This window comes from Paraburkholderia piptadeniae (genome assembly GCF_900007165.1).
Classification (GTDB): Bacteria; Pseudomonadota; Gammaproteobacteria; order Burkholderiales; family Burkholderiaceae; genus Paraburkholderia; species Paraburkholderia piptadeniae.
The window spans coordinates 1-108,396 of the sequence record NZ_CYGY02000059.1; the positions used below are offsets into that span (position 1 = coordinate 1).

The following is a 108,396-nucleotide window of genomic DNA, read 5'->3' on the forward strand; positions in this document are numbered from 1 at the left end:
TCTAACTCGCGACACTAGCTCACCGCGTACGAATCGTGCCACGGCACGCTGGTCCGTCCCAATGACCTGCCGAGTCTCCTTTAGGTAGCGCCATTGTGATAGCCACAGCGGCGTACGCGAGCGGCGCTGCAAGCACAGCTGCCGCACCGAGCGTGCAGACCCGTTCATATGGTCCATGATCCGCACAAGCGACGGTCACGACGTCCCGTATCTGCGCGGCTACGGTTCGACGCACTTCCTGTCGCGGGACACGATGCGCAACGGCCAGCCGACGGCGGTGGCCAACGACATCATCGCGCTGATGAATGCACTCAACATCCGCGAGGCGACCTTCGCCGGGTTCGACTGGGGTGCGCGCACCGCGGATACCATCGCCGTGCTCTGGCCGAATCGCTGCAAGGGGTTGGGGTCAGTGAGCGGGTATCTGATCGGGAGTCAGAAGGCGGGGGCCACGCCGTTACCGCCCGAAGCGGAGTTCCAGGGGTGGTGCCAGTTCTACTTCGCCACCGATCGCGGGCAAGCCGGCTATGAAAATACACGCACGATTTCGCGAAGCTGATCTGGCGGCGGGCGTCGCCCCAATGGAAGTTCGACGACGCTACGTTCGAGCGCAGCGCGGTGGCGTTCGACAATCCGCATCATGTGGCTATTACGATGCGCAACTATCGGTGGCGCCAAGGTCTTGCCACCGGCGACGCGAAATACGACGGGCTCGAACAGCGGCTCGCTTCTACGCCGACCATCAGCGTGCCCACGATCACGATGGAAGGCGACGCCAACGGTGCGCCCCATCCCCCCGCCAGTGCCTACGCGAGCAAGTTCACGGGCAAATACGAGCACCGGACCATCAAGGGCGGCGTCGGTCATAATCTTCCGCAGGAAGCGCCGCAAGCCTTCGCGCAGGCGGTAATCGACGTCGACGCGATGTAAACGGGCAGGCCCATCTCCGGCCACGCACTGGATTCATCCGTGCGCCGGCAGGCACAGGCGAGCGACCTGCGCTTTCTCACTCACGAATTTTTTTAGATCGAACAGGAGGCGTCGTGATTGAACTATGGCGTTTATCTGCAACTGAACTGGCTCAGCGCATTCGAAACCGCGAAGTGTCGGCGCGTGAAGCGGCCACGGCCGCCCTCGAGCGGCTCGATGCCGTCAACCCGCTCATCAACGCAGTCGTCGCGCATCGGCCTGAAAGCGTCTACGAGCAGGCGGACAGGATCGACGAGGCGGTGGCCCGTGGCGAAGACCCGGGCCCGTTGGCGGGTGTGCCCGTCACGACGAAGATCAACGTCGATCAGGCGGGCTTCGCCACGACGAACGGAACACGCCTGCAAGAAAATCTGATCGCCGAGGCCAACAGCCCCGTCGTCGATAATCTCGTGCGTGCAGGTGCCGTGCTCCTTGGCCGGACCAATTCGCCGAGCTTTGCGCTGCGCTGGTTCACGGGCAATCAGATTCATGGACATACGCGCAATCCCCGCAATGCGTCCCTAACGCCAGGCGGGTCCAGCGGCGGCGCAGCCGCAGCCGTGACCGCCGGCATTGGCCACATTGCGCTTGGCACGGACATTGGCGGCTCGGTTCGTTACCCCGCCTATGCGTGCGGCGTGCATGGCCTGAGGCCAAGTTTCGGCCGGGTCCCGGCGTTCAACGCGTCGTCGCCGGAGCGTCCCATCGGCGCGCAACTGATGTCGTCTGCCGGCCCGATCGCGCGCACCGTGGAGGACCTTCGTGTCGCGTTGATCGCGATGTCGGCCCCCGACATGCGCGATCCGTGGTGGGTGCCGGCGCCGCTGATCGGGCGGGAGTTGCCGCTTCGGGCGCCGATCTGTCTGCGTCCTGGCGAAATGACGATCGCGAAAAGGGTCGAAGAGGCATTGCTTGACGCGGTGCGTCGTCTGAAAGATGCGGGATGGACCGTCGAAGAGATCGACGACGTGCCGGTGATCCACGACGCGGCCGAGGTACAGGAGCGTCTGTGGCTCGGTGACGGCTTTCCGGCGTTCTCCGATGCCGTCGCCCGCGACGGCGATCCTGGTGCCCGCGCCGTCGTCGAGGGGGTGCGTGCCAAGGTTGCCGCAATGCCCGGCGACGTCGTAAGCAGTTCGCTCGTCCGTCGCACGACATTGACGCGTCAATGGCGTCTTTTCCTGTCGCGCTACCCGGTGCTGCTGCTTCCCGTTTCGGGAGAACTGCCGTTTCCCGATGGTCTCGACATGCAGGGGGAAGCGGGCTTCCAGCGCGTCTGGGACGCGCAGCTGACGATGCGCGCGCTGCCGGCCATGGGGCTGCCAGGGCTCGTTGTGTCGACGGGCATCGCGAATGCCGTTCCCGTCGGCGTGCAGATCGTCGCCAGCCACTTCCGCGAAGATCTGTGCCTGCTCGCAGGCAAGGCGATCGAGGAACGCGGCACGCCTCCTTCGCCGATCGATCCCGTTGCGTGAGCGGTGCATTTCGATCGCCACGCGCGGAGTCGGGGAACTGCCAATGGCCGTCGCGGATCGCCGCGACGGCCATTGGCTTGAGCGCGCGTCAGATGAGGTAACGGTCGCATGGGTGATTGCGAACAAGACCACTTCTGCAGTGGAACTGCGTGCAGAGGCGCTGCAAAGCCCGCCGGATCGCTGACCGCAATGAAGCGACTGATGCGAAACGCTGAGAGGCTGGTCATTCAGATGAATAGCGAAAGTGCCATCCTCGTGGAGCGACTTGCGAGTGCCGAAGCGAACGAAGCCTTCGCGGTGTTTGCCCAAAGGCGCCAGCCGGATTTCACGAGAATCGCACGACAACAGGAACGGTACGCCCCAGGGGCACCGCCGGGTATCCCATTGTTGCTAATACATCGGCATGAAACATCGAGCTTGTCGAAAGCGTGACCTGCTTCACCGATGCGGGATTTCTCAGTGTGTCATCACCGCACCAGCGAACGCCAACATCGATCTCCAGGCCGATACCACTACGACACTTTCACAGCAGCGACCGAAGTGAAACAGACGTGTCGGCGAGCCGCGCTTCATCCAATGCAATACCGGCTGCGATCAAACGTCTGCATGCGCCGATATCGCGGCCCGAATTGACGGCAATCGCGGCTCGCATACGTCCAGTTTCATCCAACGCCATCACACAGAATGAGCCGCTACTGGGATCGCCGCGTGTAACGAGCCGATGCTGCGTTTCGATGAGGCCCAGCGTCTGCACATTGCAGTCGAACTGATCCGACCAAAGCCACGGCAATTCCGCGTAGATGGCCCGACCGCCGAGCATGTTTTCCGCAGCAACGGCAGGCTGGTTTTCCGCCACCTGCCAGGATTCGATTCTGACACTGCAGCCGAGCAACGGATTGGCATGCAACGTCACTTCGCCTGCCGCGAAGACCGCCGGGTCGCTCGTACGGCACTGCTCATCGACGACAATGCCATTGCGAACTTCGAGCCCGCAGCCTTCGGCGAGCTCGACGTTCGGCACGACACCAATTCCGACTACCACGACATCCGCGGCCACCGCGCCTGCGTCCGTCTGGATCGACGCGCCGCCGCTCTCGTAGGCGATCGCGTGCGGCATCGTGCCGAGACGAAGTTCGACGCCATGCCGCTCATGCAGGGCGGCAACGTACTGTGCCACGCTCTTCGGCAACGCACGCTGTAACAACGAGGGCGCGGGCTCGATCACCGTCGCCTCGCAACCGGCTTGTGTCGCGGCTGCCGCCACTTCAAGCCCGATGAAGCCGCCACCGAGGATGGCGACGCGTTTGCCCGGTGCGAGCGCCGCGCGCAATGCCCGAGCGTCAGCGAGCGTGCGGACATAGTGCAGCGGCACGCGTTCGTCCACGGGGCCGCTGAACCGGCGAACCCGCGAACCCATGGCGAGCAGCAGCCTGTCATAGCCGATCACGCTGCCGTCGTGCAGCCTCACGCGCGCACGCGTCCGATCGACTTCAATGACAGCAGCTAAAAGCCGCAAATCGATCCGCTGGGCCGCATACCAGTCATGCTGCCGGATAAAGGCCTTGCGCTCGCCTTCCCCGGAGATCAACGCATCTTTCGACAACATGGGGCGGTCGTAAGGCGCATGCGGCTCTTCGCCGAGCATCACGATGTCCACGTCCGCGTTCAGCGCGCGCAACGTCTCCGCCGCGCGCCGCGCAGCATGCCCTGCGCCCACGATCACATGCTGTTCATTCGACATTGACTTCCACCCTCGCATCGATAATCCGGATCGGAAAAGCACGCACCGCTTCGGTGATGGGTGCGCAACGCGGCGCACCCGTGCGGATGTCGATGAGGCCCTGATGCAGCGGACATTCGACGCACCCGTCTTCCACATAACCTTCCGAAAGCCGCGCGTGACCGTGCGTGCAGAGGTCGTTCAATGCAAACACTTCGTCGCCGATGCGAAATACCGCGATCTGGCGCTCGCCTGCGATCACGGCTGCCGGTTCCCCCTCGGCGAATTCGTCGAGCGCGCCGATGGGCTGCCAGTTGTCGATCTTCTGTTCCATGTCCCCTCCTCAAATTGGCGTCGCCAGCAGCGTCTGCACGCGCGATGTGTCGTACACCACTCGCTTGCTCTTGTAGCGCAATCCGTCCGGCGTGCGCACGACGCGGTCGTAGTACTTGCCCGCCTGATATACAGCGGACTCGCCATTTGCGCGCGTCTGCACCACGACATAGCTGCTTTCGGTTTCGAGCACGCCGCCCTGGTCGCTCACGATGGTCAGGCCCGATGTCATGTGACGGTACGTATGCTCTTCGAAGATATTCGCGTGACGCAGCGACACCACGCGATCGCGCAGCATCCTCCGGTTCGTGCAATGAATGATGCCGACGGGCAAGCCCATATCTGCGTTTTCTTTCGGCACGATCTCGTATAGACAGTCTTCGGTGAACAGGGTCGGCCACGCTTCGAGCCGGTCGTTGTCGAGATGGCTGATGTACTGGTTCTGCAGCATGTTCAATTCGAACCAAAGCTTCATCTGATCCATTTGCGCGTCCTTTTCCTCAATAGCCCATCAGCTTCTGATAACCGACCCAGAAGCGTCGAATCAGGCTTTCCGTGATCACCGTGTCCTGCTGGTCCGGGTTGCTGCGCGACATCTCGATCACCGACGTCGCGTCCGCATCGCGCACCGTGCCGCGCTGCACGAGTTCGGTGGCTTCCGTGTCTTCCATAGAGATATAGCCCGCAGGGCCGACCAGATTGGCCTGCTTGATACGCAGCGCGCGCAGTTCCGGCGTGTCGTCGGCATAGCCGAAAAAATGGAAGATCAGCTCGAAGTTGTTCGGACCTTTTGGCAGAATCTGGCGCGCGACCAGCGTGTTGTGGATCTGCTGGATCACCAGTTGCGGAAAGATCGGCTGGATATGGTTGGTGGTGTCCTCGTCGTATTCAGACACGAGGCCGAGAATCGAATCGTCTTCGAGCGCGAAGCCTTCGTCGAACGAACGGATCTGTTGCTGCCTGTAGGCCGCGGAGGTGTCCTCGCTCGTCTTCGTCACCGTGATGATGCTGTGCAGGCCGTGCGTCGCATCGGGAATCGATCGCGCCTTCATGCCGACACGGAAGATGTTGAAGGTCGTATGGAACAGATGCAGCATGCTCGCGTGATATGGGTCTTTCACGTTCTCGAGATACAGCTTCCAGTTGGAATTCGAATATTGCCGCGTACAGCCGAGATACTCGATCGGCTTGTGAAAGATACGGTCGATCCACGGACGCATTTGCGCACCAAGGTATTCGGCCAGCGGGGCCACCGCGTCGCTGAAGCTCGCGAAGACGAGGCCGAGATAGCTGTCCACGCGCAGCTTGCGCAGGCTGTGCTGCTTCGGATCGAAGTCGGCTGGCATGCCCGTCATGCCCTTCTGGCCGCGGCGGAACGGCACGCCGAGAAGATTGCCGCTGTTGTCGAAACTCCATTGGTGATAGACGCACGTATGCGAGGTCGCGTTGCCGCGCGCCTTTCGGCACACCGACGCGCCGCGATGCGCGCAACGGTTAACCCATGCAGACAGCGAACCATCTTCCGTGCGCGTGACGACGACGGGCGTATCGCCGACAAAAGTGCTCTTGAAGTCGCCCGTGTTCGGAATTTCCGCTTCGAGCGCGACGAAGTTCCACGTCGGTCCGCGAAAGATGCGCTCCTGCTCGCGCTCGTACACCGCCCGCGAGCTGAACACCTTGTAGGGCACGCGCGATCCGTCGTCGCGCGGAAATTGGACCATGTCCGTGTCCTGCATGTTCCCGAAGCTCACAGGCGTTTCGACTGTTTCCATGCTATTTTCTCCGCATTGTGGGGACCCGCTGCAGCAACGGAATCGCTGCTGCAGTGTGAAAATATTTTTGGAGGCTGAAAATGAAGGGTCTATCCGTTTCTGGCTGAACGCGGCCCTTCTATCCAGTTCAGGCAGTTTTATGAACGACGGCAAAGCGTTGAATCCGCGCGCCAGCGCGCTGGAATAATCATGAGATCCGCTCTTCGACTCCCCGCATTACGGCGCCACCGGTTATTCGAATCAGCCGATCTGGACGAGACCCGCGAACTGATTTCGCGGGTCATGCAGCCGCATTTGCTGTTTCCGCGAGGACGCACGCACGGTCGATCTCACATGGATTTCGTGCGGGTGGGAAGGCTCGGCATTGGCACGATTCGATTCGGCGGCCCCATACAGGTGGATGTCGAAGCCGTCGACGGATACTTCCTGATGATGTTTTGCGTCGCGGGCAATGCGGAGGTTCACGCGCCAGGCAGGAAAATCGTCGTGGACGACCAGCACGCTGTCATTCGCGCGCCCGGCGAACCGTTCAGCGCACTGCTCTCGCCCGATTGCGAGCAGTTGATCATGCGGATCGATCCGGCGTCCCTCAGCGGCGACAGCGCTTCCATGTTCGACGCAGAAGCCGCCGTGTCACTCGCAAGCGGTCCGATGCGCGCATGGAAAGAACAGTTGAAACTGATCGCCAGCTCAGCCGACCTGCTGAACATTGCTGCCCATAACCCGGCAGTGGGCGCACATGTCGAATCCCTGCTTGTCAGTCTGTTGTGCAGTCAGGACGCGGGCCACCACGCATTCTCGTCATCGACGATCGCACCGTCGTTCGTTCGCCGGGCCGAAGAATTCATGGCCGCCAACCTCGCAGCGCCGATACAGTTGCCGGACATCGCCCGCGCTGCCGGCGTGCCTGTAAGAACGCTTACCGAAGGGTTCTTGCGCTTCCGCAACATCAGCCCCATCAGCCTGATACGGCAAATGCGTCTTGACCGCGCGCGTCAGGCCATTCGGGAAAGCAAGCCCGAAGTTCGCGTCGCGACTATTGCGCTGGATTGCGGATTCACCCATTTCGGCCGCTTTGCCCAAGCCTACCGCGACCGGTTCGGCGAACTTCCGTCGGAAACATCACGGCGCGAGCAGCTTCGCTGACGGGCGATCTCAGGCATTGACCATCACCTGAGACACATTCGTCGTCGAAATTCGTCAAACGGGAAGCTGACTGCATTCTCGCCGCCTATCCAGGCCAGTGTCAGCACGCCCCTTTCAAACCCGTGAGTTCCCCTCATGGAACACCGTTTTGCGTAAAGCGGGCTTCGTTGATCGTCTTTTCGCACCATCATAGACGCCGTTACCGCTTCCCGCGAACGCGGGCCCGACAAACACAACGAGGAGGCACGTATGCAAGCAGTCGCCCCGACGTCAACGGCGTACGAGAACGAAACAGGCGTGAGCAGATATCGGTGGGCAGTGTTGTTCTTTGCATGGGCTGGCCTCATGCTCAGCACGGTCTGCCGCCTCGCATGGGGCACGTTGGCCCTTCCCGCCGGGGAGTCGCTCGGACTGCCGATTGTGGCCTTGGGCGTGTTCGTCACGGCGTTCTACGCAGGGTACGTGTTGTCGAATATCTTCGGCGGCGTTGCAACCGATCGCATCGGCGGTCGCGCGACGCTATCGATGTCGTTGCTTGGTCTCGCGGTCGCGACGTTCTGCTTTGGATTTACACCATCGTTGAGCGTCGGGCTTGCTCTGCAATGCCTGATGGGACTCACTGCGGGCGCCGATTACGCAGCGGGCGTCAAGCTCGTGTCGACATGGTTCGCAAAGAGCGAGCGTGGACGCGCTGTCGGGCTGCTAATGAGCGCATCGTCGATCGCTGTGATCGCTACCAACTCCATATTGCCCGCCCTCGTCGCGAAACTGGGCTGGCGCCACACCTATCATGCGCTCGGCGTGTGCGCCTTGTTGCTTGCGGCCGTCGCCGTCGTGTTCGTGCGTAACCGGGTCACACAGGTATCGCTGGAGGCCACGCGAAAGCCGCGCATAAGCACGCTTTTCACGCGCAACTTCCTGCTGCTCGCTCTCGCCGGGTGCGGGGCTTTCTGGGGCACGCTCGGCTTTGCATCGTGGGCCATCTCACTGATGGTGAAAGGACATCATCTTTCCCCGATGCGGGCGGGGTTCATCGTCGCGATTGCAGGCGCAGCGGGTCTTGTCAGCAAACCGTCCATCGGCTGGTTATCCGATCGGTTGGGCGGACGTCGCAAAGTCCTGACCATTGCCTCGCTTCTGTTTTTTTTTGCGGCATTGCTCGCGTTCGGTCAACTTTCGCGCGTCGATGCATTCACTCTTGCCGCTCCATTCATCGGCGTCGGCGCGTTCGTCTATAGCCCCTTGCTCGTCACGCTGGTCGCCGAACAGAGCGGTATCGACCGGTCGGGATCTGCGGCAGGCATCGCTAATGCGATCTGGCAGTCCGGCTCGGCGCTGTCGCCCGCTGTCGTGGGCCTCGTCTTCCAGGCCGGCCACTCATTCCCGATAGCGTTCGCCACATTGGCGCTCGGTCCGCTGCTCGGCGCAGTCTGCATGTTGTTCGTGAAAGAGCAAGTCAGCGTCTAGGCACTTGAAGTCATGTTTCAAAGGAGAGGAAAGGAATGCAGCACGTCACTCACACTTTCGACACCCCGTGGCGCTCGCATCAGATCGAAGGGTCGCGCGGCTATGAGTTCATCTTCAACATACTCGGAACGGAGTACACCGAAGCCTACAATATCGACATCGCGAAAGTGGCGCCGGGCGGATATTCGCCATTGCATATCGATCAGGACAATCACGCCTTCTATATCCTGGAAGGAGAAGGCGAAATCGACATCGCCGACAAGTGCTATGCGGTGAAGGCAGGCTCAGTCGTGCGGATTCCGCGTGGCGTCGTTCATGCGATCCGCAACGCCGGTGATGGCTGGTTGATGCTCCTGAGTATTTACGATCCGCCGCGCATCCGTCAGCAAAAGGCCGTGGAAGCAGTTTGAGAGTGAGGCGATAGCGTGCGCGGCGGGCACGCTCTAGAAGTAGTGGCGAATTCCGATTGCAACGACGCCTTGCGAGCTGCTGGAACTGAAGGACATGCCGAACAGTTGTGCCGGATAATGCCCGCTCGCGTGCTGGAAAACGTAGGTTGCGTAGATGTCGGTCGCCTTGCTGAACCGGTAGTCGTAGATCACGCCATACGTGCTGCGAATGCTCGCATAGAACACGTTCTTCGGCCCGTTGTTCTTGTCGAGAAACGTGTATTCCACGCCGACGACCTGGAACGGCGTGATGTTGTATCGAACGCCGACGTCATAGATGTTGGCGACATCGCCCGTCAGCGTCCAGCGCGAGTTGGTGTAGAGCGCGTTGAGGATGAAAGCGCCGAGCGTCACCGTCCCGCCAACGCCGAGCGTTCTCAACGCGCCCGGCGTCATGTTGTCCTTGCGCGTCGTATAGACGGCACCAACCAGCGACGACTTCGTCGTCCATGTCGCGCCATAGCTCTGCGTGCTGTTCGGCGAGCCGATTCCGGGTGCGTCGCCGAAGCCGTACATGGCGCCGAAGTGAAGGGATTCGACGGGCGCCCACGTCGCCTTGACGGAGTTGTCGACTTCTCCGCCGCCAATTCTGTCCAGCGACGGATTGCTGCCGTTATTGCCGAAGAAATTCGCGTTGATCGCGGGATGAAACTCGAGTGACGTGCCGTACCACGAGTTCGCTGTGGTCTGAAGGTAGTCCAGCATGAAATCGGTCTGCCTGCCGAGCAGGACCTGCACGACGTCGTTCGTCACGCCGACATACGCGTATCGGCCGAAGATGCGCTGCGCGTTCGCCGTGCTCTGCCCCAGCGCGCCGTTATTCGGCGAAAAGCCACCTTCGAGCCTGAAGATCGCCTTGAGGCCGCCGCCCAGATCTTCACGTCCCTGAAGACCCCACCGGTTGCCACGCATCATGCTGCTGGCTTCCTGCGCGCTGTGGTGTCCGCCCTGGTTCGACGTGTACTGGATGCCGATGTCGAGAATGCCGTATAGCGTCACCGAACTCTGCGCGTGTGCCCCCGTAGCGATCGTTGCCGCAACAACCGCTATGGCTGGATAGACCGTCGACCTCATTCTCCCCCCTGTGTGCGTAGCCATGAGAATCGCGGAGCACCAGGCCGCCCGGCCAGCACGCTTCAATGTACGTCGGCCGTCGCGAACTCCGCGGAACGGCTAAAAAGTGCATGGCCATTATTTGACGCACAAGGCGCGTGGGCGGAACACCGTTTTCTCAAACTGGTCATCCGGGTTTTCACTGTGTGTGCAGCGATCGCGTTCACGCGGGCTTGTGAAAGACGTATCGCGCTCGCATGTCTGCGAATGGACGCGCTCAGACGCGAGGGGAAATGAACTCCGATGTGACGAACGGCAAAAAAGCGTGCCTAAGGGTTGAAGCGTTCGGCGAGAAAGTCGATGAACGAACGGACCTTGCGCGTCAGCGTTCGGTGCCGCGGAAACACCGCGTAGATATCGCGTTGCCCTCTTTCCCAATCGGGCATCACGTGCACGAATCTCCCCTCGGCGATGTCCTGCCGGCACAGATAGTCCGGCAGCCACGCGAGCCCCGAGCCCGCGAGCAGGACAGTGCGAATGGTGCTCGTATCGTTGGCGAAAAAACGTGGGCAGACGGGAACGCTGACGAGTTCGTCCCCACGCCGCAGCGGCCATTCGGACGGGCCGTCGGCGATGTCGAGCATGAAGTGCGATGCCAGATCGGCGGGCGACTGCGGGGTGCCGTTCTTGCGCAGATAGGCAGGCGTCGACACCAGCATGAGCCGCGCGCAACCCAGCTTTCTTGCAATCAGCCGCGAGTCTTCGAGCACCCCTGTGCGGATGACGACATCGACTTCGTCGGCGAGCGGCGCGATTCTGTTGCTGGTGAGCGCGAGGGACACCTGCACCTCGGGATATGCGGCGAGATAGTCGGGAATGAGCGGCGCAATCATGAACTGCCCTGGCGTGACGGGCGAACTGACCCGCAGCAGACCGCGCGGCGTGAGCCTTGTCTGTCCGACTTTCTCTTCCGCGTCCTCGACCTCGCTCAATATCTTTCTGGCCGACTCCGCGAACAACAGCCCCGTCTCCGTCAACGCAAGCTTGCGATTGGAGCGAATGACGAGGGCAACACCCAAGTGTTCTTCGAGTCGCGCCAGCGACCGGCTGACCGACGATTTTGGCATGCCCAGCACACGCGACACCGCGCTGAAGCTCGTCAATTCGGAAAGTTTCGAAAAAACGCGGATATCGAGCAGTTCGATCATTTGTGTGCAGACGCCTGAGCTTCGAAGCCGGTGTCACGGCGCGCGCTCAGGAATGCGCGCGTCGGCGGCCGGCTTTCCACTTTCCTGCAACGACTTGTAACGGCAGACACGGAGGCTGTCAAACCGGGATTTCCTGAATGCCGGCCTGCCAGGCGCGCTCTCTGGAAACCGCGCAGATTGTCGAATCGCACGTTCCGGACGGGGAACATCGCGTTTCATCCAACCGTCTTGAACTCGAACCAATCCAATGTAACGATGGTTGCCAATTCGCGTACGCCAATACACGCGTTCCCTATTACTCATCACATGAGGTGAGCGTTGAAGATCGATCCCGAAGAGTTTCGCAAAGGACTCCGAGCCTTCACGACAGGCGTCACGGTCGTGTCGATGCCGGATGGCAAAGGCGGCATGCATGGGATGACTGCAAGCTCGTTCGCGGCCGTATCGGTGAATCCGCAACTGGTGGCCGTCAGCATCGCGAAAACGGCAAAATCGCATGTCCTCCTTTCCGGCGACAACTGCTACGCCATCAACATCCTGGGCGAGCATCAGGGCTTTCAGGGCCACTACTTCGCCAACAGGATGCAGGAGCGCTGGGATCCGCCGCACGAGTGGGTCGATGGGACGCCGATCCTGACGGGCACGATGGGCTGGTTCCTGTGCCGCCGCTGGGCCGCGTATGAAGGCGGCGACCACACGATTCTGGTTGGGGAAGCGTTGAAGATCCATCGGACGGACGATCGGCCGCTGGTCTGCAATCGCGGCATGTTCTATTCGCTCGGGCCGCCCGTCGAAGCGGTCAAGCCCGAGCTGCACGGCGCCAGCCTGTCCCGGCACGTCCACGCGGAAAACGCCACATCACCGATTAAGGAGCAAGCGTAATTCATGAGAAACATGATTGAAATCGTCGACGACGGTCCGATGAAATTGACGGGCGAATTCGAACTGCGCGATGACAAAGGCGAAGTCGTGCGCGCACGCAAGATCTATACGCTGTGCCGTTGCGGGCTTTCTGCGCGTCTGCCGTTTTGCGACGCATCGCATGAAGCCGCGGAGTTTTCGAGCTGTCCCAGAGCGCCGCAAGGCAAGGCGAATGCGGGTGCGGCAACGCAAACGGAATAACCCTCATCCATCAAACGAGCACGCCATGTCAATCGTCAAAGGTCAAATCATGGAAGGCGGTCCGCTTCATCTGGTCGGCGATTTCGAAATCGTCGACGCATTGGGCAATCGCTTTCCTCATAGCGGCATCTTCAGTCTCTGCCGGTGCGGTCATTCGCAGAGCAAGCCCTGGTGCGACGGCAATCATCGCGCTCGACGCTGGACGGGTTGCCGGGCAACGTCCGCGAGCGACGCAGCGCAGCACACCACCACATCGACACAAGAGTGAGGCGTGACCAGGTGCTCCATCGGAGCGCCTGTCGCCATTCAATACCGTGAGCCGCATCGAACCCGATGCGGCTGCCCGCATTTGACAGCCCTTTTCAGGCGAGCCGCAAGGCCATCCGATACAACGCCTCGCCCACTCCCGCCACGAGCCCCGTGGCATTGCTGTCCTTCAACTGGCCTTTCGCGTCGAAGGCTTCATGCGCCATGCTCAACGCAAACGCTTGGGGAATGACGAGCATCCCGAGCTTGTCCAGAACCGCGCGCATGCCCGCTTGCGAGCGCAACCCGCCGAGCTGCCCCGGCGACGCGGACACGAGCGCCGCGGCTTTACCCGCCACCAGCGCGATACCGTTCGACCCGTCGCCGCGCGGCCGGCTGATCCAGTCGATCGCGTTCTTCAGAAGCGCCGTATACCCGCCGTTGTATTCCGGCGTCGCGATAAGCAGCGCGTGATGCATCTCGACCAAAGCCTGAAGCTTGCGCGCGCCGTTGGGCAAACCGCGTTCGGCTTCGAAGTCTCCGTCATAGATTGGCAGGTCGAAGTCGGCGAGTCGGGCCCGCGTCACCTCCGCGCCGGCATCGCGCGCGCCTTGCGCGGCAATGTCCAGCAGCTTCTGATTCAGCGACTCGCGGCGCGAACTGCCGTTGATCGCAAGGATTCTGACACCCATACACACTCCAGATACGTTTAAGGTTCGTACGCGCGCCGGCTCAATTGGCGGGCGGCGCGCGGTATTCGATCTCTCCGCCGGGCAGGAAATACATCATCAGCGCCCGGCCGGTTACAGTTGGAAAATGCTCGCTCATCGGCGGGAAGACGCGCCAGCCCGCGCCGTGCCCGCAAAACTGGGCGCCTTCTTCGAGCGGAACGATCATGTTGATCTCGCCCTTAGTGTGGCAGTGGTACTGGCCTTTCACATCGCGCAGCAAGCCGCTTTCGACGCTCATGTCCGACGTTTCATGCGACGGTTCCGCGATGCGGCCACGGCGATAGTCCTTGCCCTCGATATCCGCATAGGCTGCCCAGCCTTCTTCGACACCGAGCTTCAATAGCTGCGCGAGCCGCGCGTACGATGCGGTGCCTTCGCCATACTTTCTGTTCAGGCGCACTTCGAGCGCCGCGTCGAGTGGCATCGAGCGAATGTCTTCACACAGGCCGCGCAGCAGTTCCATCAGTTCCGCCTTGTGAGGTCCAGAAGGCAACATGTTTTCGTCTCCATTGAATGAACTTATCAGGCGGCCGTCTGCACGGTAGTCAGGCCGAAGAACTGCGCCGCATTTTCACCAAGCATGCGCTGCTTCGCCCGCTCGCTCAGCGCCGGATGGCTGTCGATCAGATGTCCGACGCGCTGCTCGCCAAGCGGGTAGGGATAGTCCGAACCGAGCAGCACACGCTCTGCGCCCATTACATCGACCAGCAGTTGCAGCGCGCGCGGATCGAACACCGCGCTATCCACGGAGAACCGGTCGACATACGACGAAGGTAGATGCGGACAGTCCTCACGCACGATGTCGCGCTCACGCCATGCGTTATCGACTCGGCCCAGCAGAAAAGCGAAGCTGCCGCCGCCATGGGCGAAGCACAGCTTCAGCGAACGCGGTATGCGTTCGAACGCGCCGGACAGGATCAGCGAAAGAATGCTCAACTGCGTTTCCGCCGGCATCGCGACCAGCCACGGCAGCATCCACTTCTTCATACGTCCATCCGTCATCATGTCCCACGGATGCACGAGCACGGGGATGCCTTCGTTCGCGCAATGCGTGAGGAACTGCACGAGGCTTTCGTCGTCGAGATCTTTCGGGCCGACATGATTGCCAATTTGCACGCCGCGATGACCGGCGGCAAATGCCCGCGACGCCTCCGCACACGCCAGATCGATGTCCTGCAGCGGCACCTGCGCCAGCACCGCAAGCCGCTGCGGCGCGACGGCGCACATTTCGAGCGCATGATCGTTCATCCGCTGCGCCCATTGCAGCGCATTCGTAGCGTCGTTGCGGTAGCCGAACATCACGGGCGTCGCGCACATCAGTTGCACGTCGATACCGAGTGCGTCCATATCCTCGATACGCCGCGCGGGATCCCACAACGCGCGCGTGACGGGCCTGAATGCCCGCTCCCCTGTCATGATCATGCCCGTCCCGCCGCCTGCATCGATCGCGAGCCACGGCGTATCCGCCGCACCGACCCGTGCGGCCTCTTCGCGCGATATACGCGGGAAGAAGTGTGAGTGCATGTCGATTCGCAATGTCATAACGATTGCCCTGAACCTTGCTGTGCCATGTGATTGGTTATAGGGCTTCGGCGCGCGTCGTGAACTCGGCCTGGCCGAAACCGTTCACCACGCATTGCACGTGCAGCCCCGGCGTCAATGGCTGGGCTGCCGTCGCGGCACCCGCCATGATCAGCGTGCCGACGGGCAGCACGACCTGCGCATCGGCCGCGACGCGCGATGCCTGCACGATCGAGCGCATCGGGTCGCCGAGTATCGCGGCCGTCGTTCCCACCTGCACGTCCCTGCCATCGAAGCGCATCACGACGCCCGCATTGCGAAGACCGTCGAACCGGTTCGACCATCCACCGATCACGAGGCCCGCACTCGAGCAGTTGTCGGCAATCACGTCTTCGAGCGTGAAGCGAAACGCCTTGTAGCGCGAGTCGATGATCTCCATCGCCGGCGCGACGGCTTCGAGATGCGACTGCGCCTCGAGTGCGGTGAGCGGACGGTCGATATCGCGCTTCGTGAGAAAGCACACCTCGGGTTCGACGCGCGGATGAATGAAGCGCCGCAGATCGACAGGCGCGCCCTCTTCTTCGAGCATCGCATCCGTCAACCATCCCCAGATCAGACTATCGACACCCATCTGGATCATCTTCGCGCGGCTCGTGAAACCGAGCTTGATGCCGACGATGCGTTCGCCGCGCGCCTTGCGCAGTTCGATCGACGCGCGCTGGATGCGATACGCGTCCTCGACAGAAAACGGTTCGTTCGCGCTCATCTGTTCGATCGCGCTGCCGTGCCGCGCAGCATCGTCGACGCGTCGTGCCGCTGCTTCGATATTCATCGTGCCGCCTCCGCTACGCGATTCGTGCGCTTCAGCAGATCGAGCGCGACATCGACGATCATGTCTTCCTGTCCGCCGACCATGCGCCGCCGCCCCAGCTCCACCATGATGTCGAATGCCGACAGGCCATACTTCTGCGCAGCCGCTTCCGTATGACGCAGGAAGCTCGAATAGACGCCCGCATAACCCAGCGCCAGCGTTTCGCGATCGACGCGCACCGGCCGCTCCTGCAACGGACGCACGATATCGTCGGCGGCATCGATCAGCTTCTTCACGTCGCAACCATGATTCCACTTCATCCTGTCGACGGCGGCGATAAACACTTCCAGCGGCGCATTGCCCGCGCCCGCCCCCATACCGGCAAGGCTCGCGTCGATGCGGTCGCACCCTTCCTCCAGCGCGACGATCGAGTTCGCGACGCCAAAGCTCAGGTTGTGATGTGCGTGCATACCCGTCTGCGTCGTGTCGTCCAGCACGTCCTTGAAGGCCCTGAAGCGCTCGCGCACGTCGTTCATGCTCATCGCGCCGCCGGAATCCACGACGTAGATGCACGTCGCGCCATAGCTCTCCATCTTCTTCGCTTCGGCGGCGAGGTTTTGCGGCGTCGTCATGTGGCTCATCATCAGAAAGCCGACGGTGTCCATGCCCAGTTCGCGCGCGTAGCCGATGTGCTGCTTCGCGATGTCCGCCTCCGTGCAATGCGTCGCGATACGCACCACGCGCGCGCCCGCATCGTATGCGGCGCGCAGATCGTGCACCGTGCCGATGCCTGGCAGCAACAGCGTCGCCACCTTCGCGCGCTCGACGGTCTGTGCGACCGCCTCGATCCATTCGATATCGGTATGGGCGCCAAATCCGTAGTTGAAGCTGGAGCCCGAAAGGCCATCGCCATGTGCCACTTCGATGCTGTCGACGCCCGCATCGTCGAGCGCTCGCGCAATCGCAACCGCCTGGTCGAGCGAGTACTGATGGCGAATGGCGTGCATGCCGTCGCGCAACGTCACATCCGATACGTAGATTTTTTTCGTGTCGAGATTCGTCATGTCATCGCTCCGTTCACGCTGCGATCCGGTTGGCCGCGAGTTGCTCGGCCGCGCGCAAGGCCGCCGACGTCATGATGTCGAGATTGCCCGCATACGAAGGCAGGTAATGCGCGGCGCCTTCGACTTCGAGAAACACGCTTACTTTCAGCGCGAATTCCGGATTGCCGAAACGTCCCGCAAATTGCGCTGGAAACGGAATGCGGTCGAACTGCACCGCCTGCTTGAGCCGGTAGCCGGGCACATAGGCGGCGACGTCGCGCACCATCGCATCGACGGATGCTTCGATGCTCTCGCGATCCGCGTGCTCATCGACGAGGCAATAGACGGTATCGCGCATCATCAGCGGCGGCTCGGCCGGGTTCAGCACGATGATCGCTTTGCCCACGGCCGACCCGCCCACGCTTTCGATCGCGCGCGACGTGGTCTCGGTGAATTCGTCGATATTGGCGCGCGTGCCGGGGCCTGCCGAACGGCTCGAAATGGACGCCACGATTTCCGCGTAATGCACGGGCGTCACGCGCGAAACGGCGCGCACGACGGGAATGGTCGCCTGGCCGCCGCACGTCACCATGTTGATGTTCGGCGCGTCGAGATGCTGATCGAGATTGACCACGGGAACGACGAACGGCCCTACCGCCGCGGGCGTCAGGTCGATTGCCGTGACGCCGCGTTGGGCCAGGATTTCCGCATGACGGCGATGCGCGCCTGCCGACGTCGCGTCGAAGACGATCCGCACGTCGTCGAACTCGCGCATCGCCAGAAGGCCGTCGATGCCGCCAGCCGTCGTCGCCACGCCGAAGCGCGCGGCACGCGCAAGGCCGTCCGACGCGGCGTCGATGCCGACCATCGCGCCCATCTTGAGGTGCTTCGCGTGTCGCAGGATCTTGATCATCAGGTCCGTGCCGATGTTGCCTGAACCGATCACCGCGACGGAGAGTCGAGTGTTGTCTTTCACGTTGCTGATTCCGTCTGATTGGAAAACAGTGCGCGCACGGAGCCGAGACCTTCGATGTGCGCGGCGAACGCGTCGCCGGGATGCACGGCGGCCATCGGGCCGAGCGCGCCTGTCAATACGATGTCCCCGGCACGCAGCGGCGCTCCCACGCGGACCATCGTGTTCGCGAGCCAGATGGCCGCATTGAGTGGATTGCCGAGGCACGCCGCGCCCGCACCGACGCTGACCTGATCGCCGACGCGCTCCATCACCATCCCGCAGCCGACGATATCGAATGCGTCGAGCTTGACGGGCCGGCTGCCGAGCACGAACAGGCCGCTCGATGCGTTGTCGGCAACGGTGTCCGCGAGCCGGATATCCCAGTTCGCGATGCGGCTGCCCGCGACCTCGATCGCAGGCAACGCGAAAGCCGTTGCGCGCAGGATGTCCGCGACCGTATGCCGCTCATGCAGCAGATCGTGTTCGAGCACGAGTGCGATCTCAGCTTCGACCTTCGGTTGCTGCGTGAGCACAAACGGAATCTCTTCGCCATCGCCATAGGCCATGTGATCGAACAGCATGCCGAAGTCGGGCTGATCGACGCCGAGCTGCGTCTGCACGGCGCGCGAGGTCAGGCCGATCTTCCGCCCGACGAGACGCGCACCGGCTTCGATCTGCCGCTGCGTGTTGATTTGTTGAATGCGGTACGCGCTATCGAGCGTATCGCCGCCGAGCGCGCCGATTGCATCGCGAACGGGCGGCGCCGCTTTGAACGGATGCTGCCGCTGCGCTTGCCAAAGCGTGTCGGCAATCGACTGAAGCGTCTGTGGATGCGTCATGATCAGGCAACCTTCACGCAAACGTTGGTGAGTTCAGAGTAGAAGTCCATCGAATGACGGCCGCCTTCGCGCCCGAAGCCCGAGAGCTTCGCGCCGCCGAACGGCGTGCGCAGATCGCGGACAAACCATGCGTTGACCCACACGATGCCCGTCTCGATCCGCGGCGCGACGCGATGCGCACGCGAGAGGTTCGTCGTCCAGATGCTGGCTGCGAGCCCGTAGGCGCTGTTGTTGACGCGCCGGACCACTTCGTCTTCGCTGTCGAATGGCGCAATGTGGCAAACGGGGCCGAAGATCTCTTCCGTCACGCAGCGCGCGTCATCGGGCAGTCCCGTCCAGATGGTCGGCTGCACGAACGCGCCGTCGTCGCGGGCATTGCCGAACTTCGGCACGCCGCCGCCCGTGACGACCGTCGCGCCCTCGGCAACGGCGAGCTCGTAATAGCCGAGCACTTTCTCGCGATGGCCCTTCGAGATCATCGGTCCCGTCGTCGTGCCCGCTTCGTACGGCGAGCCGACCACCAGCGCTTGCGTCTTGTCCTTCAGCGCCGCGACGAAGCGATCGAAGATGGGCCGCTCGACATACACGCGTTCCGAACACAGGCACACTTGCCCGGCGTTCGTGAAGCTCGAACGCAGCACGCCTTGGACGGCCGCGTCGAAATCGGCATCCGCGAACACGACGGCCGCGTTCTTGCCGCCGAGTTCGAACGACACGTTCTTCACTCCGTCAGCGACCGCTTTCATGATCGCGCTGCCCGTCTTCGATTCGCCCGTGAACGTGATGGCGTCGATACCCGGATGACGCGTGAGCCATTCGCCCGCTGCATTGGCGCCGTGACCGTGGATCAGGTTGAAGACGCCTCGCGGCAGCCCGATATCGCGCATGACCTCGGCAAGCAGCGTTGCCGAGGTCGGCGTCTCTTCCGACGGCTTCGCGACGACGCAGTTGCCCATCGCGAGCGCGGGCGCCACTTTCCACGTGAACAGCAGCAACGGCAGATTCCACGGCGAGATCACGCCCACCACGCCGAGCGGCTTGCGCGTCACGTAGTTGAGCATCTGGCCGTCGGCCGTGGAAGTTTCGAAGAACTCGCCATGCGCCGTGCCGACCAGATCGGCGAAGGTACGGAAGTTGGCGATGCCGCGTGCGATGTCGAGACTGCGCGCCTGTGCAACGGGCCGGCCCGTGTCGGCAACTTCGGCCGCAACGAAATCGTCGAAGCGCGCTTCGATGCCATCGGCGATCCGATGCAACCATGCAGCGCGCTCGGGCGCGCTCAGGCTGCGCCACGGGCCTTGCTGCGCGCGCCGCGCGGCTTTGACGGCGGCATCGACGGACGCCGCGTCCGCCTCCACGACTCGCGACAGTTCGCGGCCGTCGACGGGGCTCACATTCGCGAAGGTATGCGCCGAATCGACGAATTCACCGTCGATGAAATGCCGCAGGCGCTGCGGCAACTCTGCTTGCGCGTTGGACTTCATCAAAACTCCTGCTGACTGGATGCGTTACAGCCAGTGTAGGAGCGACCACGCACGCTGAATAATCAAACATTGAGCGGCTGATATGCGCGACTGGAATACCCGCTTTGCCGCGCTCAGACTTTGGTCGAAGCCTCAGCCACTTCGCGCAGGCACGCGACGAACGCCTCGCACGCCGGGCTCAGTTCCTTGTTCGAGCGCACGGAATAACCCACGGTGCCGAACGACCCCGTCTCGGGTATGTCGAGAATGCGCAGCAGTCCCGCCCGCACGAACTGCGTGGCGGCGACGCGCGGCATCAGGGCCACGCGCGGGCTCTCGATGAGCAGGCCAAGGTTCGTCAGTACGGACAGCGATTCCACGAGATCGGCGGGCAGCGCGAGCCCTGCCTCGCGAAACATGCGTTCGACGGAAAGGCGCAGCGGCGACTCCGTCGTCGGCAAGATCCATGGTGCGCCGGCGAGTTCGCGCAACGACCCGATCGGCTCGCGCGCGAAGGCGTGCGCGCTGCCGACGACGATCGTCATCGCATCGTCGAAGAGCGCGTGATGCGTCAATGCAAAAGCATCGGAGATCGGCAGCTCGACCTCGGGCAAGCGGCCGACGACGATATCCAGTTCGCCCGTCGCGAGCGACGGAAAAAGCTGCGCGGTGGGCCCTTCGCGCACGGTGACGAGCACTTCGGGCGAGCGCGCCTTCAATCGCGTAATGGCCATCGGCAACAGATGCGCAGAGGCTGAGATCAGCGTGCCGACGATCACATGACCTGCTGTGCCGAAGCGGAAGTGGTCGAGTTCGTCCGTCATATGACGAAACTCGGCCAGCAGCGATTTCACGCGTCGGCCGACCACGCGCCCTAGGTCCGTCGGCACGACGCCGCGATTCGAGCGTTCGAACAGCACGCCGCCGAGCGACGATTCCAGCTCCTGAATGACCTTCGTGACGGCGGGCTGGGTGAGACCCAGATCGTTGGCGGCCCGCAGGATCGAGCCCGTCTCGATGACGCGATCGAAGATGAGCAGTTGGCTCAGCTTCAGGTTGCGGCTCAACCCGATCTGGCTAAGGGGAAACCGATGCATGGCGACGGCGGACCAGAAGAGGAACGAGCCTTGATCTTAGCAGCGCGACGGCCCGTTGGCGCCGGCGCCGCTCACTCGCGCGCGACGCCGACGGCAGGCATGTAGGTGGGCACCCGCAATTGCACGCGATCGGTCGAACGGCAATAGTTCGGGCCGCCCAGGCGCCCATAGGGCTCGAAGCGATCGACGCGTATGCGCAGTTTCTCCGCGTCGAGCAGATCTTCGCGGATAACCATTCCCACGATCTCGCCGAATACGATCGAACGTTGCTTCGAGAATTCGAGCACCTTGTAGAGCCGGCATTCCCACGCGATGGGCGCCTCCGACACACGTGGCACGCTGACGGAAGTCGATGCGGCGAGCGATAAGCCCACCGCCTCGGGCTCCGAAACATGCGCGGGAAAATCGCTGCCGCACTGCACCGCGCGTTCGACGATCGCCTCGTCGACCATGTTCACGACGAACTGCTCGCGCTCGACGATGTTCTTCAACGTGTCCTTCATCTCGCCCGGACGATGGCTTTCTTCACCGTAGTGATCGATGGCGATGGCGAAGAGCGGTGGATCTTCGCCCATGTAGTTGAACGCGCTATACGGCGCCGCGTTGCAAAGCCCATCGCAATTCAGGCTCGTCACCAGCGCGATAGGCCTCGGCCCGACGCTGCCCGTTATCAGCCAGTACTTCTGCATGGTGGACAGATTCGCGAGTGCAATGTGCGTCATAGGAACTCCCGTATTCAGAAACTTTGCACGAGGTGGCAGCTATATTCGCCGCCTGGCGTGGCCCGCAACTGCGTTGGCAACCGGCAATGCAATCGCCCGATCACTGACTGACGTCGATGTCCTTCGTTTCGCGCATGAAGAGCGCGCCGATCACGACCGAGACGCCTCCCACGATGATCGCGTACCACAGTCCGCTGTAGACATTGCCCGTCTTCACAGCGAGTGCCGTCGACATGAAAGGAGCCAGCCCGCCGAAGTATCCCGCGCCGATGTTGTAGGGCACCGAAATCGACGTGTAGCGCACCTTCGCCGGAAAGAGCTCGACGTAATAGGCGGACATGGGTCCATAGGCCATGGCGCCCCAGATCATCAGCAGCGCAAGCAACGCGTACATCAGCGGACGGTCGATCTGCGTTACGTCGGCGCCGGACGGGTAGCCCGCGTCCTTTAGCGCGCCACGATAGGCATTTTCGTCGAACCCCGCTAGCCGCCGCGCGCCGACATGCGTGACAAGGCCGCTCGCAGACGTCGGGCGATTAACCTGATACGACAGGCCAGCCGTCGTAAGAAAGTCGCGCGCCTTGTCGCAATCCGATGTCCGCGTGCCGAACAGGCTCGTGCTGCAATCGCTGGCTTCGAGCCGGATCGGCACCGTTTGCGCAAACTGCGCGAGTCGCGGGTTCACCGCGTGCGAAAGCTGCGTGAAGATCGGCAAGAACGTCGCTACGGCGAGCGCGCAACCCGACAGCACGATCCACTTGCGGCCCACCTTGTCCGACAGCCAGCCGAACAGCACGTAAAGCGGCAGACTGAACACCAGCATCGCCGCGATGAATGCGTAGGCATCGCCTGTCGGCACCCTCAGCGTCGTGGTCAGAAAGTACAGCGCATAGAAGTTGCACGTGTACCAGACGACGCCGACGGCCGCCTGCGCGCCGAACAGCACCACGAGCATCGAGCGCACATTGCGCCAGACCAGGAAGCTGTCGCGCAACGGGTCGCTCGAAAGGCGCTGCTCGCTTTTCATCTTCGCGAATACCGGCGACTCGGAAAGCGTCGTGCGGATATACACGGACATCGCGAGCAGGATCAGCGACGCAACGAACGGCAGACGCCATCCCCACGACGCGAAGTCATCCGCCGACACCCACGCGCGGCACACGAGCGTGACGGCAAGCGACAGCAGAAAGCCGACGGTCGCCGTGGTCTGCAGCCAGCCCGTCGCGAAACCGCGGCGGCCCGGCTGCGTGTGCTCGGCGATGTAGGTCGCCGCGCCACCATATTCGCCACCCAGCGCGAGCCCCTGGAAGAGCCGCAGCGCAATCAGAATGGCGGGCGACGCCCAACCAATACTGTGATACGACGGCAGCAGGCCGATGCCGACCGTCGCGAGGCCCATCACCGCAATCGTTGCGAGAAAGGTCGCCTTGCGTCCGACCTTGTCGCCGAAACGGCCGAACAGCACTGCGCCGAGCGGCCGGATCACGAAGCCGATGCCGAACGTCGCGAGCGAAGCGAGATAGCCCGCCGTCGCGCTCCCGGCAGGGAAGAAATGCGAACTGAAGAATACGGCGAGACTGCCGTAAAGAAAGAAGTCGTACCACTCGAGGACCGTTCCGACGGACGCGCCCGCCACTACCTTGATCTCATCGCGCCGCGTCGTACGGTACGCAGCTTCGGCCACCAGTTCCGCATTCATATGTCCCCTACCTGTCATAAGCAAATGAGTGATGAGTGGAGTCTAGGAAGGGCAAAAAAGGCGTGGTAATCAAAGATTGGCGGCTGGGTATTCGCGGCGGGAATACCGGTGATTCTCCTGACTCGTGACATCGCTTCACGATGGCGCGAACCATTGCAAAGACCAACGCCACACCGGCGCTATCGAAGCGCAAGTGTGGCGTTGTCAATCAAAGAGCGCCCCGATGAAGCCTGGGCGTCAGCGTGCGTTAGCGATCGCGTCGCGGCCGGGATGAACCGTGCCGCAATTTGGACAGCGACGCTTGTCTTCGGAATCGTAGAAAGCGGCGAAGAGCGGCGGCAGATCGTCGACGATGCTCTTCAGTTGCACTTCGACGCGATGCACGAGTCGGTCGCAGTGGTCACAATACCATTCGAAGCCGTCGATGGCGCCCTGCACGCGCTGCCGCTCGATCACAAGGCACGCGCTGCCCGCCTCGGGCCGCTGCGGCGAATGACGCAAATGCGGCGGCAACAGGAATACATCACCTTCGCGCAGATCGACGCGTTCGCGCTTGCCGTCGACAATCAGATTCAGATACGCGTTGCCGGCGATCTGATAGAAGAACTCTTCGTGCGGATCGTCATGGTAATCGGTCCGATGATTGGGACCGCCGACCACGGTGACGATCAGATCGCTGTCCCGCCAGATCTGCTGATTGCCGACGGGCGGCTTCAACAGATGCGCGTGCTCCTCGATCCAGCCCGCGAAGTTGAGGGGCCTGCCGTATTTCAACATGCGCGTTCTCCTCTTTACCCGCCACGGCCATTTGCCTCAGCGGCCCGCGGCAACCAGGCAATCGCCTTGATCTCGATCGCGAGCAGCGGATGCGGCAGTTGATGCACGGCGACCGTCGTGCGAGCCGGACCGCTTTCGTCGAAGAACTCGCCATAGACTTCGTTATAGCCGCCAAAGTCATTCATGTTGACGAGAAACGCCGTCACCTCGACGAGGTTCGACAGATCGGCGCCCTCCGCGCGCAGGATGTCGCGGATATTTTCGATCACGGCGCGCGTCTGCGTGCGAATATCGACTGAGGCCGTTCCGAATCCGTCCGCTGAAGCGCCGACAAAAGTGTTGTCGGTTCGCCTCGAACTGGTGCCCGACACGAAAATGAAGTCACCGGCACGGACCACGTGAGGAAATCGTCCGCGCGGTGTCGCTTTTCCGGGGACGATCTGGCTTTGAGCTGTCTCGTTCATTCGCTGTTCCTGTTTCCTGCATTGCATTCGTGGGCGCTGCTGCCGTAGCGCCCGCAGCACTCGTGTCAGCCTAGTTTAGGGAATGACGCGATGGCGGGATAATCAAACTTCTCTGCGCTGATATTCCATTCTTTGATACCGGGCCGGGTCTCTGCATTTGGTCCGTCGGGATCGCTGCCAGGCTCGAGCAGCAACGCCTGCTGTCGAGTAAACCCCGAACGCGCAGCAGATCGCGGCTAGGCGCGCAAGCCGTCGCGATGGGAAGAGGGGAAGGCTTCATCCCCTGACACTGACTTCGCGTTCGACGTCATCTTGCCGGAAGCTCAGCGTCAATCTGGATGTCAACAAACGGTGTCGCGGTCATCGCGGAGGCGACGTGATCCGACCGACGGTAAAAGGCCAGCAAACGCTGCGATACCTTGTGGCGCACATTACCGCAACTGAGATAGCGGCGACGATGATGAGCGAACGACGGGTTGCGAAGGATGCGACGACGTTGCGCGGATGAGCATGACCGTCTCCTGTATCGACGCAGCAATCGTCTGCAACAAGCGCGCCAATGGAGACAGCATCCGCCCCGCTCTCTTCGGCAACATGGCGTTTCGCCGTGCTATTGGCGGTTGCACGCGGCGAGCGGTGGAAAGCTCGCTTTCCGCGGCTTCAATCTCCGCAACACGGCTCACGTTCGCTGGCGCCGCTGACCTCCTTAGCCGATGCCCGGAGCGTCGGCAGACCGCTGTTCTTCACCTGAGCGCTCGATCCACCCGCCCCCGAGTGCACGATACAGATCGACAAGGCTCGTCAGCCGCTGCATCCTCGCGGTGATCAATGACTGGCGCGAAGCGTACAAGTCATTTTGCGCGGTCAGCACCGACAGATAGCTGTCGACGCCGCGCCGGTACCGCAGCTCCGACAGTTCGAGCCGACGCTGTTCAGCTAGCGTGTCATGCTGCCGGGCCTCGATCTCCTGATCGTACGTGCCGCGCGCCGCAAGCCCGTCAGCCACTTCGCGGAACGCGGTCTGGATCGCCCTTTCGTATTGCGCGACCTGGATCTTCTTCTGCGCGTTGGCCAGATCGAGGTTCGCGCGGTTTTCGCCACCCTGGAAAATCGGCACGGATATCTGTGGTCCAAAGGCCCACGCCGCGGAACCCGGCTTGAACAGCCCGCCCAGCGACGGACTGAGCGTGCCGAAATTGCCCGTCAGCGAAACCTTCGGAAAGAACGCTGCGCGCGCCGCTCCAATATTCGCATTCGCCGCCAGAAGATTCTCTTCAGCTTCCATGATGTCCGGCCGACGACTCAACAAATCGGAAGGCAGACCCGCCGGAATGTCCTCCAGCAAATCCTGCCCGTCGAGCGTCGCACCCGGCGGCAGATCCGAAGGCAATGGTTCGCCGATCAGGAACACGAGCGAGTTCTCGGCTTGAGCGCGCGCACGTTCCTGTGCCTGCAGGTTTGCCTGCGCCTCGTCGACCACCGTCTGCGCCTGGCGTAGATCGAGCTCAGAACCGGTGCCGCTGTCGAACCGCAGCTTCGTGAGCCCGTACGAATCCTGCGCGGTCTTGAGTGTGTCGCGCGTGACCTGGAGCAGCTCATCGTAGGCGATCATCGTCAGATACTGGTCCGCCACCTCCGAAACCAGCGAGAGCTCGGCGGCCTTGCGAGCCTGCGATGTGGCCAGATATTGCGCGAGCGCCTGGTCCTTCAAGCTTCTGATCCGGCCAAAGAAGTCGATCTCCCAGGACGCGTTCAAGCCGACCGAATACACGTCTGAGACGGTGCGCGACGTAGGCGATAAATCTGCCGGCGTGCGCTGCTTGTTCTGCGAGGCCGCCGCACTGATCGATGGAAACAGTCCCGCGCGCGTGATCTGATGCTGCGCACGTGCAGCCTCGATGTTGAGCATCGAGACGCGCAGATCGCGATTGTTCTTCAGCGCAATCTCAATGAGTTGCTGCAGGCGCGGATCGACGAAGAAGTCGCGCCAGCCGATGTCCGGCGCCGCCTGTCCGTTCGCCGAGCGCTTGCCGCTCTCTGCTAGCGGCTGCGTCTGATAAACGCCACCGTTCGGGAACGACGCCGCCACCGGCGCATCAGGGCGATGGTAGTGCGGCTCCATCGTGCAGCCGGTGATCAGGATCGCAAGCGCGATTGGCATCAACGAAAGTTCTCGCATTCCACTATCCTCAACCGGCCGTTTCATCGTGGACACCAACCTCGACGCGCTCGCCGGAAGCATCGGGTTGGTGCGGCTCGTCGTGCGGGAACGCGTGAACCGAGTCATCTTTCTCACCGGAGAACATCGAGCGGACCACGACAAAGAACATGGGGATCATGAAAACGGCGAGGAACGTCGCCGTCAGCATCCCGCCGATCACGCCCGTGCCGATTGCGTGCTGGCTTGCCGATCCCGCGCCGTTGCTGATGGCGAGCGGAAACACGCCGAGAATGAATGCCATCGACGTCATCAGGATCGGCCGCAGCCGCAAGCGGGACGCCTCGAGCGCCGCCGCCACGGGTCCCATGCCCCGGGTCTGCTGCAACTCCCGCGCGAACTCCACGATCAGGATCGCGTTCTTCGCTGACAGGCCCACTGTTGTCAACAAACCCACCTGAAAGAACGCGTCGTTTTCGAGTCCGCGCAGCGTGGCGGCCAGAAGTGCGCCGATCACGCCGAGCGGCACGACCATGATCACCGAGAATGGAATTGACCAGCTTTCATAGAGCGCCGCGAGGCACAGAAACACGACGAGGATCGAGATGCCGTACAAAACGGGCGCCTGCGAGCCGGACTCGATTTCCTGGAGCGACAAACCGGTCCATTCGAAGCCGATGCCCACCGGAAGTTGCGCCGCGATCTTCTCCATCGCGCCCAACGCCTGCCCTGTACTCTTGCCCGGCGCGGCCGCCCCCTGGATTTCGACGGCCGACACACCGTTGTAGCGTTCGAGCTTGGGCGACCCGTACGTCCACTGGCCGGTCGCGAACGCGCTGAACGGCACCATCCCCCCCGAAGCGTTGCGCACGTACCAGACATTCAGGTCATCCGGCGACATCCGGAACGGCGCATCACCTTGCACATACACCTTCTTGATCCGGTTGTCGGTATCGAGGAAGTTGTTCACGTATTGCGACGCCCAAGCGATCGAGAAAGTCTGGTCGATGGCAGCCGGCGTGACGCCGAGCGAGAGGGCTTTCTCGCGGTCGATGTCCACCTTTAACTGCGGCGTGTCGTTCAGACCGTTCGGGCGTACGCGTGCGAGCGCGGGATCCTTCGCAGCTATCTCCAGCAACTGGTTGCGCGCCGCCATCAGCACATCGTGCCCCACACCGGCACGGTCTTCGAGTTCGAAATCGAAACCGGACGCCGTCCCCAGTTCAGGTATCGACGGCGGGTTGACCGGGATGATCAGTGCAGTCTTGTACGGCGCGAACCGCGCAGAGAGTCGGGCGACCAACGCTTGCGCCTTCTGATCGGAGCGTTGCCGCACGGCGTAGTCCCTAAGCCGGATGAAGACGATACCGGAGTTCTGGGCGCGCCCTGCGAAGCTGAAGCCGTTCACGGCGAACGTCGATTCGACGATGGACTTCTCGTCGTTGAGCAGGTAGTCGGAAATATCGCTCAGCGTGTGCGCCGTGGTTTCCTGGGTCGAGCCCGCAGGCGTGCGGACCAGCACGAACAGGGTTCCCTGGTCCTCGTCCGGCAGGAACGACTTCGGCAGCTTCACGAACAGCAGCCCCACTGCGGCGATCACGGCGAGATAGATGATGAGCCAGCGGCCCGAGCGCCTGATCACGTGGTGCACGCCAGAGTGATACTTGTCGCGGCTCCTGTCGAAGGTGCGGTTGAACCAGCCGAAGAAGCCCTTCTTTTCTTCGTGATGGCCCTGCGGGATCGGCTTGAGGATCGTCGCGCACAGCGCCGGCGTCAGAATCAGCGCGACCAGCACGGACAGCACCATCGCAGCCACGATGGTCAGCGAGAACTGACGATAGATCGCACCGACCGAGCCGCCCGAGAACGCCACAGGCACGAACACGGCGGCCAGCACCAGCGCGACGCCGATCAGCGCACCCGTGATCTGGCCCATTGCCTTGCGGGTTGCATCGCGTGGCGACAAGCCCTCCTCCGACATCACGCGCTCGACGTTTTCGACGACAACGATCGCATCGTCGACCAGCAGACCGATGGCGAGCACGAGGCCGAACATCGACAGCACATTGATCGAAAAGCCCACCGCGCTCATGATCGCGAACGTACCCAGCAGGACGACGGGCACGGCAATCGTCGGGATCAGCGTCGCACGAAGATTCTGCAGGAACAGGTACATCACGAGGAACACGAGCACGATACCTTCGAGCAACGTCTTGATCACATCCTCGATGGACAACTTCACGAACGGCGTCGTGTCATACGGATACTTGACGACCAGCCCATGCGGAAAGTACTTCGACAATTGGTCGATCTTGTCGCGCACGGCCTTCGCCGTCACGAGCGCATTTGCCCCCGTCGCGAGGTAGATGCCGACGCCCGCGGCCGGTTGACCGTTGTACTTCGTATCGATGTTGAAGTTCTCGCCGCCGAGCTCGACATGTCCCACATCCTTGATACGGATCTGGGAGCCGTCCTGATTGACCTTCAGGAGGACGTTGCCGAACTGCTCGGGTGTGCGCAGCAACGTCGCCTCCGTGATGGTGGCCTGCAGCGCCTGACCGGGGACAGACGGCGTGCCGCCGATCTGGCCGGAAGCCACCTGCACGTTCTGCGTCTGCAGGGCCTGCTCGACGTCGACCGGGGTCAGCCCGAAGTCGTCGAGCTTGTGCGGGTCCAGCCACACGCGCATCGCGAACTGCGTGCCGCCCAGGAGTGCCACCGTGCCGACGCCGTTGATCCGGCTGACGGGGTCCTGCACCTTCGACGCCACGTAATTGGCGAGGTCGTACTTGCTCATGCTCCCGTCTTCGGAAACGAACGCGAGGACCAGCAAAAAGCTGCTGCTCGACTTGGTGACCTTCGTCCCGAGTTGCTGGACGGCCTGCGGCAAAAGCGGTGTCGCCAGTGACAGCTTGTTTTGAACCTGCACCTGCGCGGTATCGGCGTTCGTGCCGGCGGCAAAGGTCAGCGTGATCGTCGCGTTGCCGAAGTCGTCCGATTGCGACGAAATGTAAAGCAGGTGATCGAGACCATTCATCTGCTGCTCTATCACCTGGGTGACGGTGTCTTCCACGGTTTTTGCGGACGCACCCGGGTAGGTCGTCGTGACCTGGATCGACGGCGGCGCGATGGTCGGATACTGCGCTACAGGCAGCTTGAAGACTGATGCCGCGCCTGCCAGCATCAGGATGATGGCGATGACCCATGCAAAAATTGGGCGATCAATAAAGAAGTTGGCCATGACTCCCCCGTTATCGCGCGGCAACCGCTTTCACGACCGTGCCAGGTCGAACCTTCTCGGTGCCCTGCACGATCACGCGGTCGCCTGGGTTCAAGCCGCCTTCAACGATCCAGTTCGCGCCGGAAGTCGACGATGTCACGACCTGACGCAAGACCACCTTGTTGTCCGGCCCGATGACAAGCGCCGTTGCACCGCCCTTCTGATCATGCGCGATGCCAATTTGCGGCACCACGTATGCGCCTTGCCTGACGCCCTCCTGAATGCGCGCGCGCACGAACATGCCAGGCAGCAGAACATGGTTCGGGTTCGGGAAAAGCGCGCGGATCGTCACCGATCCGGTGGTCTGATCGACGGTCACGTCTGAGAATTGCAGCTTGCCTTGCAATGGATAAACGCGGCCATCTTCGAGGACCAGCGAGACGGCAGCCGCGTTCGGTCCGGCCGCGTCAAGCTTCCCCTCCTCGAATTCACGGCGCAATCTCAAGCCATCGAGGCTCGATTGCGTCACGTCCACGTACATCGGGTCCAACTGCTGGATCGTGGCCATCAGCGTCGCCTGGCTCGTCTGCACATACGCGCCAGGCGTGACTTGCGAAATGCCTACCCGGCCCGAGATCGGCGATATCACGTCCGTGTAGTTGACATTGATTTGCGCGGTATCGACCGCCGCCTTTGCTGCGGCAATGTCGGCTTCCGCTTGTCCAGCCGCAGCCATGGCGTTGTCGTATTCCTGCTTGCTGATAGCGTTTGCAGCCGCCAGCGGTTTATCGCGCTGATCGAGGGCATCGGCGGCCATCGCGTTTGCGCTCGCCTTCGCGAGCGAAGCCTTTGCGCTATTCAACGCGGCGATGTAAGGCGCCGGGTCGATCTTGTAGAGGCGTTGTCCTTCCTTTACGTCGTCGCCTTCTGTAAATCCGCGGTGCAGGACGATGCCGTCGACGCGCGCCCGAACCTGCGCAACAAGAAAGGCATTCGTGCGGCCCGGTAGTTCGGTTGTCGTCGCGACCGCCTGCGGTGCGACTGTAATCACGCCAACCTCGGGCGGCCCCGGCGGATGTACGGGCGGCTTTTGCCCACATGCGGCGAGAGCTAGCGTTCCCGCCACGGCGCCTACCATTCCCAACTTGATCCGTATGACATCCATAACCAATCCATACAAGTAGCAAAAAATTCGAGCGCCGGTAGCCAACAAACGAGGTATTACGGTTTCCGAGACCAACTGTGCATATGCATATATTCGTGCATGGTTAGTCAATCGGCTCCGTTCGTAATCAGCAGAGGCGAACCTGAAGCGCGTGCAGTGCGGCCGGCGACAACGCAAAGGCGAGGCGGACTACGCCCACTATCGCGTCGTCATCAGCCTTGAGGTGAACGCAGCGATAGCGAGGATTCGGGGAGTGACCCGCGCAAAGGTGCAGGAGGAACGACTGTCTTCACGACACCGGTTTTGACGTCGTAGACCGGCCTTGACACGAAGTGTATTAGTCATTGCAAAATCTTTACTCAATGAGCGGCTTTATACGCCGCGCCATATGGATGCACACTGTGCATATACACGTTCCGGCGAATTTAGTGTATCCACACCATCCGAGCAAGAGGAATTGCGGTACATAAATTGCACTTCACTGTTTCAGAATTTCGCGGGGTGCCCTGACGCCGTTGCGCTGGAAATGGCCGCGCCCAGGCAGGCCAGCAGCCGGCTCGCCAGCGCGTGCCCGATGCCCGGTGCCAACGCAATGACGCGAATGACAAGAACGAAGATCACAAGACCGGTGAGCGGCAACCGCTTGGGCTGCTCTGACGGCGATGAACGGCGACAGCAGCGCCACGCTCGGCGCGTACCGCTTACCAAACTGCTAATCCGCTGGCAGCTCGTTCGCGATCGACGACAAGGCAGATGCACCTTCTTTACCCAACATCCTTTTCGCCGTCTGCTGAGCTGCACGCCAGGCCGGCATGGCGGTCACCAGCAATTCACGCCCTGCATCAGACAGTACGATGGGACGACTTCGCCCATGTGAAGGCGCAAACTCCTCAACCCATCCCTGGTCCAGCAGCAGCTGAAGATTGCGCGTTGAAGTCGATCGCTCCAGATGACCGGCACGGCCCAATTCAGCGCGGCTGCCACCGTTCATTCTCGCGATGAGGACCAGCATGGAAAATTGCGAAGAATTGACGTCATATGAACGAAGTGCCCGATCATAGATGCCAGTAACGACACGCGAAATGGATCGCGTTCGCGTGAGCAAACAATGCCGGGTTACCTCTTCGACCAGGTCAGGCTCGAATCCCTGCTTGTTCGGTGATTTGGTAGTCATACGCTGCACTAAAGTGTAAATGCCGCGGATGCATCATAGGTCAATGTATGCCGCTGGCTGCATCGACGACGCACTCGCTCAGTCACTGTCAGGATTGCCGGTCGCGCTAAACGCGGCCTGAACTTCGTCCACCGTCTGTTTAGGCGCTTGCAGATGCGGATAATGGCCGAGTTTGGGAAGAATCGTAAGCCTCACACCGTTACGGTTCGCGTACTCAACGCCCATTTCCTTCTTGATGTAGATATCCTGCTCGCCCCACACCACCTTCACGGGGACCTTCAGCTTTGTCATATTGGCTTCGAAGTAGTCCTGGTCCCGGGTGAAGTAGGAGTAGTAGTGGTAGAAGGCGTCTGCCGATGTGATATCACCGCCCCAACCTTTCGCGATATCGTCCCTGAACTCTTGGGGCAACGCGTAGCGCTCCTCCGCCGGCATGCCGCGGAAGAATGTGTTTGCCAGGATTTCGTCACGGTTCTTGTTCATCGCGGCATGCACGGCGTCAGACGAAGGCTTGGACTTCAGGCCCTGCAGGCTTTCGTACATGTACTGTGGGCGGTTGAACGGGGCAAAGTCGCCAACGATGATCTCCCTGGCGATATTCGGTTGCTCCAATGCTGCCAATAGCGCCGGTAGCGCCCCGATATCGGTGGCGTAGATCACCAGCTTCGAACTGTCGATGCCAGACGTGCGGATATAGTCTTCCAGCACATGGGCGTAATCCTTCGGCGCATACGAGAAGCGATCGGCGCCCGGACGTGAGGACTGTCCGTAACCCGGCCAGTCAAACGCATGTACCTCGTAGTCGCTGGACAGGGATTCGGCAATCGGTTTCCACGCATACATCGTCTCCGGGAAGCCGTGCAGGAACAGTACCGTGCCCTTAGGATGCGCGGGCCGATAGACCATATGACGCAGCTTGATGTCAGGATTGACCTGTACCTCGCCGACTTCAATCTTCGCCGCCGACGAGGATGACGCCGGCAGATTGGAGCATGCGGAAAGACTCATGGCTACCGCCGAGAAGACTGTCGCCTTCGTTAAAAGTTTGAACATGATCGTGGTACTCGTTTAGTGCTCGTGTGACTTGCCGCTCTTGGTGTCCGCCACAGCTACGTTGACCTTTTCGGCGATCAGAATCTTGTGGGTCGGACCTGCCACGCCGGTAAGCGGTTCTTTTCGTCTCGTCATATGAACCCTCATAGCGCACACTTTACGGGCAATGTAGTGTATATACACCATTCGCTCAAGAGAAAATGCGTTAAGTAAATTGCACTTCATTGTTTCGAAAATCCACGGGGCGCCAAATGCAGAGTCCAGCCCCTCTTCCCGACTGTCGCGCCGGGCGACAAGGAGTTAGATTGATTGCGTTACGAAGCCCGGCGGCGCAGCAACACAGTACGCTCCAGCGCTTTCTACTGAGGGGAAGGCAGACTCAAAAGCTTACTCAACGGCTTCAGTGGGCCTATTGGGAGGAGCGAGAACGTCATCAAATGTGCTTTCCTCAAGGGAAGTGCCTCGAGCATTTCATGTGCTTGAGCCACATCCGTAACGTTCAGGATGAACGCCACCCCAGCCCGGTCTTGCAGTGAATACCACTGATCAATCTTGCCGTCGAGGTAGAGCTGCGCCGTCTCGCGAACTTCGATCGTAAGAACGTGTTGGACAAGTTGCATGTCCGTGCCCGGGGGAAAAGTGCCAATCGCCAATATCTTCGTGGTTGGCGTGGTCGGCATCGGAGTGGTGTGTGCCATGGAGACTCCAGCAGAAGCGACCATCACGGACGCTATTGTCAAATTAAGAAGAAGGCGTTTCATAGCGCCGCGGATTCGGGTCCTGTCAGATAACAATCGCGGAAGCGCTCATCGACGCGCTCCCACATCAGTTTCGAAAACAGCAGCGCTGCACCGAGCGGGCGATGATTGATGATCACGGAATCCGTCTCGCCCCGTTCATTCATATGCGCGACGACCACCGTCTCGATCGGCACGCCCTGAATCTGCGAGCGATAGGATTCCATGTACAAACCGTTGCCGATCTCGCCCTTGTAGCTGTGATGCTGGAACTCATAGAGCGAGACTGCGTGTTTGATCACAGAGAGAATATCGGCTCGTCCCTCGATCGGACGCTTGAGGACGGTGGCCTCGAGCGTCGCGTTTTCAGCGAGGTTGGCCAGCCAGAGTGGCGGACCGCCAGCGGGTGCCATTACGGGGGCTGTGTCGTTGAATTTCATGCTGGGTGCTCCGTTACTGTTTGTTCGTGATGCCCGCGCTAGCGGCATCGAGCGCTGCTTCGAGCGTGATGCGCGCCTTCTCGCGGCGGCGTCGCGCGAGCCGTTCAATACCCGCGCCGCGCTCGGACTCGCCCGCCAGCAGCGCATGAATATCGGGCAGCATCCAGATCGCGCCGCGCGTCCCCCAGCTGCCATCCGGTATCTCGGTCGGGAAGACCCAGACGCGCGGCGCGACGTCATCGAACGGCCGGTTTTCCGCGCGCGCCACCGCTTCCGTGACGCTTCTGACGAGCGAGCGACGCGATTCGTCGGTGTATTGCCCTTCGGGTACAGACGGAATGATCCGATAACGTATCGTGTTCGTGCGTTCACCGCCGATATAGATCGCTGCGGGTCGATGAAGATGAAATACGGTGACACGCTGTGCGATCGGACTGGCGGGATCGTAGCCTTCCGCCTCGATGAGGATATCGGTCAGTTCCTTGACGAGGCGCGCTTCGGCCTCGGGCGCCAAGGCGTTTTCGGGCCACAGTGCATCGATCATTGGCATGGTGCTGCTCCTGCTTTCGGTTCATCGGATGCGGCCATGATCGGGGTTTACTCGTGCGCCCGGAAGTGGCAGCATCGCCATTATTCGTGGAATTTCAGACACGCAATGACCATCGTCCGCATCTGGGTCTATGACGGAATCCTCGCGTCCGGCGTCGCGGGACCTGTTGACGTCTTCAGCGCGGCCAATCAGTTCCATGCGCGCAAGGCTGCGTCAGGCTCGACCTCCGCGCCCGTGTTCGAGTGGCGGGTGGAATCGCTCGACGGGCGGCCCGTCACCGCTGCGTCAGGCCAGACCATTCACGTCGACGGCAAGATCGACCCGCGCAAACGGGCCGACGCCGTTCTGCTGACGGCACCGTTCTTCTCGAACATCGACGAGTTCATCGGGCGCCGCGAGCAGTTGAACGAACTATCTTCCGCGCTGAGGCGCCAACGCAAGGCAGGCGCCGTGCTGGCGGCTTATTGCACGGCCAATTACCTGCTCGCCGAGGCCGGCCTGCTGGATGGCCGCGCCGCAACGACGCACTGGGCGAGAGCCGCGGACTTCGCGCGCCGCTATCCGCGTGTCGAAGTTCGCGCACAGGAACTGCTGATCGAGCAAGACGGCATCATCTCGGGCGGTTCCGTGACGTCGTATCTGAATCTTGCGGTGCGGCTCGTCGAAACATTCGCCGGCGAAGAACTCGCCGCGATGACCGCGAAGGCGTTGTTGATCGACATGAACCGGATTTCGCAGGCTTCCTTTACAACGCTTCTCGACGAACACGGGCATACCGACACGCTCGTCGCGCGCGCCCAGCAGCAAATGGAGGCAACGTTGCAGCAGGGATTCCGGTTGAGCGATCTGGCGGCATCGCTTGCTGTCAGCGAACGCACGCTCAATCGCCGTTTCAAGGAAGCCGTCGGGCTCGCACCGTTGACGTATCTGCAGAATCTGCGCATCGAGGTCGCGAAACGCTTACTGGAAACGCGACCAATTGGGCTCGAGGCAGTGAGTCAACGTGTCGGTTATGGCGATATCAGCACATTCCGGCAGTTGTTCAAGCGCAAGACCGGATTGTCCCCGAGTGAATATCAAATGCGATTTTCGCGTGTCGCGGCGGCGGAGAGCGTAGAAGTCGAGCCACGGAGCAACAACGACTGAGGCCTCGCGGCTCACGCCACCGCCTTCGTCATTTCCCTCCCTCTCACCTCGCACCTTCCCTTTGTATCCCAACGTATCTGCAAACAGATAGGGATACGCGCGCTTACACACTACCAACTTTCGGACACGAGTGGGATACGTTGATCCGCTCAAATACGCCCATCGCGAGCAGAAGGCCGCGCCGCAAAAACTGGGCTTACCGAGGTAGTGCATATGCAACACGAGCCGAACGGAACCGTTGAACTGGACCGACTTGCGGATCAATCGCTGAGCAGCCAGATCGCGCGTAATTGTCTGGTGACGCGCGCCCGGCAGATCTCCCGTGTCCTGACCTCCGTCTATGACGATGCGTTGCGGCCGTTCGGCATCGTGGCGCCGCAGTTCTCATTGCTTGTGCTCATCGCGGAGTTCGGGCCCATCAGCCGCTCAGATCTCGGCCGGAGGAATCATCACGAGCGATCGACGCTGACAAGGAATCTGCAGCCGCTGATCGCGCAGGGCTGGGTTGCCGAAGGCGTCCCTGCTAGCGATGGTCGCAGCCGTCCTCTCTCGCTCACGCATGAAGGCGAGGTGCTGCTCAAAAGCGCCGCGAGCGCGTGGTCGGCTGCACAGAGTCACGCGACGCAACTTCTGGGAGAAAACGGTGCCCATGAGCTCATGAATATCGCACGCGATTTGCCGCTGCGCATGGTCTGAAATTTATCGATCGATGTTGCATATGCAAGATCGATCAACGCCTGGTACCCCTACCCCCTCATCAAGGAGTTTGTCATGAAAGTCGTCAAAGCCGCCGCCGTCCAGTTCAGCCCGGTGCTCTACAGTCGTGAAGCAACCGTTGCCAAGGTCGTGCAAAAGATCCACGAACTGGGCCAGAAGGGCGTGCAGTTCGCCACCTTCCCCGAAACGGTCGTGCCTTATTACCCTTACTTTGCGGCTGTCCAGACGGGCATCGAGCTTCTGTCGGGCACCGAACATCTGCGCCTGCTCGAGCAGGCCGTGACCGTGCCGTCCGCCGCGACCGACGCGATCGGAGAAGCCGCGCGAAAGGCCGGCATGGTTGTGTCCATTGGTATCAATGAGCGCGATGGCGGCACGCTGTACAACACACAATTGCTTTTCGATGCCGACGGTGCGCTGATCCAGCGCCGCCGCAAGATCACGCCAACGCATTTCGAACGGATGATCTGGGGCCAGGGAGACGGCTCGGGCCTGCGCGCCGCCGATAGCGCAGTCGGCCGAATCGGCCAACTCGCATGCTTCGAGCACAACAACCCGCTCGCCCGCTACGCGATGATCGCCGACGGCGAACAGATCCATTCGGCGATGTATCCGGGTTCGGCCTTTGGCGAGAGCTTCGCGCAGCGGATGGAAATCAACATCCGCCAGCATGCGCTCGAGTCCGGCGCTTTCGTCGTCAACGCGACGGCGTGGCTCGACGCCGACCAGCAGGCGCAGATCATGAAGGACACCGGCTGTGGAATCGGCCCGATCTCGGGCGGCTGCTTCACCACGATCGTCTCTCCTGACGGCATGCTGATGGCCGAGCCGCTTCGCTCGGGTGAAGGCGAAGTCATCGTCGATCTCGACTTCAGGCAAATCGATCGCCGCAAGATGCTGATGGATTCAGCCGGTCACTACAACCGCCCTGAACTGCTGAGTCTGATGATCGACCGTACGCCGACCGCGCATGTTCACGAACGCGCTGCGCAGCCGATGATCGTCAACGACCAGGCGTCCGACGATCCGCGCACGCAGGCTGCGTGATCCCGCGAATCTCGAACTGCCCCTGTATCGAAGGAGAACTTGTTTTGAAAGCAATGATCAGGACCGGCTCCGCGAGCATCGTCGTCGCGGCGCTCATGGCGGCTGCTTCTCCCGGCTACACGCAGCCGACTGCAACGGATACGCCCGTCGCAACGCATGCGCGCAAGCCTGTGAGCGCAAAGACCGACGTATCAGACGGTACGCTGGTGAAGTCGCTGCCCGGATTCAGAAATGGCTATGCAACCGTAAACGGCGTGCGGCTGCATTATGTGGCGGGCGGCAAGGGCGAGCCGCTCGTGTTGCTGCCGGGATGGCCTGAAACATGGTGGACCTTCCACAAGATCATGCCGGCGCTTGCCGGGCATTACACCGTGATCGCCGTGGATTTGCGCGGCATGGGTGCATCGTCGAAACCCGCTGACGGCTATGACAAGAAAACGATGGCCGCCGATATCCATGAGCTGACGCAATCGCTTGGATACGACAAGGTTGCGATCGCGGGACACGACATCGGCTCGGCGGTGGCGTTCGCCTATGCGGAAAACTATCCGCAAGCCACCGACAAGCTGGTGATGATGGAGTTTCCGCATCCCGACAATAACCTGCAGACGTTTCCGCTTCTACCCGCACAAGGCGCATACGGTGACAGGCTCGGTTCGGCGCGCCCGAACCTGTGGTGGTTCGCGTTCAACCAGGTCAGAGGTTTGCCGGAGAAGCTGCTGGCAGGCCGCGTCCGGCTTGAACAGGACTGGCTCTTCCACTACTTTCTTGTGAATGAGAAAGCAGTCGACGCACGCGACCGCGCCGTGTATGAGCATGCCTATGACAGCGCCGCCGCGATCCGCGCAGGCAACGCGTGGTATCAGGCCTTCCCTCAGGACGTCAGCGACAACAAGGATTATGGCCAGCTGCAAATGCCCGTTCTCGTGATGGGCGGTCCCGCATACAAGTGGATGAAAATGGTCGTCGGACAAAAGGCGGTCAATATGAGCGCCGTCGACATAGAGAACAGCGGGCACTTTATCCAGGAGGAGCAGCCCGAACTGATCACGAAGACAATGCTCGGCTTTCTGCAAAACGCCCGCGAATGACGACCCGATCTTCGTGTTGATCAGCGTATGTACGCGCACATTTTCATACCTACGTGTGTATATGCATACATAAATAAAATGAAGTTTCTCCTTGAAAGGATGCGATATGACAACGAAACCTGTCCATGATCGGCCCATTCTCGTGACGGGTGCCGGAGGCGCGATTGGTGGCATTGGCCGCAACGTGACAACGTCATTGCTCGCGAAGGGCTATAAAGTGCGGGCGCTGGTCCGCAAGGAAGACGAACGCGCGGACGAGTTGCGCCGCCTTGGCGCTGAAGTCGTGGTCGGCGATCTGACCGATCTCGCCTCGATGCACCGCGCGATAGAAGGCTGTTCGCGCGTCTATTTCGGCATGTCCGTCTCTGCGGCCTATCTCGAAGCAACCGTCAATTTTGCTGCCGTAGCGCGTCATCACGGCATCGAAGCGATCGTGAACATGTCGCAGATGACAGTCACGGAGATGAGCATCACGCAGACGACCGATAGTCCCCAACATAAACTGCACTGGCTCGCCGAGCAGGTTTTGCAATGGTCGGGGCTGCCCGTCGTCACGGTACGGCCGACGGCGTTTCTCGAGAGCTTTTTCCTGACGCTTGGCGCAGCCGGCGTGCGCGACAACGACGAACTCGCGTTGCCGCTCGGCAATCGCAAGACTTCGCCCATTTCAGCCGTTGACGTCGCGAATGCCGTATCGGTGATTCTCGAAGACCCGGCGTCGCATATCGGCAAGATCTATAACCTGACGGGCCTCGAATCAACGGATCTCGAGCAGGCTGCGCGCGTCTTTTCGGATGCGCTCGGCCGGCCCATCCGTTACCGCAATGTGCCGGTCGCGTCGTGGTCCGAGAAATTGCGCGAGCTCGGCATTCCTGCTCACGTCGTCGCTCATCTGGCCGTGATGGCCGACCTGCACGCTCAAGGCCGATACGACCGCATGACGAACGACCTCTTCGAACTCACAGGCCGTAAGCCCATGAGCATGTATGACTTCGTGAAGTTGCACGTCGCCGACTTCACCCGCAACGCAACGCGCTGATCAAGGCAGGAGACCGATCCCATGTCAAAAGACACGCCCCAATCCTCATCGCGCCGGCACTTCGTCGGTATGGCCGCCGCGGCGCTCGCGGCAGGCTCGCTGAGCCGGCTCGCCTTCGCGGACACGAGCCCGGCAATCGGCAAGATCACGGAACCCGCAAACGGCGACAAGTCCGCGCTTCGCCCGTTCCGCGTTCACGTTTCCGACTCGCAGCTCGCCGATATGCGGCGCCGCATCAAGGCCACGCGCTGGCCCGATCGCGAGACGGTGTCCGACGAATCGCAGGGCATTCAGCTCGCCGCCATTCAGGGGCTCGCGCAATATTGGGCGAGCGGCTACGACTGGCGCAAATGCGAAGCGCGGCTGAATTCGTATCCGCAGTTAATCACCGAGATCGATGGACTCGATATCCATTTCATCCATGTGCGCTCGAAGCACGACAACGCGATGCCGTTGATCGTGACGCACGGCTGGCCCGGCTCGGTCATCGAACAGTTCAAGATCATCGACCCGCTCGTCAATCCGACCGCATACGGCGCACCGGCTTCGGACGCATTTCACCTTGTGATTCCATCATTGCCAGGCTACGGCTTTTCGGCGCGACCTACGACGACGGGCTGGGGACCGGAGCGTACCGCCCGCGCGTGGGTCACGTTGATGAAACGGCTCGGCTACGAACGCTTTGCTTCGCAGGGGGGCGATCTCGGCGGCATTGTCACGAACATCATGGCCAAACAGGCGCCGCCCGAGCTGATCGGCATTCACGTGAATTTCCCTGCCTCAGTTCCGGCCGAGATACTGAAGTCGCTGGCGGCGGGCGATCCGATGCCTGCCGGCTTATCGGACGAGGAGAAGCACGCGTACGAGCAATTGAGCGCCAACTTCAAGAAGAAGCGCGGCTACGCTTTCGAAATGGCCACTCGCCCGCAGACGCTCTACGGACTCGCCGACTCGCCCGTCGCGTTGGCGTCCTGGCTGCTCGATCATGGCGACGGCTACGGCCAGCCCGCTGCGGCGCTGAGCGCGGCCGTGCTCGGTCATCCCGTCAATGGTCATTCAGCAGGCGCGCTGACGCGAGACGACATACTCGACGACATCACGCTTTACTGGCTGACCAACACGGGCATTTCGGCGGCGCGCTTCTATTGGGAATCGCACGCGAACTTCTTCCTCGCGGCCGACGTCACCGTGCCTGCCGCTGTGAGCGCGTTTCCGGGAGAAAATTACCAGGCGCCGAAGAGCTGGACCGAAAAGGCGTATCACAACCTGATTTACTTCAACAAGCCCGAAACGGGGGGCCACTTTGCGGCATGGGAAGAACCGATGATCTTCGCGAATGAAGTGCGCACGGGGTTGAGGCCCTTGCGTGCGTAATGTGCGAAGCGCTCCGATGCGCACGCGTCGGAGCGCTCGTCGTTTGGTTCGGTCATTTTCGACGAACCCTGGCGCGTATGTCTGATGTTCCTCGAAAGATGGCGACATTGCCACTTCCGCCCGTTTCACCAAAGCCCGATGATCAGGCGGACTTCCATTTGCTGGTTCCCTAATATGACGGCAAACGCCTCCTTCTCGACAAACCTGCTGCTTGCCTACGCAGCGTATTTCGTTGGCACCGCGAGTCCCGGGCCGAGCAACCTTGCAATCATCTCCATAGCGGCCAGTCACGGCAGGAAGGCGGCGCTGACGTTCGCACTCGGTGTCATCTCAGGATCGATGTTTTGGGCGACGGTGGCAACGCTAGGCGTGTCTGCGGCCCTGATCGCCTATTCTCAATTCATCATTGCAGTGAAGATTTTTGGCGGTCTGTATCTCTTGTGGCTAGCCTTCAAATCCGGACGCAATGCGCTCGCGACTGCAGCTGCGTCCGTAGTGGCGGTGGAACGAACACCGACCTTGACGAGCGTCTACTCCCGCGGAGTGATGCTCCATCTCACCAATCCCAAAGCCATCCTCGTGTGGGTTTCGATTGTTGCTCTATCGTCGAACGGCACAGGGCCTACCCAGCCTACCCATAGTGCTCTGGTTATGGGCTGTGCGGCCATCGGATGTCTGGTGTTCGGCAGTTATGCGGTACTGTTTTCGACAGATTCGGCTCGCAGAATGTACGTGCGGACCCGCCGCGCCCTGGAAGGATGCCTGGCCGTGGTATTCGGGATTGCCGGCATCCGACTCCTGGCGTCGCGTCTGTAGAGAGCTATCGGTCAGCCCATCCCGCGCTGCCCAGCCGATGCGAGCGCGCCATCAACCGCAGCCCGCTCGCGATTCCGCCTATGCCCGCGAATATCGCGCCGCCAAGCAGCGCGAGTATCGGCCCGTGCTGGCCGGCCAGTCCAAAGCACAACGCGACCAACGCGGCGCCCGTGGCCTGGCCGATCAGACGCGAGGTCGCGACGACACCGCTGGCGCCGCCGCTGCGCGCATGAGGCGCGCTCGCCATCAACGCCTTGATGTTCGGAGACTGAAACAGGCCGAAGCCGACGCCGCAAATGGCCATCCGCACCGCGATCGCGTACACGGAAGGATGAGCGGGCAACAACGAGAGCGACACAAGGCCCGCGCACAGACAGGCGAGCCCGGCCGCCCCCAGCGCGCCTGGCGGATAGCGGTCTGACAGGCGTCCGGCAACGGGCGCCACGAGCGCTACGACAACCGGCCAGGGTGTAATCAGGAACCCCGTCTCCATCTGACTGAGATGCAGCGCGTCCTCGAAATAGAACGGTAGCGACACGAACGCGAAGCCCTGCGCGGCGAACGCGCAAACGGCCGTCACGGCCGACAGCGCGAACTCGGGCCGCCTGAAGAGATCGACGGGCAGCATCGGCGCGAGTCGCGTTGCCTCGCGCCGCATCAGACACACGCCGAAAACGAGTGTGATGACGAGCGCGCCGAGCACGCGAATCGTGGGCGCACGCTGACCTCCTTCACCGAGCGCGACAATCAGCGATGCAAAAGTGATGACGTTCAGCACGGCCGCAACGGGATCCAATGGATGCGCGCCTCGAGGCGTCTGCGGCAGCACTGGGAGCGCAAATACGAGGGCAATGACTCCAAGCGGCACGTTGATGATGAAGAGCCATGACCACGACGCTGTCGAAAGGATCAGAGATGCGATGGTCGGCCCGACAGCAACCGACACGCCAACGACGAGCGCATTCACCCCGACGCCGCGCCCAAGCCGGTGTCGCGGATACAGCGCACTGACGAGCGCAATGCTGACGCTCGTGATCGCGCTACCGCCCAGCCCTTGCAGAAGACGCGCGGCGGTGAGCAATGGCAGCGTCGGCGCCGCCGCGCAAGCCAGCGATGCGGCCGTGAACAATGCCAGCCCGCCGATGTAGACGCGCCTGTGCCCGAAAACGTCGCCCAGCGCGGCGAAGGGCAGTATCGTCGCCACCATCGCGAGTTGGTAGCCGTTGACGATCCATACCGATTCGGCCGGCGTCGCGTGAAGAGCGGTGGCTATCGCGGGCAGCGCTGTGTTCGCGATCGCGGTGTCGAGCGTCGCCAGCGCAACCGCCAGCATGACGGCCACCATCGCGAAGCGGTTCGCGGCCGGCATTGGCGCATCAATGCCAGGTGCGCACGCATTGGAAAGGTCGGACAAGATGCCTCCTCGAATCGAACGAAACATGATGTCGTCATTGTTCGACGCACTGCCCGGAAAGCGAGGCGAGCTTTGATTCCCGGGAGGAATACCGGCGCCGCGGTGATTGGATTTACGCTAGAGTGGGACTGGACAACGGCTGGCAGAGAACGAATGAGAATCGAAGACTTGCGCGTGTTCTCCCTGCTCGCTCAAACGCGCAACCTGCATCGCATTGCGCAAAAAACGGGGCTGACGCAATCCGCCGTGTCGAAGATCCTGCAACGACTCGAAGCGGAATTCGACACGCGCCTCGTCGATCGCAAGGGTCGTGGCGTCGAACTGACGGCAGCAGGACGCGTGCTCCTGGAGCGTGCCGCCGATGTCGGTGCGTCGGTCGCGCAAACCTACGCTGATATGGCGGCGGCGAAGTCTGCGTCGGCGGGCAAGATTCGCATCGGCGTCGTGCCGGCCCTGCTTGAATCCGCGCTACTGCCCATCCTTGCCCGTTACACAGCGCGCGAGAGCGCCGTCTCGTTCAGACTTTCCGTGCAGGTATCGGCGCTGCTGTTCGACGAACTGAAGGACGGGCAACTCGATCTCGCGCTTTGCTTCATGCCGGACGCCATAGAAGACGAAGAACTCCAGTCCGATGAGATCGGCAGGCAGCGCTACCGGATCGTTGCACGGCAAGGCCATCCACTGGCGCATGCACCCGCCGATCCACGCCTGCTGCAAGGGGCGAAATGGTTGCTGCCGCTGCCGGGACATGGACTGCGCCAGATCGTCGATCGATACTTTCTGGACCACGATCTGGCGTCACCGCAGGCGGTTATCGAAACCGACGCGTCGATTTCGCTGCTGACAGCGTTACTGCGCAATAGCGACCTGATTACCATGCTGACCGAGCAGATGCTCCAGACCTATGCGGGCCGCGATCTCGCTGCCCTGCCCTACGAAACGGCGCTATTCGAAAGCAGGATCCGGCTTTTCTACCGCAGGAAAACAACCATGTCGCCGGCCGTGCAGAGATTTCGCGCGACGTTGCATGAGGCACTGACTGGCCCTTGAATGCGATCGATGGCGCTTCAATGGTCGACGGCTGTCATGGGCAGCGAGCCCGTCTGCCCATAAAACTCCTGCAAGGCAAAAGCTTCGCGCTCCCGCTGCGCGCGAGCACCGCGATCCAGCATCGAGAAGGCCCAGATTCCCGCGAACGCGAGGGGCACTGAAACCAGCGCCGGATTGTCGAGGAACACGGGCGTATGCGCGTGGTGCAGCACGTCGACCCAAACCGATTTCGACAACAGCGTCAGCAGCACGGCAGAGATCAGCCCGAGCGCGCCGCCGATTACCGCGCCACGCGTCGTCATGCCCCGCCAGAAAATCGACGACACCAGCACCGGGAAGTTGGCGCTCGCCGCGATGGCCGCCACGAGGCCGACCAGAAACGCCACGTTGACGTGCTCGAAAAGGATGCCGAGTCCGATTGCGGCGGCGCTCAATATCAGCGTGGCTACGCGCGAGATACGCATTTCATGCGCTTCGTTGGGTTTGCCCCGCGCGAGCCAGCACGCGTACAGATCGTGTGAAACCGTGGTCGCCCCGGAGAGCGTGAGGCCCGCCACCACGGCCAGGATCGTCGCGAACGTCACGGCGGCGATGAAGCCGTAAAACAGGTTGCCGCCCACAGCCTGCGCCAGCTTGACAGCAACCATGTTCGAGCCGCCGAGCAGATCGCGCGTGAGATTGAAGTGCCCGTCCGCCGCCGTCTTGAAGAACTCAGGATGCTGCGCGAGCAACGCGATCGCGGAGAAGCCGATGATGAAGGTCAGCAAATAGAAGTACCCGATAAACCCGGTGGCGACGAACACGGACTTGCGCGCCTCTTTTGCGCTGGGCACCGTGAAAAAGCGCATCAGGATATGCGGGAACCCCGCCGTGCCGAACATCAGCGCGATGCCGAGCGACAGTGCGTTGAGAGGGTCCTTCAGCAGCTTGCCGGGCGCCATGATACTGAGCGCGCCGGGATGAACGTCGACTGCGCGCCGGAACATCTCATCGGGACTGAAGCCAAACTGCGCCAGCGCGGTGACGGCCATGAACGTCGCGCCGCACAACAGCAGCACGGCCTTGATGATCTGCACCCACGTGGTTGCCGTCATGCCGCCGAAGAACACGTACACCACCATCAGCGCGCCAACGATCACTTCCGCCATCCAGTACTGCAAGCCGAATAGCAGCTGGATCAGCTTGCCCGCGCCGACCATCTGCACGACCAGATAAAAGACCACGACGACGAGCGACGTGCTCGCCGTCAGCAGACGAATCGGCGCCTGCTCGAAGCGGTAGGCGACCACATCGACGAATGTATATTTGCCCAGGTTACGCAAGGGTTCGGCGAGCAGGAACATCACAAACGGCCAGCCGACCAGAAAGCCAATCGAATAGATCAGGCCGTCGAATCCGAACAGATACACCATGCCGGAAAGGCCCAGGAACGATGCCGCCGACATGTAATCGCCGGCGATCGCGAGTCCGTTCTGGAAACCGGAGATACCGCCACCCGCGCTATAGAAGTCGCGTGTCGTACGCGTTTTGCGCGATGCCCAGCGTGTGATGCCGAGCGTCACGAGCACGAATAGCAGGAACATGCCGATCGCAACGGGATTCAGTTCGACGTGACTGGGCACCGGACCTTCGATGCCCGACGCACGAGTGAGCCCAGCCGTCGATGCGAGACACGCGCACAGCAGGGAGCGAACGAGCTTCATGCTTCACTCTCCTTCGGTGCGTCGAGGAGCAGTGCGCGCATCGCAGGATCGAGCGTGCGGTTCGCGTGGAGCACGTACCAGCCTGTCAGCCCGATCGCCACCAGAATGATGCCGATGCCCACGACGACGCCGAGCGTGATCGTCGCGCCCGGATACAACGGTCGCGCCAGCAGATGTGGCGCCACTGCGACAAAGAGGATGAAGCCGTAGTACGCGGCGATCATCAGCGCGGTCAGCGTGAAGCTGAAACGGCGGCGTGACGCGATGAGCCGCCGGTATGCGGGGCTCGCCTGGATTGAATCGATGCTGGCTTGCTGCATGCGTTTGTCTCCTGTCGGCCAGAGTTGGAGCTTTAGCCCCTTACCCTGGCACCATGCAAGTTGGTTGAGGCCTGTTGTCTGTCGTCGGAATGAAATGAGCCTCTTGGGCTCGATGCAACCGCTCTGCGGGCTTCTGTCGGCACCGCTTGCGTGCACAGCGTCAGTGGCTGGCGATCCGTCCCATCGCCTGCCGCATGTCGCGCTCGAACCGGCGCACGATGTCGGCAAGCGGCTCGATCCTGTCGGTGAATGCGAGCGACTGTCCCGCGGAGAGCAGTCCCTTCGACCAGTCGCCCGTCACGTAGGCGTTGCGGCCGATCTTGCCCGCGACCATCGGCATCAGGTCCTGAATCGTGACGTCCGGGTTCTGTGCCTCGAGTGCCTTCACGGCGGCCGTCGTCTCGTTGCGCAGCGTCCGCACGGTATTGCGCACGGACTGCATGCACAGATCGGTATCGGTCGGTCCTGCTTCCACCAGACGGCGCTTGTAGTCGTCGTGCGCCCAGATCTCCTCGGCCACGGCGAAGCGCGTGCCGACCACCACGCCCGATGCGCCCATCGCGAGTGCCGCGGCAAGCTGCGAGCCGCGACCGATGCCACCGCCGATCAGATACGGAATGTCGAGCTGGCTCTCGGCCCATGCGGCGTTCACGAACGAGCCCACCATGTCGAGTCCGGGATGACCGCCGCATTCCGCGCCGACGATCGCCACAGCATCGACGCCGACAGCAGCCGCCTTGACCGCGAACCGAACCGCGGGCACCTTGTGGAGTACCTTGACACCGGCCTCTTTGAGCAGCGGCATGAATTCCTCGGGATTGCGCCCCGAGGTCTCGACGCATTTCACACCTTCATCGACGATCAGCTCGAACACTTCGCGCGTTCTCTCGCCCGGAACGAGCTTCGGCAACATCGACACGTTGACGCCGAATGGGCCGCCCTCGCACAGTTCGCGGCAGCGCCGGATCTCGGCGCGCAGCGCATCAGGTTCAGGGAAGCTCGCGGCCGTGATGAAGCCGATGATGCCGGCACGCGAGGCGGCGGCGACATAGTGGGCATCGGCGAGCCACATCAGGCCACCGGCGACGATAGGGAGCCGCGTGCCAAACAGCTCGGTCACGGCGTTGGAAAAGGCGCTCTGGCTCATTGAAAGTCCTTGTGCAATAACGCGCGATCCAGCGTCACACGACGCCTTCTGCCTTCAGTTGCGAAAGCCGTTCGGCGGACAGCCCGAGCAGCGACTGGAGCACTTCGCTCGTGCCTTCGCCGAGTTGCGGCGGGGCGCTGCGCACCGGAAGGCGCGCGCCGTCGAAGCGGTACGGCGGCGCGAGCACGTGCGTGCTGCCTGCTTCGGGATGCTCGAACGTCGTCAGCAACCCGCCTTGCGACGCGCGCGTCGAGGTGAGCGCCCGATGCAAGCCGAGCACTTCGCCGCACGGAATCCCCGCCCGCGTCAGACGTTCGAGAAGCAGCGCGCGCGGTCTGCTGGCAATCTCGCGCTTGAGTTCGGGCACGAGTGTTTCGCGGTGCGCCGCCCGCACGAGGTTCGTTCGATAGCGGTCGTCGTCGAACAGATCCGGCCGTTCGATCACCTCGCGACAAAAGCGCTCGTACTGGCCGTTGTTGCCGACCGCGATGACGAGCGGCCCGTCCTGCGCATCGAACACGCCGTACGGCACGATCGAAGGATGCGCGTTGCCATAGCGCGGCGGGTCTTCCCCCATTAGCATCGACTCCAGCCCGTAATACGAAGTGATCATCAGGCCGCAATCGAACAGCGCCATTTCGACATGACGCCCCTTGCCGGTCTCCTGACGCTGGAACAGCGCGGCGAGCACCGCTTGCGCGGAATACATTCCAGTGAACAGATCGACGGCCGCCACGCCGAACTTGAGCGGCGGCTGATCGGCATTGCCGTTGAGCGCCATCAGCCCCGCCTCGCCTTGCAGCACCACGTCGTAGCCGGGACGCGCCGCTTCCGGCCCGTGCCGGTCGTAGCCGGAGATCGAGCAGTAGATGAGGTCCTCGTGTCCTTCCTTGAGTTGCTCATAGCCGAGGCCGAGCTTTTCGGCGCCGCCGAACTTGAAGTTCTGGATCACGACGTCGCTCTGGCGCGCCAGGTCGCGTGCGATCTGCTGCCCTTCTGCTGTTTGCAGATCGAGACACACCGAGCGCTTGTTGCGGTTCACGCTGTTGAAATAGGCCGTTTCGGTGGTGCCGACGCGTATGCCCCAATCGCGCGTGTCGTCGCCGCGCTTCGGATGCTCGACCTTGATGACTTCTGCGCCAAGATCGCCGAGCACCATCGCGCACCACGGCCCCGCCAGCACGCGGGATAAATCGAGAATGCGAACACCGGCAAGCGGCAGGGAGGAATCGAGGTTCGACATGAAAGATCCGGAATGACAAAGAGTGACGAAGGCGCTGCGTCTAGTGAGAATCGACTTGGGACGCGCGGCGCAATGCTGAAAAATCAGCGGCGCGTTTGTCGAAGAAGGCGTTGATGCCTTCGGCGGATTCGTCGTCACCGAGCGACTCCGTCATGTATTGGGCTTCGAGATCGAGTTGCGCTTCGACCGTGTTTCCGCCTGCCTGGCGGCACAGACTTTTGATCCGTGCGATCGCGCGCTCGGGTCCCGCTGCGAGCGATTGCGCCAGCGCAACAGCTTCCGACAGCGCACCGCCCGGCTCCGCAAGACGGTTCGCGGCGCCGAGCGCGTGCATGCGTTCGCCCGTGACAGGCCGCCCCGTCAGACACAGCTCGGTCATCAGCTGACGGGAGAGGACACCGGACAGGAATGCCGTCGCGCCGCCGTCGGGCGACAAGCCGACCTTGACGTATGCCACAGAGAACGACGCATTGCGCGCGGTCACCAGCATGTCGCACGCGAGCGCGATCGAAAGCCCCGCGCCTGCTGCCGCGCCCTCGACTGCAGCGATCACCGGCTTGCTGCAGTCACGCAGCGCGCGAATCATGTCGTGCAGACTTTCGATGCCCGCGCGCCGCTCGGGCGGCGTCACCGCGCGCCGTTGCGCGAGCCGTTTCAGGTCGCCGCCCGCGCAGAACGCGCCACCCACGCCGGTCAGCACGATCGCACCGACTTCCCGATCGTTTTGCGCCGCTTCGATGGCAGCCGGAAGCGCCTTGTACACCTCGGCCGTGAGCGCATTGCGCGCAGACGGATTGTTGAAGGACAGCACCTGCACCGCGCCTTCGCGGCGCGCAAGGATAGGTTCGTTCATGGCGTCAGCTCCTGCTCAAAGTGATATAGCGTTCGAGATGGTGATCTTCGTCGCCCAGCTGATGGTCGATCATCACGAGGCGCTTCGCGTAATGGGCAAGCGGCAATTCCCATGTCATGCCGATGCCGCCGTGCAGCTGGATGGACTCTTCGGCCACTTGCGCACCGACGCGCCCGATCGTGTACTTCGCCGCCGACAACGCGCGTTCGCGCTCTACGCGGCTCCCGCCAAACGCGGCGGCGGCATTGATGACCGACGAGCGTGCCTGCTCGATCTCCAGTAGCAGATCGGCCATGCGGTGCTGCAATGCCTGGAAGCTGCCGATCGCGACACCGAACTGCTTGCGCGTGCGCAGGTATTCGAGCGTGTGTTCCTTCGCGACTTCCATCGCGCCGAGCGCCTCGGCGCACAAAGCGAGCACGCCCGCGCCGATGCTGTGCTCGAGCGTCGTGTAGCCCGCGTCTCGTTCGCCGAGCAATGCAGTGTCGGGGACGCATACTTCGTTCAGGTGCACCTCGGCGGCCCGTCCACCATCGATATTTCGATAGCCGCGCACTTCGAGGCCCGGCATCTCGCGCGGAACGACAAAGAGCGAGATCCCTTCTTCGGCTTCGGCTGTGCCGCTCGTGCGAGCCGAGACGAGATAGAAGTCGGCCTCCGCGCCCTGCTGCACGACGGTCTTGACGCCCGCCAGCACCCAGCCGTTCGAGCCCCGGTCGGCGCACGTCGACACCCTGGCCAGTTCGTAGTGCGAGCCGGGCTCGTCGTGTGCGAGTGCGGCGACGGCGCGTCCCTCTATCAGGCTTGCGATGAGAGGCTTGTGCGCGTCGTTGCCTGCATGGGCAAGCGCGTGCCCGACAGCGAGCGCGCCCAGGAAGGGCTCGACCACGAGGCCGCGCCCAAGGCTCTCGAAGACGACGGCGATGTCGAAGCCATCGCCGCCGAAACCGCCGTCGGCCTCGTCGAAGAGCGCGCCGACGACGCCCAGCTCCGCAAAGCGAACCCATAGTTCGCGGCTGAAGCCCGACTCGCTGCGCGCGAGCTCGTCTCGCTTCGCGAAGCCGTACTGCTCGCTCACGAAACGGTTGAGCGTATCCGCCAGCATGCGGCGGTCTTCGGTATGCTGGAAATTCATCGCGATCCTCTTACAGTCCCAGGATCATCTTCGAGATGATGTTCTTCTGGATTTCGTTGGAGCCGCCGAAAATCGACAGCTTGCGGTTGTTGAAGTAGAGCGCGGCGGCGCTCGCGGCCTCGTCGGGGCCGATCGGCGCGTCGTCGTAACCTTCTTGCAGCGCCTCCTCGACAAACGGCTGCGCGTATGGCCCCACCGCGCGGCGCATCAGTGACGACAACTCCTGGCGAATCTGCGTGCCGCGAATCTTGAGCATCGAGCTTTCCGCGCCCGGCACGCCGCCGCCCGCTACCGCGGCGATCACGCGCAGGTTGGTCGTCTTCATGTTTTCCAGGTCGATTTCGACGCGAGCAAGGCGCGCCGCAAAGAACGGATCATCGGCTAGAGGGCGGCCGTTGCGCGTCACCTTCTGCGCCACGCGGCGCAGGCGCGCCAGCGCCGCAACCGAAAAGCCGACGCCCGCGATGTTCGTGCGCTCGTAGGTCAGCAGATACTTGGCGACCGTCCAGCCCTTGTTCTCTTCGCCGACGAGATTCGCGACGGGAACGCGCACATCGGTGAAGAACACTTCGTTGATCTCGTGTTCGCCTTCGAGCGTGATGATGGGACGCACTTCGACGCCAGGCGAATTCATGTCGACGAGCAGGAAACTGATGCCCTCCTGCTTGCGTACATCCGTTGCCGTGCGCACGAGGCAGAAAATCATGTTCGCGTGCTGGCCGAGCGTGGTCCACGTCTTCTGGCCGTTGACGATGTAGTGCTCTCCTTCGGCGTCGATGCCGCGCACCGCGCTCGTCTTCACCGACGCGAGATCGGAACCCGAGCCCGGCTCCGAATAGCCCTGGCACCACCAGTCGGAGCCATCGAGGATGCGCGGCAGCCAGTGGCGCTTCTGCGCTTCGCTGCCGTACCTGATCAGCACGGGACCGAGCATGTTCACGCCGAACGGCACGATGCGCGGCGCGCCCGCCAGCGCGCACTCGTTCTCGAAGATGAACTTCTGCACGGCGTTCCAGCCCGGGCCGCCGTATTGTTCGGGCCAGTGATTCGCGAGCCAGCCGTGTTCGTTAAGGATCGCGTGCCATTCGGCCATGTCGCCGCGCGTGAGGCGCAAGCCGTTGCGCACCTTGCCGGAGAGCCTCGGAGGCAGTCTGTCTTTCAGGAAGCGCACGACTCGCTCGCGAAAGGCTTCCTCCTCGGGGGTAAAGTTCAGATCCATATCCTGTTTCTCTCAATAGATTTCGAAGAGGCCGGCGGCGCCCATGCCGCCCGCGATGCACATCGTGACGACCGCGTACTTCACGCCGCGACGGCGGCCCTCGATGAGGACGTGGCCCGCGAGGCGCGAGCCCGTCATGCCGTACGGATGGCCGATGGAGATCGCGCCGCCGTCGACGTTGAGGCGCTCGGACGGAATGCCCAGGCGCTGCTGGCAATAGACCGCCTGCGATGCGAATGCTTCGTTGAGTTCCCACAGGCCGATGTCGCCGACCGTCAGCCCATGGCGCGCGAGCAGTTTCGGCACGGCGAGCACAGGGCCGATGCCCATTTCATCCGGCTCGCAGCCGGCTACCGCGAGCCCCCGGAATGCGCCGAGCGGTGTGAGGTTTGCGCGCTCGGCGGCTTTCGCTTCCATCATCACGCAGGCCGAAGCGCCGTCGGAAAACTGTGACGAGTTGCCTGCCGTGATGTACTTGTCCGGGCCCTTGACGGGAGCGAGCTTCGCGAGCGCCTCCATAGTGGTGTCGGGGCGATTGCAGGTATCGGCGGAGACCGTCACCTCGCGCTGACTGACTGCGCCCGTCTCCTTGTCGGTCACGGCCATCGTGGTCGTTACGGGCACGATCTCGTCGGCATAGCGGCCGGCGAGTTGCGCTTGCGCCGTGCGCCGCTGGCTCTCTACCGAGAATCGGTCCTGCGCTTCGCGACTGATGCCGTAACGCTGTGCCACGATGTCGGCGGTGTCGATCATCGTCATGTAGAGCGAAGGCTTGTGCTCGACGATCCACGGGTCGAGCGCGGTCACGCCGTCTTCACGCGTGCGGATGCTGGAGATGCTTTCGACGCCGCCAGCGATGATCGCCGGCGCACCGTCGACGACGATACGGCCGGCCGCCATCGCGACGGCTTGCAGGCCGGACGCGCAGAAGCGGGTCACCGTCGTGCCGGCGATCGAAAGAGGCAAGCCCGCGCGGATCACTGTCTGGCGCGCGATGTTGCGGCCCGTGTTGCCTTCCGGATAGCCGCAGCCGAGAATCGCGTCCTCGATCAGGTCCGGGTCGATGCCCGAGCGTTCTACGGCTGCCCGCACGGCGAACGAAGCAAGCGTGGGACCGGGTGTGATGTTGAATTCTCCACGGTGCGCTTTGGTCAACGGCGTGCGCGCTGTGGAGACAATGACGGCTTCTCGCATGGTCTGAGTCTGCAAAGAGGGATGAAGAGTTGAACGGATCAGGCGGTGTGGTTGAGGCTCGCCAGCGTGGCGCCGCGCTCGACCAGCCCGACGATCAGCGGCGACGGTTGCCAGAACACCGGGTCCTCTTGCGCGAACTCGCGGATGTCGGCGAGCACCTTCGCGAGTCCGACGGTGTCGGCGTATTGCATCGGGCCGCCGCGATGGCGCGGAAAGCCATAGCCGTAGAGAAACGTCACGTCCACATCGAGCGGACGCAGCGCGATGCGCTGATGCACGACGTTCGCTCCTTCGTTGATCATCGCCGCCATGTAGCGACGCATGATTTCCTCGTCGGAGAACGTGCGCGGCGTGACGCTCGCACGCTCGCGCTCGGCATCGATGATCGCCTCGACTTCGGGATCAGGCTTGCCTGTGCGCGCGCCGTCGGGATACAGGTAGTAGCCGCGCCCCGTCTTCTGGCCGAACCAGCCGCGCTCGCAGATGCGATCGGCGATCTGCACATAGCGCTGCTTCGGGTCGCGCGACGCGGCGCGGCGCTTGCGCGTCGCCCAGCCGATGTCGCCGCCCGCGAGGTCCGACACCTGGAACGGCCCCATCGGGAAGCCGAACTCGCGCACCACACGATCGATCTGATACGGCGACGCGCCGTCCTCCATCATGTAGTCAGCGGCCGCGCGGTAGACCGCGAGCACGCGATTGCCGATGAAGCCATCGCACACGCCCGCTCGCACGGGCACCTTGCGCAGCTTCTTCGCCAGATCGAATGCGGTAGCAACCACGTCGGCGCTGACCCGCGCGGGCACCACGACTTCGAGCAGCTTCATGATGTTCGCGGGGGAGAAGAAATGCAGGCCCACCACATCGCCGGGGCGCGACACGCTTGCAGCAATCGCGTCGATGTCGAGATACGAGGTGTTGGTCGCGAGCACCGCGCCTGGCTTGCAGACCCGGTCGAGTTCGGCGAACACCGCCTGCTTGATGACCATCTCTTCGAATACGGCTTCGATCACGAGGTCTGTGCTGACGAGCGAATCGTAGGACGTGCTGCCGCTCCAGCGCGCGAGCACGGCCGCTTTCGCGTCGGCTGTCATGCGGCCCTTCGCGATCAGTCCGTCGTAGACCTTTTCGATGTTGGCACGGCCGCGTGCGAGCGATGCATCGTCGCGTTCGATCATCGTCACGGGCAGCCCCGCATCGAGCAGCGCGACCGCGATGCCTGCGCCCATCGTGCCGCCGCCGATCACGCCGACGCTCGAAATGGCACGCGGTTTCGCGTGACGCGTTTCAGGCGCTTTGAGCACTTCGCGTTCGGCGAAGAATGCGTGAATCAAGCCGGCTCGCTGCGGGCTGTCGAGACATTGCAGAAACAATTGGCGCTCATGGCGCAGACCGTCGTCGAAAGGCAGTTCGAGCGCCGCCTGCACGGCATCGACGATCTTCAGCGGCGAGAACAGCCCTCGCGACTTCTTCGATGTTTCGGCGCGCGCTGCTTCGATGGCGGCTCGACTGGCCACGGGGTCCGCGAGCCCGTCAGCATCGCGAGTGCGGCGCACGGGAGCCTTCGCATCAAGCAATGCCTTTAGATAGTCCAGGCCCTCCGTCAGCACGTCATCCGTTTCGCCGACGCGGTCGACGAGACCAAGCGCGAACGCTTCCCGCGCGCCGACGTGACGCCCGCTCAACATCAGATCCAGCGCGGCCTTTGCGCCGATGAGACGCGGCGCGCGCTGCGTGCCGCCTGCACCCGGCAGCAAGCCGAGCGTCACTTCGGGCAAGCCGAGCCGGGCGTCGGCGAGCGCGATCCGGTAGTGCGCCGCGAGCGCGATCTCGAGGCCGCCGCCGAGCGCCGCGCCGTGGATGGCCGCGACGACCGGCTTGCGGCACGCTTCAATCCTGTTGCAGACGACAGGCAGCGATGGCGGCAGCGGCGGCTTCCCGAACTCCTTGATATCCGCGCCGCCGATGAAGTTGCGTCCCGCGCCGATCAGCAACACCGCGTCGACGGCGGAGTCCTGTTCGGCGGCTTCGACGGCGTCGCTCAGTGCGCGCCGCACGACCACGCCAAGCGCGTTGACGGGTGGATTGTCGACAGTGAGAACAAGAACGCGATTGCGCAGTTCGCGCCTGACGTCATGCCCGGCCGATTCGGAAGTCATATCCCGCGTCTCCATGTATTTCGTTTGGCTGATTGTTAAATGCGCGGCGCGCATTGACAATCCAACTGACAGTTGACGAACTGTTAACTGAAAGTTGACACTGGAGGCGGGAATGCCTGCGGGGCGGGATGACGTGCTTGTTGGGGTGAAGCGCTAGCTCCAGGTTTGCGCGAGCGAAAGGATTTCGGCGCGCAAATAGTCGATCAGCGCTTGCGTCGCGGGCGACGGATAGCGATTGGGCAGCGTCACGATATACAACGTGTTCTGCATGCCGGCCACGCGGAAATGCGGCAGGACTCGCAGCAGTTCGCAGCTCGTCGGCGCATGCGGCACGTAGGCCGGCAACAGTCCGACGCCCATGCCCCGGCACACGGCCTCCGTCAGGAACGGATAGTCGGAAGACTGCAGCGCGGGCTGCATCGTGATCGCGTGGACGTCCGTCTCATCCTCGCGGTGCGTGAGCGTCATCGTGACGCGACGGCCCGGATACGCTGACGCGATCAGCGTGTGCTTTTCGAGGTCGCTCGGGCAGTCGATCGGACCGTGCTGTTTGACATAGTCGGCTGACGCAACCAGGTTCCAATCGATCGAGCAGATATTGCGCGCCACGTAGTCGAGCGGCGGAGTCGCCGTGATTCGTATCGCGACATCGACTTCGGCTGCGATCAGGTCTTCGATCCGGTTGTTGAACGTGACCGTGAGCGCGATGCCTGGATGCATGCGCGCGAACTCCAGCAGCTTGCCGCCGAGAAACATCCTGCCGAAGCCAGTGGGCACGCTGATGCGAACGCGCCCGCTCAAGGTCTGTCCGAGGCTGTCGATAGAGGCCTGCGCCGTGCTCAGGTCTTCGAGCATGCGCTGCCCGCATTCGTACAGCGTGTGGCCGGCTTGCGTCATTTCGAAGCTGCGCGTCGAGCGGCGCAGCAATTGCGCGCCTGTTTCGCGTTCCAGCAGTTTGAGCCGCTGACTGATATTCGCGCGCGTCATCCCCAGCTTGCGCGCGGCGGCACTGAGACTACGCGATTCGACGATCTCGACGAAGAGGCCGATCAGGTTCAGGTCCATGGTTTGATGGTGCGTGTGATTGCCCGGCGATCGAGTGCAACCGCTTTCCCATTTCCGGCATAGGCCGATAGTTTAAGTCAGCGTCAACCACGGCCTTCACGCGAATAGCGACGACCGCTTCGCGTCGCAGGTGACATTGGGTGTCGTTCAACGCTCCGCGAACACCAGCAGCGGCTTGGCGTCGTGTGCGGCGCGCTCGGCGGCCGTGAATGCTTCGAGTGCACGATCCACGGAGTAGCGGCGCGCTGCCGGCGGCTTCAAGGTGCCCTCGGCCATGCGATCGAGCAGACTGCGCAGCGTCCGGCTGCTTTCACTCACCCCCTTGCGTGCGAGCCACGAGAAGATAAACCAGCCGCGCACCTCGGCAGCTGAGTAGACCAGCGCCGGGGCGAAAACCGGCATCTCGAACGCCGCCGGGTCGGTCTGACGATGCGAGGACAACGCTCCATACACGAGCAGGCGTCCGTTCGGGGCCAACTGACGCGCAAGGGTGGCGCCCGTGCGGCCGGCGACGCAGTCAATCGCGCTGACGATGCCATTGCCGCCCGTGGCCGTCGTCAGTTGCTCCCGCCAGCTTTCGTCCGCGGTGCATAGCACGACTTCTCCGCCAAGCGCCTGAATCTCGGCGACCTGCTCTTCACGGCGTACGAGGTTGATGGTGCGGAACCCCTGCGCTTTCGCGATCTGCAGCACGAGCCGACCCACCGTCGAGCCTGCCGCGCTCTGGACCAGCCAGTCGCCGCGTTCGAGCTGGTGCTCGCACATCGTCATTGCCCATGCCGTCATCGGGTTGATCAAAGCCTGCGCAGCGTCCTCGTCGGAGATCGCCGCCGGTACGGGTATCGCGCGGTCGGCTGGACCGATGACTTGTTCTCGCCACGTTCCGGGCACATCCAGCAACACAACGCGTTCTCCTACCCGCGTACTCGACACGTCACTGCCCACGGCGTCGATGATGCCGACGCCCTCTGACCCGGGCGAGGCTGGCAGTTCCGGCTGACGCTGGCGTGCGAAACGTCCACGGATGACGTGCAGGTCGGACGGGTGCACGGGCGCCAGCAGCATCCGCACGCGGACTTCCGCCGGACCGGGCGTGGGCTCGGGCAATTCACACCAATGGACTACCTCTGACGGCTCGCCGTTGCGTTCGAATATCAAAGCCTTCATGTGCTCACCAGACGGTTGGGAGAGACTGCGATGAAAGCCGGGCTTTCACCGCAGTCGATTTGAGTTCAGCCTGCCAATGGCTTCAGATGAAGCTGAGAGATTCAACCTTCGCTCGGCTCGTACGGCGACGCCCGGTTTTCAAGCTTCCATTTCTTCTCGGCTTCCGTATCGGGCCGAGGTGGTCGAATACCATCGATCAACCACAGTTCTCGCGGCGTTTCGCCGACATGCAGCTCGTAGTGGTAGCCCCGCTCCTGGACAAATGGCGCAATTGCAGCGTTCGCCTTGCGCAACCACGACTCGGTCCACGTGACATCCTTGGAGATATGTCTGGCGAATTGATCCAATCTGATTCTGACAAAATCATCTCGCGACTCACCTCCCATGAAGAAAGAGTCTTTCGGCTGTTCATGAAACAGAACGCCTACATAGAAGCGAGGAATGATGTAAATGTCGGCGATTCGATTCGCCATCTCCTGCTTGTCTTCTGCCGTGTAGGCACCGGGGGGATGATAGATATTCCACAAAGGCATTTTCGTCTCCATGCATCAATAGATGCCGCGTTTCTTATGTCAGAACATCCGGGTCTCTTGAACGACAAGATGAATCAGACACGAGTGAGGCGGCGTTATAGATAGCCCAAGGATAGGCTACCGTTTGAAATCAATGCTTTCGCCACGCAGCATTGATTGCGACTCATCAGATAGAAGTGCGATCCCATCTTCGTTTCGGTTCTATTGGCGAGGGGAAAGGCCGAGTAGGCTGCGAGCCTCGTCCGGTGTTGCCACGTCCCCGCCGATGCTTTTGACGATACTGACCGCGCGTTTGACCAGCGATGCGTTGTCCGGCGCCAGTTCCCCTTTGGCGAGGTAAAGGTTGTCCTCCAGGCCGACGCGGACATGTCCGCCGAGGATCACGCTTTGCGCGACGATCGGAAATTGGGCGCGCGAGATGCCGAACGCCGACCAGCGGGCGTTCTCGGGCAGATATCGCTTCATCTGAAGAAGACTCTCGGTGTCGGCGGACGCGCCCCACGGCACGCCAAGACATAACTGGAACAGTGGAGCCTGCAGAATGCCCTGCGTTTCGATCAGATGGCGCGCCAGACGCACGTGGCCCAGATCGAAGACCTCAAGTTCCGGCTTCACGCCAACTTCTTCAATCAAGGTTGCCATCTTGATCAGATGGTCGGGTACGTTTACGAAAGCGCGACTGCCGAAGTTCATGGTCGCGATGTCCAGGGTGCAGATTTCCGGACGCAACTCGAGCACATGCTGCACGCGCGCCTCGGGCGTCATCATCGTACTGAGTTCGCTTCCCCGGTTCGGGTCTTCATCGCTGGGAACGAAACGGGCACCCGGGCCTGTCGTCAGATTGATCAATATCGGGCATCCGCTATCGCGGATACGCGAGACGACCTCGCTGTAAAGGGACAACTCCGTGCTTGGAGCGCCGCTTTTCTGGTCACGCACGTGAATGTGCGCGATGCTCGCACCGGCCTCACATGCAGCAATGGCCTCGTTGGCGATCTGCTCGGGCGTCACGGGCACTGCGGGGTTCAGCCGCGGTGTGTCGTCGCTTCCTGTGAGTGCACAACTGATAATCGTCTTGCTTGTCATGATGCTCGTTCAAAGGAAATAAAAATTGAGTGCCGCCATCGCGTGTTCAGGCGGCCCGTGCGGGGCCGAACGGTAAAGCCCCGACAGGCGCAACCCTGATCAGCTTCTTGTTGACGAATTCGTCGAAGCCCAGGAGAGAAAGCTCCCGGCCAAAACCTGAACGCTTGACACCACCGAACGGCAGTTCCGCCGCCGTGCCGAACGGCTGATTGATAAACACCATGCCGCTGTCGATCTGCGCGGCGACTCGCTCGCCGCGCTCGGTATCCGCGGTGAACACCGACGCACCGAGACCGTACGGCGTGCCATTGGCGAGCGAGATCGCGGCAGCCTCGTCCTCGACGACGTGGAACGCGGCAACCGGGCCGAACAGCTCTTCGGCGAAGACAGGATTTTGCGGGGAGATGTCGGTCAGGACAGTCGGTTGCAAATAGAAGCCTGGGCGCGCAACGCGCTTTCCGCCACACACGATGCGCGCGCCATGCGAAGCCGCGCGATCGATCTGCTCAAGCAGCAGACGCAACGCACGCTCGGATGAAAGCGGCGCGACGGCGGTCGCCGGATCGGCTGGATCGCCCGTCTCGAGCGATGCCATACGCTGCGTGAAGCCTTCGAGAAAAGCGTCACCGCGTTCCTTGCCGACCACGATAATGCGCTTCGAACCCACGCAGCATTGACCCGCATTGAGCATGCGGCCTGCGACCGCGCTTTGAATCGCCCAGTCGAGCGGCGCATCCTCGAGCACGATGAACGGATCGCTGCCGCCGAGTTCGAGTACAACCTTCTTCAGATTACGGCCCGCACGCTCGGCGACGGCGGCGCCAGCGCGCTCGCTGCCCGTCAATGTCACGCCCTGGACCCGCGGGTCGTCGATGACACGGCCAGCCTGTTCGATCGAGATGAACAGATTCGTATAGACGCCCTCGGGCGCGCCTGCTTCCTCGAACAACCGGGCAAAGGCCAACGCCGATTGCGGGACGCTCTCCGCATGCTTGAGCAGCAGGACGTTGCCGACCATCAATTGCGGCCCGGCTACGCGCGCGATCTGGTAGTACGGAAAATTCCATGGCTCGATGCCGAAGAGCACGCCGATTGGTTCGATGTGCACGGCCGCACCGGGCGCTTCCGCGAGCGGGCGCGGTTGCAGATACGCGTGCGCATGTTTTGCGTAGTAGTCGAGAATGTTCGCCGACGACTCCACTTCCTTGCGTGCTTCGCCGCTGCGTTTGCCCATTTCCAGCGTCAGATAGCCCGCGTATTCGTCGGCCTTCTCGCGCAACAGCGCCGCCGCGCGCGACACAATGCGCGCCCGGTCGCTGACGGGACGGCGGCGCCAGTCAGTTTCAAAAGCGCGCTGCGCGGCAGCGAGCTTCGTATCGAGCAACTCGTCGGATATGTCGGCGTAGGTGGCGAGCAGTTCGCCCGTTGCAGGATTGGTCGTCGTGTACGGCATGAAGTTCTCCGCGAAAAGGTTGGCATCGAGTCATCGCATTGGCTCATGCTAACACCGTTAACACGCATCCTGACCAGCTTTTTATGGTCAGGAAAAACCCTCATTGATATTCATGTTAACACCGTTACTATGATCACGTATCTTCTTTCAACTGGGGAAGCGAAATGGCAAAGGGATATTGGGTGGCAGCGTATCGGGCGGTCCATGACGCGAGCAAGCTCGCGGCGTACGGCGTCCTCGCGACCCAGGTGGTGAAAGCGGCGGGTGGAAAATTTCTGGTGCGGGGCGGCGAAGTCGTTGCATTTCAGGCGGGTCTCAAGGAACGGACCGTCGTAGTCGAATTCCCGAGCTTCGAACAGGCGCTCGCTACGTTTCAGAGTGAGGCTTATCAGGAAGCATTGGCCGTATTGGGAGACGGAGCCGAAAGGGACGCACGCGTCGTTGCAGGCCTCGATGATTGAAATGCTCCCATGTGCCAACCGACGCCGCCGTCGGCATCCACCGCTCAGCTTTGATCTTCGCGATTGTGATCTTGCGCGAACGGTAGACGTCCGTTACCACACTCTCCCTGTTGCGGATTTCCGGAGAAAGTTTTGGCTTGTGAACGAAAATCGCTGCGTACTTTGGTCGAGCATTGGCTTGCGCCCGGTGCAACGCATCAGGTTAGAGTCGTCGAGTTTCGGAACAACCGTGCCAGGCAGCAACGCTATGTACGTAGAGGTGTCAAAGACAGGAGAGAGCGCGGCGATGTTCTTCTTTCGTCACGACGATGGCATATGGCGCGTATTCCCTCCTGCACAAGTTCGACCCGCGATGGGCGCCAGTTGTGCCTTTACTCATTGGCATTGATCAACCACCGGATCTGATAGACAACCGTATTCAAGTTAATCCTGGCGTTATATTTCAGCCAAATGTTATACACGTTAACATTTAAGCTGAAAGACGTGCAAATCTGAGGAAATGGAGCAAAGATGGACGAAGCAATTGTTCAGACAGAAATCAAAGGCCACGTGACGGTCCTTACGATGAACCGTCGCCCGCACAACCTGATGGGCCCGACGCTGTATCGTGCGCTACTCGATGAATTCGAAACGGCAGTAAAACGCGGCTCGCGCGCGATCCTGCTGCGCAGTGGTCTGCGGCACTTCTCGGCAGGAGCCGAAGTAGCGCTTTTTCCGGATCGCATTGCCAGGCAAGGCAAAGCACTGATGGATCCGCTTGAGGTGTTGCGTGGCTTCGAGACACTACCAATCCCGATCGTCGTGGCGGTGAACGGCACATGCCTTGGTGGCGGATTCGAAGTGGCGCTCGCCTGTGACTTCAGCGTCGTTGCCGAATCGGCCAAGATCGGCTCGGTCGAGGTCGCACTCGGCTTGCATCCGCTGCTCGGCGGCATCCAGCGCGAGGTGATGCGAGCCGGTCCAGCGCGTGCGAAAGAACTCGCGTTGCTCGGTCGCCGTTACGACGCTGCCACCCTCGAACGCTGGGGCTTGATCAATCTCGTTGTGCCCGACGACAAGCTCGATGAAGTGGCGCTGTCGGTTACGCAGGAACTCGCCGCCGGTCCGACCATTGCGCATGCAGCCACCAAGCAGCTAGTCCGGGTCGCGGTCAACGAGGGCGTGGCTGCCGCCGACGAGGCGATGTTCGAACTGCAAAAGCCGATCTGGGCGTCGCAGGATCTCAAACGTGGACTGGAGTCCTTCGAAAAGGCCGGTCCCGGCACCGCCGTTTTCGAAGGGAATTGACATGGCCGGACCGCTCGAAGGACTCAAGGTCGTCGATTTTTCCCGCGTGCTGGCCGGCCCACTGTGCGCGCGGACGCTAGCCGATCTCGGTGCTGATGTGATCAAGATCGAGCCGCCGCGGCCCGACGTGTCGCGTGCCGCGTTCCCGAATCGCGATGGCATGTCGGGCTACTACGCTCAGCAAAATAGCGGCAAGCGCAATATCAGCATCGATCTGAACGCGCCGGGCGCACGTGAGTTCGTGCTACGCCTGTGCGACGAGGCTGACATCATCGTCGAGAATTTTCGGGCCGGCACGCTCAAGGGTTTTGGACTCGACTACGCCACACTCGCGAAGCGCAATCCAAAGCTGGTCTATGTATCGATCACAGGTTATGGCCAGCGCGGCCCGTGGGCGTCGCGCATGGCCTACGCGCCGACCGTGCAGGCCGAAACGGGATTCACGCACAATACATTGCGGCATTTCGACGGCGCGGGCGACGGCCGGAAATGGACCGATCCCCTGTCTCACGCGGACGTCTATGCTGGCCTGCAAGCGACCATCGCCGTGCTCGCGGCAGTGCGCAAACGTGAAGTCACCGGGCGCGGCCAATACATCGACGTCGCGATGGCGGCTGTGATGCTGTCGATCAACGAACGCGCTCACCTTGATCTCGCGGGTGTCGATACGGGCGCGGAGCCCGGCATCCTTGGCGCCGCCGACGGACCGCATTTCGTCGGCCCTGGTGGCGAAGAGTTCGTGGCGGCGCAAAGCATCGTCGGCAGCTATACGTTTCCGAACTACTTGCGCGCAATGCGCCGTATGGACCTTGCGCACGATCCGCGTTTCAGCACCGCTGAGCGCCGCCTGCAGAACTACAAGGCACTGCACGCGGTGATCCAGACGTGGATGCTGTCGTTCCGCGATCTCAAGACACTTGATGCGCAACTCGACGAGGCCAAGATCGCGATTGGCCAGATTCGTACGCTGAAGGAATTGGCCGAGACCGATTGGGCAAAGCAATGGGGTGCGGTTCACGAGATCACGGATGGTCGCGGCGGCTCATATCTGATACACGGTTATCCGTGGCACTTTTCCGACGACGAGCTTGGGATGCGCAGCGCGCCCGCGTTTCGCGGCGAGCACAACGAACAGGTGTTCCGCGAAGCGGGAATGGCGGATACCGAAATTCGCAATGCAATCCATACCGGCATTCTGGTCGGCGGCCCGCCACCGTCCACGACGAAGATGATCGACGCTTCCGTTCTTGCGCAAGCGAGTGAGTTGCAGAAAGTGACGGACGAGCTCTGATCACCGCGATACACCTCGTATTTCCGGTATCAACACAACACGTCGGAGGACTGAATGGAAGTGGTGAAACAAGCCTGCGTAGAGGCATCATCGTCGGATGATAATGCCCTCCTTCGGAAGGCCTACGCTTCGGCGCAATGGAGAATACTGCCGATACTGTTTGGCTTATGGATGCTGGCGTGGGTCGGCCGCTCGAACGTTGCTTTCGCGAAGTTGCAAATGGTCGTGGATCTGCGATTCAGCGAAACGGTGTATGGATTGGGGGCCGGCCTCTTCTTCGTCGGCTACGTGCTGTTCGGCGTCCCTACTACGATGCTGCAAAAGAAGTTCGGTGCACGCGCCGTGCTTGCTGGCATTGCCGGCGCCTGGGGACTGACGAGCGTCGCGATGACGTTCGTCAATAGCGCGCCGTCGTTCTACGTGCTGAGGTTCCTGCTCGGTGTGTTCGAGGCCGGCTTCTACCCGGGCGTCGTGTTGTACTTCAATGCGTGGTTCCCGGGGAAAAGGCGCACGCGTAACTTCAGCATCTTCCATTCGGGATCACTCTTTTCGACGGTCACGATTGGTTTAACGGGGGGATTCGTGCTCGAGCACATGAACGGACTGGCCGGTTTTCAGGGTTGGCGATGGATGTTCTTTGCTCAGGCGATCCCCACGGTCGTGCTGGCGTGCGTCGCGTTCATGATGCTTCCGGATCTGCCTCGCGGCGCCAGGTGGCTCTCCGCGCGACAGCGTACGCTCGTCGACGATGATCTCCGACAGAACGCCGAAACGATGGGCGATACCGGCGAAGACGGGCGTCCTCTGTTACTCAACCCAGCCGTCTGGATCTTGAGCGCCGCCTACTTCTGCCTCCTGGCCGCTACCGCCGCACTGTTTTTCTTCTCGCCGACGATACTTCGTGAGGCGGGATTCGGCGGATACAAAGAGATTGGCCGTGCAGTCGCTGGTGCCTGCGCGTTAGGAGCAGTGGGCAATGTGCTCATCTGCTGCGTCGGGGGCAGTGCGCAGCGTCGGCGGCTCTTCTGTGCGTTGGCGTCGGTCTTTACAGCGGTGAGCCTTTCGGCGCTTGTTTTCGTATGGCACAACAGTACTATCGCGACGTTTTTGCTGCTTGTCCTCGGCTTCGCGGGAACGGGGGCGGGTATAACGCTCTTCTGGCAAATGTCTGTCGGTTTTCTCAGCGGCAGGTCGTTAGTGGTCGGCGTGCCGTTGATCAGTTCCGTCGCCAATGTCGCCGGCTTCGTTACGCCTTTTCTGATTGGATACGTCCGCGACGCAACGGGAACTTACGCGAGCGGGTTCATCATGATTGCCTGTGTGCAGGCACTTGGTGTCGTGGTTCTTCTTTTTGGCGTGCAGCGCATTGCCAAGAGGCGATCGCCCGTTGACGATGTATCGGTTCGATGCCCAACGTGATTGATCGATGTCGAAGTGGGCGCACCGGGCATGCGCCCTGGCCTGACAGCCAACAGCGCCATGACGCGGCTAGAATGCCTATAGGAAAACACGGTTGTCAGCACGTGATCCGCAATATTGCGTGCCTCTCTACGCAGAATTTATAATCGATTCCTTGTCGTACTACACGAACGAAGGCTACGTGAGTCCTAAGTCATCTATCGCGAAGAGCGCGGATTATCACCATGGCAATCTGCGCAACGCGCTCGTCGAAGCGGGGCGCAGCGCGCTCATGGATGTATCAGCACAGGACTTGAGCCTGCGTTACCTCGCGCGCATGGTGGGCGTATCGGAAGCCGCGCCCTCGCGACATTTTTCAGGTATCGACGAGTTGCTGGCCACGATCGCGGCGAGTGGTTATCGTGACCTCGCTGCGCTGCGCGTTGCGATCCGTGACAGCGAGGATACGGCGCTTTCCAAGGCGTACCGGATGATGCGGGTATACGTTGAGTTCGCGCAGCGTCACAATGGGCTGTTCGGCCTGATGATCGGGCCTCGCATCGTCGCGCATCAAGCGTATCCAGAACTCATCGAGGAAAGTAACAGGTCTTTTGGGTTGTTTTGCGAGACGATTGAGGCGCTGGCCATCGAGACTGGCTGGACCCAGACCGATCTCAAGCTGGTGACCCATGCCGCGTGGAGCATGGAACACGGTCTCGCCACGCTGCTCCTCGCGAATCGCGCGCCGCGGGCGGACACCAAAGTCGCTATACCAAAGTTGATCGATTTTGTCTTGATGACCTTGCTTAGCGCGATCACGGCCGGTCCGGATCATCTCCAGCGCGTGATCCAGCAATGCGCTCTCTCTGAGAAGCCCGTGGGTACGCGCACCGCTCGCAAGCGCGTCAAAGCGTAGTAACCGCCGCTGTTGAATGCTAACCACCCGCCGTCGAATATCGTTCTGAACGTGTGCGGTATCGTGATCGATGAGGGCCTTGCCGAGCCGATAACCGCTACATCGCCAGTTTCAAGAAGACCACCTCAGAGCCTCGGCCTCCCGCTATCCTCGACGCTGCAGCCCTGCTGCCATCGCGATGCCCGCAGGCTCGAATCGCCATGTCCCCGTGAAGTCGCGTCAAGGGCGCGGACGCCTTTCGTGACGGCGCCCGCACATCTGTCGCGCATGCCTAGAAACGGTGTGTCATGCCAATCAGCGCCAAGGTCTGCGATGTACCTTGTGCCTGCACGCGAACACCCGGCCAGCTTGTGGTCGCCTCGCCATGATTCTTCATATAGCCGGCGCGCGCGTACAGGCTCGTGCGTTTTGACAACGAATGGTCGTAACCTGCCTGAATTCCCCATGTACTGTCTTCGGCGCCGCGCACGTTACGGTTGATGCCTGCGATTTCAAACACGTCCGCTGGCGTCGCCTGGATCGTTGCACCTACTTCGGCGAGACTGTATGGGTGCGAGGTGTCCAGCAATGCCGCAAGCGAATGCACCGGCACATCCTTCGCGCGGCTGTACGAGTAGTTTGCCTGCAAATTGACGATGCCGATGCGATACGCGAGTCCCGCCGAATAGTGCTCGGTGTTGGCGAGCGTCAGCGCGGCGGGCAGGCCGGGTATGGTAGCGAACCCCGAATGCTGGTACTGATAGGCAATGCCGACGTACAGTCCGTACCCGTTAAATGAGGCGGAAACGTCCAGAATGTTGCCCGTCGTGGCCGGCGTCGGTTGTGTGACCGTTGCCGCGAAAGCATACATGGCATCGATCTGGAATCCGGCCAGCACCGGCGACTGGTAGAGGATCGAATTGCTGGCTCGTCCCGCTACGTATTGCGTTGAAAGTGTGTTGCGGTCCACGGCCAATACGCCGGCCGACAGTGGCGACATGATGTCGTTGGCCCGGAATGGATCGGTTGGGTAGATCGCTCGAAAACTCGGCTCGTACTGGCGGCCGAACGTCAACGTGCCGTAGTCGCCATGACTCAATCCCACCCACGCCTGCCGGTAAAACAATGCGGATGTGTCGATGAATCCCCTTCCGTTATTGATGTTGAACCCGTTCTCCACATCGAAGTCAGCCTTGAGACCTCCGCCGAGATCTTCGCTGCCTCGCAAGCCGAACATCGAGCCTGTACTGCCGCCGCTACGCTCCGAAACGGAGCTCATGCCGCCGTTGTTCAGGTACTGAATGAAAGTGTCGGCAACTCCGTAGAGTGTCACGCTCGACGGATCGGCCATTGCTGCGCCCCCTGCCATTGCCACTATCACGCCTCCAATGCCACGGCTCATCCGGCTAAAACGCATGCATGTCTCCTTTCTATGTGTCCCCGCTCGTTGGCGGATGGTTGCACTACTGGTCCTACGGGTGAAACCAGAGACGCACATGCCCCCTTGAATCTTTCGTGCAAAAGAAGCGGCTGCAGAACAGCGTGTGATGCAGGTGTTTGCATGGACACCTGCGTTCTGGCGCAGAGTCGTATAGCGAATGAAGTGAAGACAACCGATCAGCCGACTTGCCGGCTCTGGTTTTCCCAGTAATGCGCGCGCAGGTCTCGCTTGAGAATTTTTCCCGCCGCGGAAAGCGGCATTGCCGAGCGGAACTCGACGGATTTCGGACACTTGTATCCGGCGATGAACTGGCGGCAGTGCTCCCGCAGATCATCTACGCTCGGATTGCTCCCCGGCCGTACCACGACCACGGCATGGACGGCCTCGCCCCAACGCGCATTCGGAATGCCGATGACCGCGCACTGGACGACGGCGGGATGGCGAGACAGCACGCTTTCGACTTCGGCCGAGTACACGTTCTCACCGCCTGTCACGATCATGTCCTTCATGCGATCGACGATGAACAGATAGCCGTCGTCGTCCATATAAGCACCGTCGCCCGTATGGAGCCAGCCATTGCGCAGCGTTTGCGCGGTCTCCTCATGCCTGTTCCAGTAGCCCTGCATCACGTTCGCGCCTCGCACGACGATTTCGCCGATTGTGTTACGCGGCACTTCCACATCGTTATCGTCGACGATCTTCACCGTGACGCCGAGGCTGGCGCGACCGGCCGAGCGGTAGAGCCCGCTAGCCCGCGCTGCGGCTGAGTGATTGAGGGGTGGAGTCCGTACGCGTGAAAGAATTCGATGCCGGGCAACACGGCAAGCGCGGTATCGAGCACGGCCGCGCTGATCGGCGATGCGCCGTAGTAGATGCGCTTCAGCGTGCTCAGGTCGCGTGCGCCGAAGTCGGGGTGCTCGAGAACGGCCTGGAGCATGGTGGGCACCAGCAACAATTCTTCCACCTTGTGACGCTCGATCGTTTCGAGCACGGCACTCGGGTCGAACGACGGCAATACCACGTGCGTATCGCCCGCGGTGAAGTGGCCGACCGCGCGCGCCATCGCTGCGATGTGAAACAGCGGGGCCGCGTGCAGCGAAACAGTCGTGCCTTCGAAGTGGCGATATTCCGCCATGCGCGACACGGTCGACGACCACAGGTTCAGATGCGACTGCATCACGCCCTTGGGCTGACCGGTCGTGCCGCCTGTGTACATGATCGCGGCAAGATCGTCGCCGCCGCGAAAGGAATCGTCGACGGGGGCCGTATAGGAGATCAACTGCTCATACGAAAGCATGCCGGCAGGGGCACTGCCCTCGCCTGCATAGATGAGGACGGGACGTCTGCGCGCGCTATCTGCGATCGTGGCGACCATCGGCAGAAAGTGGTCGTCGACGATCAGGATGACGGTGTCGCAATCGTCGAGCGAATACACGATTTCCGCCACGCTCCAGCGAATGTTGACGGGATTGACTACCCCGCCGCCCCACCAAACGCTCAGCAGATACTCGATATAGCGGTCGGAGTTGAGCGCGAGCATCGCGACACGTTCGCCCGTCTTCATGCCGAGTTTCTGCATCGCGCCCGCCAACCGCGCGACGCGGCCGTGCAGTTCGCTGAACGTCTCCGAGCGTTCGCCGAAAATGACGGCCGCGCGGTCGGGCGACTGTTGCGCGCAACGGTGCAAGCCTTGGGTCAGGTACATGATGTCTCCGTGTTCTTGTGCCGGCCATTGATTCGGGGAAGGCCGATCCTTGCTCGAATCGATACCTTAGGGGGCGCCACGCGAGTTGTCCTGTATCGAAAGGAGGAAATCGCGGAGGCATGTCGAATAGTTCGAACGAACTACGACGACGCTTTGAGACTGTGGAAGAATTGCGCGGCAAGGTTCGCGCCGCGGCGACTCGATGAATTGGGTGGGATAATGATTACGCTTGTGTCCAAGATCCGGGAATCATTCGCGCGGCAAGCTTGCATATATGCATATACACGGGCCATGTCCTTGCAGGCATTGCAAGTAACGTGGCTCAAGGGCAGAGATTTCGGAGTTGAGTCGGTGAGTACATTTGGCGACGTTGGCGCTCGAAACAATGACAGCAGCACGCCGGGCATCGTTGCATCCAAACTCCGTCCGCCCGCCAACCATCCGACGCAACTCGCCCGCCCGCAACTGATCAACGCAATCACCGGCGCGCATGCCGCGCGGCTCGTGCTGATACGCGCGGCTGCGGGCTTCGGCAAAACCACGCTCTTGCAGCAGTACGCGGCCTGGTGCCGGACACACCGGCGCGACGCCGTCTGGCTGCAGCTCGACAACGCCGATAATGATCTGCGACGCTTCCTGGTGCACCTCCACGCCGGCCTGCAATCATTGTCCGGCGCAACGCGCGACGATCATGCTTCTCTCCATGCGAGTAGCGATGAGCGCTTTTGCAACGCTTTGATCGAACGGATCGCTGCGCATACGCGAACGCTGTCCATTCTGATCGATGACTTCGAGACGATCCAGAACCCGCCCGTGCTGGCCTTCGTACAGCGTTTGATCGGAGCGCTGCCGCCAGGCAGCATGCTGGTTGTCGCCTCGCGCGGCACACCGGAGCTCGGACTCGGACGCATCCGTGCGCGCGGCGCACTGCTTGATATCTCGCCTGGCGCACTGCGCTTCTCACTGGCCGAGACCGCACAATTCATTCGCGAAAGTTGCGGCATACCACTGCGCGATCGGGAAGTCGCCACGCTCCATCGCTGCACGGAGGGCTGGGCGACGGCCATTTACCTCGCGACACTTTCACTGCGTAACAGAACCGATCATGCCGCCTTCGTCGCGTCGTTCTCCGGCACCCATATCGAGCTGGCAGAGTTCCTTGACGATGACATCCTCGCGCAGCAAAGCGAGGCTTGCCGCGCCTTTCTGCTCGACACAAGCGCATTGCCGCAATTCTCGGCCGATCTATGCAATGCGGTGACAGGAGGTAGCGATAGTGGCGAGATCCTCGATCACCTCGACCGTTCGAATCTTTTCCTCGTTCCGCTCGACGGCGAGCGCAACTGGTATCGCTATCACCGGCTGTTCGGGAGCTTCCTGCGCCACCGGCTTCACGTCGCTCACGCAGGGCGCGAAGCGCAGATTCACCAGGCGGCCGCTAGCTGGTTCCTCGAAGAAGGACAGCCGATTCCCGCCATCGAGCATCTGCTCGACGCAGCAGAACATCAGGCCGCACTCGAGCAAATCAGCCGGCACGCGCGACGCTTCCTCGGCGCTGGCCGCATCCGTTTGCTGATGCGCTGGCTCGATCGCATCGATCCTGCCCTGCTCGCTTCGATGCCCCACGTACGGCTGGTTTACGCCTGGGTGCTGCTGCTCAATCGCCGTTATGCGCAGGCGCTGCGCACTGTGCAGCATATCGCTTCGGAAGGGGCGCGCGACGCGCAGCGAGAGGAACTGGCACTCGAGGCCGAAGCATTGCGCAGCGTGCTGTTCGCGTTGACCGACCAGGTGGAGACGAGCCGGTAAACAGGGCTCGCAATCCTGAAACGGTTGCCCAACGACGCTGACTTTCCCTATTTCACGCTCACCAATTCGCTGGCCTACAGCCTCGTCTCGACGCATTGCTACGACGAAGCGCGTAGCGTGCTGTCGTGCGGCCTTCAGCGAAGGAATGGTCATCCGTTCGTCGTGATGCGCTCGATGGCGGAAGCAATCGAAGGCATCATCGATCTCGTGCAAGGCCGTCTCGGCACCGCGCTTGCGCGGATGGCCACTGCCTCCTCGTATGAATGGCGGGAGCAACGCGATGATGTGGCGGGAAACCGCACCAGCATCGACATTTCCCGTTCGCTGGCGCTCTACGAAGCCAACGAGCTCGAAGAAGTCTCGCGGCTTCTCGCCGATTCGCTGCCGCTCGCCAAGAGCGTGAGCCCGCCGGACTCGCTGATTGCCGCTCATGTGCTCTATGCGCGAGTTGCCCTGATTCGGGGCGATCGCGAGCAATGGCTGCGACTACTGGCGGAACTGGAACATCTGGGCCGCTCGATCACGCTGGACCGAGCCGTCTGTTCGTCATGGCTCGAACGTGCCCGTGTCGCGACACTTGAAGGCCGCCTGGAAGCTGCGGAGCAGGCGCTGCGCGCGGCGTATCAACACGCACAATGGGAAAGCCCGGAGGTCTCCTTTCATGCCAACGATATCGATCTGCCCTCACTCACGCGCGCGCGCCTCGATATTGCGTCAGCCCGATACAAGCTCGCGGAAGGCGTGCTGCGAGACGCTCTCGATCACGCGAGTGCTTGCCAGCGATACTGGCGCGCGCTGAAAATCCGCTTGCTGCTGGCGCTCGCGCTCGACGGCATGGGCGAGCGAATGGCGGCATTCGCAGAACTCACAAAAGCCCTTCAGCTTGCCAGCCATGAGGGCTTTATACGGGTCTTCATCGATGAGGGATTTCCGCTGATGTCGCTCGTCTTCGGCTGGGCTGAACAGCATCGCAACGACATGACGACGCTAGGCGTCGTGCCGGCGTTCGTAGATGGCTTGCTGGCGCTCGCCGATCAATCGAATCCAGGTCTGGTGCTTCGCAAGGAGGCTCCGGCAGGCAAGCCGTCGCCATCGTGCGAAGCGCTGACGCCACGCGAACTCGATGTACTGCGCTTGCTGTCAGCGGGACACAGCAATAAGATCATCGCCGAAAAACTGTTCGTTTCAGAACTTACCATCAAGTCCCATTTGCGAAAGATCAGTGCCAAGCTCGGTGCCAGGAACCGGACTCAGGCTGTCGCAATAGGAAGAGCGACGGGTTTAATTCCCTGACGGCGGCGTCGTGGTCAACCCACGGCTATGTGCCCTGATAGGCGCCAAAAGGTTGGCAAAGGCTGCAGTGAAGAACATGCCTTTACCGCGCGTGCTGCTGACATGCTCCCCGCGCTTTAGTCCGATAACAGTGTAGATACCATGAACTTTTTATGTACCCATCCCACCTGCCTGCCGTTGATAACTGCCTCACGGCAATCGCCGCATCCAAACGGTGACAGACCGGTATCGGCCCGACTCGGTTGGTTGAACTGCAAAGGTGACCGTCCATTAACCGATCATCATGAGACGCCCGAGGTGTGTGAGCGGGAACCGCGAAGAGTCCAGGATATCGTGATTACGCGCGACCTTCGCCACCGGTGTGTTCTGCGTGCGGGGGCCACAGCAACGCTTGACCGAAGCCGCGCGTGTCCAGGTTGACGAGCGCGCGGGGCACGGTCGTCCTCAACGTTGAACTCAGCGCAGCGACTGGAAGCTCGCGCGAACCTCTTGCGCGAAAGCCTGCGGCTGCTCCCAGGCGGCAAAATGTCCTCCTTTGGGGAGACGGTTGTAATGGATCAGTTTGGGATACGCCTGCTCTGCCCAGCTTCGCGGCGCCGCGTACAGTTCGTCCGGAAAGACGCTGACGGCAACCGGAATGGCGACGTGCTTCGGCTCGAAAAAGTTGAACTTGTTTTCCCAATACAGGCGGGCCGATGAGATCCCGGTGTTGGTCAGCCAATAGAGCGTTACGTTGTCGAGAACGTCGTTTCGTGAAAGACCTTCGGACTGTCCGTCAAACACACGTGTGATGAGCGCGAGGCTGGCTGCATCGTGGTCGAGCATCCACGACGCGAGGCCGACAGGCGAATCTTCGATCCCATACAGCGTCTGCGGCCGGCCCGCCATCTCCTGTGCATAGCCGAGACCGTGCTTGTAGAAAAAGTCGAGCTGATCGAATGCATGCTTCTCGTCGGGCGAGAGACCGGCGGGAGCCGGGTCGCCGAATTTGAGTGCATGCGCAACGTGGTCCGGTACGGTTGCTGGCATGTTGGTATGAATGCCGAGCAGTTCCGGCGGCGCGAGCAGCGCCATCTGTTCCGTGACAGCGTTCCCCCAGTCACCACCTTGCGCCACGTATCGCCTGTATCCGAGACGCTGCATCAGAACAACCCAGGCGCGTGCGGTGCGAGCCGGGTCCCAGCCGGCCGTGGTTGGCTTGCCTGAAAACCCATAGCCGGGCAGCGACGGAATCACGACGTCGAACGCGTCAGATGCACTCCCGCCATGGGCCGTCGGATTGGTCAGCGGATCGATTATCTTCAACTGCTCGATGATCGAGCCGGGCCATCCGTGCGTCACGATGATCGGCAACGCATTCTGGTGTTTCGAACGAACATGGATGAAGTGAATTTCGAGCCCATCGATCTCGGTGACGAATTGCGGCAAGGCATTGAGCCGCGCTTCGATCTTGCGCCAGTCGTACTCCGTCGACCAGTAACGCGCGAGTTTCTGCATGGTCGCGAGCTGCACGCCCTGCGATGCATCCGTGACCGTTTCCCGCTCAGGCCATCGTGTCGCCTTGATGCGCCGGCGTAAATCGACAAGTTGCGATTCCGGCACATGCACGCGAAGCGGACGGATAGCGGTCTTGTCGCCGCCCTTCGGTTGTGCGACTTCAGTGATCACCTGATTCGTTTCTGCGAAAGCGAGCCGGGACAACGAGGCAGCAGCAACGGTCGCCGCTGCGACACCCACAAAGCGACGGCGCGACAGGGTCTGGGGAGGGATATCGTTTAGCACTCTTGCTCCTATTGGCAATCAGTTGGGCTAGCGATGAGTGATCAAGCACACTCGTGATTGCCCACCTGAGCCGTCTTCAAGGTTCGGCACGTAGGCCCTTAGTAGCTGGCAACTTCGATCACTGCGTCCGCAAAGGCCTTGGGGGCTTCCTGCGGCAAGTTGTGACCTATTCCGCCTGTGATGGTCCGGTGCGCGTACTTGCCCACGAACTTCTTCGCATACGCCGCAGGCTCCGGATGAGCCGCGCCATTCGCGTCGCCTTCGAGGGTGATCGTCGGCACAGTGATGACGGGTAGGGCCGCGAGACGCTTTTCCAGCGCGTCGTATTGGGGTTCCCCGGTTGAGAGACTCAATCGCCAGCGGTAGTTGTCGATCACGATGGCAACATGATCCGGATTTTCGAAGGCTCTTGCGGATCGCTCAAACGTTGCATCATCGAAGTTCCATTTCGGCGACGCGAGTTGCCAGATGAGCTTTGCGAAGTCGTGTCGGTTGGCTTCATAACCCTGCCTGCCACGCTGAGTCGCGAAGTAGAACTGATACCACCATACGAGTTCCGCCTTCGGCGGCAAGGGCGCCTTGTTGCCCGCCTGACTGCCGATCAGATAGCCGCTCACCGAAACCAATGCCTTGCAGCGCCCCGGCCACAGCGCGGCGACGACATCGGCCGTGCGCCCGCCCCAGTCGAAGCCACCGAGGATCGCCTTCTGGATCTTCAGCGCATCCATCAGCGCGATGACGTCGACGGCCAGCACCGACTGCTGGCCATTCCGGACCGTATTGCCGTAAAGAAAACGCGTCGTACCGTAGCCGCGCAGATACGGAACGATGACCCGATAGCCGGCCGACGCCAGCCGAGGAGCGACGTCAACGAAACTGTGGATGTCATAGGGCCAGCCGTGGAGCAAAATCACGACGGGGCCGTTGACCGGGCCAACTTCTGCCTATCCGACATTCAGGACGCCGGCATTGATCTGCCTGATCGCACCGAACGAACTATTCGACATCGCGGTATCCGCGCTTGCAGCGGGCTGGCTCGACTCATCGACTTGCGCGTTCGCCAGCCCGCTCAAGACCGATTCCACCGCACCCACGCTGACCACTGCCGTCCCCAGAAAGCGTCGACGGTGGGTGTTGATCTGATTCGACATCGGTACCTCTTCTCGTCAGGTTGATTCATATCGCTGTGAACACGCGTGGCTTGAGTCGACGCTTTGTGCTCTGCGTTGAACACGAATGGCAATCGTCGTATCCATTTCGATGAGCGGCGGACAATCACGCGACTCGGCCAGACGGTTATTAGCCGTTGAACAATGCAATACAGAGGCCCGCCCCGAAAGCGTATGTCCCCAAGGCACCGATAGCTCGGGCCGGATTGGGTTTCCGCATGGACGGCCAGGCAATTAGCGCGACCACCAGGAGCAAACGGCAGACAGTTACGCCGACCATGCACCAGAGCTGCCAGTGAGGTGGATGCTGAGAGCCGAGGTACAAACAGAGCACCGCCAGAAATGGGACGTACTCGGCAGTGTTACCGTGAGCGCGCACCAGCTTGGTCAGCAACTGATCGGGTTCAGATGCGTAGCCACTTTGCACGCCGACGCGAGAGCGCAGGATTGAAACGGAGAGTCCAAGAGCGAACAGGAGGAGACCAAGGGCAGCGGTACAGGCCAGTGCAATGCTATTCATTCAATACCCCTCGCGCGACACCGAAGCCAGCATGTCAGGTCGGCGCGCAGAGCATAAACGTCGCGACAGGCGTGTTCGAGAAATCGGCCTTGAGCGTTGAGGTCAGATCCAGGAATGCCCGGGTTTTTCGGTTTTGTGTGTATATGCATATATATAGACAAAAGCATTCGGAAAATGGCAAAGCGGTATGTGTATGGTGAGGCATCTGACAGCGGCTTAAAAGACGGAAACGCCGCGTTTTGGGACAATCAGTGCTCGCGATATGGCTCCAGAATTGCATCGAAATTGTGGCGGAGCTATGCTGACTCCAATTGCCGGTTGCGGCGTTTTGAGACATCCATGAAGACCGTAGCATTGTTGATCTTCCCGGGGTTCGAGATTCTCGATCTCGCCGTGATTACCGTATTCGAGTTGGCGAACAGGACGCTCGGGTACGAGTCCTACCGGCAAGTTCGGCTGTCCGAAAACGGGGGGCCGGTTCCGAGCTATTCGGGCGCGACCGTGGACTCGTGCAAGTTCCGCAATGCGGCGTTCGATACGCTGCTCGTCCCAGGCTCCATTCCGGTTCCGAGTTCCACACCGAAAATGAGGTCATTTCTGAAGCGCGCCGAGCAGGCTTGCAGGCGAGTGGGCAGCATCTGCACGGGCGCGTTCATTCTCGCGGAAGCTGGGGTCCTCGATGGCCGCCGTGCAACCACCCACTGGTCCGCGGCTCAGGAGCTTCAGCGGCGACACCCCCAGGTAAATGTTCTGCCGGACCGAATCTTTACGAACGACGGAGGCATATGGACATCGGCCGGCATGACCGCGTGCATCGATCTGGCTTTGGCCATGGTAGAGGAAGACCATGGAGCGAAGGTGGCAAAGGCCGTGGCGACGAGTCTTGTGGTCTACCACCGGCGTACCAGTGGCCAGTCCCAGTTCTCGGCGCTGCTGGAGCTTCAGCCCAGGTCCGACCGTATACAAAAGGTGTTGTCCTTCGCCAGAGCCAACCTTCACAAGGACCTTTCCGTGGAAGCCATCGCTGACATCGCGCACGTGAGTCCAAGGCAGTTGAGCAGAATCTTCAAGACTGAGACCGGACAGTCTCCTGCGCAGGTGGTGGAGAAACTGCGCGTCGATGCCGCCCGCAGCCTCGTCGATGCCGGAGAGCTCTCACTTGCAGTGATCGCGAGGGAGACCGGATTTGGCGACACCGAAAGGATGCGCAGAGCATTCGTCAGAACGCTGGGCCAACCTCCGCAAACCATCCGCCGGGTTGCCAGGCAGCAGGCTGCCTAGTCTAAACAGGTGTGCCTCTCGAACTGCGCTTTTTCGCCGTTGATGGCGCCGCGTCAGGTTTTGCACGGACGCGTCGAATCCGGTGGAGCAACACTCAGCGCCAGCATGTGGAACTGCTGCAGTGGTCATGAAGCCGGTATTCGGCTACCAGCAGAAATGCCAACAGGCGCGGCCAGTTGAGGATGCACAGCGGTACGTCGACTCGCTTCCTGTGCCTCTGCCCGACCCGAAGTGGTTCGTCGAATTTCTCGGTAGCGGTCATTCGTTGTTGGGTTTCGGCGTCGATATGATTCTGATTTGATCGAGCAGAATTGAGATTGATCAGCAAAGGCCCGTGAGCGCTGGATTCGTTCCGTCGAAACCGAGAACCTCAAGCTCCAACTCGTCGACGAAGACATCTATGACCCTGACTGGATTGTCCTGCCCTATGTAGTCGTCCACGCATTCAGGCAGTAGCGCAACCTGCTTGCGGTCATCACCTTCAACGCATCGCTTCATGAGTCACCCGGTCTCGATGCGTTGAATCAGTTTAGGATATCAATGCGTTTTCACACAGGCTCGACCCGTAACAGCCGCTCGGACTGGCGCGAAGTCAATGACCGCTTCCACGGCACTTCGGACTTCCATTCTGGAAGAGCGCTGCTAGCACCATTACGATACGCATTCCTAATGCGTAATCGGTGGCAGATTCTTGTCCTTCGTGTTGCGGATGATAAACGCGCAGGGGCATCTGCTGTCACGCACGCGTAAGTGCAAGAAGCGTCGGGGGCGATGCGAGCATCGGTCATGACAATCTCGTAATGCGTCGTCGAGTTGACGATCGGCCGTGCACGCTAAAGGCTTTACTACTCCGTCGGCATGCACGGCCCCCCATCGACGTTAGGCGCTTGTGTTGGCTCGTACGACCGGAAAATCGATTTCCGTCTGCGCGACCACGTTGACGTAGTTCGTCCATACATTCAGCGCAACGCTCAGCACGATTTCGACGATCTGCGCGTCGTTATAGCCGGCCACCTTGACGTCACGCACGTCCGCTTCGGTTACGTGGCCATGCTCGCGAGCCACCGTCACTGCAAAGCGCACAGCTGCACCGGCTTTCGGATCGTTCGAGCCGCCATTGCGGTTCGCGGTGATTTCTGCATCGTCGAGTTTCGCGAGGTTCTTCGCCAGGTACGTATGAGCGGACAGGCAGTAGTCGCAACCGTTGATCTCGGCGACAGCCAGCGCGATACGCTCGCTCGTTTGCGCGCCCAGCGCGCCTCTCCCCAGGGCGGCGGACAGGCCCACATAGCCTTCAAGCGCTGCCGGGCTGTTGGAAACTAGCCGAAACAGGTTCGGCACCACGCCCAACTGCTTGTTGACGGCTTCCAGCAACGGACGAGAAGCTGCAGGCGCGGCGTCGATCGTGGATGGTGTCGAGAGACGAGACATAACGGTTCTCCTGAAGGAAGTGGAAATGTGTCGGAAGCGAAAATCCGAACGCTAATGCCGCTGTTACTGGACTTTGCTTGCCGCTGTGATGATCGCGTCGGCAACCGCCTTCGGCTGACTCAACATCGGGACGTGACTCGAATTGACATGCGTCGTCGTTGCGCCGATCTTCTTTGCCATGGCATCCTCCGCTCGCGGATCGATCATGCGATCGTGGTTGGCGACCAGGTACCATGACGGCTTCGTGTGCCACGCCGCAGTGCCCACCTTGTCGTCCAGGGCGCCCGCGAACCAGGGGCCCTGTGTCGCGGCGAGGATGCGTGCTTGCGCCGGCGGCAGATCCTGGGCGAAATCGTTCACCACTCCGTGGGTGGACAACGTCAGGAAGTTCGCGGAGTCTTTCTTGAACTCGGCCGCTCCGGGCGGCGTCGGCATGCCTTTGAACAAGTCGTTGACCGATGCGCCGCTATCCGGGACGAGCGCGGCGACGTACACGAGTGCCTTGACCTTGTCGTCGTTGCCGGCCTGGGTGATCACGGCGCCGCCCCACGAATGGCCTACGAGCACGACCGGACCGGTTTGCTGGTCGATTGCGCGCTGGGTGGCCGCCGTGTCATCCGCAAGGGAGCTGAGCGGGTTCTGAACCGCAACCACATGAAGACCGCGCGCTTCGAGCAAGGGAATCACCTTGTCCCAGCTCGATCCGTCGGCGAAAGCGCCGTGCACCAAGACAACGTTCGTTCCTTTCAGATCCTGCGGCGGGGCGGCATGACTGACGTTCAGCGAAAATGCGCTGCCGAGCAATAGCACCGATGCGAGACATCTCTTCAACAGACGGTTCATGGGTGTCGAGATACGGGACATAACGGTTCTCCTGCAGGAAGTGGATGTGTCGGATGCGACAATCCGAACGCTACGCCCTTCCATTGCCTGCGAGAATCCATCAATATCGAGAATCATCCTTCCAACGAGTGAGAATGCGATGGATCGGCTTGACGCGATGTCGGTGTTGCTCGCAGTCGTTGATGCGGGAAGCATGTCTGCAGCGGCGCGTCGTCTCGGCATGCCGCTGGCAACCGTCAGCCGCAAGGTGGGAGAGCTCGAATCGCACTTGAAGACGCGCCTGCTGATCCGCACTACGCGACAGCTTTCGCTGACCGAGGCCGGGCAGTCGTACGTCGCCGCCTGCCGGCGCATCCTCGAAGAGATCGGGGAAGCCGAGCGTGCCGCGACAGGCGAGTACACGGCACCCAAAGGCGACCTGGCGGTCACGGCGCCAGTGGTGTTCGGACGCCTGCACGTCGTACCCGTGGTCGCGGAGTTTCTGGCGCTCTACCCGGAGATTGATGTGCGTCTTCTGCTCGCGGATCGCCTGGTGCATTTGACGGAAGAGCACGTCGATGTTGCTGTGCGAATTGGCGAGCTCCCCGACAGCGCGCTCGTCGCCACCCGGGTCGGGGAGATTCGCCGTGTCGTATGCGCAAGTTCGCGCTATCTCGCTTCGCATGGCGTACCTGTCCACCCGCACGACCTCGCGCGGCACCAGTGCATTAGTTTTGAAGGGCTCACGTCAGCGCAGGCCTGGGATTTCGGGTCGGGCAAATCACGGATGTCCGCCCCGGTCCGCTCGCGGCTGGTCGTCAACACCGCGGAGGCGGCAATCGCGGCGGCGATTCTCGACGTCGGGCTGACGCAGGTACTGTCGTATCAAGTTGCGAGTGCGGTAGGTGACGCCGAACTCGAGATCGTCCTTGACGAGTTTGAGCCAGCGTCATGGCCCGTCAATCTGGTACACGCGGGACAGACGCCACTGCCGCTGAAGCTACGCGCCTTCCTCGACTTTGCGATCCCCCGCTTGCGGGCTCGTATGTCGCAGGAACTTGTGGGCATCAAGGCGAAAGCGTGACTCGATGCCAACGGCAGGTCAGCAAAACCTTCGCATACCTTCTCGAGAATTGAACGTTGGACAACCACCATCGAAACCATGCGAAACGGTCACTCAAGTGGCTTTCGTAGTCCGAAGGCGGACGACTGAAGATGGGCCGTCCTCCGCCTCACGCAAGTGGTGTAACGAGCGTCAACGCCACTATCCCTTCGATTTTCGATGTGCAAGGGTGCAAAACATTTCATTTTTCACTCTCCGCCGCCGCGAGGACTCTTGTAAGATCCCATGGCAACAATCTAGAAACACGGCCATCGGACAGGAATGCGAAGAGCAATGGACCAACCTGGTACGAATTTGACTGCGCCCATCCTTTGCAGCGACTCTACAGTCTTGTTTTCGGTCTACGGCTTCGGTTGGGGGTACTGTGCCTTTGCGCTACCTTGTGAAGTAGTTTGCGAAAAACTCGGCGCTGCGAATCGCACCCCAAGGCAATTGAGGCTGGCCTTCGAGCTTGGCAAGCGCCGACTGCTGGAGGCTGCGGAGGCGAAAGCAGTCCACGGCATGGGTGGACGCATAACGCTGTCTGCCACTGACCTGTAGCGCAGGAGTGCGATTCGGCGGTCGCTCCTGGAAGCAGGTCGCGCGCTGGGCTAAACCTCGCTATCTGTTGAGTGGCCGGCAACCGCCCCACAAGCGGCGACACCTGAATGACGGCTAAGGCCGACGTGCGGACTAGCGGACGATGCTAGCCATTTGGTCACCGCTGGCACTCGTCTATCGAGACCGAATGAACTCACTCTCGCCGAGCGTGGCAAGCGCCAAACCATAGGCACTCGACCCCTTTGCAAAAAGCCGCTGGACGGTTTATCAACGCCAATGTTCTGGGTCAGTCCAACCGGTATCATTCAACGACCCGTCCGAAAAACTGATTGTTGCCCGCCTACGCCGAGGTGCGAACACAACCCCGCTGCCCATTGCTATTGATATGCCGCAGGGGCGGTGATTCCGCTCGCTCGCGAATTCTAGTTCCGTCTCGATCGCCGTTATGCGCCGTGACCGATCACTCCGCAAGCAACCATCCGCTTCTCCAGAAGAAAATGAAGGGAAATTGAAACACTCCGCTAGCGGCCTGCGACGACCGGCAGGTGCGCTCTTTACTTTCGGAGTCCATACCTACTTGCTCTCTGGAAGTCGACCTTTTCGGCCCGATCCGGGCCCGCGACACAGCAATCGAGTCGTAAAAATATTTACATGAAAACAATGATCTATAGATATTTTTCATGATGCGGGATGAAAAGTGCGGACTTTTTTGTATGTCAAGACTATCACCCCCATCGAGCGTAGGGCCTTGCTAGTATATCGAAAAAAAACGATATAAGATTCGAACCATAGCGATTCAGGTGCCGCTTCCCGGCCAGAGACTCTGCCCGCCGTTTGTTGTTTTGTTTGCCGTCTGTTTCATGAGCACGAAGCCTAACCCGAAGACCATCGACATCGACTCGATCCACAAGGCGCTGGCGAACCCCGCGCGTCGCGTGATTCTTGCGAAACTGCGCGAACCGGGGAAGTACTTTCCGGACCAGGAACTGTCGTACGAACACGGCGTTTGCGCAGGCCAGTTCGACACGTGCTGCGGCGGCTTATCGCAGTCGACCGTGTCGGCGCATCTCGCCGCGTTGCAGCGCGCCGGGCTGATCACGTCGAAACGCGTGGGCCAATGGGTTTTCTTCAAGCGCAACGAAGCCGTCATCGCGGCGTTTCTCGCGCACATGAACGCGGATCTCTGACGGGCGCTCATGCGTCTTCGCGCGCATCTTCGCTTTTCCCCGAATGCAGTTTTGACACATACACACGGGCCCATTGCCCGCAAGGATTGGACGTTATGCCGACTCTTTTCGACCCGCTCCAGATTGGCGATCTCACACTGAAAAACCGCATCGTGATGGCGCCGCTCACGCGCCAGCGCGCCGGCAAGGTGCGCGTGCCGAATGCGCTGATGGCGAAGTACTATGCCGAGCGCGCGAGCGCCGGACTGATTCTCTCCGAGGCGACTTCCGTGACGCCGCAAGGCCTCGGTTACGCGGACACGCCCGGCATCTGGTCGGATGCACAGGTGGAAGGCTGGAAGCTCGTGACGGACGCCGTCCACAAGGCGGGCGGCAAGATCTTCCTGCAACTGTGGCACGTGGGCCGCGTGTCGGACCCGATCTTCCTCGATGGCGAACTGCCCGTCGCGCCGAGCGCGATCGCGCCGCAAGGACACGTGAGCCTCGTGCGTCCGCAGCGTGCTTTCGTGACGCCGCGCGCGCTCGACATCTCGGAGATTCCGGGCATCGTCGCCGCGTATCGCAAGGGTGCCGAGAACGCGAAGAAAGCGGGCTTCGACGGCGTCGAAGTGCACGGCGCGAACGGCTATCTGCTCGACCAGTTCCTGCAGGACAGCACCAACAAGCGCACCGACGCCTACGGCGGCCCGGTCGAAAACCGCGCGCGCCTGCTGCTGGAAGTGACGGACGCGTGTATCGACATATGGGGCGCGGATCGTGTCGGCGTGCACCTCGCGCCGCGCGGCGACTCGCACACGATGGGCGACTCCGATCCGGCCGCGACATTCGGCTATGTCGCGCGCGAACTCGGCAAGCGCAAGATCGCGTTTATCGCCGCGCGTGAAGCGGTCGGCGATGATCGCCTCGGCCCGCAACTGAAGAAGGCATTCGGCGGCGTCTATATCGCGAACGAAAGCTTCACGAAGGACAGCGCGCAGAAGCTGCTGGACGCGGGCGACGCAGATGCCGTCGCGTGGGGCAAGCTGTACATCGCGAATCCCGATCTCGTGCGCCGCTTCGAACTGGACGCGCCGCTCAACGAGCCGATCCCCGCGACGTTCTACGCGGAAGGCGAAACGGGCTACACCGACTATCCGGCGCTGGAAGCGGTGAGCTGATGCTTCAGTTGCACGCGTAAGCGCAAGAGCGGGAAGCAACGACAACGCGGCCGGAACTGTTCCGGCCGCGTTTTTTCATATCGGGCGCTCTGCTTCTGGCAGCATCAGTCGACGGGCTTCACAACGCGACGCATGAACACGCGCTTCGTTTCATCGACACCGCGCGCAATCCGCAGCGCGCGAATACGCTTCAACGCCGCATCGAGCTCGTGGTCCTCGAGTACGCTGAACCCGAGCCGCCCATAGTACGGCGCATTCCAGGGCACATCGCGGAACGTCGAGAGCACGAGGTGCGTCGCGCCCCGCCCGCGTGCGCGTGCATCGACGCAATCGAGCAAGGCCGCGCCAATGCGCCGCCCCGCATGCTCCGGCAGCACGTCGAGTGCTTCGACGTAAATGCGCGCGCGCAGCATCGCGAACATCACGAACGCCACGCACGCGCCGCCGCACTCCGCGACGATCACTTCGGCGGCGCGCACCTTCTTCAGCACGAACGGCGCATCCATCGGCCGAGCAGCCGCGATACCCGTCAGGCCGACGCTCACGAAACGCTGCGCGGCCTCGTATTCGACGAAGCGAATCGACGCGACATCGTCGGGCACGGCGGGCCGGTAGCGGACAGCGGGCGCTTGCATCGGGCGATGGGGTTGCATACGACGGTTGCAGGTGAACAGTTGCGTACGAACGGACATATTGACATCACCCGCCCTCGCGAAACAACCCGCCCGTCACGCCGATATAATGCCCAGCACGACAGCACGCTTGTCAGGAGTCGCTCGATGGCACTTTCCGGTCTTCTCGTCTTTGCGCTCGCGCTGATCGTCGCGGCAGGCTCCCCCGGCCCGAGCATCGCGGCGCTCGTCGCGCGCGTGCTCACCAACGGCTTCCGCGACGTGCTGCCCTTTCTCGCCGCAATGTGGCTCGGCGAAGCGCTATGGCTCACCTGCGCGGTGGCCGGGCTGGCCGTCGTTGCGCGCACGTTCGCGCTCGTCTTCATCGTGCTGAAGTTCGCGGGCGTCGCGTATCTGCTGTTCCTCGCGTGGAAAATGTGGCTCGCGCCCACGGACGTGCACGAAAGCACGCTGCCGAGTGGCCAGTCACCGTGGCGCATGTTCGTCGCGGGCATGATGGTCACGCTCGGCAACCCCAAAATCATGGTGTTCTATCTCGCGCTCCTGCCGACCATCATCGACCTGTCGCGCGTCGGCACGCTCGCGTGGCTCGAACTCACGCTGACGATGCTCGCCGTGCTGATGACCGTCGACTTTGTCTGGGCGCTGCTCGCCGTCAAGGCACGCGCGTTGCTGACGAGCCGCCGCGCCGTGAAGATCGCGAACCGCGCCAGCGCGACAATGATGGCGGGCGCGGCTGCCGCGATCGCGACCCGCTGATTTTCGTTCTTCTCAACAGAGCCTGCGTATGCGCGCCCACATGTTCAAGCAAACGGGCCGCGACGCGCTGCTCGCGCTCGGCCGCGAACTCAAGGCCTGGAAGCCCTCCACCGAGCGCGCGCTGTTCGGCATCGAGGCGATGATCTCGGTTGTGCTGTCGGTGGCGCTCGCGCATCTGCTGGATCTGCCAAACACGTGGTGGGCCGCGATCAGCGGATTCGCCGTCATGCAGACGCGCTTCTCCGCGTCGGCCGAACGCGCGCTGCATCGCGTGCTGGGCACGATACTCGGCGCCCTGTTCGCCGTGCTCGCGGGGCCTGTCATCGGCGATCGTCCGTGGCTCTTCGTTCCCGTGCTGGGCGTGACCGGCGGCGTGTGCGTGTATCGCGCGAACGGCTCGTCGGCGTCGTATGCGTGGGTGCTCGGCGGCGTCACGTCGGTGATGATCCTGTATCAAGCGCACGAACTGCTCAGGTTCGGCCCGACTGCGTCGTTCGCAATGCTGCGCGTCGCCGAAGTGTGCGTCGGCACGCTCGCGTGCCTCGTCGTGTCGGGCGTGTTTCATCTCGGCATCCGCTGGTACGAGCGCCGCCGTCCCGCATCGAAAGTCGTGGCGGCGGCCGCCGCGTCCGCCGACGCGGAGCCCCCGACGTTCGAAACGCTGCGCCACGCGCGCATCGTGCTCGCCGTCCAGGCCGGCATCACCGTGTCGATCCTCGCCGCACTGACTTACGCGCTCGCGCTGCCGGGTTTCGCGCAGGCGCTCGTCACGGCCATCGCAGTGCTGATCCTGCCGCCGTCGTCGCTCATCGTGCGCTCGCAAAAGCCCGTCGCCGACAAGATGGTGCAACGCGTGGCCGGCTGCCTGATCGCGGGCGCTGTCGGCATTGCGCTGCTTCCGCTGATGCACGGCCAGATCGCGCCGTGCCTGCTCGCGCTAGCGGCGGGCGTGTGGGCGGGCTGTCACGTGCAGACGGGCAAACAGGGCGCAAGCTACATCGGCCGGCAGTTCACGATCGCGTTCATCATGGTCTTCGTGCAGGATCGCGCGTGGTCCGCCGATCCGCATCCCGCGCTGCTGCGGCTCTCGGGCATCCTGATCGGCATCGCGATCCTCACTTGCGTGATGCTCGCCGCCAGCCGCTTCTCTTTTCTGCCGCAGTCAGAAGAAGCCACGCCCTGAGCGCGACGCGCGCCGCTTTATGCGTTCACGGCTCGCATTCACGGCTCGCCAAACAGCGCCTCGCAAAGCTCCAGTCCTTCGGCCGTCAGCGCCGCCGAGCCGCGCCCTTCTTCGTCCATCTGCACGTCGACGACGCCCGCCGACTCCAACTGCGTCAGATAGCGCCGCAGCGTGCTCATCGGCAGATCGGCGCGCTTGCTGAGCTTCGCGAGCGACCATGATTTGCCCGACGATTCGCGCGCCGCTTCCCACAGCAGCATCAGCAGCTGCTCGACGATGGGATCGAGTGCACCGCCCTCATCGGTGTCGTCGCAGTGCTTGTCGTGTGCCGGGTCATTCGGGTTCAAATCGAATCTCCTCTAGTCCATCTGTGGTCCATTACTCATTGCCGCAAGCTCGCGGCCGCCAGCTTGCCGATCGTTGCCAGCGCGTGTTCGATTTCCGGCGACCATGCGTAACTGTAATTCAAACGGATGCAATGACTGTACCCGTTCGTCGTCGAGAACATATAGCCCGGACCGACCGTGATGCCGTGTTCCAGCGCGAGCTTGTACAACTGCATCGAATCGACGCCGCGCGGCAGTTCGACCCACAGCACGTAGCCGCCCATCGGATGCGACACACGCGTGCCTTCGGGAAAGAAACGTGTGACCATCGCCGTCATCAGCCGCGCGCGCTGCGCAAAGCCCTTGCGCAGCCTGCGCAGATGATGCTCGTAGCCATCCTGCTTCAGATACTCGGCGATCGCGAGCTGCGGAATCGACGGCGTGGTCAGCGTGTTGAGGAACTTGAGCTTCTCGACCTGCTCGCGATAGCGCCCCGGCATCGCCCAGCCGATCCGGTACGCGGACGTCAGCGTCTTCGAAAACGACGCGCAATGCAGCACAAGCCCTTTGCGGTCGTAGTTCTTCAGCGCGCCGGGATGCACGTCGCCGAAATACAGTTCGTGATAGACGTCGTTCTCGATCACGGGCACGTCGTGCCGCACGAGCAGCTTGACGAGTTCGCGCTTTTTCTCGTCAGGCATCTGGAAGCCGAGCGGATTCTGGAAGTTCGGCATCACCATGCACGCGGCGATGCGGCGCCTGTCGAGAATCTGCGCGAGCGCGCCGAGATCGATGCCCTCGCGCGGATGCGTCGCCACTTCGATCGCGCGCATGCCCATGCGCTCGATCGCGTGCAGCATCGCGTAGAACGTCGGCGACTCGACGGCCACCGTGTCGCCCGGCTTCGCGACCGCCTGCAGACACAGATTGATCGCCTCCGTTGCGCCGACCGTGACGACGATCTCGTTCGGATCGACGGCGATGCCGTTCTCCAGATAACGCCGCGCGATCTGGCGGATCAGGTCGGGATTGCCCGGCGGCAACTCGTCGGTGACACCCCATTGCGTCTTGCGCCGGCCGACCGCGTGCGCATAACGGTTGATCTTCTGGAACGGAAACAGCGCGGGATCGGGATACGGCGAGCCAAGCGGCACGGCCTCGTCGCTGCCGATCGAGCGCAACGTCGACAGCACGAGCCGGCTCACGTCCACCTGCGCGGACACGGCAATCGGCTTCGACACGTCCAGTTCCTGCACGGGCGCAGCATCGTTCGCGCCGAGCCGCACGAAATAGCCGGACTGCGGGCGGCTCTGGATGATGCCCTTGCTCTCCAGCAGCAGGTACGCGCGCAGCACAGTCGTGATCGAAATCTGCCGGTGCTGGCTGGTCTGCCGCACGGAAGGCACGCGCTCGCCCGGACGGAACACGCCGCGCCTCACCTGCCCTTCGATCTCCTTCGCCAGTTCTTCGTAGAGCTTCAACGGATGCCTTTGACGTGAGCGCCGCCGCCTTGCGTCGAACGCATAACGGACACGCTCAATGAATGAGCCGCGCAAAACGAGCCGCACAAAACACGCGAACTACACGAACCGCGTGAACTGGGATTGTGCGCGCCACCCGTCTTTTGAGCACAGTTCACCGCGACTGATCGTTTCCATCGATAACAGTCGAAACTGTACTCTTTTTCTTTCGAGCATTGTGTACACGCCGGATACGTGTAATCCCCACTACGCTTTCATCGACATCAAGCACCATTGGACGCATCATGGACAAGACCACCAAGCCAGGCCGCATCGAACCGTACACAGGACCCGCCGCGGGATGGGGCGCGCTGAAGTATGTGGCGATCAACCTGATCAAGGAAAAGGTCGCGGGCGGCAACTACAAGACGCTGTTCAGGCAGAACCAGCCGGACGGCTTCGACTGTCCGGGCTGCGCGTGGCCGGACCGGCAGCATGCGTCGACCTTCGAGTTCTGCGAGAACGGCGTGAAGGCCGTCGCGGCGGAAGCGACCACCAAGCGAGTGACGCCCGAATTCTTCGCGCAGCACACGGTCGACGAGCTGATGAAGCAGGACGACTACACGCTCGAACAGCACGGCCGACTCACCGACCCGATGGTGTTCGATCCGCTGACGGACAAGTACACGCCGATTTCGTGGGACGACGCGTTTCAACGGATCGCGAAGCATCTGAAGGGACTCGACAGCCCGCATCAGGCCGCGTTCTACACGTCGGGCCGCGCGAGCAACGAGGCCGCCTTCCTGTATCAACTGTTCGTGCGCATGTACGGCACGAACAACTTCCCCGACTGCTCGAACATGTGCCACGAGGCGACGAGCCGCGGCCTGCCCACGACCGTCGGCATCGGCAAGGGCACGGTGACGCTCGACGACTTCGAGCACGCCGATACGATCCTGATCTTCGGGCAGAACCCCGCGACGAACCATCCGCGCATGCTCGGCGAACTGCGCGAATGCGCGAAGCGCGGCGCGACCATCGTGTCGATCAATCCGTTGCGCGAGCGCGGGCTTGAACGCTTCGCGAGCCCGCAGCACGTCGCGGACATGCTGTCGCCATCGGGCGTGAAGATCGCGTCGACGTTCGTCCAGCCGAAGATCGGCGGCGACTTTGCGCTGCTCAAGGGTGTCGCGAAGCGCGTGCTGGAACTGGACGATGCAGCCATCGAGCAGAACGCGGAGCGCGTGCTCGACGTCGCGTTCATCGAAGAGCACACGGCTAACTTCGAAGCATTCGCCGCCGATCTGCGCGATGAAAGCTGGGAAGGGCTCGTCGAAGAATCGGGCGTCGCGCGGGAAGACATCGAAGACCTCGCGCGCATTTACGCTAGCGGCAAGCGCGTGATCTCGACATGGGGCATGGGCCTCACGCAGCACAAGAACTCGGTGGCGACAGTGCACATGCTGTCGAACCTGATGATGATGCGCGGCAATATCGGCCGCCTGGGCGCGGGCCTGTGTCCTGTGCGCGGTCACTCGAACGTGCAGGGCAACCGCACGGTCGGCATCGAGGACAAGCCGACGCAGGATTTTCTCGACCGCCTCGGCACGGCGTTCAATTTCGAGCCGCCGCGCATGCACGGCTACGATGTCGTCGAGACGATCGAAGCGATGCTCGCAGGCCACGTGAAGGTATTCATCGGACTCGGCGGCAACTTCTCGATTGCGACGCCTGACACGCCGCGCACATGGGACGCGCTACGCGCGTGCGATCTGACCGTGCACATCACGACGAAGCTCAACCGCAGCCATCTCGTGCACGGCAAGGACGCACTGATCCTGCCGACGCTCGGGCGCACCGAAATCGACCTGCAAAACGGCGTGCCGCAAGGCGTGACCGTCGAGGACTCGATGAGCATGGTGCACATCTCCTACGGCATGAACAAACCTGCTTCGGAGAACCTGATGTCGGAGACGCGCATCGTCGCGCAGATCGCGCACGCGACGCTCGGCGGCAAAAAGGTCGACTGGCTCGCCTATGCGAACGACTACGCGAAGATTCGCGACGCGATCGAATGGTCGATCGACGGCTTCTACGACTACAACAAGCGGATCGCGCAGCCGGGCGGCTTTCATCTGCGCGTCGCTTCACGCGAGCGCGACTGGAAGACGGACACGGGCAAGGCGAACTTCGTCGTGCATCAGATTCAACGCGACACGCCGATCGCGCGCGCGCGAAAGCTGCACGGCGAACGCGCGATGACGCTGATGACGACGCGCTCGCACGATCAGTACAACACGACGATCTACGCGCTCGACGATCGCTATCGCGGCGTCTACAACCAGCGCCGCGTCGTGTTCGCGAACGGCGCCGATATCGCGATGCTCGGCTTCGAGCCCGGCGACTGGGTCGACATGGAAACGGTCTGGGACGACGGCATCGAGCGCCGCGCGGAGCGCTTCCTGCTCGTCGAATACGACATTCCGCGCGGCTGTCTTGGCGCTTACTACCCGGAGACGAATCCGCTCGTGCCGCTGTCGAGCGTCGGCGATGTATGCAACACGCCGACGTCGAAGTCGATTCCCGTGCTGCTGCATCCGTCCGCTGCGCCTGCTGTAGGCGCGTGACGAAACCGCGCAACAGGGCAGGCCGACTACTTTACGCCGAGCGCTCGACCAGTTCGCGGATCACGCTTTCCACCGTCACGCTGCCCTTCAGCGACGACGCGGGCGCATCGAACTCGATCCAGCCTTCGTTGAAGCCGTCGAGCATCTGCATGCGCGGCAACGGGTTTTTCATTCCTTGCGCGCGAAAGAGCGCTTCCCATTCACCGCGCGGCACGATCTGCATGCGCACCGGCCTGTCGAGCGCGCTCGCGAAGGCGGCCGCGATTTCATCCGGCGTCACGCGGCGCGGGCCTTCAAGCTCGACGACGCGCGCGCCCGTCCACGTGTCCTGAAACAGATGGGCGGCGACGCGGCCGATGTCGTCGGTGGCGACCATCGGCACGGGCTTGTCGAGCGGTTGCAGAAAGGCAGGGATCACGCCTGACCTGCGCGCCGGCTCGACATCCCACGCGCAGTTTTCGAAGAACCAGGCGGCGCGCAGAAAGACGACGGGCATGGGCAACGTGCGAAGCTCCTGCTCCATGATGCCGAGCTGATTCAGCAAGTTCGGCTGCGTGGCTTGCGCGCCGATCGTCGACAGCACGACGACGCGCGATGGCTTCGCCGCATTGAGCGCACCACGCAACGCCGCGATATTACGGCGCGACTCCGCAAAATCCGGCGACGGATCGAATACGGGCGGCAGCAGCACAAACACGCCCTCGGCTCCTTGGAACGCGCGGCGCAGCGCCACTTCATCGTGCATTTCGGCGAGCGCGATTTCGCAGCCACGCGCCGCCCACGGTGCACCCTTCTCCGCGCTGCGCACCACCGCGCGCACCGGCTTGCGCTGCGCGAGCAGCGTTTGCGCAACCACGCCGCCGACCTGACCCGTAATACCCGTAATAGCGAACATGTGCAGCCTCCCGTTCAATTGAAAATGCTTGCGACGCGATGCATTGTGGTTGCCGGCAGCGCTTTACACCATGACATGAATATCATTTGACTCATGACACAATGGCATCGTGAGCAATGACACGGAAGAAAGGAGCGCGCGATGTCCTTCGACGAACGGATTCTCAACGGCATGGGCGTGCTGACGGCGATCGTCGACAGCGGGTCTTTCGCGGGCGCGGGCGAACGGCTCGACATGTCGCAGTCGGGCGTGAGCCGCTCGGTTGCGCGGCTCGAAGCGCGGCTCGGCATACGTATGTTCGATCGCACGACGCGCACTGTCACGCTCACCGACGAAGGCCGGCGTTTCTACGAACAGATCGTGCCTCTGCTGGGCGGACTCGAAGAAGCAGCGGCCTCGGCGGCGGGCGGCGCGACGGCCGTGCGCGGACGGCTGCGCGTGAACGTCGATCCGTTCTTCTCGAAGATCGTGCTGAGTCCGCAAGTGGGCCAGTTCGTCGAGCGCTATCCGGAACTCAATCTCGATCTGATCACGCGCGACGAGCTGGGCGACATCATCGCCGACGGCTTCGATCTCGCCGTGCGTTTCGGCGAGCCGCGTCCGTCGACGCTCGTCGCGCGCAAGCTGCTGGAGACGCGCATCGTGACGGCCGCGTCGCCGGGCTATCTGAAGAAGTATGGGCGTCCCGTCAAGCCAGCCGACCTGGAACGCGAGCCGCACAACTGCATCCACTACCGAGACCCGGAAACGGGACGTCCGTTCGTATGGGAGTTTCACCGGCCGCGCAAGAAAATCGCCATTGCGGCGCGCGGCCGGCTGGTGGTCAACGACGTGTCGACGATGCACGGCGCGTGCCTCGCGGGACACGGCATCGCGCAGATCATGGCGCTCGGCACGCAGCCGCTGTTCGACAGCGGCCGTCTCGTCGATCTCTTTCCCGACTGGCCCGACGAGCGCTTTCCGCTCTACGCGCTTTATCCGTCGCGGCGTCATCCGTCGGCGAAAGTGCGCGCGTTCCTCGACTTCATCGTGAAGATCACAGGCTCTGCGCTCGCCGATACGCCGTGGTACTGAAGCGTCGGCGGGCGCGGGCTCATTTGCCGTTCTTCGCCCGCGCCTGCTCGGCGATCGTCTTGTAGTCGTATGTCGGATAGAACTCCGTGTGATAGCCGCCCCACGCGGTTTCCTCGATCGCGCGGTTCACTTCGCGCAGCCGGTTGGCGGGCACGCGCAGCGTGACGACCTGGCCGACGCCCATCATCACGTACCACGACACGACCTCGACGCCCGGCGGCGGAAATGCCTTGTAGAAACCCTGATCGGCAAGCTCCTGGTTGATCTTCGGCAGCGGCTTCGACTGGTCGTGCTTGAGGAAGATCGTCAGCAGGAACGTGCCGTCGGCGGCGGGCGCAGGCGGCGGCATCTCACCGGCGTTCGTCTGCGCGGCGGCGGGCAACGGAGCCATTGCGGCGAGCATTGTCATCAAAGTGACTCCTGCAATCCATTTGCGAACGGCGTGCATCGGTTTCCTCCCTGGTTCGATGGAAAACGGAACGACAGATGTAGAAGCGTCGTTGCATTCAACATGCCATCGCGATTCAGCGCGTACATGACCGCGCTTTGGCGATCGTTCGAAGCGCCCGGCATTAAGGGTTAAACATATGTTGCAATTAATTTTGTTGTGGCAACATCTGTGCACACACGCTCCGGACCGCGCCGAATCGTGCGGCTCGCCCGTCCAAAACCGACCGATCCAGATTCAACAGGGGACTTGCAATGAAACGACTGAACTCGCTCGCGCTGGCCTTGTGCGTCGCAGCGACCTGCCTCACTTCCGCAGCGAATGCCATCGCGCAGGAATCGCAGCCCACGCTCACCAAGATCGAGTCCGCCAATCTGATCGCAATCGGCCATCGCGAGACGTCGGTGCCGTTCTCGTATGTCGATTCGAACAATCAGGTGGTCGGCTTTTCGCAAGACCTGTGCAACAAGATCATCGACGCGGTGAAGGCGAAGACGCACAAGCCGAACCTGCAGGTGCGCTTCATTCCCGTGACGTCGCAGAACCGCATTTCGCTGGTGCAGAACGGCACCGTCGATCTTGAATGCGGCGTGACGACGAACCTGACGTCGCGGCAGAATCAGGTCGCTTTCGGCGACACGTTCTTCGTTGCGACCACGCGCCTGCTCACGCGCAAGGACTCGGGCATCAAGGACTTCCCCGATCTCGCCGGCAAGACGGTCGTGACGAACCAGGGCACGACGTCCGAACGCATTCTGCGCAAGATGAACGAAGACAAGAAGATGAACATGCAGATCATCAGCGCGAAGGACTACGGCGAGGGCCGCATGACGCTCGAGACGGGCCGCGCCGTCGCGTACATGATGGACGACGTGCTGCTGGCAGGCACGCGCACGCTGACGGCGAAGCCCGCGGACTGGGTGATCGTCGGCACGCCGCAATCGTCCGAAGCGTACGGTTTCATGCTGCGCAAGGGCGACCCGGAGTTCCTCAAGGTGGTCGACGAGACGCTCGCGCACGTGATGAAGAGCGGCGAAATCAACGCAATGTACGACAAGTGGTTCATGAAGCCCGTGCCGCCGAAGAACATGAACTTCGATTTCCCGATGAGCGACAACCTGCGCACGCTCTATAAGAATCCGAACGACAAGGCTTTCGAATAACGCCTGTTTCTGAGGTGCGCTAAAGGCGCGCCGGAGGGCTGGCCAGCCGCCCTTGCAGGCGGCTTTCAGGCCCGTCCGGCGCGCCACGTGCGTAGAGCCGGTTGCATGCTGCCGGAGTAGAATTGAACGAATCGAAACTCGTGACGATCTGCTCCGGAGCTGCAATGACATCGCCTTCGCCCAACGAGGAACACAAGCGCTGGAAACCGTCGCCCACGCTGCTGAACGTCCTCACCGCGCTGATCGGCATCGGAACGCTATGCGCCGGAATCGGCTGGCTCGTGTATAGCTGGTTCGTCGATCTCGAAGTGCCCTACTTCGCCATTCCACTCGTGTTGTGCGTGCCCGTCATCGTGGCCGTCACGTTCAGGAATATGTTCGACTGACAGGCTTCGTGCAAACCCTTTGCTGATTACGCCGCCTTCGCGGACGCCAACCCCTCGTCGAGCTCGCCGCCGAGCGCATCGACAATTCCTTCCAGCAATTTTGCGAATTCCCCTGTCATCAACATGACATCGGAATCGAACTGCTCGTCGTCGTTGAGCGCGGTCGGATCGGCGGCTTCCTTGATCACGTCGAGGGGCGTCACGCGCTTGATTGTCAGCGACGGCGTCAACACGAACGACACGCGGTCGTTCCATGTCATTGCAAGCCGCATGCACTGCTTGCCCGCTTCGATGTGGCGGCGCATGTCGTCCGCTTCGAGCGCGTGGCCGACGTAGCGCACCGTCGCGTTGCCTTCGGCGGGCGAGCGCAGTTCCGTATCCTGATCCAGCGTGAAATTGACGGGGCCATCGCCTGCCAGCAGCCAGTTCGTCATCGCGGCGACGGGCGCCTGCGCGACGCGCATGCTGCTGATCGGCAGGCGGTCGATCGACTTGACCAGCAGCCCGAGCACATCGTCGCCGAGCGCCTGTGACGCAGCATCGATCACGAGCCAGCCGTTGACGGTGTCGATCCACACGCGCGTGTCGCGCTGGATGCTGAACGCGCGCGGCAGCAGCTCGTCGGTGACCTGCTCCTTCAGATCGCGCATCTGCTTGCGGCCGGGCTTGAATCCCTGCTGCTCCTCGAGTTCCAGCGCGCGCGCCTTCGTCACCTGCGTCACAACAGAAGCCGGCAGCAGTTTCTTTTCCGCGCGGAACGTGAGCAGCATCTGCTTGTTGATCGAGTAGACAAGCGAGCCGTCGTTGCGCGGCGACGCCCAGCCCTGGCGCTGCACCTCGACGCTATTGGCAGGCTGGAACGCATGCGGCGCGAGCCATTTTTCCATTTGCTCGACGCTCACATTCCACGGAGCGGGAAGACGGTGAAGCTGCAGATTCTTGAACCACATGGCGAGAACGGGCAAAAGCGCGTCATTCTATATGACGGCGGGTTTCCACGTTGGGGTTTGCCCGGATCACCGGAGATCAGCGGGCCGGATAGCAGAAGCCGTAGTCCTCGCAACCGGGACAACCCGGCGCGTGCGCAGGCGCGCGGCCTTGTGCTAGCGCCAGTTCGCGCGCGAGGAATTTCTTCCAGCGCAGGCCGTCGAGATTGCGCGCGACGAGCTGCGGATAGTGGCGCGTGAGAATGTCCGTCACATCGTCGCGCCCATCGAGACCGAGATCGCGCCACAGATGATCGGGGCGCAGACAGGCCGTCGCGATGATCGTCGCGAGACATTGCGCGTCGTGGTCCGCTGCAGGAATCGCGGCTTCATGGCGCAGCAGCAATGCACGCATCGCATCGACGAACGGCTGATGCTCCGATGGGGCGATGCGCTCGGGTGCCGAGTGCGGCAGCCGTCCACCAGGAAAGTGACGCGAGAGCAACGCTTCGAGCCCCTCTCGCGCGAGACCGAGATGCCGCAGCTCTCCACTCGCGAGCTTTGCACCGATCAGACGCGCGAACATCACGGTATCGGCTGCATCGCGATGGGGTGCGTGATCGAGCAGACGCGTTACTGCTGCATCGCGAGCGCCAATCGGATCAGCCGGCATGTCATTGCTCCCCTTCGCGTCCTGCCTCGCGCACTTACATATGCTTCATTTTCACACGAACGGGCTTCGTATCCGCACACTGCGGCGCTCATCCGTCATGTCGATTCACTGGTATGACCACCTCCGATTGATCGCCGCATTCTACCCCCATACGGCGGCAATCCCTACGCGTATCGGTTGCGCGACCAACTAGCCGTCTGCTTCCCCGCACAAACTGGTATTACCACGACTGCAGCGGATAGACAGTGCGCGGCGATGCAGTAAGAATGCGCCAGGTTTGGGGCACTGCGGCATCGAATCGCGCAAAGAAAGCAAGCTACAAACGCAGCGTCACCAGGCGCTCACGCGGTAACGGCAGTGCGATTCCCGGACCAGCAATAAATCGGAGACCCAGTTCGCCGATCCCGCGAACGGACACAGGAGACAGAGACAATATGGCATTACCAGCAGCCGTACCGCCAGGGGTACTTTTCGCACAACCGCTGACGCCCGTCGGCAATTCGCTTCTCTTTTCGTTTCTCGTTGCGGCCGTGCCCATCGCGGTCGCGCTCGTGATGCTCGGCGTGCTTCGGCGGCCCGCATGGCAGGCGTCGCTGGCGGGCCTGATCGCCGGTCTCGCGATTGCGACAGGCGTGTGGGGCATGCCCGTCGGCATTGCGTTCGACGCGGTCGGCGCAGGCATGGCGCTCGCGCTCGTGCCCGTGATGTGGATCGTCGTCAACGCACTGCTGCTCTACAACATCGCGGTCAAATCCGGACGCTTCGAGCAGTTCCGTCAATGGATGCTGGACCATCTGCCCGACGACAGACGCCTCGTGCTGCTCGTCGTCGCGTTCTCGTTCGGATGTCTGCTCGAAGGCATTTCCGGTTTCGGCACGCCCGTTGCGATCACGAGCGCGCTGCTCGTCGGCCTCGGCTTTCCCGCGCTGGAGGCGCTCACTTTCACGCTGATCTTCAACACCGCGCCTGTCGCATTCGGCGCGCTCGGTGTGCCGATCACCGTGCTCGGCGCCGTGACGTCGTTGCCCGCCGCGACCCTCGGCGCGATGGTCGGCAGACAGTTGCCATTCTTCGCGCTTTTGTTGCCGTTTTACGTCGTCGGCATCTACGGCGGCTTCCGCTCGATCCGGCAATTGTGGCCGGCGCTCCTCGTGTCGGGCGGCAGCTTCGCGCTCGCGCAGTTCGTCACCTCGAATTTTCTCGGCTACCAGCTCACCGACGTGCTGTCGTCGCTCACGTCGCTGATCGTGACGATCGCCTTCCTCAAGGTCTGGCGCCCCGAGCCCGACCCGAAGTTCGCCGTCGTGCGCAGCGCCGGCATCGGGAACAACGGCGCTCGCGTCGGCTACGGCGGCTGGCTGCCGTGGATCATCGTCTCCGTGGTGGTGATTGTCTGGGTTCATGCCGACATCGCGTCGATCGGCGATATCAAGTTGAAATGGCCGGGCTTGCACAACGCCGTCTATGTGACGCTCTACAACAAGCCCTATGCCGCCGTCTGGGACTTTCAGCCTCTCGGCACGGGCACGGCGATCCTGCTCGCAGCCGTGATCACGGCTGCGTGGACACGCACGGGCGTCGGCAGCTTCTTCGAGTGCGTGTTGAAGACGTGGCGTCAGACGCGCATTGCAATCGCGACGGTGATGATGATCGTCGGCCTCGCCTATCTGCTGAACTACTCGGGCATGAGCTACACCCTTGGCATGGGCGTCGCGTCGACGGGTGCGTTGTTCCCGCTCGTCTCGGCATCGCTCGGCTGGGTGGCCGTGTTTCTGTCGGGCAGCGACACGTCGGGTAACGCTCTGTTCGGCAACCTGCAGGTCGTGGCCGCGCGCCAGGTCGGCCTGGACCCGGTGTTGATGGCGGCGACGAACTCGTCGGGCGGCGTGATGGGCAAGATGATCTCGCCGCAGAACATCGCAACGGGCGTCTCGACGACGGAACTGAAGGGCCAGGAAGGCGTCGTGTTTGCCCGCACGTTCTGGCATAGCGTGTTCCTGACCCTGCTGCTCGGCCTGCTCGTGTTCCTCCAGCAACACGTGTTGAGCTGGATGATCCCGACTGTCCCGCATTGACGGCCGGCACGGCATTCAATTCGGTCTGACGAACGGGGGTCGCGCCTGCCGCGGCCCTCGTTCGCATCCCTCCTGTTTCTTTCGCTGCCGGCGGCTACCGCATTTCACCCGCCGCAAGCATCGCCTCCTGCCGCGGCAAGCCGCGCGCCCGACAGCGCATCGCGATCTGATTCGCGGATAACACGCGCAATATCCCGCTTTTAAAGCCTTCAAAATCAAAAGTCCTTAAAACGCGCCAAACGTTTTCGAATTGGCCTTTGGGATTTTTACTCAATTATTTAAGAAATTTGCCGTTAGCCCGTTGTGGGAACAGCTCTTTAGCAACGGATCGACATGCAGAGCACTTACAACCTGGGTCTGGTCGCCGTGTCGCTCGCTGTCGCAACGCTTGCGTCGTACACGGCGCTCGATCTCGCCGGACGCATCTCGACGATGACCCGCGCGCACCTGCGCCACCTGTGGCTCGCGGGCGGCGCGGCCGCGATGGGCACGGGCATCTGGTCGATGCACTTCATCGCGATGCTCGCGTTTTCACTGCCGATTCCACTCGGCTACGACTTCGCGATCACGGGTTATTCGCTCGGCATCGGAATCGTCGTGTCGTATTTCGCGCTTTATCAGGTGGCGCGCCCCGCGCTGTCCGTCAAACGGCTCGTGACGGGCGGCGTGCTGATGGGCTTCGGCATCGCTGGCATGCACTACACCGGCATGGCCGCGATGCAGATGCAGCCGGACATCCACTATCGCCCGTCGCTGTTCGCCGCGTCCATCGCGGTCGCGATCGTGGTTTCCATCGCGGCATTGTGGATCGCGCATACGTTGCGCGACGCGAGCCAGCATCGCGTGCTGGCCAAGCGCATCGGCGCAGCGGGCGTCATGGGCCTCGCGATCACGGGCATGCACTACACGGGCATGGCCGCCGCCGACTTTCTGCCCGGCTCGATCTGCGGCGCGGCGCACGGCGTCAACGCGCATTGGCTCGCGACCACGATCATGCTGTTCACGTTCGTGATTCTGATCGTCACGCTGATCCTGTCGCGCTTCGATGCGCGCACCACGTTCCTCGCCGGCTCTGTGTCTTCGCTGAACAGCCAGATCGTGCGCCTCGCCACCTATGACGCGCTCACCGACCTGCCGAACCGCCGCACGCTCAACGAGCGCATCGAGCGCGCGATCGTCGTGTCGAAGCTCACGGGGCGCAGCTTCGCGATCCTGTTCATGGATATCGACGGCTTCAAGACGATCAACGATTCGCTCGGCCACGCGTACGGCGACGAAGTGTTGAAAGCGTTTGCGCACAACCTGCTGCAATGCGTGCGCGGCGTCGATACCGTGTCGCGGCTCGGCGGCGACGAGTTCGTCGTGCTCGCCGAAAACCTCCACGCGCCGCAGGACGCGGCGAAGATGGCCGATGCCGTGCTCGATCGGATGCGCAAGGGCATCGACCTGGCAAACGAGACGCTGCAGATCATGCCGAGCATCGGCATTGCGCTCTATCCGCAGGATGGCGATTCCGTCGACGAGCTGTTGAAGCACGCCGACGCCGCGATGTACGAAGCGAAGCGCGGCGGGCGCAGCGCGTATCGTTTTTTCGAAGCGCACATGAACGAAGCGGCAATGCGCACGCTGAAGATTCAGAGCGCGCTGCACGACGCGCTCGACAGGGGCTATTTCTCGCTGCACTTCCAGCCGAAGTTTCGCGGCGACAGCGGCGACGTGGCAGGCGCGGAAGCGCTCATTCGCCTGAATCACCCGGAACTCGGCGCGCTCGCACCGATGGACTTCATCCCAATCGCCGAACGCTCGGGGCAGATCGTGCAGATCGGCTATTGGGTGCTGCGCGAAACGTGCCGACACATAAGCAGTTGGGAAGCGTCAGGCCTGCCGTCGACGAAGATCGCGATCAATCTGTCGCCCCGGCAGATGGCTCAGCCGGATCTCATCGAGAAGATGCTGGACATCGTGCGCAGCGAAAACATCGATTGCAGCCAGATCATGTTCGAGATCACCGAATCGGTCGCGATGCAGGACGCGGCGAGGACGACCGACATGATCCGCGAATTTCAGAACAGCGGCTTCGAAATTTCAATCGACGATTTCGGCACCGGCTATTCGAGCCTCGCCTATTTGCAGCGCTTTCGCGTGAAGCAGTTGAAGATCGACCGCTTCTTCACGAACGGGCTCGACGCACATGGCCATGAAGGCAGCGCGATCGTGCAGGCGATCATCGCGCTCGCGCACTCGCTGGAAATGGACGTGGTTGCGGAAGGCGTCGAAACGGCGTCGCAATTCGACAAGCTCAAGGACTTGCAATGCGACGAGATGCAGGGCTTTCTGCTCGGCAAGCCGCTCACGGCCGACGCATTCAGCGAACTGCTCCAAGACCGCATGACGGCTGCCTGATTCGCGCATGCGCGCGGCTTGCCGCTTTGAGCCGCGAGCGAAATGCGGCAAGCCTTTGCAGAAAATCTTATTGATCGGCGGCTTGCGCTTCGTGGCCCGCTTGCGGCGCAAGCGTCGTCGCATGATCGACGTACGGGCTCGTGACGGCGGGGGTCACTTCGCGGCGAGTCAGCTTGCCGTCGACCGACGCGCCGACATCCATACGCAGTTGCTGGTAGTAGATGTTGCCCGTGATGTGCGCGTTCTCCTGCAACTCGACGAAGTGATCGGCGATCACGTCGCCCGTAATCCTGCCGTTGATGATCACGTCGTAGCCGTACACGTTGCCCGTGATCGAGCCGCGATTGCTCAGCACCAGAAGCGTCTCGCATCCCGCCTTGCCCGCGATGTTGCCTTTCACATGACCGTCCATGCGCAGGCCTTCGCTGAACTCGAGGTCGCCCGTGATATACACGTCATGCGCGATCAAAGTGGCCAGTTTGTTCTGGGTGACGCCGGGTGACTTCTTCTTGCTGAACATGATCGATATCGGATTGAGGTTGAGAACGCGCCGGGCCGCGGCGCACAGCGCGCCGCACTAACGGCGAGAATGACTCTGGCCTTGCAGGAAAAGCACCTGAGCCTTCAGCCGGCCGACTTCGACAGCGAGCGCGTCAGCCGACTTCTGCACCGTCGCGCGCGATGCCGCTTCCTGTTTCAGCGCAAGTTGCGCGCGCATCAGTGTGTCCTGCACGTCGTCGCGCGAGGTCGGCGTCGTCGGCGTCACGCATGACGCGTGCGTCGCCGCGATGCGCATGTCGTACCCGCGCACGGCCGCTCCGCCGGCCGCGACGCACGCGACACAAGCGGTGCAAGCAAGTGTCCACGTCGCGATGCGCGCGGCGCGCGAGCGCACGGGCCGCAGCACATACGCGCGCTGCGTGATGCCGCGCTCGCGCGGCCGGCGCGAAGATCCAATGCGATCAGCCATGAGACGGCTCCATGAAAAGCGCGAGATAGTCGGCGGGATCGACGGGCGCGCCGTTGACCAGCACCTCGAAGTGCAGATGCGGTCCCGTCGAACGTCCCGTCGAGCCGATGTCGGCGATATGCTGGCGCGGCAGCACGAGATCGCCTTCCTGCACGACGATGCGCGACGCGTGTCCGTAGCGCGTGATCAGGCCGTTGCCATGATCGATTTCGACTGCATTGCCGTAGCCGCCCTCCGGGCCCGCGTGGATCACGCGGCCGCCCGCCGCGGCGAGAATCGGCGTGCCCGCCATCGCGACGAGATCGACGCCCGGATGAAAACTGAGGTGACGCGTGAACGGATCGACGCGATTGCCGAACGGCGAGCCGAAGTGCGCGCCGTCGACGGGCAGGCGGCCCGGGAACGACTCCCAGTTCGCGACGTGCATCGTCGTTTCCTGCTCCAGCGCGGCGAGCGTCGCGACGAGACAGCCGATCTGCTGATGAATCGCGACGGCATCGCGCGCCCGTTCGGACGTCAGCTCGTCGCAGCGGCGCGGCGGCAGCGACGGACCGCCTTCGCCCGTTATCACGGCGGCGTCGCTGGCCTTGTCGTTCTGCTTTTCGCCGGGATTGTCGTCGTTGCCTTCGCCCGCTTTTGCGCGGACTTCGCTGGCGACGCCTCGGCCCCTGGCTTCGCGGCTGCTGACCGCTCCGCCCGTCTTCCCGGCGCTCTTCGTGTCCTGCGCGCGGTCCGCCTTCTTGCCGGCGCCGTCGACGATCACATCGTCGCCTGCATCGTCGCCGAGCACATCGCTTGCAGAAAGCGCCGGCGATTCGAACACGGGACGCGGCAAGGTCTTGATGGTCTTCAGCCGGGTTTCGAAATCGTGCAGCGTCGCGACCTGCGATGCGAGCCGCGTCAGACGCGGCTGCATCTGCTCGATTGCCGCATTCAGCTTGCCGAGTTCCGCGATCGTGTAGTCGCGCCGCACGCGGCTGTCGCCGGACTGCGCGGACGCGTCGCTCTTCGGCCACACCCGGCCGATCATCACGCCCGCCGTCAGCGCCAGCGCAGAACTGCCGCACGCGACCAGCACCGCGATCGCAAACGCCGTGCGCCGCGTGACGAAACGCACCGCGCCGTTCGTCAGGTCACGCCCCGTGCCCCAGATGAACGACATCAGAACGCGCCCCTCGTCCGGCTCGCATCCCGACGCGGCACGCGCACGCGATGCGATGCATGAGCAGTCGGCGGACACACGATGAATTGCACAGCGGGTGGCACGGTAAAGCGATGAATCAGCATACGCAGGATGACGAATCGATCTGAGTGTGATGAAAAGCGGGTGGCGCGAATTATCACGCCGCCCGCCAAACGCACATCTCAAATTGGACGACATCGGAATCGTCGCAGTCCGGTGCCAGGCCCGCGACTCGTGCGACGCGCAGCGTCAAGGCAATCGAATCGCATTCCGTCGAGCGTCACATGCCCGCCATCGGCCGATCATCTCCGTCAATCGCTCGCGCAAGGTTTCGCTCGCACGCGTCATCGGCGCGCGCAGCTCGTCTTCGACCAGGCCCAGCGCGGCGAGCGCCGCCTTTACGGGCGCGGGATTCGGCTCGGACGTCAGCAGGCGGATCAGCGGCACGAGCGCGTGAAAGAGCGCGCGGCCTTCGTCGAGGCGCCCCGACTTCAGCGCGCGGTCGAGCGCGACGAAGCGCTCCGGCCACACATGCGCGGACGCGGCGATCGCGCCGCTGCCGCCCATGCAGAGCGTGTCGAAGATGCGGATGTCGTCGCCGGCGAGCACCTGCAGGCGGCCGTCGAGTATCAGCGTGTGCGTCGTGTCGAGCGAGCCCGCGCAATCCTTGACCGCCCGAATGCGCGGATGTCCGGCGAGCGAAAGCAGCGTGTCCGGCTCGATGCGCACGCCGGTTCGCGCGGGAATGTCGTAAAGCGCGACGGGATGCTCGCTGGCGTCGGCGAGCACCTCGAAGTGCGCGGCGATGCCCGCTTGCGACGGCCGCACATAGTACGGCGCGGAGATCAGGAGCCCCGCGAGCGGCAGTGCGTTCAGGCGCAACACGCGCTCGCGCATGCTGCGCGCGTTGTTGCCCGACACGCCGACGATCACGGGCAATGTGCCACGCGCGGCATCGAGCGTGGCTGCGAGCACGGCTTCCTGCTCGTGCGCGTCGAGCGACGACGGCTCGCCCGTCGTGCCTAGCGCCACGATGCCGGCGACGCCCGCTTCCGCGTAAAGCTTCACGAGCCGGCGCAGCGCGTTTTCATCGACTGAGCCGTCAGCGGCAAACGGCCTGACAAGGGGAATCCAGATACCCGAAAAATTGGACATGACTTTTCTCGAACGCGACCGTATGGAACCGTTCAGCGGCGAGGAAGCAGTATCAGAGCGGGAGTTTGAGAACCGGGCTGGATAGGACTGTTCCGTCGCACATCTGACGGAACAGCAGCTCCGGTCAGATGAGCGGCTGTTTTTTGGCTTTGGAAGCGGCGCATGCCTGTGCAGCGGCGGCGCGCGCGAACGCGGCGAGCAAAAGCGCGCTGGTTTCGAGACGATCGCGAAGCATTGAGGCCGTTTCCATGGACGGCAGTGTAACCGCAAAGCGGCACGGTCTGCTGCCGGCGCTGCATCAGGCATGCCTGCGCGGCACGCGCGGCGAATCGATACACGAATTTGCTTGACTTCCTCGCGCAGCGAATTAATATACGCACCGCGTATATCGACTAATCTCCTGACCAAAAAAGAGGCAGCCCATGAGCGTCCCGCAACAAGCCTTTCTCCGTGACGCGATGCGGCGTCTGAATCTCACCCGCGACGGCTTCGCGACGCGTATCGGCGTGTCCAAGCGCGCGCTCGACACGTGGCTCCTGCCCGACGATTCGCAGGAATCGCGGGCGATGCCGGAAATCGTCGAGCGTTTCGTGTCGGAGATCGTCGTCAATGGCGTGCCGGCGGAAAAATATACGCAAAGCGTAGATTCGCAGTCGCTCAGCAGCCAGATTCTGTTCGAAGGCAAGCCGCAGTTGCTTTCCGTCGATCAGTTCTCGCGCGACTCCGTCGAGGCGCTGTTCCGCGTCGCGGACATCATGCAGCCGATCGCGCGCCGCCGGAAAATCTCGCGCGTGCTCGAAGGCGCGGTGCTCGGCAACCTGTTCTTCGAGGCCAGCACGCGCACCCGCGTGAGCTTCGGCGCGGCGTTCTGCCGCCTGGGCGGCTCGGTGTGCGATACGACGGGCTTCACGTTCTCGTCGATGGCCAAGGGCGAATCGATCTATGACACAAGCCGCGTGATGGCCGGCTACGTCGATGCCCTCGTGATCCGCCACCCAGAGCAAGGCTCCGTGGCCGAATTCGCACGCGCGACCAACATTCCCGTCATCAACGGCGGCGACGGCCCCGGCGAGCACCCGAGTCAGGCGCTGCTCGACCTGTACACGATCCAGCGCGAGTTCTCGCGCCTCGGCAAGATCGTCGACGGCGCACATATCGCGCTGGTCGGCGACCTGAAGTACGGGCGCACCGTGCATTCGCTCGTCAAGCTGCTCGCGCTCTATCGCGGCATCAAGTTCACGCTGATCTCGCCGCCGACGCTCGAAATGCCGACGTACATCGTCGAGCAGATTTCGCGCAACGGCCATGTGGTCGAGCAGACGCACGACCTCGCGAACGGTCTGCGCGGCGCGGACGTCGTCTACGCGACGCGCATCCAGAAGGAGCGCTTCGCCGACGAATCGTTCGAAGGCTACACGCCCGATTTCCAGATCAATCAGGCGCTCGTCGATAGCGTGTGCGGCCCCGACACGCTGATCATGCATCCGCTGCCGCGCGACAGCCGCCCCGGCGCGAACGACCTGAGCACGGACCTGAATCACGATTCGCGCCTCGCGATCTTCCGCCAGACGGACAACGGCATTCCCGTGCGGATGGCGATTTTCGCGGTGCTGCTCGGCGTCGAGAAGCTGGTACAGCATTCGATGCGCGATGCGGCCTGGCGTCCGCCCGCCTATCTCGGCCCGGACGACGCCGTGTTTCATGGCATCGACTGAGCGAACGCCCGATCCGAAGAAAAACGCGCCTCGAAGTTGGAGGCGCGTTTTGTTTTTGTGGCTGTGCTCGCCGCAAATCAAGGTCTGAAGCAATTTCGCATTTGTCGAACCGTTGCACCTCGCCATCGAAACCGCCGTTTCTTGCGAGCGGTTTTTGTTTTTCGAAAAACGTTCTATGGTTAAACGTGCGTCGGCTTTTACACGCACGGGGGTCACCGGCCCACGACGATTCTTCAGGGCTTCTGTCACCTCGAACGCCACCGACTGTGCGGCGTTACATACGCCTCCACGAAGCCCCGCAGAGAGCACCACGAATAACGCTTGCGCAACCGGGTCGTTTGCGTCAGCAGGCAAATCGGCGACAGCGGGTATTTGACACGCGCGCCGCCGCTTCGCCTGTTGCCAAAGCCAAGCCAAAGCCCGAGCAAGTCCTCAAACGCGATTCCGCAGTCAAGGAGAGTGAGTCATGAAGATCGTTGTCATCGGCGGAACCGGCCTGATCGGCTCGAAGACCGTCCCCATTCTGCGCGAGAGCGGCCACGAGGTCATCGCGGCGTCGTCAAGAAGCGGCATCAACGCGATCACCGGCGAGGGGCTCGATGAGGCGATGAGGGGCGCACAGGTCGTGATCGACCTCGCCAATTCGCCGTCGTTCGAAGACAAGGCCGTGCTCGAATTCTTCGAGACCTCCAGCCGCAATCTTCTCGCCGCCGAAGCGGCAGCGGGCGTCAGGAATCACGTCGCGCTCTCGATCGTCGGAATCGAACGCTCGCCCGACAACGGCTATTTCCGCGCAAAGGTCGCGCAGGAAAAACTGATCGTGACTTCGGGCGTCCCGTACACCATCATCCGCTCGACACAGTTCTTCGAATTTCTCGGAGGCATCGCCGATTCGAGCACGGACGGAAACGTCGTGAAGCTTTCGTCCGGCCTCTTCCAGCCCATCGCGTCGGATGACGTGGCCGCCATCGTCGCCGATGTGGCACTCGAGCCGCCGCGCAACGGCATCGTCGAGATCGCGGGCCCCGAGCGCGCGCCGTTCGACGAATTCATCGCTCGCTATCTGAAGGCCGTCGGCGATCCGCGTGAAGTCGTGAGAGATTCCAATGCACGATACTTCGGCGGCCTCGTCGAAGAGCATTCGCTCGTGCCGTTGGGCGAGGCGCGCCTCGGACGCGTCGGCTTCGACGAATGGCTGCGCCGCTCAAAGGCGGCGAGCTGATCCGCAGCGCCGGCGATGGCGGGATGACACGCACATGACATCCCGCCCGGCATCGAACGGTCGATTCGAACGATCAATTTCGAATGATCAATTCGAGGCCCGGTGATAAGTCGCGACGTACCGCGCTTGCGAGATCACCTTCCCATGCATCTGATACGCGACGAGCGCGGGACTCGACGCCGTCTTCACGTCGATTCGAGGAACGGTGAGCGCCGATGCCGTGACGACGTATCGATGCGTCTCTCCTTGAGGCGGGCAAGGTCCACCGTATTTCGACTCGCCGAAATCCGTCAACGTTTCGATGGCGCCCGTCGGCAACGCCTTGGGATTGCCGGAAGCACCCTTCTCGATCGACGATCCCAATGCCGGTATGTTGACGACTTCCCAATGCGTCCAACCGAGTCCGCCCGTCGGCGCATCGGGATCGTGGATCGTCACGACGATGCTCTTCGCTCCGGGCGGAACGTTCGACCACGAGATGCGCGGCGAAACGTTGTCGCCATGACAGCCGAATCCGCCATACACCTGTTCGTTCCCGAAGCGCCCATGGTTCAGATCGTCGACCTTGACCGTGAACGGCCCGGCAATCGCCATCGCCGGGATGATCGTCAGAAGCACTGAAGAGCAACGAGTCGTTCGCAGAAGGACGTTCAATCGCATGGTGCGCTCCGTTGAGGGATAAGGGTGAGCTTGCGATCGAACGATAGCGATCAACGGCACATCGCGGAAGCGAGACTCGCGAATCATCGCGTTGTCTTGCGCGCAACGTCCCGATACGATACAGGCCGTATTCAAACTCGCCTTCGCGCGAACTCATGTCAGGCTTTGACAATGGATAACAATGCGCAGCCCCAGGTTGGCGTCGGCGTCATCATCGTTCGCGATGGACTCGTACTTCTAGTATCCCGAGTTAAAAAATGATTGCCTTATTTGCGTTATGTACTAACCTGGCTTGCAGGGTTCGCAATTGAGCGAGGCA

The 108,396-nt window shown here is 62.0% G+C and carries 99 protein-coding genes and 4 pseudogenes; 40 read left to right on the forward strand and 63 right to left on the reverse strand.

What is annotated here, in order from left to right:
• Window positions 1-202: 202 nt before the first annotated feature.
• From BN2476_RS28725 to BN2476_RS49555, 3 genes and pseudogenes are all read left to right on the forward strand, one after another.
• Window positions 203-930: pseudogene (locus BN2476_RS28725) on the forward strand (alpha/beta fold hydrolase); the annotation flags it as partial.
• Window positions 931-1,043: 113 nt separating this feature from the next.
• A complete protein-coding gene (locus tag BN2476_RS28730) occupies window positions 1,044-2,444 on the forward strand; it encodes an amidase family protein (protein ID WP_087737614.1) in 1,401 nt (466 codons plus the stop codon).
• Between the two features lie 43 nt (window positions 2,445-2,487).
• Window positions 2,488-2,628: a hypothetical protein gene (locus BN2476_RS49555; RefSeq protein ID WP_175607938.1), complete on the forward strand. Its 141-nt coding sequence runs from the start codon at window positions 2,488-2,490 to the stop codon at window positions 2,626-2,628.
• 339 nt (window positions 2,629-2,967) lie between these two features.
• Here BN2476_RS49555 and andAa read toward each other — a convergent pair whose 3' ends face one another.
• From andAa to andAc, 4 genes are read right to left on the reverse strand one after another with little or no spacing between them, the layout of a single operon-like run.
• Window positions 2,968-4,185 carry an anthranilate 1,2-dioxygenase system ferredoxin--NAD(+) reductase gene (andAa, locus tag BN2476_RS28740; RefSeq protein WP_087737615.1) on the reverse strand — a complete coding sequence of 406 codons (1,218 nt, stop codon included), beginning with the start codon at window positions 4,183-4,185 and terminating at the stop codon, window positions 2,968-2,970.
• Window positions 4,175-4,498: an anthranilate 1,2-dioxygenase ferredoxin subunit AndAb gene (andAb, locus tag BN2476_RS28745; RefSeq protein WP_087737616.1), complete on the reverse strand. Its 324-nt coding sequence runs from the start codon at window positions 4,496-4,498 to the stop codon at window positions 4,175-4,177. Before andAb ends, andAa begins: the two co-directional genes overlap by 11 nt.
• Before the next feature lie 9 nt (window positions 4,499-4,507).
• The gene (gene andAd / locus BN2476_RS28750; protein WP_087737617.1) at window positions 4,508-4,981 is read right to left on the reverse strand and encodes an anthranilate 1,2-dioxygenase small subunit AndAd; all 474 of its coding nucleotides are present in this window, start codon (window positions 4,979-4,981) and stop codon (window positions 4,508-4,510) included.
• A 16-nt stretch (window positions 4,982-4,997) separates the two neighbouring features.
• The gene (andAc, locus tag BN2476_RS28755) at window positions 4,998-6,269 is read right to left on the reverse strand and encodes an anthranilate 1,2-dioxygenase large subunit AndAc (RefSeq protein ID WP_087737618.1); all 1,272 of its coding nucleotides are present in this window, start codon (window positions 6,267-6,269) and stop codon (window positions 4,998-5,000) included.
• 189 nt (window positions 6,270-6,458) lie between these two features.
• On the opposite strand from andAc, the gene andR reads away from it, so the two are divergent.
• From andR to BN2476_RS28770, 3 genes are all read left to right on the forward strand, one after another.
• Window positions 6,459-7,415 (forward strand): anthranilate 1,2-dioxygenase regulatory protein AndR, encoded by a 957-nt coding sequence (gene andR, locus BN2476_RS28760; RefSeq protein WP_087737619.1) that lies wholly within the window; start codon window positions 6,459-6,461, stop codon window positions 7,413-7,415.
• A gap of 249 nt (window positions 7,416-7,664) precedes the next feature.
• The gene (locus tag BN2476_RS28765) at window positions 7,665-8,882 is read left to right on the forward strand and encodes an MFS transporter (protein WP_087737620.1); all 1,218 of its coding nucleotides are present in this window, start codon (window positions 7,665-7,667) and stop codon (window positions 8,880-8,882) included.
• 35 nt (window positions 8,883-8,917) lie between these two features.
• Window positions 8,918-9,292: a cupin domain-containing protein gene (locus BN2476_RS28770; RefSeq protein WP_087737621.1), complete on the forward strand. Its 375-nt coding sequence runs from the start codon at window positions 8,918-8,920 to the stop codon at window positions 9,290-9,292.
• Window positions 9,293-9,325: 33 nt separating this feature from the next.
• Here the strand turns inward: BN2476_RS28770 and BN2476_RS28775 are convergent, their stop codons facing one another.
• Window positions 9,326-10,405, reverse strand: coding sequence for a porin (locus BN2476_RS28775; RefSeq protein ID WP_160111769.1), 1,080 nt, complete (start codon window positions 10,403-10,405; stop codon window positions 9,326-9,328).
• Window positions 10,406-10,713: 308 nt separating this feature from the next.
• Window positions 10,714-11,592 (reverse strand): LysR family transcriptional regulator, encoded by an 879-nt coding sequence (locus tag BN2476_RS28780; protein WP_087737623.1) that lies wholly within the window; start codon window positions 11,590-11,592, stop codon window positions 10,714-10,716.
• 318 nt (window positions 11,593-11,910) lie between these two features.
• On the opposite strand from BN2476_RS28780, the gene BN2476_RS28785 reads away from it, so the two are divergent.
• Genes BN2476_RS28785 through BN2476_RS28795 form a run of 3 tightly spaced genes read left to right on the forward strand, consistent with a single transcriptional unit; the run spans window position 11,911 to window position 12,982 of the window.
• Window positions 11,911-12,474, forward strand: a complete 564-nt coding sequence (locus BN2476_RS28785; protein ID WP_087737624.1) for a flavin reductase family protein — start codon at window positions 11,911-11,913, stop codon at window positions 12,472-12,474.
• A gap of 3 nt (window positions 12,475-12,477) precedes the next feature.
• Complete coding sequence (locus BN2476_RS28790) at window positions 12,478-12,714, forward strand: CDGSH iron-sulfur domain-containing protein (RefSeq protein WP_087737625.1); 237 nt, start codon at window positions 12,478-12,480, stop codon at window positions 12,712-12,714.
• A 25-nt stretch (window positions 12,715-12,739) separates the two neighbouring features.
• The gene (locus BN2476_RS28795) at window positions 12,740-12,982 is read left to right on the forward strand and encodes a CDGSH iron-sulfur domain-containing protein (protein ID WP_087737626.1); all 243 of its coding nucleotides are present in this window, start codon (window positions 12,740-12,742) and stop codon (window positions 12,980-12,982) included.
• 94 nt (window positions 12,983-13,076) lie between these two features.
• Here BN2476_RS28795 and BN2476_RS28800 read toward each other — a convergent pair whose 3' ends face one another.
• The 22 genes from BN2476_RS28800 to BN2476_RS28905 all read right to left on the reverse strand — a co-directional run bounded on the left by BN2476_RS28800 (window position 13,077) and on the right by BN2476_RS28905 (window position 35,579).
• Complete coding sequence (locus BN2476_RS28800; RefSeq protein ID WP_235851003.1) at window positions 13,077-13,652, reverse strand: NADPH-dependent FMN reductase; 576 nt, start codon at window positions 13,650-13,652, stop codon at window positions 13,077-13,079.
• Window positions 13,653-13,692: 40 nt separating this feature from the next.
• Window positions 13,693-14,187 (reverse strand): 4-hydroxylaminobenzoate lyase, encoded by a 495-nt coding sequence (locus BN2476_RS28805; protein WP_087737627.1) that lies wholly within the window; start codon window positions 14,185-14,187, stop codon window positions 13,693-13,695.
• A 26-nt stretch (window positions 14,188-14,213) separates the two neighbouring features.
• Window positions 14,214-15,233 (reverse strand): amidohydrolase family protein, encoded by a 1,020-nt coding sequence (locus tag BN2476_RS28810; RefSeq protein WP_087737628.1) that lies wholly within the window; start codon window positions 15,231-15,233, stop codon window positions 14,214-14,216.
• Between the two features lie 37 nt (window positions 15,234-15,270).
• Window positions 15,271-16,044, reverse strand: coding sequence for a 2-keto-4-pentenoate hydratase (locus BN2476_RS28815; protein ID WP_087737629.1), 774 nt, complete (start codon window positions 16,042-16,044; stop codon window positions 15,271-15,273).
• Complete coding sequence (dmpG, locus tag BN2476_RS28820) at window positions 16,041-17,087, reverse strand: 4-hydroxy-2-oxovalerate aldolase (protein ID WP_087737630.1); 1,047 nt, start codon at window positions 17,085-17,087, stop codon at window positions 16,041-16,043. The genes BN2476_RS28815 and dmpG overlap by 4 nt, the downstream gene beginning before the upstream one ends.
• Window positions 17,088-17,100: 13 nt before the next feature.
• Complete coding sequence (locus tag BN2476_RS28825) at window positions 17,101-18,042, reverse strand: acetaldehyde dehydrogenase (acetylating) (protein ID WP_087737631.1); 942 nt, start codon at window positions 18,040-18,042, stop codon at window positions 17,101-17,103.
• The gene (locus BN2476_RS28830; RefSeq protein ID WP_087737632.1) at window positions 18,039-18,860 is read right to left on the reverse strand and encodes a 2-keto-4-pentenoate hydratase; all 822 of its coding nucleotides are present in this window, start codon (window positions 18,858-18,860) and stop codon (window positions 18,039-18,041) included. Before BN2476_RS28830 ends, BN2476_RS28825 begins: the two co-directional genes overlap by 4 nt.
• Window positions 18,861-18,862: 2 nt before the next feature.
• The gene (locus BN2476_RS28835) at window positions 18,863-20,344 is read right to left on the reverse strand and encodes a 2-hydroxymuconic semialdehyde dehydrogenase (RefSeq protein WP_087737633.1); all 1,482 of its coding nucleotides are present in this window, start codon (window positions 20,342-20,344) and stop codon (window positions 18,863-18,865) included.
• A gap of 113 nt (window positions 20,345-20,457) precedes the next feature.
• The gene (locus BN2476_RS28840) at window positions 20,458-21,420 is read right to left on the reverse strand and encodes a LysR family transcriptional regulator (protein ID WP_087737634.1); all 963 of its coding nucleotides are present in this window, start codon (window positions 21,418-21,420) and stop codon (window positions 20,458-20,460) included.
• 71 nt (window positions 21,421-21,491) lie between these two features.
• Window positions 21,492-22,142 (reverse strand): flavin reductase family protein, encoded by a 651-nt coding sequence (locus BN2476_RS28845; RefSeq protein WP_087737635.1) that lies wholly within the window; start codon window positions 22,140-22,142, stop codon window positions 21,492-21,494.
• A 100-nt stretch (window positions 22,143-22,242) separates the two neighbouring features.
• Window positions 22,243-23,841 (reverse strand): MFS transporter, encoded by a 1,599-nt coding sequence (locus tag BN2476_RS28850; protein WP_087737636.1) that lies wholly within the window; start codon window positions 23,839-23,841, stop codon window positions 22,243-22,245.
• Window positions 23,842-24,078: 237 nt separating this feature from the next.
• On the reverse strand, window positions 24,079-24,618 hold the full coding sequence (locus BN2476_RS28855; RefSeq protein ID WP_087737637.1) for a 3-hydroxyanthranilate 3,4-dioxygenase: 540 nt from the start codon (window positions 24,616-24,618) through the stop codon (window positions 24,079-24,081).
• Between the two features lie 14 nt (window positions 24,619-24,632).
• A complete protein-coding gene (locus tag BN2476_RS28860; protein WP_087737638.1) occupies window positions 24,633-25,082 on the reverse strand; it encodes a RidA family protein in 450 nt (149 codons plus the stop codon).
• 706 nt (window positions 25,083-25,788) lie between these two features.
• Window positions 25,789-27,261: an efflux transporter outer membrane subunit gene (locus BN2476_RS28865; RefSeq protein ID WP_087737639.1), complete on the reverse strand. Its 1,473-nt coding sequence runs from the start codon at window positions 27,259-27,261 to the stop codon at window positions 25,789-25,791.
• A gap of 10 nt (window positions 27,262-27,271) precedes the next feature.
• Window positions 27,272-30,481 carry an efflux RND transporter permease subunit gene (locus tag BN2476_RS28870; RefSeq protein WP_087737640.1) on the reverse strand — a complete coding sequence of 1,070 codons (3,210 nt, stop codon included), beginning with the start codon at window positions 30,479-30,481 and terminating at the stop codon, window positions 27,272-27,274.
• Between the two features lie 10 nt (window positions 30,482-30,491).
• Window positions 30,492-31,625 (reverse strand): efflux RND transporter periplasmic adaptor subunit, encoded by a 1,134-nt coding sequence (locus BN2476_RS28875; RefSeq protein ID WP_087737641.1) that lies wholly within the window; start codon window positions 31,623-31,625, stop codon window positions 30,492-30,494.
• A 486-nt stretch (window positions 31,626-32,111) separates the two neighbouring features.
• A complete protein-coding gene (locus BN2476_RS46630; RefSeq protein ID WP_160111770.1) occupies window positions 32,112-32,264 on the reverse strand; it encodes a hypothetical protein in 153 nt (50 codons plus the stop codon).
• Between the two features lie 73 nt (window positions 32,265-32,337).
• A complete protein-coding gene (locus BN2476_RS28880; RefSeq protein WP_087737642.1) occupies window positions 32,338-32,799 on the reverse strand; it encodes a MarR family winged helix-turn-helix transcriptional regulator in 462 nt (153 codons plus the stop codon).
• A 78-nt stretch (window positions 32,800-32,877) separates the two neighbouring features.
• Complete coding sequence (locus BN2476_RS28885; protein WP_087737643.1) at window positions 32,878-33,852, reverse strand: alpha/beta fold hydrolase; 975 nt, start codon at window positions 33,850-33,852, stop codon at window positions 32,878-32,880.
• Window positions 33,853-34,211: 359 nt separating this feature from the next.
• Window positions 34,212-34,550, reverse strand: coding sequence for a hypothetical protein (locus BN2476_RS28895; RefSeq protein WP_087737703.1), 339 nt, complete (start codon window positions 34,548-34,550; stop codon window positions 34,212-34,214).
• A gap of 59 nt (window positions 34,551-34,609) precedes the next feature.
• Window positions 34,610-35,029: a hypothetical protein gene (locus tag BN2476_RS28900; protein ID WP_087737645.1), complete on the reverse strand. Its 420-nt coding sequence runs from the start codon at window positions 35,027-35,029 to the stop codon at window positions 34,610-34,612.
• Window positions 35,030-35,042: 13 nt separating this feature from the next.
• A complete protein-coding gene (locus BN2476_RS28905; protein ID WP_087737646.1) occupies window positions 35,043-35,579 on the reverse strand; it encodes a tautomerase family protein in 537 nt (178 codons plus the stop codon).
• A gap of 105 nt (window positions 35,580-35,684) precedes the next feature.
• Here BN2476_RS28905 and BN2476_RS28910 point away from each other — a divergent pair, with 105 nt between their 5' ends.
• The 7 genes from BN2476_RS28910 to BN2476_RS28940 all read left to right on the forward strand — a co-directional run bounded on the left by BN2476_RS28910 (window position 35,685) and on the right by BN2476_RS28940 (window position 42,809).
• Window positions 35,685-36,725, forward strand: coding sequence for a GlxA family transcriptional regulator (locus tag BN2476_RS28910; protein WP_087737647.1), 1,041 nt, complete (start codon window positions 35,685-35,687; stop codon window positions 36,723-36,725).
• Between the two features lie 213 nt (window positions 36,726-36,938).
• Window positions 36,939-37,421 (forward strand): MarR family winged helix-turn-helix transcriptional regulator, encoded by a 483-nt coding sequence (locus tag BN2476_RS28915; protein WP_087737648.1) that lies wholly within the window; start codon window positions 36,939-36,941, stop codon window positions 37,419-37,421.
• Between the two features lie 75 nt (window positions 37,422-37,496).
• Window positions 37,497-38,489 (forward strand): carbon-nitrogen hydrolase family protein, encoded by a 993-nt coding sequence (locus BN2476_RS28920; RefSeq protein ID WP_087737649.1) that lies wholly within the window; start codon window positions 37,497-37,499, stop codon window positions 38,487-38,489.
• Between the two features lie 53 nt (window positions 38,490-38,542).
• The gene (locus BN2476_RS28925; RefSeq protein ID WP_235851010.1) at window positions 38,543-39,580 is read left to right on the forward strand and encodes an alpha/beta fold hydrolase; all 1,038 of its coding nucleotides are present in this window, start codon (window positions 38,543-38,545) and stop codon (window positions 39,578-39,580) included.
• A 106-nt stretch (window positions 39,581-39,686) separates the two neighbouring features.
• Window positions 39,687-40,619, forward strand: a complete 933-nt coding sequence (locus BN2476_RS28930; protein WP_087737650.1) for an SDR family NAD(P)-dependent oxidoreductase — start codon at window positions 39,687-39,689, stop codon at window positions 40,617-40,619.
• 21 nt (window positions 40,620-40,640) lie between these two features.
• The gene (locus BN2476_RS28935) at window positions 40,641-41,993 is read left to right on the forward strand and encodes an epoxide hydrolase (protein WP_087737651.1); all 1,353 of its coding nucleotides are present in this window, start codon (window positions 40,641-40,643) and stop codon (window positions 41,991-41,993) included.
• A gap of 174 nt (window positions 41,994-42,167) precedes the next feature.
• Window positions 42,168-42,809 (forward strand): LysE family translocator, encoded by a 642-nt coding sequence (locus BN2476_RS28940; RefSeq protein ID WP_087737705.1) that lies wholly within the window; start codon window positions 42,168-42,170, stop codon window positions 42,807-42,809.
• A 4-nt stretch (window positions 42,810-42,813) separates the two neighbouring features.
• Here BN2476_RS28940 and BN2476_RS28945 read toward each other — a convergent pair whose 3' ends face one another.
• A complete protein-coding gene (locus tag BN2476_RS28945) occupies window positions 42,814-44,178 on the reverse strand; it encodes an MFS transporter (protein ID WP_173819681.1) in 1,365 nt (454 codons plus the stop codon).
• A 198-nt stretch (window positions 44,179-44,376) separates the two neighbouring features.
• Between BN2476_RS28945 and BN2476_RS28950 the strand changes: the two genes are divergently transcribed.
• Complete coding sequence (locus BN2476_RS28950) at window positions 44,377-45,273, forward strand: LysR family transcriptional regulator (protein WP_087737653.1); 897 nt, start codon at window positions 44,377-44,379, stop codon at window positions 45,271-45,273.
• Window positions 45,274-45,290: 17 nt separating this feature from the next.
• Here BN2476_RS28950 and BN2476_RS28955 read toward each other — a convergent pair whose 3' ends face one another.
• The 14 genes from BN2476_RS28955 to BN2476_RS29020 all read right to left on the reverse strand — a co-directional run bounded on the left by BN2476_RS28955 (window position 45,291) and on the right by BN2476_RS29020 (window position 61,550).
• Window positions 45,291-46,976, reverse strand: a complete 1,686-nt coding sequence (locus BN2476_RS28955; protein ID WP_087737654.1) for a cation acetate symporter — start codon at window positions 46,974-46,976, stop codon at window positions 45,291-45,293.
• Window positions 46,973-47,296 (reverse strand): DUF485 domain-containing protein, encoded by a 324-nt coding sequence (locus BN2476_RS28960; protein ID WP_087737655.1) that lies wholly within the window; start codon window positions 47,294-47,296, stop codon window positions 46,973-46,975. The genes BN2476_RS28955 and BN2476_RS28960 overlap by 4 nt, the downstream gene beginning before the upstream one ends.
• Window positions 47,297-47,456: 160 nt before the next feature.
• A complete protein-coding gene (locus tag BN2476_RS28965) occupies window positions 47,457-48,443 on the reverse strand; it encodes an NAD(P)H-dependent flavin oxidoreductase (RefSeq protein WP_087737656.1) in 987 nt (328 codons plus the stop codon).
• Window positions 48,444-48,477: 34 nt separating this feature from the next.
• The gene (locus BN2476_RS28970) at window positions 48,478-49,686 is read right to left on the reverse strand and encodes a CaiB/BaiF CoA transferase family protein (RefSeq protein ID WP_087737657.1); all 1,209 of its coding nucleotides are present in this window, start codon (window positions 49,684-49,686) and stop codon (window positions 48,478-48,480) included.
• A gap of 40 nt (window positions 49,687-49,726) precedes the next feature.
• Entirely contained in the window at window positions 49,727-50,539 is an 813-nt protein-coding gene (locus tag BN2476_RS28975) for an oxepin-CoA hydrolase, alternative type (protein ID WP_087737658.1), read from the reverse strand.
• 4 nt (window positions 50,540-50,543) lie between these two features.
• Complete coding sequence (locus BN2476_RS28980) at window positions 50,544-51,674, reverse strand: acyl-CoA dehydrogenase family protein (protein WP_087737659.1); 1,131 nt, start codon at window positions 51,672-51,674, stop codon at window positions 50,544-50,546.
• 10 nt (window positions 51,675-51,684) lie between these two features.
• The gene (locus BN2476_RS28985; protein WP_087737660.1) at window positions 51,685-52,893 is read right to left on the reverse strand and encodes an acyl-CoA dehydrogenase family protein; all 1,209 of its coding nucleotides are present in this window, start codon (window positions 52,891-52,893) and stop codon (window positions 51,685-51,687) included.
• Window positions 52,894-52,905: 12 nt separating this feature from the next.
• Entirely contained in the window at window positions 52,906-54,087 is a 1,182-nt protein-coding gene (locus BN2476_RS28990; protein ID WP_087737661.1) for an acetyl-CoA C-acyltransferase, read from the reverse strand.
• A gap of 38 nt (window positions 54,088-54,125) precedes the next feature.
• Window positions 54,126-56,246, reverse strand: coding sequence for a 3-hydroxyacyl-CoA dehydrogenase NAD-binding domain-containing protein (locus BN2476_RS28995; RefSeq protein ID WP_087737706.1), 2,121 nt, complete (start codon window positions 56,244-56,246; stop codon window positions 54,126-54,128).
• 153 nt (window positions 56,247-56,399) lie between these two features.
• Window positions 56,400-57,311, reverse strand: coding sequence for a LysR family transcriptional regulator (locus tag BN2476_RS29000; RefSeq protein WP_087737662.1), 912 nt, complete (start codon window positions 57,309-57,311; stop codon window positions 56,400-56,402).
• Between the two features lie 147 nt (window positions 57,312-57,458).
• Complete coding sequence (locus BN2476_RS29005; RefSeq protein WP_087737663.1) at window positions 57,459-58,478, reverse strand: zinc-dependent alcohol dehydrogenase family protein; 1,020 nt, start codon at window positions 58,476-58,478, stop codon at window positions 57,459-57,461.
• Window positions 58,479-58,579: 101 nt separating this feature from the next.
• Window positions 58,580-59,011 (reverse strand): tautomerase family protein, encoded by a 432-nt coding sequence (locus BN2476_RS29010; protein WP_087737707.1) that lies wholly within the window; start codon window positions 59,009-59,011, stop codon window positions 58,580-58,582.
• Window positions 59,012-59,212: 201 nt separating this feature from the next.
• Window positions 59,213-60,097 (reverse strand): beta-keto acid cleavage family enzyme, encoded by an 885-nt coding sequence (locus tag BN2476_RS29015; protein WP_087737664.1) that lies wholly within the window; start codon window positions 60,095-60,097, stop codon window positions 59,213-59,215.
• A gap of 46 nt (window positions 60,098-60,143) precedes the next feature.
• Window positions 60,144-61,550 carry an NAD-dependent succinate-semialdehyde dehydrogenase gene (locus tag BN2476_RS29020; RefSeq protein ID WP_087737665.1) on the reverse strand — a complete coding sequence of 469 codons (1,407 nt, stop codon included), beginning with the start codon at window positions 61,548-61,550 and terminating at the stop codon, window positions 60,144-60,146.
• A gap of 164 nt (window positions 61,551-61,714) precedes the next feature.
• Between BN2476_RS29020 and BN2476_RS29025 the strand changes: the two genes are divergently transcribed.
• From BN2476_RS29025 to BN2476_RS29050, 5 genes are all read left to right on the forward strand, one after another.
• Window positions 61,715-62,011, forward strand: coding sequence for a DUF1330 domain-containing protein (locus BN2476_RS29025; protein WP_087737666.1), 297 nt, complete (start codon window positions 61,715-61,717; stop codon window positions 62,009-62,011).
• A gap of 510 nt (window positions 62,012-62,521) precedes the next feature.
• On the forward strand, window positions 62,522-63,298 hold the full coding sequence (locus tag BN2476_RS29035; RefSeq protein ID WP_087737667.1) for an enoyl-CoA hydratase/isomerase family protein: 777 nt from the start codon (window positions 62,522-62,524) through the stop codon (window positions 63,296-63,298).
• A 1-nt stretch (window position 63,299) separates the two neighbouring features.
• Window positions 63,300-64,589 (forward strand): CaiB/BaiF CoA transferase family protein, encoded by a 1,290-nt coding sequence (locus BN2476_RS29040; RefSeq protein ID WP_087737668.1) that lies wholly within the window; start codon window positions 63,300-63,302, stop codon window positions 64,587-64,589.
• A gap of 54 nt (window positions 64,590-64,643) precedes the next feature.
• Window positions 64,644-66,008 (forward strand): MFS transporter, encoded by a 1,365-nt coding sequence (locus BN2476_RS29045; RefSeq protein ID WP_087737669.1) that lies wholly within the window; start codon window positions 64,644-64,646, stop codon window positions 66,006-66,008.
• 94 nt (window positions 66,009-66,102) lie between these two features.
• On the forward strand, window positions 66,103-66,903 hold the full coding sequence (locus tag BN2476_RS29050) for a TetR/AcrR family transcriptional regulator (protein ID WP_235851004.1): 801 nt from the start codon (window positions 66,103-66,105) through the stop codon (window positions 66,901-66,903).
• 271 nt (window positions 66,904-67,174) lie between these two features.
• On the opposite strand, the gene BN2476_RS29055 is transcribed toward BN2476_RS29050, so the two are convergent.
• Both BN2476_RS29055 and BN2476_RS29060 read right to left on the reverse strand, forming a co-directional pair.
• Complete coding sequence (locus BN2476_RS29055; protein WP_087737671.1) at window positions 67,175-68,299, reverse strand: porin; 1,125 nt, start codon at window positions 68,297-68,299, stop codon at window positions 67,175-67,177.
• A gap of 200 nt (window positions 68,300-68,499) precedes the next feature.
• A pseudogene (locus BN2476_RS29060) lies at window positions 68,500-70,028 on the reverse strand (long-chain-fatty-acid--CoA ligase).
• Between BN2476_RS29060 and BN2476_RS48560 the strand changes: the two are divergent.
• On the forward strand, window positions 70,014-71,837 hold the full coding sequence (locus tag BN2476_RS48560) for a winged helix-turn-helix domain-containing protein (RefSeq protein WP_235851005.1): 1,824 nt from the start codon (window positions 70,014-70,016) through the stop codon (window positions 71,835-71,837). The pseudogene BN2476_RS29060 and the gene BN2476_RS48560 overlap by 15 nt on opposite strands.
• A gap of 24 nt (window positions 71,838-71,861) precedes the next feature.
• Window positions 71,862-73,130, forward strand: a complete 1,269-nt coding sequence (locus tag BN2476_RS48565; RefSeq protein WP_235851006.1) for a LuxR C-terminal-related transcriptional regulator — start codon at window positions 71,862-71,864, stop codon at window positions 73,128-73,130.
• A gap of 456 nt (window positions 73,131-73,586) precedes the next feature.
• On the opposite strand, the gene BN2476_RS29070 is transcribed toward BN2476_RS48565, so the two are convergent.
• The 3 genes and pseudogenes from BN2476_RS29070 to BN2476_RS29080 all read right to left on the reverse strand — a co-directional run bounded on the left by BN2476_RS29070 (window position 73,587) and on the right by BN2476_RS29080 (window position 76,601).
• Entirely contained in the window at window positions 73,587-74,912 is a 1,326-nt protein-coding gene (locus BN2476_RS29070; protein ID WP_087737672.1) for an epoxide hydrolase family protein, read from the reverse strand.
• 98 nt (window positions 74,913-75,010) lie between these two features.
• Window positions 75,011-76,063 (reverse strand): annotated as a pseudogene (locus BN2476_RS29075) (alpha/beta fold hydrolase).
• Window positions 76,064-76,211: 148 nt separating this feature from the next.
• Entirely contained in the window at window positions 76,212-76,601 is a 390-nt protein-coding gene (locus BN2476_RS29080; RefSeq protein ID WP_087737673.1) for an MAPEG family protein, read from the reverse strand.
• Between the two features lie 339 nt (window positions 76,602-76,940).
• Between BN2476_RS29080 and BN2476_RS29085 the strand changes: the two genes are divergently transcribed.
• Together BN2476_RS29085 and BN2476_RS46635 are read left to right on the forward strand one after the other, a co-directional pair.
• Window positions 76,941-77,882 (forward strand): GlxA family transcriptional regulator, encoded by a 942-nt coding sequence (locus BN2476_RS29085; protein ID WP_087737674.1) that lies wholly within the window; start codon window positions 76,941-76,943, stop codon window positions 77,880-77,882.
• A gap of 127 nt (window positions 77,883-78,009) precedes the next feature.
• On the forward strand, window positions 78,010-78,183 hold the full coding sequence (locus BN2476_RS46635) for a hypothetical protein (protein ID WP_160111771.1): 174 nt from the start codon (window positions 78,010-78,012) through the stop codon (window positions 78,181-78,183).
• A 29-nt stretch (window positions 78,184-78,212) separates the two neighbouring features.
• On the opposite strand, the pseudogene BN2476_RS45770 reads toward BN2476_RS46635, so the two are convergent.
• From BN2476_RS45770 to BN2476_RS29095, 3 genes and pseudogenes are all read right to left on the reverse strand, one after another.
• Window positions 78,213-78,380, reverse strand: a pseudogene (locus BN2476_RS45770) (IS5/IS1182 family transposase); the annotation flags it as partial.
• Between the two features lie 381 nt (window positions 78,381-78,761).
• The gene (locus BN2476_RS29090) at window positions 78,762-79,313 is read right to left on the reverse strand and encodes a carboxymuconolactone decarboxylase family protein (RefSeq protein WP_087737675.1); all 552 of its coding nucleotides are present in this window, start codon (window positions 79,311-79,313) and stop codon (window positions 78,762-78,764) included.
• A gap of 63 nt (window positions 79,314-79,376) precedes the next feature.
• Window positions 79,377-80,156: an alpha/beta fold hydrolase gene (locus tag BN2476_RS29095; protein ID WP_087737676.1), complete on the reverse strand. Its 780-nt coding sequence runs from the start codon at window positions 80,154-80,156 to the stop codon at window positions 79,377-79,379.
• A 139-nt stretch (window positions 80,157-80,295) separates the two neighbouring features.
• Between BN2476_RS29095 and BN2476_RS29100 the strand changes: the two genes are divergently transcribed.
• The 3 genes from BN2476_RS29100 (at window position 80,296) to BN2476_RS29115 (ending at window position 84,142) form a co-directional block, all read left to right on the forward strand.
• Entirely contained in the window at window positions 80,296-81,219 is a 924-nt protein-coding gene (locus BN2476_RS29100) for a LysR family transcriptional regulator (RefSeq protein ID WP_087737677.1), read from the forward strand.
• Window positions 81,220-82,658: 1,439 nt separating this feature from the next.
• The gene (locus BN2476_RS29110; RefSeq protein ID WP_087737679.1) at window positions 82,659-82,985 is read left to right on the forward strand and encodes an ArsR/SmtB family transcription factor; all 327 of its coding nucleotides are present in this window, start codon (window positions 82,659-82,661) and stop codon (window positions 82,983-82,985) included.
• Between the two features lie 95 nt (window positions 82,986-83,080).
• Entirely contained in the window at window positions 83,081-84,142 is a 1,062-nt protein-coding gene (locus BN2476_RS29115) for an alkene reductase (protein ID WP_087737680.1), read from the forward strand.
• A 104-nt stretch (window positions 84,143-84,246) separates the two neighbouring features.
• Here the strand turns inward: BN2476_RS29115 and BN2476_RS29120 are convergent, their stop codons facing one another.
• Entirely contained in the window at window positions 84,247-84,795 is a 549-nt protein-coding gene (locus BN2476_RS29120; protein WP_235851007.1) for a GNAT family N-acetyltransferase, read from the reverse strand.
• 126 nt (window positions 84,796-84,921) lie between these two features.
• Here BN2476_RS29120 and BN2476_RS29125 point away from each other — a divergent pair, with 126 nt between their 5' ends.
• Entirely contained in the window at window positions 84,922-85,533 is a 612-nt protein-coding gene (locus BN2476_RS29125) for a LysE family translocator (protein WP_087737682.1), read from the forward strand.
• A 40-nt stretch (window positions 85,534-85,573) separates the two neighbouring features.
• Window positions 85,574-86,716 carry an FUSC family protein gene (locus BN2476_RS29130; RefSeq protein WP_235851008.1) on the forward strand — a complete coding sequence of 381 codons (1,143 nt, stop codon included), beginning with the start codon at window positions 85,574-85,576 and terminating at the stop codon, window positions 86,714-86,716.
• Window positions 86,717-86,754: 38 nt separating this feature from the next.
• On the opposite strand, the gene BN2476_RS29135 is transcribed toward BN2476_RS29130, so the two are convergent.
• Both BN2476_RS29135 and BN2476_RS29140 read right to left on the reverse strand, forming a co-directional pair.
• Window positions 86,755-87,063 (reverse strand): helix-turn-helix domain-containing protein, encoded by a 309-nt coding sequence (locus BN2476_RS29135; RefSeq protein ID WP_087737684.1) that lies wholly within the window; start codon window positions 87,061-87,063, stop codon window positions 86,755-86,757.
• A 35-nt stretch (window positions 87,064-87,098) separates the two neighbouring features.
• On the reverse strand, window positions 87,099-88,523 hold the full coding sequence (locus BN2476_RS29140; protein WP_087737685.1) for an aminotransferase-like domain-containing protein: 1,425 nt from the start codon (window positions 88,521-88,523) through the stop codon (window positions 87,099-87,101).
• A gap of 284 nt (window positions 88,524-88,807) precedes the next feature.
• On the opposite strand from BN2476_RS29140, the gene BN2476_RS29145 reads away from it, so the two are divergent.
• Complete coding sequence (locus tag BN2476_RS29145; protein ID WP_087737686.1) at window positions 88,808-91,129, forward strand: FdhF/YdeP family oxidoreductase; 2,322 nt, start codon at window positions 88,808-88,810, stop codon at window positions 91,127-91,129.
• 31 nt (window positions 91,130-91,160) lie between these two features.
• Here BN2476_RS29145 and BN2476_RS29150 read toward each other — a convergent pair whose 3' ends face one another.
• A complete protein-coding gene (locus BN2476_RS29150) occupies window positions 91,161-92,024 on the reverse strand; it encodes an NmrA family NAD(P)-binding protein (protein ID WP_087737687.1) in 864 nt (287 codons plus the stop codon).
• A gap of 141 nt (window positions 92,025-92,165) precedes the next feature.
• Here BN2476_RS29150 and BN2476_RS29155 point away from each other — a divergent pair, with 141 nt between their 5' ends.
• The gene (locus tag BN2476_RS29155; protein WP_087737688.1) at window positions 92,166-93,098 is read left to right on the forward strand and encodes a LysR family transcriptional regulator; all 933 of its coding nucleotides are present in this window, start codon (window positions 92,166-92,168) and stop codon (window positions 93,096-93,098) included.
• 19 nt (window positions 93,099-93,117) lie between these two features.
• Here the strand turns inward: BN2476_RS29155 and BN2476_RS29160 are convergent, their stop codons facing one another.
• Window positions 93,118-93,546: a hypothetical protein gene (locus BN2476_RS29160; protein WP_087737689.1), complete on the reverse strand. Its 429-nt coding sequence runs from the start codon at window positions 93,544-93,546 to the stop codon at window positions 93,118-93,120.
• A gap of 254 nt (window positions 93,547-93,800) precedes the next feature.
• Here BN2476_RS29160 and BN2476_RS29165 point away from each other — a divergent pair, with 254 nt between their 5' ends.
• Window positions 93,801-94,709, forward strand: a complete 909-nt coding sequence (locus tag BN2476_RS29165) for a glutamate/aspartate ABC transporter substrate-binding protein (RefSeq protein WP_087737690.1) — start codon at window positions 93,801-93,803, stop codon at window positions 94,707-94,709.
• A gap of 164 nt (window positions 94,710-94,873) precedes the next feature.
• Window positions 94,874-95,095: a hypothetical protein gene (locus tag BN2476_RS29170; RefSeq protein ID WP_087737691.1), complete on the forward strand. Its 222-nt coding sequence runs from the start codon at window positions 94,874-94,876 to the stop codon at window positions 95,093-95,095.
• Between the two features lie 26 nt (window positions 95,096-95,121).
• Here BN2476_RS29170 and BN2476_RS29175 read toward each other — a convergent pair whose 3' ends face one another.
• Together BN2476_RS29175 and BN2476_RS29180 are read right to left on the reverse strand one after the other, a co-directional pair.
• Window positions 95,122-96,045, reverse strand: a complete 924-nt coding sequence (locus BN2476_RS29175) for a recombination-associated protein RdgC (protein ID WP_087737692.1) — start codon at window positions 96,043-96,045, stop codon at window positions 95,122-95,124.
• 76 nt (window positions 96,046-96,121) lie between these two features.
• Window positions 96,122-96,694, reverse strand: a complete 573-nt coding sequence (locus tag BN2476_RS29180; protein ID WP_087737693.1) for a nitrogen fixation protein NifQ — start codon at window positions 96,692-96,694, stop codon at window positions 96,122-96,124.
• 434 nt (window positions 96,695-97,128) lie between these two features.
• Between BN2476_RS29180 and BN2476_RS29185 the strand changes: the two genes are divergently transcribed.
• Both BN2476_RS29185 and BN2476_RS29190 read left to right on the forward strand, forming a co-directional pair.
• Entirely contained in the window at window positions 97,129-98,769 is a 1,641-nt protein-coding gene (locus BN2476_RS29185; protein WP_087737694.1) for an L-lactate permease, read from the forward strand.
• A 333-nt stretch (window positions 98,770-99,102) separates the two neighbouring features.
• Window positions 99,103-101,172 (forward strand): putative bifunctional diguanylate cyclase/phosphodiesterase, encoded by a 2,070-nt coding sequence (locus BN2476_RS29190; protein WP_087737695.1) that lies wholly within the window; start codon window positions 99,103-99,105, stop codon window positions 101,170-101,172.
• Between the two features lie 67 nt (window positions 101,173-101,239).
• Here BN2476_RS29190 and BN2476_RS29195 read toward each other — a convergent pair whose 3' ends face one another.
• The 4 genes from BN2476_RS29195 to dapA all read right to left on the reverse strand — a co-directional run bounded on the left by BN2476_RS29195 (window position 101,240) and on the right by dapA (window position 104,480).
• Window positions 101,240-101,692: a bactofilin family protein gene (locus BN2476_RS29195; RefSeq protein WP_087737696.1), complete on the reverse strand. Its 453-nt coding sequence runs from the start codon at window positions 101,690-101,692 to the stop codon at window positions 101,240-101,242.
• A 57-nt stretch (window positions 101,693-101,749) separates the two neighbouring features.
• Window positions 101,750-102,142, reverse strand: coding sequence for a hypothetical protein (locus BN2476_RS29200; RefSeq protein ID WP_087737697.1), 393 nt, complete (start codon window positions 102,140-102,142; stop codon window positions 101,750-101,752).
• Window positions 102,135-103,304 (reverse strand): M23 family metallopeptidase, encoded by a 1,170-nt coding sequence (locus BN2476_RS29205; RefSeq protein WP_087737708.1) that lies wholly within the window; start codon window positions 103,302-103,304, stop codon window positions 102,135-102,137. The genes BN2476_RS29200 and BN2476_RS29205 overlap by 8 nt, the downstream gene beginning before the upstream one ends.
• A gap of 270 nt (window positions 103,305-103,574) precedes the next feature.
• Window positions 103,575-104,480: a 4-hydroxy-tetrahydrodipicolinate synthase gene (dapA, locus tag BN2476_RS29210; protein WP_087737698.1), complete on the reverse strand. Its 906-nt coding sequence runs from the start codon at window positions 104,478-104,480 to the stop codon at window positions 103,575-103,577.
• A gap of 128 nt (window positions 104,481-104,608) precedes the next feature.
• On the opposite strand from dapA, the gene BN2476_RS46640 reads away from it, so the two are divergent.
• From BN2476_RS46640 to BN2476_RS29220, 3 genes are all read left to right on the forward strand, one after another.
• A complete protein-coding gene (locus BN2476_RS46640) occupies window positions 104,609-104,830 on the forward strand; it encodes a hypothetical protein (protein WP_160111772.1) in 222 nt (73 codons plus the stop codon).
• Window positions 104,831-104,902: 72 nt separating this feature from the next.
• On the forward strand, window positions 104,903-106,195 hold the full coding sequence (locus BN2476_RS29215) for an aspartate carbamoyltransferase (RefSeq protein ID WP_087737699.1): 1,293 nt from the start codon (window positions 104,903-104,905) through the stop codon (window positions 106,193-106,195).
• Window positions 106,196-106,661: 466 nt separating this feature from the next.
• Window positions 106,662-107,417, forward strand: coding sequence for an SDR family oxidoreductase (locus tag BN2476_RS29220; protein ID WP_087737700.1), 756 nt, complete (start codon window positions 106,662-106,664; stop codon window positions 107,415-107,417).
• Between the two features lie 87 nt (window positions 107,418-107,504).
• Here BN2476_RS29220 and BN2476_RS29225 read toward each other — a convergent pair whose 3' ends face one another.
• Complete coding sequence (locus tag BN2476_RS29225; RefSeq protein WP_087737701.1) at window positions 107,505-108,077, reverse strand: YbhB/YbcL family Raf kinase inhibitor-like protein; 573 nt, start codon at window positions 108,075-108,077, stop codon at window positions 107,505-107,507.
• Window positions 108,078-108,396: the final 319 nt, after the last annotated feature.

What these genes read in the sequence shown, in the direction of transcription:
- BN2476_RS49555 (WP_175607938.1), top strand. Translation starts at nt 2,488, where the DNA reads ATGGCCGTCGCGGATCGCCGCGACGGCCATTGGCTTGAGCGCGCGTCA.
- andAa (WP_087737615.1), bottom strand. Translation starts at nt 4,185, where the DNA reads ATGTCGAATGAACAGCATGTGATCGTGGGCGCAGGGCATGCTGCGCGG.
- andAb (WP_087737616.1), bottom strand. Translation starts at nt 4,498, where the DNA reads ATGGAACAGAAGATCGACAACTGGCAGCCCATCGGCGCGCTCGACGAA.
- andAd (WP_087737617.1), bottom strand. Translation starts at nt 4,981, where the DNA reads ATGGATCAGATGAAGCTTTGGTTCGAATTGAACATGCTGCAGAACCAG.
- andAc (WP_087737618.1), bottom strand. Translation starts at nt 6,269, where the DNA reads ATGGAAACAGTCGAAACGCCTGTGAGCTTCGGGAACATGCAGGACACG.
- andR (WP_087737619.1), top strand. Translation starts at nt 6,459, where the DNA reads ATGAGATCCGCTCTTCGACTCCCCGCATTACGGCGCCACCGGTTATTC.
- BN2476_RS28765 (WP_087737620.1), top strand. Translation starts at nt 7,665, where the DNA reads ATGCAAGCAGTCGCCCCGACGTCAACGGCGTACGAGAACGAAACAGGC.
- BN2476_RS28770 (WP_087737621.1), top strand. Translation starts at nt 8,918, where the DNA reads ATGCAGCACGTCACTCACACTTTCGACACCCCGTGGCGCTCGCATCAG.
- BN2476_RS28775 (WP_160111769.1), bottom strand. Translation starts at nt 10,405, where the DNA reads ATGAGGTCGACGGTCTATCCAGCCATAGCGGTTGTTGCGGCAACGATC.
- BN2476_RS28780 (WP_087737623.1), bottom strand. Translation starts at nt 11,592, where the DNA reads ATGATCGAACTGCTCGATATCCGCGTTTTTTCGAAACTTTCCGAATTG.
- BN2476_RS28790 (WP_087737625.1), top strand. Translation starts at nt 12,478, where the DNA reads ATGAGAAACATGATTGAAATCGTCGACGACGGTCCGATGAAATTGACG.
- BN2476_RS28795 (WP_087737626.1), top strand. Translation starts at nt 12,740, where the DNA reads ATGTCAATCGTCAAAGGTCAAATCATGGAAGGCGGTCCGCTTCATCTG.
- BN2476_RS28800 (WP_235851003.1), bottom strand. Translation starts at nt 13,652, where the DNA reads ATGGGTGTCAGAATCCTTGCGATCAACGGCAGTTCGCGCCGCGAGTCG.
- BN2476_RS28805 (WP_087737627.1), bottom strand. Translation starts at nt 14,187, where the DNA reads ATGTTGCCTTCTGGACCTCACAAGGCGGAACTGATGGAACTGCTGCGC.
- BN2476_RS28810 (WP_087737628.1), bottom strand. Translation starts at nt 15,233, where the DNA reads ATGACATTGCGAATCGACATGCACTCACACTTCTTCCCGCGTATATCG.
- BN2476_RS28815 (WP_087737629.1), bottom strand. Translation starts at nt 16,044, where the DNA reads ATGAATATCGAAGCAGCGGCACGACGCGTCGACGATGCTGCGCGGCAC.
- dmpG (WP_087737630.1), bottom strand. Translation starts at nt 17,087, where the DNA reads ATGACGAATCTCGACACGAAAAAAATCTACGTATCGGATGTGACGTTG.
- BN2476_RS28830 (WP_087737632.1), bottom strand. Translation starts at nt 18,860, where the DNA reads ATGACGCATCCACAGACGCTTCAGTCGATTGCCGACACGCTTTGGCAA.
- BN2476_RS28835 (WP_087737633.1), bottom strand. Translation starts at nt 20,344, where the DNA reads ATGAAGTCCAACGCGCAAGCAGAGTTGCCGCAGCGCCTGCGGCATTTC.
- BN2476_RS28840 (WP_087737634.1), bottom strand. Translation starts at nt 21,420, where the DNA reads ATGCATCGGTTTCCCCTTAGCCAGATCGGGTTGAGCCGCAACCTGAAG.
- BN2476_RS28845 (WP_087737635.1), bottom strand. Translation starts at nt 22,142, where the DNA reads ATGACGCACATTGCACTCGCGAATCTGTCCACCATGCAGAAGTACTGG.
- BN2476_RS28850 (WP_087737636.1), bottom strand. Translation starts at nt 23,841, where the DNA reads ATGAATGCGGAACTGGTGGCCGAAGCTGCGTACCGTACGACGCGGCGC.
- BN2476_RS28855 (WP_087737637.1), bottom strand. Translation starts at nt 24,618, where the DNA reads ATGTTGAAATACGGCAGGCCCCTCAACTTCGCGGGCTGGATCGAGGAG.
- BN2476_RS28860 (WP_087737638.1), bottom strand. Translation starts at nt 25,082, where the DNA reads ATGAACGAGACAGCTCAAAGCCAGATCGTCCCCGGAAAAGCGACACCG.
- BN2476_RS28865 (WP_087737639.1), bottom strand. Translation starts at nt 27,261, where the DNA reads ATGCGAGAACTTTCGTTGATGCCAATCGCGCTTGCGATCCTGATCACC.
- BN2476_RS28870 (WP_087737640.1), bottom strand. Translation starts at nt 30,481, where the DNA reads ATGGCCAACTTCTTTATTGATCGCCCAATTTTTGCATGGGTCATCGCC.
- BN2476_RS28875 (WP_087737641.1), bottom strand. Translation starts at nt 31,625, where the DNA reads ATGGATGTCATACGGATCAAGTTGGGAATGGTAGGCGCCGTGGCGGGA.
- BN2476_RS28880 (WP_087737642.1), bottom strand. Translation starts at nt 32,799, where the DNA reads ATGACTACCAAATCACCGAACAAGCAGGGATTCGAGCCTGACCTGGTC.
- BN2476_RS28885 (WP_087737643.1), bottom strand. Translation starts at nt 33,852, where the DNA reads ATGTTCAAACTTTTAACGAAGGCGACAGTCTTCTCGGCGGTAGCCATG.
- BN2476_RS28895 (WP_087737703.1), bottom strand. Translation starts at nt 34,550, where the DNA reads ATGGCACACACCACTCCGATGCCGACCACGCCAACCACGAAGATATTG.
- BN2476_RS28900 (WP_087737645.1), bottom strand. Translation starts at nt 35,029, where the DNA reads ATGAAATTCAACGACACAGCCCCCGTAATGGCACCCGCTGGCGGTCCG.
- BN2476_RS28905 (WP_087737646.1), bottom strand. Translation starts at nt 35,579, where the DNA reads ATGCCAATGATCGATGCACTGTGGCCCGAAAACGCCTTGGCGCCCGAG.
- BN2476_RS28910 (WP_087737647.1), top strand. Translation starts at nt 35,685, where the DNA reads ATGACCATCGTCCGCATCTGGGTCTATGACGGAATCCTCGCGTCCGGC.
- BN2476_RS28915 (WP_087737648.1), top strand. Translation starts at nt 36,939, where the DNA reads ATGCAACACGAGCCGAACGGAACCGTTGAACTGGACCGACTTGCGGAT.
- BN2476_RS28920 (WP_087737649.1), top strand. Translation starts at nt 37,497, where the DNA reads ATGAAAGTCGTCAAAGCCGCCGCCGTCCAGTTCAGCCCGGTGCTCTAC.
- BN2476_RS28925 (WP_235851010.1), top strand. Translation starts at nt 38,543, where the DNA reads ATGATCAGGACCGGCTCCGCGAGCATCGTCGTCGCGGCGCTCATGGCG.
- BN2476_RS28930 (WP_087737650.1), top strand. Translation starts at nt 39,687, where the DNA reads ATGACAACGAAACCTGTCCATGATCGGCCCATTCTCGTGACGGGTGCC.
- BN2476_RS28935 (WP_087737651.1), top strand. Translation starts at nt 40,641, where the DNA reads ATGTCAAAAGACACGCCCCAATCCTCATCGCGCCGGCACTTCGTCGGT.
- BN2476_RS28940 (WP_087737705.1), top strand. Translation starts at nt 42,168, where the DNA reads ATGACGGCAAACGCCTCCTTCTCGACAAACCTGCTGCTTGCCTACGCA.
- BN2476_RS28945 (WP_173819681.1), bottom strand. Translation starts at nt 44,178, where the DNA reads ATGCCGGCCGCGAACCGCTTCGCGATGGTGGCCGTCATGCTGGCGGTT.
- BN2476_RS28950 (WP_087737653.1), top strand. Translation starts at nt 44,377, where the DNA reads ATGAGAATCGAAGACTTGCGCGTGTTCTCCCTGCTCGCTCAAACGCGC.
- BN2476_RS28955 (WP_087737654.1), bottom strand. Translation starts at nt 46,976, where the DNA reads ATGAAGCTCGTTCGCTCCCTGCTGTGCGCGTGTCTCGCATCGACGGCT.
- BN2476_RS28960 (WP_087737655.1), bottom strand. Translation starts at nt 47,296, where the DNA reads ATGCAGCAAGCCAGCATCGATTCAATCCAGGCGAGCCCCGCATACCGG.
- BN2476_RS28965 (WP_087737656.1), bottom strand. Translation starts at nt 48,443, where the DNA reads ATGAGCCAGAGCGCCTTTTCCAACGCCGTGACCGAGCTGTTTGGCACG.
- BN2476_RS28970 (WP_087737657.1), bottom strand. Translation starts at nt 49,686, where the DNA reads ATGTCGAACCTCGATTCCTCCCTGCCGCTTGCCGGTGTTCGCATTCTC.
- BN2476_RS28975 (WP_087737658.1), bottom strand. Translation starts at nt 50,539, where the DNA reads ATGAACGAACCTATCCTTGCGCGCCGCGAAGGCGCGGTGCAGGTGCTG.
- BN2476_RS28980 (WP_087737659.1), bottom strand. Translation starts at nt 51,674, where the DNA reads ATGAATTTCCAGCATACCGAAGACCGCCGCATGCTGGCGGATACGCTC.
- BN2476_RS28985 (WP_087737660.1), bottom strand. Translation starts at nt 52,893, where the DNA reads ATGGATCTGAACTTTACCCCCGAGGAGGAAGCCTTTCGCGAGCGAGTC.
- BN2476_RS28990 (WP_087737661.1), bottom strand. Translation starts at nt 54,087, where the DNA reads ATGCGAGAAGCCGTCATTGTCTCCACAGCGCGCACGCCGTTGACCAAA.
- BN2476_RS28995 (WP_087737706.1), bottom strand. Translation starts at nt 56,246, where the DNA reads ATGACTTCCGAATCGGCCGGGCATGACGTCAGGCGCGAACTGCGCAAT.
- BN2476_RS29000 (WP_087737662.1), bottom strand. Translation starts at nt 57,311, where the DNA reads ATGGACCTGAACCTGATCGGCCTCTTCGTCGAGATCGTCGAATCGCGT.
- BN2476_RS29005 (WP_087737663.1), bottom strand. Translation starts at nt 58,478, where the DNA reads ATGAAGGCTTTGATATTCGAACGCAACGGCGAGCCGTCAGAGGTAGTC.
- BN2476_RS29010 (WP_087737707.1), bottom strand. Translation starts at nt 59,011, where the DNA reads ATGCCTTTGTGGAATATCTATCATCCCCCCGGTGCCTACACGGCAGAA.
- BN2476_RS29015 (WP_087737664.1), bottom strand. Translation starts at nt 60,097, where the DNA reads ATGACAAGCAAGACGATTATCAGTTGTGCACTCACAGGAAGCGACGAC.
- BN2476_RS29020 (WP_087737665.1), bottom strand. Translation starts at nt 61,550, where the DNA reads ATGCCGTACACGACGACCAATCCTGCAACGGGCGAACTGCTCGCCACC.
- BN2476_RS29025 (WP_087737666.1), top strand. Translation starts at nt 61,715, where the DNA reads ATGGCAAAGGGATATTGGGTGGCAGCGTATCGGGCGGTCCATGACGCG.
- BN2476_RS29035 (WP_087737667.1), top strand. Translation starts at nt 62,522, where the DNA reads ATGGACGAAGCAATTGTTCAGACAGAAATCAAAGGCCACGTGACGGTC.
- BN2476_RS29040 (WP_087737668.1), top strand. Translation starts at nt 63,300, where the DNA reads ATGGCCGGACCGCTCGAAGGACTCAAGGTCGTCGATTTTTCCCGCGTG.
- BN2476_RS29045 (WP_087737669.1), top strand. Translation starts at nt 64,644, where the DNA reads ATGGAAGTGGTGAAACAAGCCTGCGTAGAGGCATCATCGTCGGATGAT.
- BN2476_RS29055 (WP_087737671.1), bottom strand. Translation starts at nt 68,299, where the DNA reads ATGCGTTTTAGCCGGATGAGCCGTGGCATTGGAGGCGTGATAGTGGCA.
- BN2476_RS29080 (WP_087737673.1), bottom strand. Translation starts at nt 76,601, where the DNA reads ATGAATAGCATTGCACTGGCCTGTACCGCTGCCCTTGGTCTCCTCCTG.
- BN2476_RS29085 (WP_087737674.1), top strand. Translation starts at nt 76,941, where the DNA reads ATGAAGACCGTAGCATTGTTGATCTTCCCGGGGTTCGAGATTCTCGAT.
- BN2476_RS46635 (WP_160111771.1), top strand. Translation starts at nt 78,010, where the DNA reads ATGAAGCCGGTATTCGGCTACCAGCAGAAATGCCAACAGGCGCGGCCA.
- BN2476_RS29090 (WP_087737675.1), bottom strand. Translation starts at nt 79,313, where the DNA reads ATGTCTCGTCTCTCGACACCATCCACGATCGACGCCGCGCCTGCAGCT.
- BN2476_RS29095 (WP_087737676.1), bottom strand. Translation starts at nt 80,156, where the DNA reads ATGAACCGTCTGTTGAAGAGATGTCTCGCATCGGTGCTATTGCTCGGC.
- BN2476_RS29100 (WP_087737677.1), top strand. Translation starts at nt 80,296, where the DNA reads ATGGATCGGCTTGACGCGATGTCGGTGTTGCTCGCAGTCGTTGATGCG.
- BN2476_RS29110 (WP_087737679.1), top strand. Translation starts at nt 82,659, where the DNA reads ATGAGCACGAAGCCTAACCCGAAGACCATCGACATCGACTCGATCCAC.
- BN2476_RS29115 (WP_087737680.1), top strand. Translation starts at nt 83,081, where the DNA reads ATGCCGACTCTTTTCGACCCGCTCCAGATTGGCGATCTCACACTGAAA.
- BN2476_RS29120 (WP_235851007.1), bottom strand. Translation starts at nt 84,795, where the DNA reads ATGCAACCCCATCGCCCGATGCAAGCGCCCGCTGTCCGCTACCGGCCC.
- BN2476_RS29125 (WP_087737682.1), top strand. Translation starts at nt 84,922, where the DNA reads ATGGCACTTTCCGGTCTTCTCGTCTTTGCGCTCGCGCTGATCGTCGCG.
- BN2476_RS29130 (WP_235851008.1), top strand. Translation starts at nt 85,574, where the DNA reads ATGTTCAAGCAAACGGGCCGCGACGCGCTGCTCGCGCTCGGCCGCGAA.
- BN2476_RS29145 (WP_087737686.1), top strand. Translation starts at nt 88,808, where the DNA reads ATGGACAAGACCACCAAGCCAGGCCGCATCGAACCGTACACAGGACCC.
- BN2476_RS29150 (WP_087737687.1), bottom strand. Translation starts at nt 92,024, where the DNA reads ATGTTCGCTATTACGGGTATTACGGGTCAGGTCGGCGGCGTGGTTGCG.
- BN2476_RS29155 (WP_087737688.1), top strand. Translation starts at nt 92,166, where the DNA reads ATGTCCTTCGACGAACGGATTCTCAACGGCATGGGCGTGCTGACGGCG.
- BN2476_RS29160 (WP_087737689.1), bottom strand. Translation starts at nt 93,546, where the DNA reads ATGCACGCCGTTCGCAAATGGATTGCAGGAGTCACTTTGATGACAATG.
- BN2476_RS29165 (WP_087737690.1), top strand. Translation starts at nt 93,801, where the DNA reads ATGAAACGACTGAACTCGCTCGCGCTGGCCTTGTGCGTCGCAGCGACC.
- BN2476_RS29170 (WP_087737691.1), top strand. Translation starts at nt 94,874, where the DNA reads ATGACATCGCCTTCGCCCAACGAGGAACACAAGCGCTGGAAACCGTCG.
- BN2476_RS29175 (WP_087737692.1), bottom strand. Translation starts at nt 96,045, where the DNA reads ATGTGGTTCAAGAATCTGCAGCTTCACCGTCTTCCCGCTCCGTGGAAT.
- BN2476_RS29180 (WP_087737693.1), bottom strand. Translation starts at nt 96,694, where the DNA reads ATGCCGGCTGATCCGATTGGCGCTCGCGATGCAGCAGTAACGCGTCTG.
- BN2476_RS29185 (WP_087737694.1), top strand. Translation starts at nt 97,129, where the DNA reads ATGGCATTACCAGCAGCCGTACCGCCAGGGGTACTTTTCGCACAACCG.
- BN2476_RS29190 (WP_087737695.1), top strand. Translation starts at nt 99,103, where the DNA reads ATGCAGAGCACTTACAACCTGGGTCTGGTCGCCGTGTCGCTCGCTGTC.
- BN2476_RS29195 (WP_087737696.1), bottom strand. Translation starts at nt 101,692, where the DNA reads ATGTTCAGCAAGAAGAAGTCACCCGGCGTCACCCAGAACAAACTGGCC.
- BN2476_RS29200 (WP_087737697.1), bottom strand. Translation starts at nt 102,142, where the DNA reads ATGGCTGATCGCATTGGATCTTCGCGCCGGCCGCGCGAGCGCGGCATC.
- BN2476_RS29205 (WP_087737708.1), bottom strand. Translation starts at nt 103,304, where the DNA reads ATGTCGTTCATCTGGGGCACGGGGCGTGACCTGACGAACGGCGCGGTG.
- dapA (WP_087737698.1), bottom strand. Translation starts at nt 104,480, where the DNA reads ATGTCCAATTTTTCGGGTATCTGGATTCCCCTTGTCAGGCCGTTTGCC.
- BN2476_RS46640 (WP_160111772.1), top strand. Translation starts at nt 104,609, where the DNA reads ATGAGCGGCTGTTTTTTGGCTTTGGAAGCGGCGCATGCCTGTGCAGCG.
- BN2476_RS29215 (WP_087737699.1), top strand. Translation starts at nt 104,903, where the DNA reads ATGAGCGTCCCGCAACAAGCCTTTCTCCGTGACGCGATGCGGCGTCTG.
- BN2476_RS29220 (WP_087737700.1), top strand. Translation starts at nt 106,662, where the DNA reads ATGAAGATCGTTGTCATCGGCGGAACCGGCCTGATCGGCTCGAAGACC.
- BN2476_RS29225 (WP_087737701.1), bottom strand. Translation starts at nt 108,077, where the DNA reads ATGCGATTGAACGTCCTTCTGCGAACGACTCGTTGCTCTTCAGTGCTT.